This window comes from Paenarthrobacter sp. 2TAF44 (genome assembly GCF_052114885.1).
GTDB lineage: Bacteria > Actinomycetota > Actinomycetes > Actinomycetales > Micrococcaceae > Arthrobacter.
In genome coordinates, this window is record NZ_JBFRFP010000003.1 from 1 (window position 1) to 110958 (window position 110958).

A 110958-nucleotide genomic window follows, 5' to 3' on the forward strand; every position below is an offset into this window, starting at 1 on the left:
CGGTCCCATTCCGAACCCGGAAGCTAAGACCCACAGCGCCGATGGTACTGCACCCGGGAGGGTGTGGGAGAGTAGGACACCGCCGGACAATCATTAACAGGGAAAGCCCCGACCACGACGGTCGGGGCTTCCCCCATTTAACCAACAAACCAGACACGGCAAGGTGGGAAAGCCCACCCCTGAGGCGAACTCCCCTAGCCCGAGAAGAACTCAGACAACTCTGCGATGAGCTTGTCGGGCGCCTTGTTTGGGCCGTCGTGCCCGAACCCGGGGAGGATGGTGTAGCTGGAGCCGGACAGGACGTCGTGGATCTGGCCGCACGCTACACCGAAGTATGCGGGGCTTTTCTCGCCCACCACGATCAGTGTTTCCAAGGGCAGTTCAAGGAACGGCTCGGCGGGCATGTCGGCAGCGATGACTGCCTTGATTTCCCGGACTCCGCACGTCATCAGTTCCCGCATCTGCTTACCCATGGGTGTTCCGGCCGTCAGCTTCGTGGCGAGCGTCAACATGGACAGGGGCATGCGCGCGAAGGCGCCTCCTGTCTCTACTCCCTTGATGAGAACGGCGAGTCCGCGATCGTAGTCTCCTGCCGCCGTCGCGCGTTCATATTCCGGCGTCCAGTCGGCTTTGACGCTGTGGTTGACGGACACGGCGGGATCGTAAACGGCGAGTCGCTCCACGGGTAAGGTTCGCGCCGCATGCAGCGCAACCGCACCGCCGAAGCTGTGCCCGAAAACGTCTGTGCTGGATGTGTGCTTCATGACCGCGTCGAGATCCCGGATGTCGGCTTCGAGGGTGTAGTCCTCGGGCTGGGGGGATGATTCACCACGACCGCGGCGGTTAAACGTATGTACGGGCCGCCCGAGGGACTCGCTCAGCTTCTGCGCGAAACGTGTGTAGTCAGAGGCCGTCACCATTGAGGCGGGCACGACCACAATACCCGAGCCTGCCGCCGCCAGGTCACCGCCTGTGGTGAGTACTTCGAGGTGTCCGCCGTCCGTTGTGGTGATGATCTCGCGCGTCATGTCTTGAGCCTAACCGAGCCACCTGAACGCAGGCAGCATGCAGGACGTTATGTGGATAACAATCAGCTTTTGAAGTAGTCCGAAATGTCCATGACTAGTTCCTTCACGGCGGCTGGAACGGAACCGTGGAAGCCCTTTGGCGATACTTCAAGGGTGCTTCCTGGAACGGCCGCGTGCAAACGCGCGGCCGTCACTTTGTAGTATTGGGGACTCTTCTTGCCCACCATGAAATGGGTGCCGGGAGGTAGGACGGAGAAGTCGCGCGGAGTTTCCGTGGCTTCGAACGCAGCCTTGAGTTCTCCGACGCCGGATGGCATGAGTTCACGGAACATTGTGTTGACCTTGGTTCGCGAGACTACAGCCATGAGACCCACCAGTATGGGTTCAGGGACGCGGGCCAGGGCAGTTCCGGGATGCATTCCACGCTTCATGCGGGCAAGCGCTAGGTTGATGTTGCCCTTGTTCACGGAATCCTCGAAGCCGGCCATCCAGTCGGTGTCCATGCTTCCGTCGATATTAACTGCCGCGTCGTAAACGGCGAGCCTGTCCGGTTGGTGGCGTGTGCCGGCAAAGGCCTGCGCAGCGTTGAGGGCCACCGACCCGCCCAGGCTGTGGCCGAGGATGTTCCTCGCGTCGGTGGCATCCATGATGGTGCGCACATCCCCAATTTCCGTGACCATGGAGTAGTTGTGTGGTTGATCGCTGGAGTTGCCGCGGCCCCTGCGATCGTAGACGTCCACGGCCCACCCATCACCGAGGCCCTTCGCGAGGGCAATGGAAAAGGGCCGATAGATCAGGGCAGTGAGGAATGCGCCACCGATCAGGACCACGCGGCGCTCCCCGGGTGCGTCTTCCGCGCCGTAGCTGTACAAGGCGAGTTTGCCGCCGTCGTGCGTTTTGATGGTGCGTTCCCTCACCGGTTTATCCTAGGGCGCGCCGGCACTGGGGCTGTGCCTCCTGAGAGGAAACGGGCGATTCGGGCTGCAAGCCGCCTGCCTGGCCGCAGGGGACCTTCATGGAACTGCAAGGGCACAATAGCGAAGTCGATGACTGGAACCGCTCCAGCAAGGGTGCGGCCGGTCTCGGCGAAGTAGGACGGACTCCAGCCGCCGCTAAGCATGAGTGTTGGAGTCACGAGCGAGGTGAAATCGTGAAGATGCGCGTCGGCGTCGAGTACGGCCCGCATTTCGGCGACGGCGGTGGGCAACAGGGAGCGCATCTCCGAACCCAGCCGCGTCTGTGCAGAGAGGATGCTCAGCATCCGCAAGGCTCCCATCGGCAGGTAGGAGATGGGACCGGCCGTTCCCAAACCCTGCACCAGATGGGCCCACGCGTGGTCCAGTTGGCCTGCGGTAACTGCGGCTTCCAATTCCGGACGCCACCGGCCATGGAGATTTCCTGATAGCGAGACAGCGGCATCGTAGGTGACCAGGCGGTTGATCTTGGTGCTGCGAGCCGCCTGAAGCGCCACGAAGCCGCCGTAACTGTGCGCCACGACATCCGTTGAGTCTGTCCTCCGCATCACCGCCTGAAGGTCCGCGATCTCGGTGCCGGCGGAGTAGCCGGGCGGTTGTGGCGCCGAACGGCCGCGGCCTCGCCGGTTGTAGCAATGGACCGGTCGCCCCAGCATGAGGCTCAGGGTCCGCGCGAAGGGCCAGTACAGGGAATCGGTCACCAAAGTCCCATGGACCACGACGACGCCGGACGGTTCCGCAGGCGCCTGCGAACCGGGAATCGAGGCTTTCGACGCCGGCCGGAACGTGTGCACCTCAAGCTGCCCGCCGCCGTCGTCCGTTTCAACTGTCCACGTCTCCACAGCCCGAGTCTATGTCCGGACGTAGAGGCCCGTAATCACCGGTAAACTTAAGGACTGTGACTTCCGCAAACACCCCAGCCCTGAACACCTCCGCAGAGCCCATCGACGCCAGCGAGCAGATGCGTATCCGTATGGACAAGCGCGCCAAGCTGATCGAACGTGGCACAGAGGCCTATCCTGTGGGCGTTGAGCGGACACATTCCTTGAGCGAGATCCGCGAAAAGTATGCGCACTTGGAAGCCGATGAAACTACCGGTGACATCGTAGGCGTCACCGGCCGCGTCGTGTTCGTGCGCAACACCGGCAAGCTCTGCTTCGCTACCCTCCAGGAAGGTGGCGTTGACGGCAAGGGCGTTCGTCTACAGGCAATGCTGAGCCTGGCCAATGTGGGCGAGGAAGCGCTGGCCGATTGGAAAGCCCTGGTTGACCTTGGGGACCACGTTTTCATCAAGGGCGAGGTCATTTCCTCCCGCCGCGGTGAGCTGTCCGTCATGGCCGATTCCTGGTCCATGGCCTCCAAGGCCCTGCGCCCGCTACCGGTCCTGCACGCGGAGCTTAACGAAGAAACCCGTGTTCGCCAGCGTTACGTGGATCTGATGGTCCGCGATGAAGCCCGCGAGATGGTCTACAAGCGCGCTGCCATTACGCGCTCTGTCCGCGACACCCTGGACCGCCACGGCTACGTCGAGGTGGAGACCCCCATCCTGCAACTGGTCCACGGTGGCGCAACGGCCCGTCCGTTCGAGACGCACATGAACGCGTTCGATCAGAAGATGACCCTGCGCATCGCCACGGAACTCTTCCTGAAGCGCGCTGTAGTGGGTGGCATCGACCGCGTCTACGACATGGGCCGCGTGTTCCGGAACGAAGGCGTCGACTCCACGCACAGCCCCGAATTCACCACCCTTGAGTGCTACGAAGCCTGGGCCGACCAGTTCGTCATGGCCGAGCGCATGAAGGAAATCATCCTGAACGTGGCGGACGTTGTTGGCACCCGCACCATCCAGACGGATGCAGGCGAGATCAACCTCGACGGCGAATGGGCTTGGGTTGCGGTGTACCCGGGGCTTTCTGAAGCGATTGGCGTTGAAGTCACTCCCGACACCACGGTTGAGGAACTGCTGGCCATTGCTGCCAAGCACGAGGTCAAGGTGGATCCGAAGTGGGACGCCGAGAAGATCGTGGTTGAGCTCTTCGGCGAGATCGTGGAACCCACCCTGCTGAACCCGACGTTCGTTTACAACTATCCGCCGTCCGCTCAACCGCTTGCCCGTCCGCATCGCGAAGATGGCCGGCTCATCGAGGCATGGGACCTGATCATCGGGGGCATGGAGCGCGGGACGGCTTTCTCCGAACTCATTGACCCCGTTATCCAGCGCGAACGGCTTACGGAGCAGTCACGCCGTTCTGCCGCTGGCGACGTAGAGGCCATGCAACTCGACGAAGACTTCCTTCGCGCCCTTGAATACGGCGCCCCGCCCATGGGTGGTATCGGGCTCGGCATCGATCGCCTTGTCATGTTGTTCACCGGTGCAGGTATCCGCGAAACCATTCTGTTCCCCTTGCTGAAGCCCGAAGGTCACTGATCATGGAATACATCGCAGTCCTGGCGCCATCGATCGTTGTTGGTTTGATCTTCTGGTTTGCCATGAAGTCCATCTTCAATGCGGACAAATCCGAGCGGCAGGCTGAAGCCCGCGCCCAAGCAGAGGCCAATTTGCGGAATTCCGGCCCTGAGGGTGAAGGCCCGGCAGCTAAATAGCCTGCAAATTGGGTGTCCTTAGCAGGAAACCCAAATGTGCCTTTGACGTGTGTGCTTGGCGTGAACGATAATCAGTAATAGGAACCCTCAAATTTCTGATTATCCAACCCTCCAAAAGAGAGGCTACTCATGGCACAGAAAGTTAAAATCATCCTCGTCGATGACCTGGATGAAGGGTCAGCGGACGAAACTGTCCGTTTCGGGCTGGACGGCGTTAGCTACGAGATGGACTTGTCCACCGCTAACGCAGAATCTTTGCGCAAAGCATTGGAGCCCTACGTAGCCAAGGCCAGGAAGACCTCTTCGGGTCGTGCAACACGTGGCCGTGCGACTGCCACTCGAAACCAGGATTCGGCACAGATCCGTCAATGGGCTCGTGACAACGGTTACACCGTAAACAGTCGCGGACGTATTCAGGCTGAAATTCAGGAAGCGTACCAGAAGGCCAATTCCTGATTCACCCGCCTTCAATGCCCCGGCAGCATCTGCCGGGGCATTAGCTTTTTAAGCCCATGGTTTGTTGTCAGGCCTTCCAAGGGGGTGCCTGGACCAGGCCTTGGAATATTCCGTGAATCGTTCCGGCACCTACGGTGTGGATTATCCGACCTTTTGGAACTGGACAAAACGCCTGCTCAAAACGCCTGCTCAAAACGCCCGCTCAAAGCGGGCGGGGCGCGTTCCTCGGCCTACCACTGCCCTCGGTGGCTGACCACGTCCTTCAGGAGCCCTGACCACGTCCTTCCGGGGGCCGGCACGGGCGTGGGACAGGCGTTCCGCGGCCGGGCCTCCCTACCGCGAAGGGGGTGCCAGGTTTATTCCGCTGGGCGTCATGTTTCCCCTGTGGCGAACACGCTCCAAAAGTCGGGCTTCGGCACGTAGCATCAAAGTACGTCGTAGCTAGGAGTGTGGCGAAATGTTTGAGAGATTTACGGACCGTGCCCGTCGCGTGGTTGTCCTTGCCCAAGAAGAGGCACGGATGCTCAATCACAATTACATTGGTACCGAGCACATCCTCTTGGGTCTGATCCACGAGGGTGAAGGCGTTGCCGCAAAGGCGCTTGAATCCCTGAGCATTTCGCTCGATGGCGTCCGCGAACAGGTGCAGGAGATCATCGGCCAGGGCCAGCAGGCTCCGTCCGGGCACATCCCCTTTACCCCGCGCGCCAAGAAGGTGCTTGAGCTTTCGCTCCGCGAAGCACTGCAGCTCGGCCACAATTACATCGGAACCGAGCACATCCTGCTCGGTCTCATCCGCGAGGGTGAAGGCGTTGCTGCCCAGGTACTGGTCAAGCTTGGTGCGGACCTTAACAGGGTCCGTCAGCAGGTCATCCAGCTGCTTTCCGGTTACCAGGGCAAGGAAGCCGCCGGTTCGGGTTCCAGCCAAGGCCAGCCGGAGGGAACCCCGGCAGGCTCGGTGGTTCTGGACCAGTTCGGACGCAACCTCACCCAGGCTGCCCGCGAGAACAAGCTCGATCCCGTGATCGGCCGCGAGCAGGAGATGGAACGCGTCATGCAGGTCCTCTCCCGCCGTACCAAGAACAACCCCGTGCTAATCGGTGAGCCCGGCGTCGGTAAGACGGCCGTCGTCGAGGGCCTTGCCCAGGCGATTGTCCGCGGCGACGTCCCGGAGACCATCAAGGACAAGCAGCTGTACACGCTTGACCTTGGTTCGCTGGTTGCCGGCTCGCGCTACCGTGGCGACTTCGAAGAGCGACTGAAGAAGGTCCTCAAGGAGATCCGCACCCGCGGCGACATCATCCTCTTCATTGACGAGATCCACACCCTCGTTGGTGCAGGTGCTGCTGAAGGCGCCATCGATGCTGCATCCATCCTGAAGCCGATGCTTGCCCGCGGTGAACTCCAGACCATTGGTGCCACCACGCTGGATGAGTACCGCAAGCACATCGAGAAGGACGCCGCTCTTGAGCGCCGCTTCCAGCCGATCCAGGTCAAGGAGCCTTCCGTCGCCCACGCGATCGAGATCCTGAAGGGCCTGCGGGACCGCTACGAGGCACACCACCGCGTAACGATTACCGACGGCGCCCTCGCCTCAGCCGCGCAGCTGGCCGAACGCTACATTTCGGACCGCTTCCTGCCGGACAAGGCAATCGACCTCATCGATGAAGCCGGCGCACGCCTGCGTATCCGCCGCATGACCGCTCCGCCGGAGCTCAAGGCCATGGACGAGCGCATTGCCGACGTCAAGATGGAGAAGGAATCCGCCATCGACGCCCAGGACTTTGAGGGTGCCGCTTCGCTGCGCGACAAAGAGCAGAAGCTCATTGCCGAACGCGCTGAGAAGGAACGCAACTGGAAGTCCGGCGGCATGGATGACATCTCCGAGGTTGATGAGGACCTGATCGCCGAGGTTCTCGCGAACTCCACCGGTATCCCCGTCTTCAAGCTCACCGAGGAAGAGTCTTCGAGGCTCCTCAAGATGGAAGACGAACTGCACAAGCGCGTCGTCGGCCAGGACGAGGCCATCAGGGCCCTGTCCCAGGCTATCCGCCGTACACGTGCAGGCCTGAAGGACCCCAAGCGTCCCGGTGGCTCTTTCATCTTCGCCGGGCCTACGGGTGTCGGCAAGACCGAGCTCGCGAAGGCCCTTGCCGAGTTCCTGTTCGGTGAAGAGGATGCCCTCATCACGCTGGACATGTCCGAGTACTCCGAGAAGCACACGGTTTCGCGGCTCTTCGGTGCACCTCCGGGCTATGTTGGCTACGAAGAAGGCGGCCAGCTCACCGAGAAGGTTCGTCGCCGTCCGTTCTCCGTGGTCCTGTTCGACGAAGTTGAGAAGGCCCACGCGGACCTCTTCAACTCGCTCCTGCAGATCCTGGAAGATGGCCGCTTGACCGACTCCCAGGGCCGCGTGGTGGACTTCAAGAACACCGTGATCATCATGACCACCAACCTGGGTACCCGCGACATCTCCAAGAGCGTCGCTACCGGCTTCCAGTCCGGCACGGATACCCAGACTGGTTACAACCGGATGCGTGCCCGGGTCACGGAGGAGCTCAAGCAGCACTTCCGCCCCGAGTTCCTCAACCGTGTTGACGATGTTGTGGTGTTCCCGCAGCTCACCCAGGACGAGATCATCGAGATCGTGGACATGTTCGTTACCCGCCTGGAGCGTCGCCTCAAGGACAAGGACATGGGCATCGAGCTCACCACGGCAGCAAAGGTTCTTCTGGCCACTCGTGGCTACGATCCCGCAATGGGTGCCCGGCCTCTGCGCCGCACCATTCAGCGCGAGATCGAGGACCAGCTCTCCGAGAAGATCCTCTTCGGCGAATTGCACTCCGGTGACATCGTGGTGGTGGATGTGGACGGCGAAGGCGACGACGCCAAGTTCACGTTTGCAGGCAACGCCAAGCCGCGGATCCCGGAGATCGCTCCTACCGCGTAAAGCGCACGACTCAGCTAACGAGGCAACAAGCCCGCCCATTCCCCAAGGAGTGGGCGGGGCTTCGGCGTTAAGAGACCTCCCACTGGCGGTGCCGGAGGCATTTGCGTAGCTTGCGTCAAAGCGACGAAGGAGCAGCAAGCGGTAAATGGCGCCGACACCGCCAGTATCCACACCAACGCCGGAATATCTGAAAGTACTGTTTCACTCTGAGTGAACCACCCTGTGATCGGCGACACAATACGTGTTGAATCGAAGCATGGATTCCACTGACACCCCAACCCCGGGCACGCCACCTGAAACTCCCTTCCACGACATCGACCACTACCTCTCCATTCCTCGAGTCAGTGGTCTCACGCTCAGCCCGGACGGCAAGCGCCTAGTCACTACCGTTTCAACCCTGAATGGCAAGGGCACCGAGTATGTCACCGCACTCTGGGAGATCGACCCCACCGGCCAAAGCCATGCCCGGCGGATCACCCGGAGTTCCAAAGGCGAGGCCGGTGCCGCCTTTGCCGCCAACGGTGATCTCTACTTCACGTCCTCCAGGCCCGACCCCGAGAGCGCAGATCCCGACGCCGATCCGGTGAACGCGCTGTGGCTGCTCCCTGCCGATGGGGGAGAGGCCCGGGTTGTGCACTCGCGCGCCGGCGGGATCAGTTCCGTCCTGGCGGCAAAGAGTGCGGATGCCGTCTTCGTCAACGCCGAGGTTCTGGCAGGTTCCAGCACTGAGGAGAACGACGAAAAACGCCGCAAGACCCGCAAAGATAACAAGGTGTCCGCCATCCTGCACAGTGGCTACCCGATCCGCTATTGGGACGCGGACCTGGGTCCTGCCGAGCCGCGCCTGTTTGCAGTGGAACCGGGCGAGGAGAAGGAAGCCGGCAAACCAACCACCGTTGACACTCCAACGCCGCTTAAGCTGAGGAACCTGACGTCCGGCGTCGGAGGTTCGCTGCGGGAAGCCAAAGCTGTGGTGAGTCCGGACGGCAAGACCATCTACACGAGCCTCACCAAAGCCCTTGCCAAGGCCGACAGCCGTGAGGTGCTTGCCGCCGTCGACGTCGCCACAGGAACCGTCAAGGTGCTTCTGGACCGCGAGGGAATGAGCTACTTCCCTGGGCCCGTCAGCCCGGACAACCGCACGCTGGTGGTGGAGAGCGAAAGTGAGACCACGCCCACCCAGGCTCCGCAGATCAAGCTGCACCTGCTGGACGTGTCCGGCAGCGAAACGACTGACCTGGAGCCGCTCGCACACCAATGGGACCGCTGGCCTACTGCCTTGGAGTGGCTCCCGCAAGGCAATGCCATCCTGGTGAAAGCGGACGACGACGGCGCGTCGCCGCTTTTCCGGATCGACGTCGCCGATGGAGCGGTAACACGGGTGACGAAAGAGGCTGCGGCGTATTCCGACGTCGTGGTTTCGCCGGACGGGACCACAGCGTACGCACTGCGGAGCTCCTACGAGTTCCCCGCTGAAGCTGTGCGGATCGACCTCGCTTCCGGAGATGTGGTGAGGTTGCAGGCACCCGCGGAACGGCCAACGTACAAGGGGCACCTCGAGCGCGTGGAAACGACGGCGGAGGACGGCTCGCGCGTGCCGGCTTACCTGGCGCTCCCGGAAGGTGCATCCGCGGACCGCCCGGCTCCCCTCCTGCTGTGGATCCACGGTGGACCGCTGGGCTCATGGAACGCCTGGACCTGGCGTTGGAACCCCTGGCTGCTGGTCGCAAAGGGCTATGCCGTACTGCTGCCCGACCCTGCGCTCTCCACAGGTTACGGCCAGGAGTTCATCCAGCGCGGCTGGGGTGAATGGGGCAAAGTGCCCTTCTCGGACCTCATGGCTATCACCGACGCCGTAGTCGAGCGGGCGGACATCGACGAGTCACGGACTGCGGCGATGGGCGGGTCCTTCGGCGGTTACATGGCCAACTGGGTGGCAGGCCAGACTGACCGCTTCAAGGCGATCGTGACCCACGCCAGTTTGTGGGCCCTGGACCAGTTCGGCCCCACCACCGACGCAGCGCAGTACTGGCTGAAGGAAATGACGGTCGAGATGGCGATGGAGAACTCGCCCCACCTCAACGTACGCAACATCAAGACGCCCATGCTGGTGATCCACGGGGACAAGGATTATCGCGTACCGATCGGCGAGGGCCTGCGGCTTTGGTACGAACTGTTGTCCTCATCGCAGCTGCCCGCAGACGACAACGGCCAGAGCCCGCACCGCTTCCTCTACTTCCCTGACGAGAATCACTGGATCCTCCAGCCGCAGCACGCGAAGGTTTGGTACGGAGTCGTGGAGCACTTCCTGGCAAAGCAGGTGCTGGGCGAGGACGTGGCGCTGCCGGAGGAGTTGGGGATCTAGTCCGTTGCTGGGTCTGGCGTGAGTCCGGCGCTGGACCTGCGCCATTTGCCGCGTGCTCGCTCGTGCCTCGCTTAGACGCACGCTACGCAAATAGCCCAGGACCAGCGCCTCGCGGCGGCCCTCCGGTACTAAATGGTGACCATGGCGTCCGTCAGCGCCGCCCGGCTCAGCCCCGGCGTAGGTCATGCGCGGTCGGGCTCCTCTTTGTCTCGTTAGGATGGGGGAGTGAATTCGACCTTTAGCCTTCGTCCTGCCCGTACTAGTGATGTGGCGGCGATCAAGAGGCTGGTTGCCCCTCTCGCGGAGCAGCGGATTTTGATGGCCAAGGAAACTGTGGCGTACTACGAGAGCCTCCAGGAATTCCGGATTGCGGAGTCCTATGACGGCGACGTTATTGGCTGCGGGGCCCTGCACGTTATGTGGGAGGACTTGGCCGAGATCCGCACTCTTGCGGCCGCGGACACGTGGCGGGGGCGGGGTGTGGGGCATGTACTGGTGGAGGATCTCCTGGAAAAAGCCAAGGAGCTTGGCGTGAGCCGGGTTTTCTGCCTGACGTTTGAAGTGGAATTTTTCAAGCGTCACGGCTTCGAGGTCATGGAGGACCAGTCGGCCGTGGACCCGCAGGTGTACTCGGAACTGCTGCGCTCGCATGACGAAGGCGTGGCGGAATTCCTGGATTTGGCCCGGGTAAAGCCGAATACCTTGGGCAATACGCGCATGATCAAGCACCTTTAAGAAGACCCGCAACAAGGGCTAACAGAGGCGGACTTCAACCCTGCCCGGATTATGCGTGATTTAAAACCCTTCTCTTATCTAAAGTTGATGGATAAACTGATCGAGGCTTGCTGGGGAGCTTCCGCCATTCGGTCAATCGAGAGAAGATCATGCAGTCCCACGCGTCGTTTTCTGGTAATTCAAGCGTTTCAGAACTCCAACTCAGCGTGCGCGGTCCCGTGTTCACGCCTGCCGACCCCGGTTTCGCAGCCGAGATATCGGCCTTCAACCTCTCTACTCAACACCAGCCGGATCTTGCCTTCGGCGCCCTCGACGCAGAGGACGTTTCGGCGGCTATCAGATGGGCGGCGGAACGGGGAATGCCCGTAGCCGTCCAATCCACGGGACATGGTGCAACAAACGCGATAGAAGGCGGGATGCTTATCAGTACCCGCCGCATGCTGGAACTCAGCATCGACCCCCTTGAGAAGACTGCCAGGGTGGGGGCCGGTGTTCGATGGAAGGCTGTGGTTGAGCTTGCTGCAACCTTCGGTTTGATGGGTCTCTGTGGTTCCACCAGTGACGTCGGCGTGGTGGGTTACACGCTGGGCGGGGGCCTGCCCATCCTGGGACGTAAGTACGGCTTCGCCTCGGATCATGTCATCGCTTTCGAGCTGGTCACAGCGGACGGCACCCAGCAAAGGGTCACCAGGGACGAGAACCCTGAGCTGTTCTTCCTCCTGCGAGGCGGCAAGGGCAATCTGGGCATTGTGACGGCCATGGAATTCCACCTTTTCCCAGCCGCCGATCTCTACGCAGGTGGCGTGTACTTCGACGGCGGGCACGCCCCGGAAGTCCTGGCGGCGTTTAGGGAATGGGTGCCATCGCTACCCGCGGAGGCGTCGGCGTCGTTGGCGTTTTTGCGCCTTCCGGAGATGGAGATGATTCCGGAGCCGTTGCGGGGAAAGTTTGTGATCCACCTCCGCTACGCCTACCAAGGCGACTTGGCTGCAGCATCGGACCTGCTGGAGCCCATGCGCCGAAGCGCCCCGTTCATGATGGACGGCACCGGCCCTTTGGAAGCAAGCCAATTCGACACGATCCACCAGGATCCGGACCAGCCAGTCCCCGTTCGCGAGCGTGGCTTCCTGCTTGACCGTTTGGACGAGGACGCAGCGGAGGCAATCCTCCGGCACTTCGGTCCGGGCGTTGAGAGCCCGGTGTTGCTGGCCGAACTCCGGCTGCTGGGCGGCGCCCTCGCCAAGAGCGCGGAGGGCGAGGACAGTGTGGGCGGCCGTGACGCGGCGTTCAGCTTCTACATGGTTGCCATTGCCGCGCCTCCTGTTGTTGAGATGCTGCCCGCAGTTTTCGATGCCGTCCATACAGACCTTCGTCCCGCTGCCAATCCCGGCACATTTGTGAACCTCCATGGGCACTTTTTGGATGCCGAGGACAGGGAGCGGCCCTGGGGGCCCAGCGCGCGTGAACGTCTTAAGAAGGCCAAGGCGGAGTTGGATCCGAAGAACATGTTCAGCTTCGGGCACGTAGTGGGACTTCCCACCACGGAACCACCGCTTGTCATGGATCGGAGCGTGCTGCTCGAAGACGTGGTCACGGCTGGCGGCGACGCCGTGCTGAACAGTTGAGGAGCGGACCGTGCAAGATCGTGTCACGTTTCCGGACTTTTCAGCTTTCCAGATAGACATCCCCCACGGGTCCTGGCCGAACGAATCCTTCTGGCCGGGGACGCCCCACTCCAACCCGGACCTGTACTCCGCATTTTGGCTCGACTTCCATTCGCGGACTGAAGCGGCCTCCACTCCTCCGCGCACCAGCACGGAGCCTGGGCAACTCCAGGATTAAGCGTCACTGCGGTAGGGACAGCTCTTCGGGGCTGTCCCCACCGGCTTTAACGGGCGCTCGCGGCTTCTGCATGCGCGGAGGCCTACCATGTGCCCGGGGCCCGGTAGTAGGGTCAGAGCACCAGCCACAGCACGCCCAGGAGCATCCAATGAAAAAGCTCATCAATGATCCCCGCGCAGTGGTGGACGAGTCCGTCGAAGGCTTCGGCATGGCCCATGCCGATATTGTGGACGTCCATCCCGACCCCAAATACGTCGTCCGGAAAGGCGCACCTGTTGCGGGCAAGGTTGCCCTGGTATCCGGCGGCGGTAGCGGCCACGAGCCGCTGCATGCTGGTTTCGTCGGACTCGGCATGCTCGACGCCGCTGTGCCCGGCGCCGTGTTCACCTCGCCCACACCCGACCAGATCATACCGGCGACCGTCGCTGTCGACTCAGGTGCCGGCGTCTTGCATATCGTCAAGAACTACACAGGCGACGTCCTGAACTTTGAGACTGGGGCGGAGATGGCACAAGCCGAAGGCGTACACGTACGTTCGGTGTTGGTCAACGACGACGTCGCCGTCGAGGACTCCTTGTACACGGCGGGCCGCCGTGGAGTGGGTGGGACGGTCCTCGTAGAGAAGATAGCGGGTGCTGCCGCTGAGCGTGGAGACGATCTTGAAGCCGTTGCCGCCATCGCGGAGCGGGTCGCCGCCAACGTCCGGACCATGGGAGTCGCCCTCTCCGGCTGCACAGTTCCGCACGCAGGTACGCCGAGCTTCGAGCTGGCGGAGGACGAAATCGAGATCGGCATCGGCATCCATGGTGAACCTGGACGGCACAGGATCGCCATGGAAAGCGCCGACGCGATCACCGACCGTCTATTGGAGCCCGTGCTTGAGGATCTCTCCCTCTCCTCCGGCGACAGGGTGCTGCTGTTCGTGAACGGCATGGGCGGCACGCCGCAGAGTGAGCTCTACATTGTCTATCGCCGGGCCGCCCAGGTACTCGCAGAGCGCGGCGCAACAGTGGAGCGCTCGCTGGTGGGGAACTACGTGACGTCCCTCGAAATGCAAGGTTGCTCGGTGTCCGTGCTACGCCTCGACGACGAATTGACAAGTTTGTGGGATGCCCCGGTTCATACGGCTGCCCTGCGTTGGGGAGCGTGAGCATGGGGCTGGGCGTTGAATGGGCACTGGACTGGCTGAAGCTCTCCGCGAAGGCCATGGCAGAACATCGAAGGGAACTGATCGAGCTGGACCGGCCAATCGGCGATTCGGACCACGGCGAGAACATGGACAGAGGATTCCAGGCGGTTCTGCAGAAGCTGGACGAGACGCCGCCGGAAACTGCGGGAGCTGCCCTTAAGGCGGCTGCGATGGCGCTGATGTCCAAGGTGGGCGGAGCTGCCGGGCCGCTGTATGGAACGGCATATCTGCGGGCGGCCACGTCGCTAGGGGACACCGCCGATATTGATGCAGAGGCGCTTGCTTCCGCGCTCGCGGCTGCTCGCGACGGAGTGGTGGCGCGCGGCAAAGCCGAAACCGGCGACAAGACCATGATTGACGCGTGGTCTCCGGCAGTTGAGGCAGCGCAGAACGCGGCGTCCGACGGCGGCGATGTGCTCGCCGTCCTGCAAGCTGCTGCCGAGGCGGCCGAAGTGGGGGCTGTGGCCACCGATCCGCTGGTGGCTCGGAAGGGCCGCGCGAGTTATCTCGGGGAGCGAAGCGCAGGGCATCGCGATCCAGGAGCGGCCTCCACCGCACTGCTCTTGCGCGCCGCGGCAGCAGCAGCGGCCGGCTCCGCAGGAAACACGGGAACCGACGCCGTATGACAGTTGGGATCGTGGTTGTCTCGCACAGCAGCAAGATCGCTGAAGGTGCAGTGGAACTCGCCGCGCAGATGGCGCCCGACGTCGAACTCGTCGCCGCCGGGGGCACTGACGACGCACGGATTGGCACCAGCCTCGAGAAGGTGCTGGCCGCCGTCGAGCAGTCGTTGATTGATGCGGGAGGCGATGGCGTGGTGGTGCTGACGGATCTGGGCTCTGCAGTCATGACAGCTGAGTCTGCGATCGAATTCGCCAGTGATCCTGACGCCATACTGCTTGCCGATGCGCCTTTGGTTGAAGGGCTCGTGGCCGCGGCCGTTGCCGCCCAGGGCGGGGCTGGTGTCGAGGAGGTGCGTAAGGCTGCAGAAGCGGTTGGATTCGGGGCTTCGGCCGGTACTGACGCGACGGCCGGTACTGGCGCGCCGGGCAGTCCTGATGAATCCCGGGAACCGGATGCTGCCGGCGATTTCGAGCTCATTAATCCCATGGGCATCCACGCGCGGCCAGCAGCCAAGATAGCCGGTGGACTGTCCGGCCTTGACGCTGAGGTGACAATCAACGACGTCGACGGGACGTCCATGATGGCGCTCATGACGCTCGCCGCCGGGCAGGGTGCAACCCTGCACGTGGAGGCCCGTGGCAAGGACGCCGCAAAGGCCGTTCAGTATGTCGCGCGGTTGGTGGGCGAGGGGTTCGGGGAGCTTTAAACAGGCGGCTTCGACAAGCAGCGCCACCCCAAATATTGCTAAGTACACTGATTAGTGATGTTGTAGAGGTACAGGTTCACTACAAGGAAGAGGTGCGACATGGGTGCTGACGACAAGATGGAGAACGCTGGCGAGAAGATCGCAGGCAAGGCTAAGGAAGCTGCCGGAAAGCTTACCGACAACGAGCGCCTTGAAGCCGAAGGCAAAGGCGAGCAGACAAAAGCCGACCTCAAGGGTGCTGGCGAAAAGGTAAAGGACGCTTTCAAGAACGACTAGGAATTCGGGCGGGGCCGTTGCGGTTGCAGCGGCCCCGCCTTCCTTTTGTGTTTGACAGGGCTTACCCCGCACGATCAGATGGAGGATTCTTTCGTGAATTTGCTGGTGAAATTGTTCGGCCTGGCAGTCAGCCTTGGAGCTGGCGTGCTGGCAAACAAGACGCTTGAAGGACTTTGGGAGAAAAAGACAGGAAAACCTGCCCCCAAGGACGGAACTGATCTGAACGATTCCTTGCCGGGAGTGCTCGTGTTCGCTGTGGTTTCTGCGGGTGTTGGCGCAGTGGTCCACGTTCTTACCCAAAGGGGCACCAAGAGTGCCCTGGCCCGAATGAAGAAAACGGCAGACGAGGTTTAGCAAAAATGGCAATAGCCCGATACCCGAGTGTTGTTATTGATTGTCCGGATGCGCCCGCCCTTGCCGCCTTTTATGGCGAACTACTGGGCTGGGACGTGAAGGGCGAAACCGATTGGTTCGAGATCCGCCCCGGCGATGGGAACAACTGCATTGCTTTCCAACAGGTCGAGTCGTATCACGCGCCTGAATGGCCGGGGCAAACAGTTCCTCAGCAAATGCACCTTGACCTGATGGTCGAGGACCTGGACAAGGGCGAGGAAGTGGCCCTTTCGCTGGGGGCACGCAAGGCTGAGCACCAGCCGGGGACCACCTTCAGGGTGTTCCTTGATCCGGCTGGCCACCCGTTCTGCCTGTGCCTTTCCTGATACGGCGCCTTTCTTAACCCTGATCTGCCGCCCACTCCTCAACGCGCCGGTTGCTTTCCTCTTCGGAGAGATCTTCCACGCGCGTCATGATGGACCAGCGGACGCCGAAGGGATCGCGGATGCTGGCGTATCGATCCCCTGAAACGAAAGTGGTGAGTGGTTCACGGATGATGGCGCCCGCTTGTTCCGCTCGTTGGACAAGCGCGTCAGCGTCCGGGCAATAGAAGCCCAGGGAGTAGCAGTCGTCATCGCCGCCGGGCGCCGGGATCAGATGGTATTCCGGGTTGGGCTCGCCGAGCTGCAGGTGGCCGTTCCCGAGGTCGAGTTCCGCATGGACCACAACTCCGCCCATCTCGGTGGTGCCAACAACCCGTGCCCCGAAAACGTCCCGGTAGAACGCGATCGCATTTTTGGCATCGGGTATGGCGAGGAAGGGTGTCAGGCTGGTCAGGCCGATGGGGACGCCGTGGGTGGTGTACTTGCCGTGGGCGGCCGTGGTTGACTCTGTGCTTGTACTATCTGTCATGTCCACGACGCTACGGGCAGGGCTGGCTGCGGCGCTTGGAAATTCGCGACAGACTTTGTGGGAGGGAGGCAAATGGATAGTTCGTTCAAGGGCATTCTGTACCCGGCGCGGCTTCCCACGTTCAACCGTTTAGCGGCACCGGAGTCGGTCGCGCATCTTGTCCAATGGTTCTGGATTCCCGAATGGGACATTGAGCCGGGCCGCACTTCCCGCCAGCATCTGATCGCCTACCCCGCCTCCAACCTCGTTGTGCAGTTGGATGACGTAGTCTTCTCGGGTCCCACAACCCGTGCCGCGTATCGCGACTTGAATGACCATGGCTGGGCAGTGGGAGCGCTGTTGCGCCCGGCTGCAGTTCCGGTGTTCACGGAGAATCCCGGCAGCTTGCGTGATGCCGAGGTGGTCTTGCCGTTGGAGGACCTCCACCGTTCTGTCGCACGGGCCATGAATGCTGCTGCGCAGGCCATGAACGCGCCCGACGGCGGCGCCCGCCGTGAGCGGGCAGTGGACGCCTTTGTGTCGTGGCTGGATTCTTTGGACTACGTACCTTCCGAAGATGCCCTGCTGGCAAACCGGATAATGGACACTATTGCCTCCGATCCGGAGGTGGTCCGGATTGAGGACGTAGCGGCGCGCCTTGCTGTCTCGGGGCGGACGCTCCAGCGAATTGCGACGAAATACATAGGCCTCACCCCGTCAGTGCTGATCCGTCGCCGTCGCCTGCAGGACGCCGCCGAGAGGGCTCGTTTGGATCCCTCCAGTGATCTTGCGGACATCGCTGCCGAGCTAGGCTATGCAGATCACGCACACCTCACGAACGACTTCCAGAAGTACCTGGGGTTCACACCGAGCACATACCGGCGCGCTGTTGGCAGTTAGCTGTCGGCCGATCCCGGCTCGCTTAAGTGCCGGTTGAACTGCGCTCCCGCTGCATCCGGCACGACGTTGCTGCCGAGCCCCATGACGCGTGACTTCAACGAGCCACCCAGCACGTTTCCCCCACCTTTCATCATTGCTTTGAAGCCCTGCTCGGCAACCTGGGCCGGATCGTCCTTCTCCTCGGTCCCTACCTTCGTGTCCATCAGCTCTGCCCGCTCAAAGAACGCCGTCTCCGTGGGACCCGGGAGCAGGGTGGTGACAGTGACCCCTGCGTCCCGCAGTTCATTCCTCAGCGCTTGTCCAAAGGACTGCACGAACGCCTTTGATGCGCCGTAGACGGCCTGGAAGGGCGCTGGCCCCCGGGCAATGACTGAGGAGGTGAACAGTATTCTTCCTTGACCGCGTTCCATCATGTCCACGGCGATCCACTTGGCGAGGGCCACTGTTGAGGTCACATTCAGATCGATGATCCTGGCTTCCTGGTCAAGGTCCGTCTCCACAAAGGGACCTCCTACGCCGATCCCGGCGTTGAGGGCAACGGCGTCAAGTGGTCTCCCCAGCGCCGTCACGGCGGTGCGCAACTGCTCTACACCCTGCCTGCTGGCGAGGTCGATTTGTTCGGCCGTTACGGTACCGCCGAGATTTGCCAGGCGCAGGGCCGCTTCATGGATCCCGTCATTCTCAGCGACGATGATGGTGTCGAAGCCATTGCTGAGGAACTGCCGCGCAAGTTCGTAGCCGATGCCAGTGGATGCACCTGTGACAAGAGCCAGTTGCCTCTCGTTGGCATTCATCGGTCATCCCTTTCCGGAGAAAGTCCCTAACTGACAGATTACTTAGTATTTTCGCATCCGGCACCGAGAGGGACAAAGCTACTGACTAAACAGAAACGGGCACCGGCGGTTCCGTAGCCTCCTTGCTGGGTTCCGGCGTCGTGGTTTCCCCGCGGAAGGCGGCGAGCATCGCCTCGCGATCGAATTGCCCCTCCCACTTGGACACCACGAACGTGGCAACGCAGTTGCCAAGCAGGTTGACCACGACGCGCATGGAATCCATCAACCTGTCGGCTCCGAGGAGTAGTGCCACGCCCGCTACGGGGAAGATTCCCAGGGCCCCGGCCGTGGCGGAGAGGGCCAGGAAGGCCGAGCCGGGAACGCCTGCCATGCCCTTGGAGGTCAGCATGAGGATTCCGAGGGCAGCCAGCTGTTGGCCCAAGTCGAGGTTGTGGCCGAAGGCTTGGGCAAGGAACAGCAACGAGATGGAAAGGTAGAGAGCAGCGCCGTCGAGGTTGAAAGAGTATCCCGTGGGAACCACCAGCCCAGTGGTTGCGCGGGAACAGCCAGCGTTGCTCAGCTTGGTCATGATTCGCGGCAGTACTGATTCCGTGGATGCCGTGCCCAGTGCCAGGAGGAACTCTTCGCGGGAGTACTTGATGAACTGCCACAGCGGGACGCGTGGGTAAACCCAGGCCACAATGAACAGCAAGCCGATAAAGACCAGTGCCGAGCCGTAGCATGCCGCCACCAGCAGGGCGTAGGTGCTCAACGAACTCAGCCCGTACTGGCCGATGATGAATGCCATTGCCCCGAAGGCGCCTACCGGGGCAACCCTCATCACCCAGGACATGATCTTGAAGAAGAGTTCCAGGGTGGTCTCCATGAGGTCGATGACGGGCTTGCACTTCTCCCGTCCCACCACCACGATGGCCGCCCCGAAGAAGACGGCGAAACAGAGGACCTGCAACAGCGTGTTGGATGCGAACGCTCCAACCACGCTGGTCGGAATGATGCCCAGCAGGAACTGCCCTGCGTCCTTGGGCGGGGCCGTGGTGGTCTTGGCGTTGACTGCTTCCGCTGACAGGGAAGCCGGATCAATGTTCAACCCTGCCCCCGGCTGGACGATGTTGGCCACGAGCAGCCCGAACGCCAGCGCGAAAAGTGTGGCGGCGGTGAAGTAGACGAGGGCTTTGACTCCCACGCGGCCAACAGACTTCACGTCGCCTACCGCCGAGATTCCAGTGACGATCACCAGGAATATCAGTGGCGCAATGATCATCTTGATGAGTTGGATAAAGCCGTCGCCAAGAGGGCGAAGCGCAGATCCGATGCCCGGCCAGAAGTAGCCGATGGCGACCCCCAGCACCACGGCCACCAGGATCTGGAAGAACAGGGATTTATAGAGTGGCTTCTTTGCCGCTGGCCTCACAGCAACAGCGAGTGCGGGAGTCTTCAAGGTGGCGCCTATCTGTGCGGGGCCATGAAGGGTCACGGCCGGGGTCACAGATGACGCTATGAGGGGCGTGTTTCGGAATTGCTAATTCCAATGCCCCCTTGTGTTTAATATCGGAAGCAAGATTCCATGATGCGAAAACTCTAAAGAAGTTGAAGTGGTTGGCAGCCTTCGGCGAGCACCTCCGCAGGCTTTGGCGTCGGCTTATGGAATGCATCAAGAAACAACCGGTAGGAGACGATGCCCGCATTTGCGGACCCGGTGGAGCAGCAGCATCGGTAGGCGTGCGTCATCCACGGGCCGGGCAGGAGCGCTCGAAGCCACGAGTCGCATTCGGTCAACGAGAGGGAGGCTTGGACTCCACTATCCCTGCGATGAGCAGCAACGGACACCGTGACGCAGGTCCCAGCCGGGGCTGGGCCGGGGGCGAACCATCCCCACTCCACAGTCTCCACGACGATCGTCACGTTGATGTTCTCGTTCTCGATCGATGGCGTGGGACCCAGTCGGTGATGCCGACGGCCGCTATGGATTGGCTCGCCCTGTGAAGATCGGCTTACTTCCTGGCGTAGTTCGTTCAGTTCGGCGGCATGTTTACTGCGGATCCTCGCACTGAGATCCATGATCAGGGTTTCCTCTGCTGCGGCAGGCGCTTCGGTGTCGACGGAAGGTCGGGGTGGCGCAACAGAAAACGTGTCACGAAGGGGCTGCTCAGACCGGTGCACAACACCTCCAGGACTCGACCATCAGCGCACGGGTGAGACGAGAATACCGGTCTAAAAATCAAATCGCCAGAGGAAGCCGCGTGAGGCATTGGCTACTATTTTGCATGGCTTCGGCCACGGCAGGCGCCTCTACCGCGACCTCAGTACACTCCTCATGGCGCTGGAGCTCATGCAGCAAAGACGCTCCTGCAGCGAAACTGCATCTCAGGTCCGTGCCCGGGGCCCCGGGCCGGAAGCCGCAGCCCGCCGTCGTGCATGTCCGCACGGGCACTGCGCGACTCAATGCGCTACCTTAGGCGACGCCGTTGGACTGCACCTTGTTAGGTTGGGGCCGAATGGCCACCCGGGAGCTTGCGATACGGTCGGTGAGGGCCGCAGCGGAGTCTTTGACGAGGCGCACGAGCTCGGATTCGGTGCCCAAATTGAAGCGACTCTCGGGGATCGTGATGCCGATATCACCGACGACGATGGTGCCCGAGAGCCCGAACACCGGGGCCGCGACGGAGATCGCACCCTCGATCCGCTCTCCGTGCGAGATGGCATAGCCATCCCGGCGGATTTCATCGAGTCGATCGCTGAGCTTGCCTGGGTCGACGCGGGTGCGTGCAGTCAATGCAGGGAGTGGGCCGTGGACGATCTCGTGCCGGGTCTCATCAGGTAGGAAGGCGAGTATCGCGAGCCCACTGGCGCCTGCGTGCAGAGGCAGCCAAGTATGCATCGGCAAAACGTAGCGCAGGGGGTGCGGGGATTCCACTGTGTGGGTGAACATCATCTGCTGGCGCTGTTCGTTGTAGACGCCGAAGAACGAAGACTCGCCTGTGCGCTCGGTGAGCTGACCGAGGATGTCCGTAGCCGCCTCCTCGAGCGGGAGACGGGCAGTCGTGGCCCAGGCAAGCCGCAGGAACTCGAGTCCGAGCCGATATGCGCCGTCGCGGGTGCGGCCAACCATCCCAAGCTTCTCCAGGTCGCCGAGCAGCCGATGGGCCGTACTCGCGCTGACACCCATGAGGGAGGCCAGCTCGCGAACGCCATAGGAGTCCTCGCCGGTGTCGACCATGAGGGTCAGCAGTTCGATCCCTCGCGCCAGCGGATGCCGTTGCCTGTCCGGCGACTGCTCCGAACCAGCAGTCGTTTCGTTTGTACTCATTGACCCTCCCGACTCACCGACGACGAAGTGCGAAGTCGTTCTGGATGAGTCTATTCAACAGGACACGCCTTCGGATGAAGAATTGCAGCATTGGGCGCGTGTGTGTCAGGGATGGGCAGACGCTTCCGCCTCTTGGGCTGGTTGTTCGGTTTCGGCGACCACCTCGATGACTGCGCCGCGCTGGTTCATGGGTATCGATTTCTTGATGGCTATGATGGCAGCCAATGCGGCTGCACCCGTGATGACGATGAAAATGATGCCGGCGTTCCATGAAGAAATAGTCGGTGCCGTGGTGCCGGGTACCGTGCTCGACGCCAACACGACACCGATGATCGCTGTGCCGATCGCACTGAAGAGGGTCCGACCCACAGTAAAGATCAGGCCGACGGCTTCGCTGGTGTCGCGGGCGGAAACGTTCTCCACGATGACGATGGGAATGCTGATCGTGAGGAACACTGTTCCGACCGAGCCAATCACGACTGCGACGATCGCAAGCGGGAGATTATGGGTCGAGAAGAAGAAACCGGAGTAGCCCAGGATTCCCAGGCCCGCACCCGAAGCGAGTATCACCTTTCCCCCGAGCCTTCCGGCGACCCGACCTGCGACGGGTGACAGGATGAATGCGATCGCCCCGGAGATCAGCCCATACAGGCCGGCTTGGGTCGGAGTCAGGCCGAGCCCGACAGGCAAATTCGCCGGGCTTTGCTGCAGGATGGGCGTGAGGAGACCGGGCGCCGTAAGGATGCCGAGCGATACAAAAGCGGTCACGATGAGAACAAGAACCAATGAACGCTCGCGGAACAGCCGCAGGTTGAACATCGGCTTCTTGATTCGCAGTTCCCAGATGATCCAGAACGTGAACAGCAGCGCGCCGACAACAATGAGGCCGACGACCAACGGGGTGGCGCCCTGAGTGCGCGACGTTGTGAATCCGTACAGGATTGCGGCAATTGCCGGGGCCATCAAGACACCGCCCAGCACATCCACTCGGCCGCGTTCGGCCACAGCGCCCACGGACCTGGGAAGTGCAAGTGCGACAAGGATCGCCACGACCGCCAGGATGGCCGAGGCGATGAACATGCTGCGCCAACCGCCCGCGGCGAGAAGGATGCCGGCAGCGACGCCTCCTATTGATCCGCCAATCAGGCCCATGCCCGATGTCAGGCTGATGAGCACCGACACTCGGGAAGGCGGCGCAACCTCGCGGGCGACGCCGATGAGCAGCGGAAAGAGACCCGCGCTGGTTCCCTGCAGCGCACGACCGATCAGCACTCCCTCGAGGTTGCCCATGATCACGCTGATGATGGGACCTGCAGCGGATATGAGCATCAGAATGATGAGGACCTTCTTCCGGCCATAAATATCGCCGAGCCGCCCCGCGATAGCCGCAGTGCCCGCGCCGACGAGCAGGAAAATGGTGACCACCCAGGAGATCGCTGATGCATCGGCATCGAAGGTAGCCATCAGGGTGGGGATGGCCACGTACATCATGGTCACTTCGAATATCGGGGTGAGTTCGATGACCATGAAGATCGCAACGATCAAGGCGAAGGGCCTGACCGCAATTGACCGTGTGGGATCGGTCGACAACATTTCATTCCTAACTACGTTGTTAGAGAGGGTGTTCGTTTTAGCGAAACGACAGTTTCGTTGTGTGGTCTTTCTCATGGTTTCACCGCCAAAGTGCTCTGTCAAGAGCCTGCGATTCGCTCGCCGAGGAGCTGCGGCGCGACTGTCACCGCGCCACTAGGCGAAGAGGCTGGTTGGATACTTCCTTGAGCAGGCGATCCACCGAGGGCCGGATCCGTACTAAAGGTTCGATGGCTGGAACTGCGTATAGAAAGTTGGCCTCCATGGCCGCTAGTGCGGCTTCTGCTACATCCAATGGGTCGATGGCCGTAACGGATGGAATGGAACTTTTTGCTGAGGACCCCCCGGCATTCTTAATTCCAGCGGTTGCAAGTGCCGCGCTCATGGGGGTGCGGACAATACCTGGGCAGAGGACGGTTGCGCTGACACCCGGCGCTGATGCCTCCAATTCCGCACGCAGCGTTTCCGTGAGTGCGACAACCGCATGTTTGGTGACGACGTAATCGGCAATGCCTGGAACGATGGACAGTCCCGACATGGAGGCAGTGTTCAGCACATGGCCATGCTTCTTTTCGACCAAGTGGGGCACGAATGCCCGGATCCCATGGATGACACTCCATAGGTTCAGGGAAAGGAGCCTTTGCCAAGCCTCCGCGCCGATCTCCCATGACGGGCGCTGATCATTGGCTGCCCCGACGTTGTTGCATACGAGGTCAAATGTTCCGAAGTGCTCAAGTGTTGCCCGTGCCAGGCTCTCGACCGATTCGGCATCGGTTACGTCGGTGGGGACGGCGAGGATTTCAGTACCCAGTGCTTTCAGGTCATTGCGGGTTGCCTCCAATCCGTCGGAGTCGATGTCGGCAATCGCGAGCTTGAGCCCGCGTGAAGCCAACGACAGCGCGAGCGATCTCCCAATTCCGCTTCCCGCCGCAGTTACTACGGCCACATCGCCTGGCTTGAAACTGGTCATATCGTCGACCTTTCTGTGCTGTTGTCTGTTCGGGAACGCGAGTTCTGTTACGGCCCGAACTGTTATTTGGGCCAGCGACAGGTGCTGCTCCAACGGCGGGCCGGATGTGGTTCATTACCCGGTGAATGCGCCACCGTTGACACCCATCGTTTGCCCCGTGATGAATGAGGCCTCGTCCGAGCAGAGAAAGGCGCAGGAAGCTGCGATGTCCGTGCCCGTGCCGATGCGCCCGACGGGAAGGCTTTGCCCCAGGACATCGCTGGGGGGAAGTTTCCCTGCCGCCTGCTTCTTGCGAACGCTCGGCGTGTCGATGGCAGAGGGCGCGATGGTGTTGACGGTGAGGCCTGAGGACGCGTATTCGAGAGCCAAGGTCTTCGTCAATGCGATCACGCCGCCCTTCGACGCGGAATAGGACGCCATGGTGGGGGCTCCGACCTGGGCGGCCATGGAAGAGATCAGGACCACCCTGCCCCATTTGGCATCCACCATGTCTTTGATGACGGACTGGATGCAGTTGAACGTTCCGGTCAGGTTTATGGCTAGAATGCGGTTCCAGGATTCTGCGGTGATATCGGCAAAAGGCTCCTGGACGGCGACGGCCGCACTGCAGATCAACACTCCTATGGCGCCGAGTTCATCCCGGATGTTCTCGATGGCATTGTCGACTTGGGCTCGATCGCTAACGTCAACCTGGTAGCCCAGGGCCCGGGCTCCAGCCGCGGATAGCTCCTTGGCCACGAGCTTGGCGCCCTCGCCGTCCACATCCAGGACTGCGACGGCGTAACCCTCATCAGCCAGTCGCGTGGAAACTTCGCGGCCGATGCCGGATGCTCCTCCGCTGACGACCGCGACTCGCCTTACCGCCCCGCCCTGGCCAGCCCGCTCGGCCGGTCGGGCTAACTGCTGCTTTGAAGTAACCATGGTTCTCTCCTGTGATTCAGATCTGTGATGCGGTTCGTCCATGAACGCGAGTGGCTGTCTGCTTTCTCAGTGAAGTCTTCGAGACGCAGACCATGCCGCAGGTCCTAGGGGAGGATGGGGTTTCCTTCAGCTACGAAGGGCACGAAAACCATGCTGCTGAGATCGAGGTCCGGGCTCATGCCGAGACCAGCCCCGAAGAGCAGGTCCCGGGCGGAGGAGGCCGACCCCTCAACTTCGTAGATCGTTGCGTACTGGTGGGAAACCGAAGCGGGCTCTTCGGAGGCTGTGCGGTAGCGCTGTGCGGCGATAAAACCGGGAAGTTCAAGCACCTGAGGTATGTGTGTGTCCCAGTACCATGTGCGGAACACGTCGTCCCGTTCTTCCACGGGATTAACGAGCGCCAGTAACATCTCGCGCGGGGGCAGCAGTTCTTCAGTCATTTCAGTCTCCATTTCGGGCGGAACGGTCGTCAGCTAGCGCTGATGCTTTCGCGTATGGTCGACAGCGCACCGTTGTAGTCCCCGGTTGCGGTCATCTCACCCAGGATTTCGTGCAGCTTGGCGCGACCTCCCGGGTTGAGCAGGAACTTTCGCACTTTGCCCTCGACGTTCGCGCCGTAGTAGTGGCTGTGCTCTGCCGAGAAGATGGATTTGGGCGCCAGTGTCTCGATCATGGTCATCCACGTTTCCTGCTGTTCGGCGGTCGGTTCGAAGCGTTCATAGCCGTGTCCGCGTGCGTGGATAAGCGTGCCGATGATCCAGTCGATCTGATCCTGCGAGTACCGCGGGTAGTTGCCTCCGCCGGCGCCGTGCGGCCCGCCGGGGAAGAAGAAGTTTGGCAGCTGGTGGGCGCTGAACCCGCCGAAGTCCGTGGGCCCCTCTTCCCAGTCCGTGCTGAGGTCCAGGCCGTCGAGGCCCTTGATGCCCATGCGTGTGAGCGCACCGGTGCCGAAGTCGAAGCCTGTTGCGAAGACGATGATGTCATACTCGCGGTGTCCCTCGGTCGTTTCGATACCCGTCGTGTCGATCCGCGCGATCGGCGTCTCCCTGAGCGCGATCAGCGAGGCCGCCGGATTGTTGAATGACTCGTAGTAGTTGGTGACGAACGGAGGGCGCTTCGCGCCAAACAGATGGTCCTTCGGGATCAGCCTTTCGGCCGTAACTGGATCCTTGACGATGCTGCGGACCTTGTTGGCGAGGAAGTCGCAGAATTCGAGGTTGACGTCGCGGTTGGTAGTCATGTCGTAGTAGTTGGAAGTTAGCTTGGCGAAGCCCGGGCTGTTCCAGATCTTCTCGTAGAAGGCCTGCCGTTCTTCGAATGAGTCGGCGGTGGAGAACTTGCCGGCGGGCTCGTGCAGGAAGCCGGTTGGGTTTGCCGCGGACCCGAGTTTCGCGGCGATCCCGTCGAAGTTCTTGCGGAGCCACGTGGTGCGCTCGTCGCTGATGACCCCGTTGTTCAGTGGGGTGGTCCAGGTTGGCGTGCGCTGATAGAGGTCCACGGTCTCAACCAAGTCGACGATCGCGGGAAGAATCTGGGCTCCGCTCGGTCCGTTGCCGATGATGGCGACGCGCTTGCCCGTGAAATCGACCGGCGTATGCGGCCACGCGCCGGTGTGGTAGGCCTGGCCCCTGAAGTCCTCAAGGCCCTTCAAGTCTGGGTAGTTCGGCACGGAGAGGCCGCCGGTCGCCGAGATGACCCAGCGTGCCCGGACAGTTTCGCCCTTCTCAGTGGTCACCGTCCATGTGGTCTCTGCCTCGCTCCACAGTGCCGATACGACCCTCTGGCCGGTCCGGATGTGCCCGCGGAGGTCGAAATGGTCCACCACGAAGTTGAGGTAGCGCTCGATTTCGGGCTGGGTGGCGAACTCTTCCTCCCAGCGCCACTTCTCGAAGAGCTCTTTGGAATGGATGTATCCGTACGTGTAGCTCTCGGAATCGAAGCGCGCGGACGGGTAGCGGTTCCAGTACCAGACGCCGCCGACGCCGTCACCCGCTTCCAGCGTCCGGGCCGAGAACCCGGCCTCAAGCGCACGCTGCAGCGCGTAGATGCCCACGACGCCAGCCCCGATTACAAGTACTTCGACGTCGATGTCGCTGCTGGTCTGTTCTGCCATTGACTTCACTCCTACTCGGGCGGCGCCACCATGGCCTCCGCAGGATGTAATTCAAGCATTGGTGCTCAATTAATGCAATGGAGGCTCTAAATTCGCGTAAGTTTAGACAAAGTTGCCATTGCCATATTTGAGCGGGCGTGATGAAATTTGTTGACTCATACTTCAAAGGAGAACCATGAACGCCACCCCTGACCTACGATTCGACGGACGTGTTGCCATAGTTACAGGAGCTGGCCGCGGCCTTGGCCGCGCCCACGCCCTGCTGCTCGCCGAGCGCGGTGCCAGGGTCGTCGTGAATGACCTCGGAGGGTCGAAGGAGGGCGAAGGCAACGACGCCGGGCCCGCGAACGAGACCGCAGCGGAAATCGTCGCGGCGGGTGGCATCGCCGTAGCCGACACGAACGACGTAGGCAGTGAAGCAGGTTGCCATGCGCTCGTCGAGACCGCGATCCGTGAGTTCGGCCGCATCGACATCGTCGTGAACAACGCGGGTATCTCGCGCTGGGCGACCTTCCCGGAAGCTGACGCCACAAACCTTGAGCTCACGCTCGACGTGCATCTGCGCGGCACCTGGCACACGACCCGGGCAGCCTGGCCCTACATGGAGGAGCAAGGCTATGGGCGGGTCATCACCACAACATCAACCGGAATGCTGGGTCTGCCGGACAACCTTGCCTATGCCACCGCGAAGGGGGCCCTCATAGGTTTCACCCGCAGCCTGGCTTTGGCAGCAGCCCCGAAGGGTATCCTCGTCAACTGCGTCGCACCGAACTCGGTGACCAGACCGAGCCTTTCGGCCGACAAACCGAATATCGTCACCGCCAATGAAGCGGATTCAGCCCGCCTCCAGGCGATGCAGACCGACCTCGTCTCGCCAATGGTGGCCTACCTCGCCCACGAGTCGTGCGAGGTGAACGGCGAGATCCTCGTTGCCGGCGCCAAGCGTTTCGCCCGCTGGTTCATGGGGTTCACGCCGGGCTGGCTCGACGAAAGCGACGGAGTTCCCACCATCGAAGACGTCGTGTCCCACTGGGACGAGATCAACGACCGGGATGGCTACTACATACCTACGGGCACCTACGATTGGGGCTCAAAGTTTATGGCGCACCTGGCCTGAGTTTAAACACCAAAATCGGGGCCGGCATTTCCATGCTGGCCCCGATTTCTATGTATCGGAGTCACGCTCCGCGAGCGGCGCTGAAAGCCCTGCACTCAGGAAGGTAATGAGGTCGGAGATGAGTGCTTCGATCCCTGCCGGAAGGTGTTCCCGTTTGCGCTGGGCGGTATGGTATCGAGCCAGCGCATGTACAGCGCTGGTCAACGTAACCCACCATCGCTCGTCCAGGACCGATTCCGGAATCCCGGGGACGAGCTTGCCGAGCAGAGTGCGCAACGTGACAACCGCGGCGCCGACACGCACCCCAACGAGCCCTTCATAGCCCCCTTCTTCGGTGATGTAGAGGGAGAGGAAGGGGAGGTAGTGGTTGTCCGGCTGGAAGTGAATTGCGAGCGGGCGCACGAAGGCGCTGACCACGTCGGATACGGTGGGAGTTGTTTCGCTCAACATGAGGCCGGCGACCATTTCGGTACGGCTTACTTCACTCTCCCCGCCGCGGTATTCCATAATCGCCTTCACGATTTCGTCGCGCTCGCCGAAGTGGTATTGCACGGCTGCGTGGTTGCGCTGGCCGGCGGCTTTGCCGATGTCACGCAGTGGCACCGCCGAGATGCCGTGTTGTGCGAAAAGCCGCTCTGCCTCTGTGATGATCCGTTGGCGTGTTGCCTGTCCCCGTACATTTTTCCGCTCGCCGGATGACCTGGAGGCAACTGAAGTTTGAGACATGCCTATGAGTCTAGTGAGACGCGAACCTTGAGCGGAGCCATGTCGGTCCCCGCGGGGTAAACGCCGCCGAACAGTTCGACACCGCTTTCCAAGAGATGGACATCGTTCATCGTCCAGGTCAGGTCCACGTCGTTGTGCTCAGGCTCTTCCGTGCCGGTCGCAGCAATGAGGGTGGTGGTGCCGTCAACATCGGTGCGGGCGGACAGAACTCCGCCCTCGGGTCCGGCGACAAGTTCGGGATCGGCGATGAGGACGTCGAGGAAACCGTGATGCGCCTCAAATCGCACGGAACCTGCGAAAGACAGGCGCCATTGCCCTTCCTTTTGCGCCGCGCGGCGCAGCGGGAACGTGATGGCGCCGTCCGTGGTGACGGCGGCGCCACCCTCCACCGTGTACGAGCCGCGGGCAATGACGGTGACATAGCGCAGCAATGAATCGCGGACCGCCCATGTGAGCAATCCGCGATTCACGGCGTCGTGCAATTCCGTCATTTGCCCAGCTCGGGGGAGTGGCTGTCAGGGAAGCCCTCCATGCCGGCCTCGAGTTCGAGGCCCATGGTCCGGAACACCATGCAGTGGAAATCGTAGGTACCCACTGTGAACAACAGATCGATCAGTTGCTGGCGGTTGAACCGCTCTTCGAGCGCCCGCCAGGTCTCGTCGCTCACGTTCTTGTCGCGGCACATCTCGTCGATCGCACGTACGAGCACGGAGTCATCCTCGGACCACAGGGCCGCATCGGGTCCCTCGGCCAACGCGGCGATTTCATCGTCCGTGAGGCAGCCCGCGGCCCTGCTCATGCGCACGTGCTGCGCCCACTCGTACTCGCCGTAGCCAAGCCAAGTAGTGCGAATGATGGTGATCTCTCGAATACGGTCGCCAAGGCTCGAGTTCCGAAGGTGGTTCGAGTACGGCATCCACCCGCGCATCAGCTCAGGATGCCACGCATAGATACCGAGGATGTTCGATTTCGGCCTGGTGTCGGGGGTGAGCTGCGGGGCGGCTTGGCCACCGGCGCCGTGCGTGGCGAGCACGCTCAATGCGTTATCAACCTCGGCATCCCAGTCTTCGGTTGGGCGGGGGGAAATTCGGGGTTGGGTTAGCTGTGTCATCTCTGTCCTCCTGTTTTCATGCGATGAAAGATCCGCCATTGACGCTGATGGTCTGGCCAGTCACGTACGAGGCGTCATCGGAGGCCAAGTAAGAGACAGCGGCGGCGATGTCCGCGCCGGTACCCATGCGGCCCACAGGGATGTATTTCGCCATGTCAGCGACTGATGGCATGGTGCCGGCTGCCCGCTTCCTCTCCACGCTCGGGGTGTCGATCGACGACGGAACCACCGTATTAACCGTCACTCCGGACTTGGCAAATTCCACTGCCAACGCTTTGGTCAACGCCAGCTGACCGCCCTTGGATGCGGCGTAGTGCGCCATTCGCGGTGCACCGCGCTGGGCGCTCGACGACGAAATCAGCACGACACGGCCTTTGCCTGCCTCGAGCAGGTCCGGCATGCCGGATTGCACGAGGTTGAAGGTACCCGTGAGGTTGATATGCAGGGTCTGGTTCCACTGCTCAAGCGTCATGTCAAGGAATGGCTGCTGCGGCGCAACGGCTGCGTTGGCCACGATCACCGACAGTGGGCCGAGATCGGCCCGGATAGCGGCAAGTGCAGCGTCTACTTGTTCACGGTCGCTCACGTCGGCCTGGTATCCGCGGGCGATGCCCCCCGTCTCTTCGATCCCGGCAGCGGCCTTCTCGGCCGCACCCTCGGTGCGCGTGAGGATAGCGACCGCGAAGCCGTCCTTCGCAAGCCTCTCTGCGATCGACAGACCAATGCCTGCCGCTCCTCCTGAGATGACTGCGACGCGCCCTGCCCCGCTCATTGGATCTCCTTGCGGATGAAGCGCGTGCTTTTCTTTGTGGTCATGGTTTGTCCCTATTCCTTGCCTGGCGGACTGCTGAGGCGAGGCGGGCGTGCCGCCACGCCTTCCTGTGATGCTCCGCATGCGCTACTGTTTTCTACAACTGAACAGACGTTCCGTTCTCGGGAGATTTTAGAATCGCATGTCCCGAAGATGGATGTCAAGCCACTGCAAGTGGCCATAAAACGGGATGGTGAGCGATGGGTAGTGCGGCAGGAAACAGCGATCGAGAGGCCGTCGACGGGCTACGCCGCAGGCACCCTTTGGCCCGCGGCATTGAATTGCTCACGCTCATGACTGACAGTGACCACGATGTCCACGGAGTGCGGGAATTGGCGGGCCGTCTTGAGGTAAGTCCAAGCACCGCGCATCGCCTCATCGCAGATCTTGAAAAGCTGGGGCTTGTCAGCCGCACGGCCAATGGTTCGTATCGGCTGGGTCTTGAATACCTGCGTCTTGCGTGGACGACGACGGAACGGTATCCGATCCAGGAGGTGTCGAGGGATACTCTGCAGGAGCTCACGGAGCAGAGTGGCGAGTCATCATTCTTCGCCGTCTTTGGCGAGCAGCGGCTGAAGATGATGTTTGCGCTCGTGGTGGAGTCGTCGCACCCCCTGCGCTACACACTGCCCCTGCGCCAGCAACTCCCGCTCCACGCCGGTGCGAGCGGTTTGGCGATCCTCGCGTTTCTGCCGGCGCAGATCCAAGCCAGCGTTGCGCATGGCAGGCTGCACCCGGCCACCGATCGCACACTGGTTCGGTCGGAGAGCCTCCTCGACAGGCTGGCCATTATCAGGAGTGACGGGTACGCGATTACCCACGGTGAGCGTATTGAGGGGGCCATCGCAATCGCTTCGCCGGTCTTCGGGCCATCGGGCACTGTGGTCGGTTCGGCGGGGATCTCCCTTCCCGAGGCGCGCTTCAACGCCGCGCATACGTCGTCGCTCGCGGGCCTGGTCAAGCAGTCCGCGCGCCAGATCACCGACTACCTCACTGGCGCTCGGGATCCACGCACCGGCATCGCGCGGAAGTAGTCAAGGCGTCCTTGACATGGGTTCGGAGCTAAGCTCATACTGATCCTGTTGCGTTGAAAGAATCAACTGTTCGATTCAACGAAAAGCTAACGTACGAGAAGTATCGCGAGGCCAATCCAAACCCCCTCGCGATCCCTGACTACACCGAGGATCAACGATGACCCAAGCAAGCGCCGACCGCCACGTAGTCATTGTGGGCGCGTCCTTGGCCGGAACACGCGCGGCCGAGGGCCTGCGCAATCTTGGCCACACCGGCCGCATCACGCTGATCGGGGCCGAGTCCGAGTTGCCGTACGACCGCCCGCCCCTGTCGAAAGACCTGCTCACGTCCGATTGGTCCGATGAGTCTGTCGAGTCGTTTCGCCTGGCCACCAAAGCCAGCCTCGAAGGTGCCGGCATCGAGCTCGAGCTGGGTGTCGCCGCAGCCGGGCTGGACGTCGCCAAACGCAGCGTAATTCTGGCCGATGGCACAATCATCAGCTACGACCTCGTTGTCATCGCGACAGGTGCAGCCGCCAGGCCTTCGCCTTGGCGCCCCGGGACCGGTGTTTATCAACTCAGAACGCTTGAAGACTCGCGAGCCATTGCCGCCCGCTTGAAGCTCGGCGAGCCCGTCGTCGTGGTCGGCGGCGGTTTCATCGGCACAGAGATCGCTGCGGCCGCGGTCGGCTTTGGCTGCGACGTCACAGTGGTGGACCCCGTTTCCGAGCCGATGGCGCGTATCGTCGGTCCTGAGATCGCCCGCAGCCTCGTCGAACTGCATCACCGGCACGGGGCCCAAACCCGGTTCGGCGTCGGCGTCGCCGACATCCAGGGCAAGGACGGTGAACTTACAGTCATCCTCGACGACGGCACTCGCCTTGAGACCTCGACGGCGGTAGTAGGCATCGGCTCGATCGCATCGACCGAATGGCTCGCGAGTTCCGGTCTCACGCTCGACAACGGCGTAGTAACGGACGGCTTCCTCCGCGCCGTAGGAGTCGATGACGTCTATGCGATCGGCGACGTGGCGCGCTGGCCCCACCCCGGCCGCGGCGTGCAGGTTCGTGCCGAGCACTGGACCAATGCCAGCGACCAGGCGCGTTATGTTGCCACCGCCATCACCCAAGGGGTCGATGAGCCCTATGACTCCACGGATTACGTGTGGTCGCACCAGTACGACTGGAAGGTCCACACCATCGGCTGGCGTCACCCCGGGGGCAGCTCCACTATCGTCGGCGACCTCGCCAAAGGAGGGAAAACCGCGGTGATTCACAGCGACGCGAATGGAGACGTCTGTGGTGCGGTCACCGTGAACTGGCCACGCGGGCTCAACCTGGCCCGCAGGCTCTTCGCCAGCGGGGAGTCCGCAGAGACAATCGTCGAAAAACTTGGGCAGCTGGCCTGACGGCCGCGCTGTCAGTGTGTAGAGAGGAAACGAACCATGGTCTATGTGATTGCTGACGCCTGCGTCGACATTCAGGACAAGAGCTGCATGCAGGAGTGCCCTGCCGACTGCATCTTCGAGGGGGGACGGATGACCTACATCAACCCCGACCTCTGCATTGACTGCGGGGCCTGCATGACGGCCTGTCCCGTGGATGCCGTGTTCTACGAGGCCGAACTTCCGGCCGACAAGGAGGACTACCTAGGAATCAACGAGCGCTTCTTCGAAGAGGTAGAGACGCCGAAGAGCGGCCGGAAGGCCGGCAAGATCGACTATGACGTCGACGTTATTGCCGCTCTTCCGCCGCGAACAGGAGCCTGAACATGACTGCCCTGCGCGTCGCCGTCGTCGGTTCCGGCCCGTCGGGGGCCTATTGCGCCCAACTGCTGACCGAAGAGTCCGGGTCGCCGGTTGAGGTGGACGTCTTCGAGCGCCTGCCGGCACCGTTCGGCCTGGTTCGCTACGGTGTCGCACCCGACCACCCCCGCGTCAAGTCGATAACCACCTCGTTCGCCGAAGTGTTCGACGAGACCCCGGGTATACGCTTCCTCGGCAACGTGCAGGTGGGCACAGATATTACGCTCGATGAGCTCCGCGCGAATTACGACGCCGTAGTGTTCGCGAGCGGGGCGCAGGTTGACCGGAACCTCGGCATCCAGGGCGAGGACCTGGCTGGTGTGCACGGGGTCCGCGAATTCGTGTCGTGGTACCAAGGCCACCCCGACACCAAGACCGATGCCTTCGCCCTCAACGGAAAGCGTGCGGTCATCATTGGCATGGGCAATGTCGCACTCGACGCAGCACGCATGCTTGCCCACACCCCAGAAGCACTCCGGGCTACAGACGTGCCCGAGCACATCGTTGACGCCTTCGCAGCGAGCACATACCGCGAGATCGTGGTGATCGGCCGCCGTGGCCCCGCGTTCGCGAAGTTCACGAACAAGGAGTTCATCGAGCTGCTGGAGGTCGATAGCTGCGACGTCGTCATCGATCCCGCCGACCTCGAGCTCGACGCCCAGCAACAGGCACACGCCGACGCCGACCCGGCAGCAAGGCGGTTGCTCGCCACGTTCGCGAAGGCAGCCGAACGCGGCGTTCTCGGGCGTAACACAGCCATCCGCTTCCTTTTCGACTGCACACCCGTCGAACTGATCGGCGAGGAATCCGCGTTGGCCATCCGCCTGGCAAAGACCAGCGACCCCAACATCACGGAAATCCTGGAAACCGACCTCGTCCTCCGCTCGGTCGGATATCGGGGCGCAGCGATCGACGGCCTGCCCTTTGACGAGAAGTCCGGCACCATTGCGCACCTCGACTCGCGCGTCGCCGACGGCCGGAATGTATTGCCAGGCGTGTATGTAGCCGGCTGGATCAAGCGAGGCCCCTCGGGTGTCGTTGGCACGAACCGCCGCTGCGCGTCCGAGACTGTGACCTCGATCCTCGCAGACGTCGCCGCACCGGGCTGGACATCCACGGCGACCCCAGCTGCCGTCGTCGACGAGCTGTTGCGCTCGCGCGGCGTGGACGTTGTCGATTGGACCGCATGGCAGTCTCTCGAGCAGGCCGAGTTCGCGGCGGGTGAGGCGGTGGGTCGCGAACGCGTCAAGCTGCACGACCGCGCCGAGATGCTCCGCGCCGCAGGCGTCGGGGTTGGGGTCGACTGAGGGAGCAACGCAAGATATGGATAGCTTCTCTTCAGGCCTCGCCGCTGCGGTGCGCGAGGCCGTGGGGCGGGTGAGCGATCCCGAATTGCGTCGCCCCTTGGCTGAACTCGGCATGATTAAGGGCGTCGAGGTCACGGGCGGTGTCGCCGTCGTCGGCATCGTGCTGACCATCTCGACGTGCCCCGCCGCTGCCCGCATTGAGCGGGACGTGCGGGCGGCGGCCACCGCCGTCGGCGGCGTCAAAGAGGTGGTCATCAACGTCGGTGTCATGACCGCGGAGGAGCGCAATGCTCTCACGGCCAAGCTGCGGGAGGGACGGGGCCAATCAAGTATGCCTTTCACCGCAGAATCGCTCACGCGCGTTATCGCGGTATCCAGCGGCAAGGGCGGCGTGGGTAAGTCCACCGTCACCACGAATCTCGCCGCGGCCATGGCTGCGCGGGGGCTGAGCGTCGGGATCATCGACGCCGACGTACACGGATTCTCAGTCCCGGGACTCCTTGGACTCTTCGACAATCAAGGCAAGATCATCAGGCCCACCCGCATAGACAATCTTGTACTGCCGCCTGTTGCGCACGGTATCAAGGCCGTATCGATCGGCATGTTCCTCCCGGAGGGTGCCGAGGACACTGCTGTGTCATGGCGGGGTCCCATGCTGCACCGCACGCTCGAGCAGTTTCTCACCGATGTCTACTTTGGGGACCTCGACGTGCTCCTGATCGACTTGCCACCCGGAACCGGCGACATCGCAATCTCCCTGGGGCAGATCCTGCCACACGCGGAAGTGCTCGTCGTTACGACGCCGCAGCCAGCGGCCTCTGGTGTTGCGGTCCGGAGCGGCATGCTGGCACGCGAGTTCGACCAGCGCGTCATCGGGGTGGTCGAAACAATGTCGCCCATGCGGTTCGCCGACGGCAGCGCCTTTGAGCCGTTCGGTGTTGGCGGCGGGGCGGCAGTCGCGGCGAGGCTCTCCGCCCTTGGCGGTAACGTGCCTCTGCTCGCCTCAATCCCCTTCAGCAATGGGCTGCGCGCCGGCGGTGATACCGGAGTGCCTGTAGCCGCAGCCGACCCCGAAGATCCCGCGGCCCGGGCGTTCACTGATCTCGCCGAAAGGCTGGTTGTGAGCCCGCGCGGACTGTCCGGACGCAGGCTCCCGCTCTCTCCGGTCACTGCTTAGTTGAGATCGAAAGGGGTTTAACTGTTCCGCAGCCTATTCATGGGACCTCCTGGCTGAAAGGGCTTTATGGCGGGTGGAGAAGACACGGCGTAGTGTCATGTTCAACGACGAACCTTGGGACCGGCACTCATATCCGGCAACCGCTTGTCGGGTTAATTCGCTGCAGGGGCAGGAATGGCTGGATGGAATGCTGATACGGCGGCCGGACCGCTGGGAGCCGGGACTGTCACCTTGGTTGAGGGATCCTCCTTCTGCATCTCCCTGCCAAACGGAAACATGCATCCCGAATTACCCCACGGTGTCTTCTTTCAGGACACGCGCATTCTGTCTGGCTGGAGTCTCACCGTCAACGGCCAGCCGCTTGAGCCGCTGGCGGCGGAGACCAAGGAACCCTACCGTGCGCAATTTGTGAGCCGCGTTCCCCGAACAGATGGATATGCGGACAGCACGCTGATTGTGGAGCGCCTACGCGAAGTGGGTGCCGGCATCCAGGAACAAGTCACTGTTCGGAACTACTCAGCGCAAGCTGCTGAATGCCTTATCTCCGTGAGGACTGAAGCGGATTTCGCCGACCTCTTCGAGGTTAAGGAGGCCCGGATCCAGCGCCGCTGGGACGAAACACGGCAAGCTGACGGTGATTCCTTGATCATCCAGGCTATTTGGCAAGACGTCCGGAAGGCCATTCTTGTCCGGGCCCCGGGGGCCAATGTAGGGCACGACGGCCTTGAGTATCGCATATCCATCGCCCCGCATGGCCTTTGGAGCGCGATCCTGACCGTAGTCCCCGTTATCGAGGGCGCTGGCCCCGCGACGCCATTCGTGCATCATGACGGGAACGGACTGTCCCCGCGGGACCGGCGCCACCAAGAATGGGTGGCCAAAATTCCTGTGGTAAAGATGGGAAACCGATCCATCGAACGGACTTTGCAGCGAAGTTACGACGACTTGGGCGCCCTTCGCATCGAAGACCCGAACTATCCGGAGCGCGTCGTAGTGGCTGCGGGGGCGCCGTGGTTTATGACGCTGTTCGGCCGTGACTCGTTGTGGGCTTCGGAAATGTCGTTGCCCGTGGACCCGTCCTTGGCGCTGGGCACCTTGCAGACACTGGCTGACCGCCAGGGCACCGAAGTGGATCCGATAAGCGAGGAGGAACCGGGCAAGATCCTGCACGAAGTCAGGCTCGATGTCTCCAGCGGGCTATCTTTGGGTGGCAAATCCATCTACTACGGCAGTGTGGACGCCACTCCGCTGTTCGTGATTGTGCTTGCCTCTGTTAGCCGCTGGGGATTCGCAGCGGAAACCATTTCGGCACTGCTGCCCCACGCCGACCGAGCGCTGGAGTGGATCCAGGATTACGGTGACAAGGACGGCGACGGGTTCGTCGAGTATGAACGTCTCAACGATCACGGGCTGATCAATCAGGGCTGGAAAGACTCCTGGGACGGGATCAACTTCGCGGACGGCACGATGGCGGAGGGCCCGATCGCACTGTGCGAGGTCCAGGCTTACGTCTATGCCGCGTATATAGCGCGCGCATGGATGGCGAGTGAAGCAGGCGACGCGACTCTGGCGGCCCGGCTCATTGATCGCGCCGCGCGATTGAAGAAGCAGTTCAACGAGCAGTTCTGGATGCCTGAGCGCGGTTACTACGCCATCGCCCTGGATGGTAAGAAACGCCAAGTGGATGCCTGTGCGTCCAACATGGGCCACTGCCTATGGCCCGGCATAGTCGATGACGACAAGGCACCGCTCGTGGCTGAGCGCCTGATGTCCCCGGAAATGTTCAGCGGCTGGGGGGTGCGAACGCTGGCCACCGATATGGGCGCATACAACCCCGCCAGTTACCACAACGGCTCGGTGTGGCCGCATGATAATGCGATCATCGCGGCTGGCTTGGTGCGTTACGGCTTCGTCGCCGAGGCGCAGCGGATCGCCACGGCACTGCTCGAGGCGGCCGAGTTTTCGGACGGCCGGCTACCGGAGTTGTTCTGCGGCTTTACCCGGGACGAGGTGGTGGCCAAGCCGGTTCCGTACCCCACCGCCTGCTCACCGCAGGCCTGGGCGGCCACCACCCCAATCCGGCTGGTCACGAGTCTGATGCGGTATGACGCCCATGTTTCCCGCGGTAGCTTGTGGATGGATCCCGTATTCCCGGAGTCCTTCGGCGACCTGCACATCACCAATGCCCCCTTGGCTGGGGGCCGGATCACCATCGACGTTGCCGGTTCAACGGCATCTGTCCGTGGTCTGCCCGAAGGGATGACTTTCCATCAAGGGCGCCGTCCGTGGCTGGCCGAACTCATGGAAGAAGCCAAGCCGCCCCTGGACACTTAGCACCGGGACCCTTGGGATTCACGGGTTGTCTCTCTCCGCCGCACGAATCACGCCGTCGGCCAGCAACTCGGCAACTTCTGCACTCGACATCCCAAGCTCACCAGTGAGGATGCCCAGCGTGTCCGCCCCGAGAGCCGGCGGGTAGACCGGTTCGACGTCGACCGTGTCCACAAAGCGGATCGGTGTTGCGACATTCTCGAACGACGTGGCGCCTTTCCTTAGGGTAAGCAGTGAACCATCCTGGGCCTCGCGCGCGTCCTCCAGGGCCTCGAGCACGTTCTTCACCGGCGCGACGGGCACCGATGCGTCTGCCAAAAGCTTCACCCATTCCGCCGCTGGCCTCTCGGCGAAGCGCCCTTCAAGGATCTCCCACAGGGCTTCTTTGTTCTGCAGCCGGCTTGCGGCGTCGATGAAGCGACCATCGCTGACCAGTTCGTTGACCCCGAGCACCTGGCACAGGCCTTCCCACATGCGAGGGGTATTGGCCGTGACCACGAACTCACGGCCATCGCCTCCGCGGAATGAGCGGTACGTGGCGATGGAGTCGTGGCCCGCACCCTGCGGCTGCGGTGCGGTGTTGTTAATGGAGGTATACAGGGCTTGGTAGGACAGCATCGCCAGCTGGCCTCGCAGCATGGAGACATCGATAATGCGACCTCGACCCGTCTCATCCCGCGCTCGAAGGGCAGCCAGGATGCCGATCACGGAGTACAGTCCGGCCACAACGTCACCGGCGGGGATTCCGAGTCGCGCGGCCGGAGCGTTCGCGTGGCCGGTGAGGCTCATAACCCCGCTAAGTGCCTGCACCACCATGTCGTATGCCGGTCGGTCGCGTAGCGGACCCTCTTGGCCGAAGCCGCTGATGGACGCCCAGATGAGCGAGGGCTGGGCTTCGACAATGGCCGAGGGTTCCAAACCCAGCCGGGCGGTCACTCCGGGGCGGAAGTTCTCGATGACCACGTCAGCGCCCGCGATCAGGCGCCTCATGATCTCGATACCTCGAGGAGCCTTAAGATCGATCGCGACGCTGCGCTTGTTGCGGTTGTTCGCCAGGTAGTAGGCGCTCACGTCGTCGATCTCGGGACCCGCGATGGCGCGGCTTGAATCGCCACTGAGCGATTCAACCTTGATGACGTCTGCGCCGAGGTCCCCAAGCAGTTGCGTTGCCGAAGGGCCTGAGAGGAAGGTCGTGAGATCGAGGACACGAATCCCTTCCAATGGTGGGCGCTGGATCCCGGTCATGCCGCCTCGAAGATGTGTATGGTGCAGGCGCCGTGGTCGAGACCGGCGGTGCCGCCACCTGTGACGTGGGTCATCGCCCAGCGGGCGTCATCGATCTGCCGTGCACCCGCCTGATCGGTGAGCTGCCAGAATGCCTCGGCGATTTGCGCTACACCGCTGGCGCCAACGGGATGGCCCTTTGCCAGCAGGCCACCACTGGGGTTCACCACGACGTCGCCGCCGAAGGTGGTCTTGCCATCGCGAAGAAGGTCGACCGCGTGTCCAGGCTCGGCGAGGCCGAGGGCCTCATAGTAGATAAGTTCAGCAATCGAGAAGGCATCGTGCAGTTCGATCATGTCGAGGTCCTTGGGCCCGATGCCGGCCAACGCATACGCATCGCGGGCGGAGTCGTACGTAATTTCGGGCTTGGTCATGTCTCGGAAGCCTTCGGCCACGTGGCCGGAATGCAGCACTGAGGCGGCCACGCGGATGGCGGGTTTGGACTCGAACCGCTTGCGTGCGCGTTCGGAGGCAAGAATGACGACGGCGGCACCGTCACCTGTGGGGCAGCACATGGGCAGTGTTAGCGGGTCCGCAATGGGGCGCGCGTTGAGTACCTCTTCGACCGTGATCTCCTTGCGGAACTGCGCGAAGGGGTTCAGTGCGCCGTGTTTGCGGGCTTTTACGCTCACCAGCGCGAGGTCCTCAGGTGTCGCCTCAGTGTCGTGCAGGTAGCGGGTGGCGCGCATGGCGTAGACCGCAGGCATGATGATGCCCTGTTTAACTTCGCGATCCTCTGGAGAAAGAGGAAGCGTACCGCCGCCGAACTGTGTCAGTTTCTCGACGCCGATGACGACGGCGACATCGATGAGGCCCTGCGAGATGGCTTGCCAGGCTTCATGCACGGCAGTGGCGCCGCTGGAGCAGGCATTGTCGACGTTGACTGTCGGGACAGTGCCGAGCCCGATCTCTTTGCAGATGCGCTGCCCGGTCATCATGCCACCGTAGGAGTGGCCGACATAAACGGCGTCGACGTCCGACTTTTCAATTCCGGCGTTCCGGATCGCATCGATGAGTGGGGAGACCGCGAGGCCGACGTACGACGACGTGCGGTACTTCCCGAACGGGATCATCGCCGCCGAAATCACAAATACGTTGTCACCCATGTTAAACCTCTCGCTTATCGCTGGCCGCAGGCGCGAAGAACCAGTCGTCTTTGACATCAAGCTCAACTCGCATGTCGGGGCGCAGCGGAATGTCGCCCTCATGGATGTCGGCCAGGGTGCGTACGCCATTGTCCAGGTCGACGTAGCCAAGGGGACGAATGCCTTCGGCGCCGACGTGTATGCGGGTGAAGGAATAGAGCACGCCGGTGCTCGGCAGGGCCACGCGGCTAACGTCGCGGCTGATGCAGGAACTGCAGACCACGCGGCTGCCGATCATCGTGCAGCCACATGCGTTGCACTGGCTGCCGACCAGGCGCTGCCCTTCGGGAAAATTACCGATCAGGCTATCGGTCTCCATGTCCGCAATGGGCTGTGAGGCTGGAGCCTCGATAGTCGCTGTCATTGCGCGCCTTCCTTGTTGGCTTCGGCCGCCAAGGCGATGGCCCGCGTGGGGCAAACATTGATGGCCATCTGGATCTTGTCTTCGGGGTCACCGAGTTCATCGGTGACGATTGCGATGCTGAGATCGTCGAGGTCGAAGGTATTCGGGGCGTAGAACGTACACTGCCCCGAACCCATGCAACGGTCGCGGTCCACGGTGAGGTTTTCAGACATCATGCTCCCTTCGACGTGTACTCAAGGTAGAGCTGGTTGTGGCCGCGGAACTTGTAGCTGCGGATCAGATCCCACTCGCGGGCGCTTTTTGAACCGTGGTGCTCCTCGCTGATCCATATGCGCTCGGTGCGTTCGAGGAAGCGCTGGATCGAGAAGACCGCTTCGGCACGTGCCAGCGGGGCGCCCGGGCATGTGTGGATGCCACGACCGAAGGCGAGGTGCTGCCTGGCGTTCGCTCGTTGGATGTCGAACTCGGCCGGATTATCGAAGAGGCGGGGATCGCGGCCCGAAGCGCCGTGCAGCAACATGACGACGGTGCCGGGGGCAAGGTCGAGGCCGCCGATGCTGGTGGCCACTTTGGTGAGCCGGAAAGAGCCCTTGATGGGCGCTTCGATCCGAAGTGTTTCCTCGATGAACTTCGGAATGAGCGAGGGTTCACGGCGCAGCAGGTCCTGCAGGTCCCCGTCTTCGGCAATACGCTGCAGGGCGATGCCCATCAGCTGCACGGTGGTCTCCTGGCCGGCGGCAAACATGTTGGACGCGATCCGGGCGACCTCAAGGGGCTCGGGCAGGGAACCGTCGGGGAAGGTGGCCAGCGCCATGCCGGTGATCACGTCGTCCTTCGGATCATTGCGGCGCTCCTCGATCTTCGCGACGAAGTAGTCGTAGAGCCGCTCAATGCTGCTGTGATGGTTGGCTTGGAGCTCAAGGTTGCCAAGCACGGGACCCGGAGCAGAGGCGAGCAGCTCAAGGAGCATCGGGTGGTCCTCCTCGGGCACACCGAGCAGGTCCGCGACGGCCAGGATGGTGTAGCCCTTGGCGTAGTCCCAGATGAAGTCGCAGTGGCCTCGCTGGATGATCCGGTCCAGGAAGTGGTCTGCGGTGCGCTTGAGGAAGTCCTCGTTTTCCTTGAGTCGCTTCGGCGTTATGAGGCCCATCAGGAGCGTGCGATGGTCTGTGTGAACCGGCGGATCGAAAGTGACGATCTGGTCATTGTTCGGGAAGTACTCCCGGTGCTTCTCCAGAAGATCACTCAGGTCATCACCAACGAGTTCGACGGGGATGTCGAGAACCGGGCCGCCCGTGCGGTTGATCGAAGAGTAAACCTCGGGCTGGTGGTACACCTGCAGTGCTTCTTCATATCCCGTGACGATCACTACGCCGTACTTTGTCTCCCGCCACACCGGATGGTTGGCAAGCATGTGGTCGAAGTACGGCTCTGCCGTCTTCGCTGTTTCCGGATCGGTGAAGAAGTCAATCCTGGTGGGATCGATATCGACGGTGGTCATATGAGTCCCTTTCCCTTTCGGCTCATGCGATTGTTTTATTCAACAGAACAGATGTCCTGTTAGGCGCTTTTCAAAGCATGGATCTCGTGTGGTGCAATGTCAAGCCCACTTCTCGCGGAAGCGGCAAAACCCAAAGGAAGGCGCGGTCCTTGACATCGAATGGTGAGTCATGCCACATTTAGTCGAGATTCGTTGAAAGGTTCATCTGTTCCGTTGAAGGAACAAGACGTTGAAGCCAGTCTTTACGAATAAATCCACGACGAAGGAGTCGGCGAGTGCAGCCAGGTCTCTTGATGCATCATCAATCCACTAATTTGAGGCGGAAGCAGGAGTCATGCCGTTAAATATCTTGCAGCGTTTGGGATACGGCCTCCTTGTGATTGTCCTGGTCACGGTGGGCACCACTCTGCTGCTCAGCTTTGCTCCAGGCTCCGTCGCTGAGGTCATCCTTGGCGAAGGCGCCACCCCGGAGAACATCGTCAGGCTGAAGGCGCAGCTCGGGCTTGACCTGCCGATGTGGCAGCAGTACCTCAATTGGTTGGTGCATGCTTTCCAAGGTGACCTGGGCGCATCCCCCATCACACACGTCCCGGTGATGACGGCAATCGTTCAACGGCTGCCGGTCACCTTGGAAATCGCCTTTCTGGGCCTGGCAATCGCGCTGATCATCGCTATCATTTTGGGCGTTATCTCGGCGGCCATGCCGGGCAGCGCGGTGGACCGGGGCATCAATGTCCTGACGTCGGTGTTTATCTCTGTTCCGCCCTTCGTCTCAGGACCGCTGCTCATCTTCATCTTCGCGGTGGGCATGCATGCCTTCCCATCGGTTGGGTGGTCACCCTTGGAAGCCGGGCTCGGGGCGAACCTTAGAAACGCATTCCTTCCCGCACTCTCGGTGGCTTTCATGGAGATTGCCTCGTTCCAGCGGGTGCTGCGTACTGACCTCGTCAGCACGCTCCGGGAGGACTACGTGGCGGCGGCACGCGCAAAGGGTATGGGCAAGGCCTATGTGATGTTCCGTCACGCGTTTCGCCCGTCCTCGTTCTCGCTGCTGACCGTTGCCGGCATCAATCTCGCCCGGCTCATCGGTGGAACGATCGTTGTCGAGACGCTGTTCGGCCTCCCCGGGCTTGGGCAGCTTGTCTCCAACGCGATCATGCAGCGCGATGTGATCACTGTTCAGGGCGTGGTGACGTTCGTCGCCGTCGTGTTCGTCATCGTGAACATGCTCGTCGACATCAGCTACGGCCTCATCGACCCGCGGGTCCGGAAGGCTGAGCGGGCCACGAAGAAGAAGACCACGGCTGCATCGAGGATCCCAAGGAAGGCCCTGCAGGCATGAGTATTACGACCACGACCAAGTCCACGGTGAAGGCACCAAACACCACACGCCCGAGCTCCGGCGGCAGGGGAGTCCCTTACCTCCCACCGGTAAAGACGCAGAGGTCGGTGACCGTTTGGTTGGCCTACTTCTGGCTCGCGCTCATCATCCTGCTGGCAACCTTCGCCTGGGCCCTCCCTCTCGCGCCCTACGATGCCCCCGTAGGGAGCCCGCGTACGCCGCCGAAGTTAGGCGATCTCAATCTTCTCTTCGGCACGGACAAGGCGGGCCGTTCTATCCTTGCCCGCACCATCTGGGGCGCCCAGATCTCGCTTGTGGTCGGCACCGTCGCAGGTCTTTCGGGGGCATTCCTCGGGACAGTCCTGGGCTTGATCGCCGGATATTACCGCAAGAAGGTGGACTGGGTCATTACCTTGGTCGCCGACGTTCTGCTTGCGTTCCCTGTGCTGATCCTTCTCCTCGCCATCACAGCGATCTTCTCGCCGAGCATCCCGACCCTTGTCATAGGGCTGACAGTGGCAAGCATTCCAACCTTCATGCGCCTCGCCAGGGCGAGCACGATGTCCTGGGCGAGCCGCGAGTTCGTTCGTGCCGCCAAGAACATGGGGGCGGGAGACTTCCGCATCATCATTCGGGAAATTCTTCCAAACCTGTTGCCGACGCTTTCTTCCTTCCTGCCCATCGTGGTCGCCGGACTCATCGTGGCGGAGGGATCACTCAGTTTCCTTGGCCTCGGTGTGCCCCCACCCACGCCCAGCTGGGGAGGAATGATCAACGGAGCCAGCGAAGTGCTGCAACGAGCCCCGCACATTGTCTTCGTCCCCGCGATCGCGCTTTTCCTGACGGTGTTTTCACTGAACCAAGTGGGCGACCACCTGCGGGGCAAGTTCGATCGCAGCATGCAGGGCTAAGCCACCGACCAGACGATCCGCTCCACCCGAATTCCGAATCCCCAGAAAAATCAGAAAGGCCATCGTGATTTCAATGAAGAAGTCCACAACGGCAGCCGCCCTCGTGGTGGCCGCTGCAATTGCCCTCAGCGGCTGCGCAAGCGGAGGGGCGTCGTCAGACCCGGCCCCCGCCGCCAACCCAATTTCGGGCGGCATCGCCCGCGTCGTGGAGGCCGGAACGCCCACTAGCCTCGACCCGGCGTTGCTCCAGAACACCGGCCCCCGCATGCCCGTCACAGGCAATTCCCTCTACGGCCAGCTTGTCACGGACGACCCCGTGACTGGCGAGATCAAGATGGGACTCCTCAAAGAGTTCGCCACCAGCGACGGCGGAAAGACGTTCACGGTTCGTGTTCGCGAAGGCGTCAAGTTCTCCGACGGGACACCATTCACCGCGGAAGCAGTCAAGTTCGGCTGGGACCGCATCAAGGTCCCCACGACCGGCTCTTCGGTCATTGCTACAGGGGCGTTGGTCGACAATATCAAGATAGTGGACGAGCTGACGGCCACGGTCACCATGGCGAAGCCGACGCCCCACTTCCCCAGCGCGGTACTTTTCACCCAGATGAATTGGATCGGCTCACCAACTGCCCTCCAGGCAGGTGCCGAGGCGTTCAACGCGAAGCCTGTTGGCGCCGGGCCCTTCGTGCTCGAAAAGTGGACGCAGGGCGATGTGCTGAAGCTCAAAAAGAACCAAAACTACTACGTTCCTGATCTTCCCCACCTCGACGGCCTTGAAGTTCGCGGCATCGCCGATCCCTCCCTTGCCTACAACGCTCTGGCGAGCGGTCAGGCGGACGTCGTCATGACCATCTCGCAGGAGAAGGCGGCCAATGCGGTCGACGCCGGAAACGTCGCAACTCCTTACGTCCTCGGCGGCGGCAATGCTCTCATCATGAACACTTCGAAGGCACCTTTCGATGACGTTCGTGCTCGCCAGGCGGTCTCATACGCACTGGACCTCGACAAGCTGAGCGAGGCGGTTTACGGCGGATTCGGCGAACTGCCCAAGACACTGTTCAAGGCGGATTCACCCCTCTTTGCCGACGTGCCGGTCCACACATATGACCGCGAGAAGGCCCAGAAGTTGTTCAATGAGCTCGCTGCTGAAGGGAAGCCGCTGACGTTCAGCATGGCATTGTTCCCCGGAGGCTCGGCCATGTTTGAGGCGATTCAATCCCAGCTGAGTCAATACCAGAACGTCAAGGTCACAGCCAACCAGCGCGATCAGTCCGAACAGGGTTCGCTTCCCGTGAAGGGCGACTTCCAGATGCTCTCCTCGGCGATTGTTTTCAATGATCCGGATCCGCGTATCTGGCTCGCCCTGCACGGGGAAGCCGGCAGCTCGAATTACAGCCGGCTCAACGACGCCCAGATGAACACCGCCTTGAACGCCGGGCGGGACGGAAAGACCATCGAGGAGCGCGCGGACGCCTACAAGAAGGTCGCTGAGAGGTTCCAGGAGCTCGTTCCCATGATCCTTACGAATGTCTCGTACTTCGGCTCCATCGAGAGCAGCAAGGTCAACGGAATCACCATGTACGGGATGGGCTCGCTCGCCCCGGACACGCTCTGGCTTCAGCCCTGAGAAAGGTGGTGCTGCGCGAGGAAAWCGCGCAGCACCACGCACTCTCGTTCCAAATCAATGAAGGAAGGCGCAACACATGAGCGGCGAAGAAATGCTGCTGGAGATCCGGGATCTTCATGCATACATCGGCTCTCCCCGGGGCATTGTCAAGGCTGTTGATGGTGTCAGCTTCAACCTGCGGCGTGGTGAGGCCTTGGGCATCGTTGGCGAATCAGGCTCGGGAAAGTCCATCACGGCACGCGCGGTCATGGGCCTGATGCCCGCACGATCTGCCCGCACTGGAGAAGTGTTGTTCGAAGGACGCGACCTGCTTTCACTCGGACGCAAGGAGTTGCAGGAGATCTGGGGCAACAAGATCGCGATGGTTTTCCAAGACCCCGGACGCTCCCTGAATCCGGTGGTACGTATTGAGCGGCAGCTCACCGAGGGCATGCGGAGGCATCTGGGAATCTCGAAGTCCGCGGCACACAGCCGGGCGCTCGACCTCCTCAAGGAAGTCGGCGTGCCCGACCCCGAACGCCGCCTGAGGGCCTACCCCCACGAGCTGTCCGGCGGCATGCGCCAAAGGGTGATGCTCGCCGTCGCCCTTGCCTGTGAACCGGACCTGCTCATCGCCGATGAGCCGACCACCGCGCTCGACGTGACAATCCAGCGCCAGGTGCTCGACCTCCTTCGCCGTATCCAGATTGAACGCAAGATGTCGCTGATGCTGATTTCCCATGACCTGCACGTCGTGGCGGGCAATACCGACCGCGTCGCCGTAATGTACGCCGGACGCCTCGCCGAGGTCGGAGCGAGCCGGGAAGTGTTCGACGACCCCCAGCACCAGTACACGAACGCTCTGCTTGCAGCGACACCCACCATCGATCATGAGCGGCACACTCCACTGAATGTCATTCCCGGTTCGCTTCCGTCCCCGACGGACCCGCCCAGCGGCTGCCGGTTCGCGCCACGTTGCTCCGCAGCCACGGCCGAGTGCGGCGAGGCGCAGCCGCCAATTACGAATATAGGACGGGATCATGCAGTTGCGTGCTTCCACCCTGTGACCACGAATGCAAAGGAAGGTGAGCTCGTTGGCCGGTAGCGGTAGCGCGCATTTACGCGGAGACGAGGCGGTCCTCTCCGTCCAGGATCTCGACGTCGAATACCACACGTCGCGAGGAAGCTTCAAAGCAGTGGCAGGAGTGAGCTTCGACCTGCTGAAGGGCGAGTCCCTCGGCATCGTCGGAGAGTCCGGCTGCGGCAAGTCCACCACTGGGCGCGCCGTGCTGCGGCTCGACCCTATCGCGGGTGGAAACATCCGGTACAGGGAGGAATCGATCGAGTCGGCTTCACCGCAGCGGCTGCGCGAGCTCCGACGGGACATGCAGATGATCTTCCAGGACCCGATCAGTTCCTTGAACCCGAGGCGCCAAGTCAAGGATCTGGTGATGGAGGGGCTTGCGATTCAAGGCGTTCCCCAGAAGGAACGCGACGAGCAAGCCCCCGGAATGCTGGCCCAAGTAGGGCTTCCTAGTGAGCGCTTCGCCGAAATGATGCCGCGGCAGCTGTCGGGGGGACAAGCCCAGCGAGTGGCGATCGGCCGTGCCCTGGCCGTCCGCCCGGGGCTGCTCATCTGCGACGAACCGGTCTCGGCCCTCGATGTATCGGTTCAAGCCCAGATCCTGAACCTGCTCGAAGACCTGAAAACGAAATACGATCTCACGATCGTGTTCATCGCCCACGACCTCGGCGTCGTACGGAGCTTCAGCGACAAAGTGCTGGTGATGTACCTCGGCAAGACCTGCGAGTTCGGAGATTCCGTGGAGGTGTACGACAGGCCGGCACACCCCTACACCCGCGCGCTTCTGGACTCCGTTCCCTCCCCTGATGCAGAGGGTGGCTTCGCCGGTCCCTCCCTGAAGGGCGACATCCCGTCGCCACTCAACCCGCCATCGGGTTGCCGCTTCCGTGCCCGATGCCCGGCTGCCCAGGAACGCTGCGCAGTGGAAGAACCGGAGATGCGCGAAGTGCGGCCGGGCCAGTATGCCGCCTGCCACTTCCCGCTCGATTAGCAGGCGGTGCGAACGCACGAGCAAATCCTATCTAGGTAAACCCGGGCACGTCCCCGGGAGAAATGGAGTCATACATGTCTGAAGAACTTGCACCAGACCCTCTCGCACCGTGGGTTCGGGAAATCGCGGTCAAGCACGACGCAGCCCGCCACTTAGAGGGCGTGCAATGCCGGGGCTCGGTGGCACTCATTGACCAGGCGGCCCGGCTACGCGGCGCTGGAGAGGTGATGCTCGGAAAGGCGATTTCCCTTGAAAAGGAGATCGAGACCCGACCCGAGCGTCTCACGGCCAGTCGGGAAGCGGCAGAAACTGAGAAAGCGCAATGGCAGAAACTGGGCTTGTCCGAAATGCCCCACGGGCATGGCGGCGTCGAACTTGAGGTGCAGATCGGCATCCACGGCCGCTCCGCCCACGGAGGCGACGTCATCAAATACGATGCGCACGGTGTCCACAACACCCACCTCGACGGGCTTGCCCACATCGGCGCCGATGCCACCTGGCATGGCCCGATACCCGCACGGTCCTCTGAGACCGATGAAGACACGATGGTTAACTGGGCACAGCACGGCATTGCCACGCGAGGGGTATTGCTCGACATCCCCACCATACGCGGCGCGGAGTGGGTCACGGCTGAGGAGCCCGTCACTGCGGCCGAGCTCGACGCGGCACTTGAAGCTACCGGGGTCGACTTGGAACCTGGCGACGCGCTGATCATCTATCAGGGCCGGGACAAATACGAGGCCGCCGGCAACGTCTACCCGAGCGGGGCCGCGGCCGTAAAGCGGCCCGGTATTGGTGAGGACGGCGCGAAGTGGATCGCCGCGAAGGACCCGGGCCTCGTCCTGTGGGACTTCCATGACGCCCGGAACACCCCGACGGGAGCGCTGGAAGTACACAGTCTCATCTGGGCCATCGGTCTCTGCCTCGTGGACAACTGCCTGCTTGGCCCCGCCGTGGCCGCGCTCAAGGAAGCAGGCACTTTCACGGGACTGATCGTCGCCGCACCGCCCGCTATCCACCGGTCTACAGGTGTTCTCATCAACCCGCTTCTCCTGTACTAGGAGCCCAAGCCAGACAGAATTTTGCCGACACCAGTGATGAAAGCGGCTTCCGGTTGCTCCATGCGCGGAGCGACCGGAAGCCGCGGATCACGTATTCAGCGGGCTTTCGGAACGGAGAGCGCCATGCTCAAAAACCTGATGTGCAAACTGAACCTGGGCCACGCGTGGCACGTTGAACACAACGAGGACGGCAGCCGCTACAGGCCCTGCACCCGCTGCGGAAAATACGACGACGGCGGCGATCCAGGTGGCGGTCGATGGGCCGTTCCTGACATCGGCTGTGGGGCCCGCTTACCCCTGCCTCAGCCCAGTCGCATTGAGCACCAGATTGGCGGTGATGAAACGGCCGCACTGCTCACCAAACGGGTAGTCTGCCTTGGGCGTGAACGTCAGCGTCCGCACAGGCAATGCGGTTCCGGATGGAGAGGTGCCGGATACGGTCGCTTCAAGCGGACTTTCTGAGAGGGTGGGCAGTCCCAGGAAGCCGGTCATGGTGCCATCGGGCGAGGACGTTGCGGAGCACACGCCTTCAGGGGAGCACCCCTGGTCCACGGCGATGGAGCCTGGGTTCAAAACCACATTCGCTTCGGTGCAGGTCCCGTCCTGGCACGCCTTCATCCGCAATGAAGCAACTGTGTCCACGTAGTCGGCAGCGACCGTGATCGAGACGCCAGACGCCTGCGCGATCGCCGGGCAAGGTACCGGCTCAGCGAAGCAGCTGGGAAGAAGTGCAGAGGTACCCATTAGCGTAAATGCCAAACCAATCTTGCCCATGCTTCAGGGTAGGACTGGACCCAGCAGGAGGCGCCGCAACAAAGGGAATCGGCACCCCATCGTTACGGCTCACCCTGACCTGTTGCCGAACCGACACCGCGCGTCATCGCGGCTTAGGCCGGAAGCCGCAAACCGCCGTCGTGGATTTCCGCCAACCCATCACTGACCAGGCCGTCGAGGGCCCGTTCCAGTTGCTCGGGCGCTGAGTTGAGCCTGTGAAGTGCTGCCAGCGGAATCCCAACGCCCGACGGCGCGAACCCGAGGTCCGCCGGCGCCTGTTCGAACATCTCGCGCGGAATCGGGATTGCAGCTTCGCGGAGGACGGCCATCACCGCTCCCCGGACTTGCCGGTCCGTGCCATGCCAGGATTGGCCCTTTGGCGTGTACGACGGCGGTGGCTCACCTGCCGCGAGCCAGGCGCAGCTTGAGCGCACGGGACACTCGGTGCACTTGGGACTCCGGGCCGTGCACACCACGGCACCCAGTTCCATGACGGAGGCGTTCCAGCGCACGGACAGCGGCCGTTCTTCGGGCAGCAGAGTGTCGGCCAAGCGCATCTCGGCCGCGGTGAGCGCCGGAGCGGGCAGGGCGTGCCCGGAGATGAGGCGCGCATGGACGCGACGGATGTTGGTGTCCACCACTGTTTCCCGGCGGCCAAAGGCAAAGGCGGCGACGGCGGCGGCCGTGTAATTGCCGACGCCCGGCAGGGTCAGGAGCCCGGGATAGGTATCCGGAACGTCTCCATTGTGCTCGTCGCGGATGGCGACGGCGGCTGCGTGTAGTCGCAGGGCCCTGCGGGGATAGCCGAGCCGGCCCCAGTGACGAACAGCCTCACCGCAGGGCTCATCGGCAAGGTGTCCGGGGGTTGGCCAGCGTTCCATCCAGTCCCGCCAAACGGGGAGAACGCGGACCACAGGGGTTTGTTGGAGCATGACTTCGCTGACCAGAATGCCCCAAGGGCTGCAATCAGGCTCGCGCCACGGAAGGTCCCTGGCGGTCTCGGCGAACCACTGGTCCAAGGACTGATGGAGTCCGGCGAGTTGGTCGGAACCGGGAAGTGCCATGCGTCAGATCTCCCGGACTGTTGAAGTTTAGGCTGGCGTCGGAGCGCCGGAATTCTGCCCTCTACTGTAGTGGAAACCAGGACGGCGACGCTTCTGCGGTGCACGTCACACTGAGCGGGTTTGCCGTCCGGCGGCGTGGTGGTGGCCTGCTGCGGAGTGGGCCCGCCTAGCCTAGAAACATGGCCAATCAGGGTAGGAACCAGTCTTCCGCGCGCAGATCAGCGCCGGCGAAGGGTTCTGCCCGTAATTCAGGCGGTCCCGGCCGCCCTGGCTCCCCAGCGCAGAAGCGGCGTCCGAGCGCCGCCGTTTACCGCCGTCGTCGGCAGTTTGTCTTCGGTGCGCTACTGGTTGTGATCGCCCTCCTGGTTGCTGGCGTCGTGGCAATCAGCGGTGCGCTTGCAAGTAAGTCCGGGCCGCAGGCGGTCAACACGGCGGAGCCCTCCCAGATGCCTACTCAAGGGAATGCGCCCACAGCAGGCACTGCCTCCCCGTCCGCCACGCCCACACCTGTATGCGACCTGAGCTTGGTAACAGTGGCTGCTGCTACGGACAAGCCAGCCTACGGGACTGAGGAAATGCCACTGCTCACCATGACCATTACCAACGGCGGGACGACGCCGTGTGACGTCAACGTGGGCACATCGCAAATGGAGTACGTGGTGATGAGCGGCTCGGACCGGATCTTTTCCTCCAAGGATTGTCAGGCCGGAAGTGAAGACCTGGTCAAGACCATCCAGCCGGGCAAGAGCGAGACCGCCAATTTCCCCTGGCAACGCAACCGGACTCTTGAAGGCTGCGCCGCGATCAACGCAAAACCCGGCGCTGGGGGCGCCTACTACACGTTCGAGGCCCGCTTGGGGAACAAGTCCAGCACCAAGGCCGTCTTCCAGCTGAACTAACCTTCGGCGGACGGTGATTTGATAAATGTCCGACGGCGGCACACGGCTTTAGAGGAACCTGTCCAGCAAGCTTGCTTCGGCCATGCGGCTCAAACCTTCACGGACGGTGCGTGCGCGCTGGTCGCCGATGCCATCCACAGTCATGAGGTCATCGATAGTGGCTGCCATGAGGTTCTGCAAACCGCCGAAGTAGTCCACCAGGCGATCGGCGACGGCCTTCGGAACGGACTTGAGACCGGACAGGAGGCGGTAGCCGCGCGGCTGGACCACGGCGTCCAACTGTTCCACGCCTCCGGCGAAGCCGATGATGTGCGCGATGCGGCTGAGGTCGATCAGTTCCGTGGGGCCGAGGTTGAGGAGCGCCTGGACGGCTTCATCGATGTCCTCCGGGGTGGCGTCCGGGTCCGAGTAGTCGCGGATGATGACGTCGCTGCCGGGGCCGCGGCCCATGGTCAGTTCCTCCACCTGCAGTGATAGCAATCGGCCATCCTCGCCGAGCTCCAGGACGTATTGTGCGATCTCCTCGGAAATCCGCCTGACCATCTCCTGGCGCTGCAAGGTGACGGCCACATCCCTAACGGTGACCAACGCTTCGATCTCAAGGGCTGAAAGCGAGCTGGTGACCTGATCCAACCTGGCGCTGTAACGCTCCAGCGTTGCGAGGGCCTGGTTGGCGCGGGCCAAGACTTTCTCCGAGCCCTCCAGGACGTGACGCAGGCCGTTCACGTACAGCGCGATGATCTGCATCGACTGGCTGACAGAGATGACGGGAACGCCTGTCTGGATGGCGACCCGCTCTGCGGTGCGGTGCCGGGTTCCCGATTCCTGCGTTTCAATGCTGGAATCCGGAACGAGCTGCACTGCGGCACGGACGATGTTGCTGGCGTCCTTGTCGCAGATGATGGCGCCGTCCATCTTGGCCAGTTCACGCAGACGTGTGGGCGAGAAGTCGATTCCGATATCAAATCCGCCGGAACAGATGGAGTCGATGGTGCGGTCATAGCCCAGCACAATCAAGGCGCCGGTGCGTCCACGGAGGATGCGCTCCAAGCCGTCCCGCAAGGGAGTTCCGGGTGCGACTCTGGCCAGAGTCGCCTTGAGCGACTCTTCCGGGCTCCGGGCCATAGGGTTTCCCTTCGAAGGTGCAAGCCATGGCTCACAGACAAGCTGAATCCGGCATCCGCGGGCGCTTCGAAAAATGCCCTGATGACGACTAGCACCATGATATGGCTTCCGGACACCGTTAACCGCACCAGCAAGCCCCAAAGTGGGTCATTTCGTTATGTACGGAGACGGCCGGAAGGTGCCTTTTCGGGCGTTCTTGGCAACGCCTGTTTGGGGCTTTTGCGTGGTTGACGTGGGCCGATATAACAAATTGGTGTAGATATTCTAGGAATCCACCTGCCGCTTCAACTTATTACCCAGCCACAGCATCGCCAGGCTCACCAAAAGGAAGCCAACGGAAATCGCAAGGGCAAAGACAACAACGCCACCCCAGCCGCCTGCCCGGGTGGGGTCGATGAACCAGTAGGGGTACCAGTTCACCAAGGCACCCCGGATCAGGCTGTAGACGAGGTAACCGATGGGATAAAGCAGCCAGTACCAAATGTGGCGGGTCGTCAGCGTTGCCCGTGTCGGTTGGAAGAGCCAATCCACCACCATGACCACAGGGATCAGGTAGTGGACCACAAAGTTGACCCACGGAAGAAGTGAGCCCAGGTCCTCGCCGGCAAGCAAAGCTCCGAATACCAGTCCAACCACGGCCATGGCGATGGTCGCCGTGCCGCGGGTGGCGTCGTCGATCTCGCTGGGTTGTTTGCGGATGAGTACCCTGTAGCCGCTGATGAGCAGCACCAGTGCCGCGAAGATGTTGGAGAGGTTGGTGAAGTAGCTGAAGAAGTTCCAGACGTCATAGCCCATGCCCAAATGAACCGTCAGCTGCGTTCCCACCGCCACCAAGGTCAAAAGGCCAAAGAAAAAGCGTCCCCCAATAAGCACAGTTCTTTTGGTCATGGCCCAATCCTCGCCGAAACGCAGCCCGGCGATGCCCCGACACCCCGCGAGGACGGCCTTTGTGCGCTACGTGATCAGCAGCTCCAACGCCTCGGCCAGATGCCCCACTTCCCGCACAGAGAAACCCTCCGGGATAACGCCGGCACCCGCCGGGCTGGCAGGAACAATGGCGTGCGTGAAACCGAGGCGGTGGGCTTCCTGGATGCGCTGGTTGATTCCGGGCACAGGCCGGACCTCGCCTGCCAGCCCAACTTCACCGAAGGCAATGAGCCGTTGGGGGAGTGCCTTGCGGGATTTGGCTGACGCGACGGCCAACGCCACGGCGAGGTCGGTGGCCGGTTCCGTCAGCTTTACACCGCCAACAGTGGCCACGTAGGAGTCGTCCTTGTGCAGCATGCATCCGGCGCGCTGCTGAAGCACAGCGAGCAACATGGCAACTCTGGAGCTCTCCAGCCCGCTGGTAGCCCGCCGGGGTTGGGCATTGGCACTCTCGGCGAGCAGCGACTGGACCTCCGCGAGCAACGGGCGGCGGCCCTCCATGGTCACCGTGATGCAGGTGCCTGAGACAGGTTCACGGGTCCGCGAAACGAACAGCCCGCTGGGATCGGCCAACCCTTCGATGCCGGCCTCATTGAGATCAAAGCATCCGACGTCGTCGGTAGCCCCGTAGCGGTTTTTCACAGCCCGGAGCAGCCTTAGCCGAGAATGGCGCTCGCCTTCGAACTGGCACACGACGTCCACCAGGTGTTCCAGCAAGCGCGGTCCTGCAATCGTTCCTTCTTTGGTTACGTGGCCCACCAGCAACGTGGTCATGTTCCGCCGTTTGGCCGCGGAGATGATTGATGCAGCTACTTCCCGCACCTGGGAGACGCCACCGGCGCTGCCCTCGACGTCGGCACTGCTGAGCGTCTGCACAGAGTCCACGATCAGCAGCTTCGGCTCAAGCTTCTCCACCTGGCCCAGCGCTTGCCCAAGATCGGTCTCGGCGGACAGGTACAACGTATGCGCAACAGCATCGATCCGCTCCGCGCGCAGCTTCACCTGGGCTGCGGATTCCTCGCCCGTGATGTACAGAACGTCCTGTCCGGTGCGGGCAAACTTCGCAGCGACGTCCAGCAGCAGCGTGGACTTCCCGACGCCGGGTTCCCCAGCCAGCAGGATGACGGCACCGGGGACGAGCCCTCCTCCAAGGACGCGGTCCAGCTCGTCCACACCCGTGGGCAAGAACGCCGCCGTTGTCCCATCCACCTCAGCGATACGGCGGGCGGGCTCCAAAACGGTAGCGGCCGGCGTCGTACGCGCAACCGTGGCGCCGTACTCTTCAACGGTTCCCCACGCCTGGCACTCACCGCAGCGGCCCACCCACTTGATGGCCGTCCACCCGCATTCGGCGCATTTGTAAGCGGGTGTCTTGGATGCGCGGGAGGTCTTGGAAGCCATGGGTTCAAGGGTAGCCGTGGCGGCTGACAGTATTAGCCGCCACAGCGAATCGCGGATCCTACAGAGCCGGCAGCACGTCCCGGGCCTCATCAGATTCCAGTCCGCTCGCCTCCAAAAGGTCCACCATGAGCGGCCGAAACAGCATCACCACGGTTTCGCCCTCAAGCTTCTGAACGTCCAGCATCTTGGGGTGCAGGCGCGAGGCGATGTCGGTCAGCTCATTGCGGGCGTGACGCATATGGACGCGGCGGGTTCCCTCGCTCTGCTCCGCCAAGCCAATGGTCAGTTCATCGATCGCTGCGGCAGTTTCCTGCAGGACCTCGGAGATGCTTTCAATGGCTTCATCAGACAACGCAGCATGGTTGATGGCGCTTGTGAGCCTGCGGGCAAAAACGCGGCTGTTACGGAGTGCAAGGTCGATGTACTCCAGCGAATGCTCCAAACTGGCAAGCTCGTCGCGGTGCCTGCGATGGGCCGGAGCCAGAGTCGCGACCTCGCCCGAGGCCCGCAGCGTCTGCCGCATCCGATCCACCAATGGCTGGCAGTTACGGCCGCGAATAAGTGCGTGCCAGGCGATGGTGGAGTCGCTTTCGACCATGGCCTTGGCACACTCCCGCAGCACTTCGGCAAGTTCGTGCAGGATCTTCTGGACATCCTTCCGCGGCTCCCGGCGCGGATCCTTCGGCACCAAAATAGTCACCAGCAGGGCGAACACGCCGCCCACCACTGCATCCAGGCTCCGCGTGAACGGCCCGCCGGCAGGCGCCGGCAGCAGCACGACCAGCAGCGACTGGAGCCCCAGCTGGGTGGTGAAAATGGTCCCGCTGTCCAGGAACCTTGCCAGCAGGATAGAGAAAAGAAGCACGACGGCGGCCTGCAGGATCCCAGCACCCAGCCAGTGGAGCAGGAGGTCACCGACGACGATGCCGAGGGTGCAGCCCAGACCAACCTCAATAACACGACGCAACCGCGGATCACGGGAGAAGCCCAACGCAATCAACGAAGAAGTGGCCGCAAACAATGGCCCTTGGTGGCCCAGGACGTATTCCGCGAAAGCGTAGGCACCCACGGCACACACGGTCATTTGAACGGCCGGAGTCAGGGAGTTCCGGCTACGGACCAAGCCCGTCCGGACTCTGGCACGCAGGAACCTCTTGCTTGCAGAAAATCCCTTCGCGGCAGCCATGTCCTCCAGTCTATTTGCCGAACCCCGGCATCCATGACGAGTAGGACGCCGGGCAGGGTCCCACTCAAGGTGGCGCGCGCCACATAACCCAATGGTCCGCCGTCGTTCACTTTGCGTTCACCTTCCACGTCAGATCCCGTTACCTGCGCTCCATACCTTCAGTAAAGGAACAAAAGGTCCTCAGCTCGCGCACGCCGAAATCTCCGTCGGCCCGCATCGAAGAATCCCTGGAAGGGGCACATCCAAGTGAAGGCAACTCACTTCGGCCGCAACGCGGCAATCGCGGTCATCGCAGCCGGCGCACTCGCGCTCACTGCTTGCGGTTCAGACAACGCAACGAACACCCCGGCCAGCACTCAGTCGGCAGCCGGCATGAAGGTGACCGGCACCCTCACCGGCGTTGGCTCATCTGCGCAGGGCGCAGCAATGGACGCCTGGAAGTCTGGCTTCGCCGCCGCAAACCAGGGCGCAACCGTGCAGTACTCCCCGGACGGTTCCGGAGCAGGCCGCAAGGCCATCATCGACGGCTCGGCACAGTTCGCCGGCTCGGACGCCTACCTGAAGGACGAGGAGCTCGCGAGCTCCAAGGCCAAGTGCGGCCCCGAAGGCGCCATCAACATCCCGGTGTACACCTCCCCGATCGCCGTCGCCTTCAACGTCCCCGGCGTCATGGACCTGAAGCTCGACGCCGCTACGGTCGCCAAAATCTTCCGCGGCGAAATCGCCAACTGGAATGACCCCGCAATCGCGGCCCTGAACGCTGGCGATACCCTGCCGGACCTCAAGGTCACCCCCGTGAACCGCTCTGACGATTCCGGAACCACCACCAACTTCACCGACTACCTCGCAGCTGCTGCTCCCGAGGTCTGGACGGACAAGGCTGCAGGCATCTGGCCGGCAACCCTGAAGGGCGAGAACGCCAAGGGCACCTCCGGCGTCGTCAAGACCGTTACGGACACCCCGGGCGCCGTGACCTATGCCGATGACTCCGCTGTTTCCGGCAAGCTGGGCACCGCCTCCATCAAGGTCGGCGAGGAATTCGTCAAGATCTCCGCTGACGCCGCTTCCAAGGCTGTCGAAGCAGGCAAGCCCGTTGAAGGCCGCGCCACCAATGACGTCGCCATCAAGCTGGACCGCAAGACCACTGTCTCCGGCGCCTACCCTGTGGTGCTCGTTTCTTACCACGTCGTTTGCACCACCTACGAGACCAAGGCAGTCGCTGACCTGGTCAAGGCCTTCGAAAGCTACGTAGTTTCCGACGAAGGTCAGAAGACCGCCGCTGACGCTGCCAAGTCCGCACCGCTTTCCAAGTCGCTGCAGGACAAGGCCAAGGCCGCCATCGAAACCATCAAGGCCAAGGCCTAAGGTTTCCGACGGGTTTGACTGAACCCGGCTAAACACTGAAGTTCCCTGTCCCGCGCGGAGTGGCTGAAGCCGTTCGCGCGGGATTGGGAACTTAGCCATGTAAGACCAGTTCACTCCAGACTGAAGGATCGTGAAGTGACCACCAACTCCCTGACAACCTCCCAAGGCGCAGGACGCGCCGGGGACAAGGTTTTCTCCGGGGCCGCCATGGCCGCAGGGTGCCTGATTCTCGCGGTTCTCTTCGGAGTCGCCCTGTTCCTTGTGGTGCAGGCAATTCCTGCGCTCGTCGCGCCGCCTGCTGACATCCAGGGCGGCAACGGCTTCTTCGCCTACATCGGCCCGATCGTGGTGGGTACGCTCATCGCCGCCGTGATCGCGCTCGTCATCGCAACCCCCGTGGCAATCGGGGTAGCCCTGTTCATCTCGCACTACGCCCCGCGCCGGTTGGCTTCGGGGCTTGGCTACGTTGTGGACCTGCTGGCCGCCATCCCCTCCGTTGTCTACGGTGCCTGGGGCGCGGCATTCCTGGCCAAGGAAATCTCCCCCGCCTACGACTGGCTCGCCAACAACCTGGGCTGGATCCCGCTCTTCCAGGGACCGGCATCCGCCACAGGCAAGACCATTCTGACCGCGGGCATCGTCCTGTCCGTCATGGTCCTGCCCATCATCACCTCCCTGTCCCGCGAAATCTTCCTGCAGACCCCCAAGCTGCACGAGGAAGCAGCGCTCGCATTGGGAGCTACCCGCTGGGAAATGATCCGTATGGCCGTACTTCCCTTTGGTCGTCCGGGCATCGTGAGCGCCATCATGCTTGGCCTGGGCCGTGCCCTCGGCGAGACCATGGCGGTTGCACTGGTGCTGTCCTCTGGAGTCTTGACCGCGAGCCTTATCCAGTCCGGCAACCAGACCATCGCGGCCGAAATCGCGCTGAACTTCCCCGAAGCCAGCGGGCTCAAGGTCAATACGTTGATCGCCGCAGGCCTGGTGCTGTTCGTCATCACCCTTGGCGTGAACATGATTGCCCGCTGGATCATCACCAAGCACAAAGAATTCTCCGGAGCCAACTAAATGACCGCCACCGTAGTCCGCAAGCGCTCGGCGCTCACCAAGGGCCAACTGCCCAAGTTCGCTCCTTACATCGTCCTGGCCGTCGCCCTGATCGTGGGCGCAGCCATTCTGGCCCTTATCGGTTTCAATGCTTTCGGTTGGGGCCTGGTCTCCGCGATCCTGTTCACCATCGGCTTGGTCACCTGGAGCGGCGCCGTTGAAGGTGCCCGAAAGGCCAAGGACAAGCTGGCCACGTGCTTGATCGTCGGGGCCTTCCTGATTGCCCTCCTGCCGCTGATCTCCGTCATCTGGACCGTGCTGATCAACGGCATTCCCGGCCTGGTAACCCCCGGATTCCTTGGTACGTCCATGAACGGCGTCACCGGTGCCTTCGACAACAAGGCAGCGGAGGAAGGCGGCAAGGTTCTCGGCGGCATTTACCACGCGCTGTTGGGCACTCTCCAGATCACGCTCCTGGCCACAGTCATCTCTGTGCCAGTGGGTCTGCTCACCGCAATCTACTTGGTGGAATACGGCAACGACCGTCCCTTGGCCCGTGCCATCACGTTCTTCGTGGATGTCATGACCGGCATCCCCTCCATCGTGGCCGGCCTCTTCGCGGCAGCGTTCTTCTTCGCGGTTGTTGGCCCGGGCACCAAGACTGGTGCGGTAGCCGCCGTCGCGCTTTCCGTCCTGATGATTCCCGTAGTGGTCCGCTCCAGCGAGGAAATGCTCAAGATCGTCCCGAGCGAGCTCCGCGAAGCCTCCTACGCGCTCGGAGTGCGTAAATGGCGCACCATCACCAAAGTGGTCATCCCGACGGCGATCTCCGGCATCGCGTCCGGCGTCACCTTGGCGATCGCCCGGGTTATTGGCGAGACGGCTCCCATTCTGGTCACCGCAGGCTTCGCCACCACCATCAACAACAATGTGTTTGGCGGTTGGATGGCCTCGCTGCCCACGTTCATCTACACCCAGATCCTGAACCCGACGTCGCCGTCCAACCCCGGTCCCTCAGACCAGCGGGCATGGGGCGCCGCGTTGGTGCTGATCATCCTGGTGATGCTCCTGAACCTCGGAGCCCGCCTCATTGCCCGCCTGTTCGCTCCAAAAACAGGCCGGTAGGCTGCCGTAAAGGCGGCCCATCCAAAAACTTCCAGAAACCCCCAAGGAATAAGGAACCCCATGTCCAAGCGCATCGACGTCAAAGACTTGAATGTCTACTACGGCAGCTTCCTGGCTGTCGAGGACGTCAACATCAACATTGAAGCCAAGTCCGTCACGGCCTTCATTGGCCCGTCCGGCTGTGGCAAGTCCACCTTCCTCCGCACGCTGAACCGCATGCACGAGGTCCTTCCCGGCGCACGCGTTGAGGGCGAGGTCCTGCTGGATGGAGACAACCTGTACGACCCCGGCGTTGACCCCGTTACCGTTCGAACGCAGGTTGGCATGGTCTTCCAGCGCCCCAACCCGTTCCCCACGATGTCAATCCGGGACAACGTACTGGCTGGCGTGAAGCTGAACAACAAGAAGATCTCCAAGGGTGAAGCCGATGCCCTCGTGGAAAAGTCCTTGGTTGGTGCCAACCTCTGGAACGAGGTCAAGGACCGCCTGGACAAGCCCGGTTCCGGCCTTTCCGGCGGCCAGCAGCAGCGCCTCTGCATCGCACGCGCAATTGCGGTTGAACCCCAGGTGATCCTCATGGACGAGCCCTGCTCGGCCTTGGACCCCATCTCCACGCTGGCCGTCGAGGACCTCATCAATGAGCTCAAGGACCAGTACACCGTGGTGATCGTGACCCACAACATGCAGCAGGCCGCCCGTGTGTCGGACAAGACCGCGTTCTTCAACATCGCCGGCACCGGCAAGCCGGGCAAGCTCATCGAGTTCGCCGATACCACCAGCATCTTCAATAACCCGTCCCAGAAGGCCACGGAAGACTACGTCTCCGGCCGCTTCGGATAAGGGGTCTTGGAGGCTCCGGCTTTCTTGGGGGAGCCGGTCATGAACGACGGCGGCCGTCGCCTTGGGGGTACGGCCGCCGTCGCTTTTTTGTACCCAAGTAGGTCGCTGGGATTGAGCCCGCCCCGGGAAGGTGAGCCCCGGCGTCGGGCGTTAAGTTTTGGCCAGGGGCGAGAACGCCAACTCAAGGACGAAAGCCATGGCGGCCGTGACGAGCGGCGTGGCAACCCAGAACAGGAGAATCCTGCGCACAAGACGCCTGTTCGTGGTGGCGAAGCGTTGGTGGGTGCCCGCACCCAGCACGGACGCGGTCAGCGTGTGCGTTGTGGACAGCGGCAGCTGCAGGCCGATGGCGCCAATGAAGAGCATCACGGACGTCACCGTTTGCGCCACGAACCCTCGAAGAGGGTCCACGCGGATCAACTTGTGGCCCAAAGTGTGTGAGATCCTCCAGCCACCAAACATGGTGCCCGCTGTCAGCATGATCGCCGTCAGAAGGAGGATCCAGAGCGGCAACTCGCCCCCACTGGACAATCCCGCCGCCACCAGCGCCAGCAGGAGAACGGCCGCGGTGCGCTGCCCATCCTGGAGTCCATGGCCAAACGCCACAGCAGCAGCAGAGACAGCTTGCGCCCGGCGGAAACGCCTGTTGATGACATTCGGCTGGGTATAGCGTGCCGCCCATGTCACCGGCCATACGAGGAGATACGCCGCCACGAAAGCGATCAAAGGGGACAGAACCAAAGGCAAAGCGACTTGGGTCAGAAGGACGTTGTCCACGCCGTTGATGGAGTTCCCGCCCACCAGCCCGCTCGCAGCCCCCGCGCCTATCAGCCCGCCCACAAGTGAGTGGGTGGAAGACAAAGGGATGCCCCGCCACCACGCGTACACGCCCCAGATGATGGAGGCGGCGAGGGCAGACGTCAGCATCGAGAGCCCGCCAATGCCGTTGGGCAGGGAGATCCAGGACTGGGTAAATGCGAGCACGAAGCTGCCACTGAGCATAGCGCCGATGAAGTTGAAAACAGCTGCCAGAATTACTGCCACGGATGGCGTGAGGGCTCGTGTCCTCGTGGATAGCGCTACGGCATTCGAGACGTCACGGAAGCCGTTGAGGAACGCGAACCCTGAAGCCAAACCCACCACGAGGATCAGGAATGCAACGATCACGTCATGATTCCTTGACGATGATGCTGCCTACCTGCGTGGCGATCTTCCGCATATCCTTGGTGACTTCCACCAATTGGTTGGCGATGTCCCTGTGCCGCGCATACTGCGTGGATTTCATGTCTTTCAGCATCTCGGCCACCCATGTGCGGTGGGTTCGCTCGGCACGTTTCGCCAGCCTGAGGATTTCAATCCAGTAGTCCTCAAGTTCGTCAAGGTCCTCGAGTTTCCGCATGGCGTCAACTGTCAGCTCGGCTTGGCGGCTGATGATCTCCAGTTGGTCGGCCGCGCGCTTGGGCAGCCGCTCCAGTTTGTAGAGGGCAACCAACTCGCCTGCGGCGTCGAGCTTCTCCATGGCCTCGTTGAGGTGGCGGGACAGGGCGTACATGTCCTCGCGGGGGAGCGGGTTCACGAAGCTGGTGCGCATGTGCGTCAGGAGCGCAAAGTGCAGGTCCAGGGATTTCGACTCGTGTTCGTGAAGTTCCTCAGTCAGGCGTTCGTGCTGACTGGCCTGCGCACCAAGGATCTCGGACAGCGTTCCGGTGGCGGCCACAATGACGCCGGCCATCTGCGCGAGCAGTACGAGCCCGGCAGGTTCCTGGGGGAAAAGGCGCAGCTTCATTTCGCTTCCGGGCTGGGGACGGATGGGCTGCGGGTAGCTTGACTTGACGCTTCCCGCTTCGGCCCCAACTTTACCGGTACGACGACGGCCACCGCTAAGTCTGAGGGGTGTGGTCGCGGCTACATTCAGGGGTGGCTAGTCCGGATCTCGGTCCGGGCATAAAAATGGTGCCGAACCGGATACGCCTCTCGGCGGTAGGCCGCTCGAAGCGGCTATAAGTTGAAGCCCGGGGGTTTCGCGGTTCGGCACCAGTTTTAGTGTTCTACGTCGGTGGGGCTAAGTCAACATTGACAGGCCGGACAGGACGTGGGTAGATTCCGGGCTTTTGGGAGCTAATCCAGCTCTCCCAGGCGCCATGCGTTGGCAGCGTGTTCGAGGTCCTCGGCCGTCTTTACCAGCTGGTGTGAATTGCGTGTGAGCTTGCTGGCATGGCTTTCATTGCTGTGCTCCGCCCCGTCTGCCAGGGTCGCCTGGCCCAGCGCCACAACCCGGCAGAATGCAGCAGAACGTTCCAGCGCGACGTCGAAATCGCCATCGAACGCGCCGGACAAAATGGCGTCCGCCATGGTCTTCATTTCATCTGCTCCGGGAGGCTCTGCAGCCCCAGCAACCACGTTCGATACCTGGGCGGTGTCGCGGCCTGCCCTGAAGTACACGGAGATGCGCTCGGGATTCTGGATCGTGGCGGCGCGGAGGGCGTAGAGCCTCCACAGTGCGCCAGGAAGGGATCGGGCGGGGCTCTCGGCCCACATCTCGGCGATGGCTTCGAGGCCCTGCTCGTCGGCCAGCTTTACCAGGCGACGCGTGACCTTGGGGTCGTCGCTGTCGCGGCCACGTTTTACGAGCGCCTGCGCCGCCAGATGGGCAGCCTCGGAGACGCGGGCGGGATCGGCCCCACCGGCGAACGGTTCGAAATCGATGGGCGCGAAGGGCTTGGGCTTGTGGTGCCTGTTCGCTCCGCCGTACGCACGTGGTCCTGGCTGTTCGCTCATGAGTTCACCGTACTCCTGTGCCCTGATGGGGTCGAGTAACGGTTTCTTGGGGTGTTCGCGTGCTGGGCGCGTGCCTTCCCCACCTACTTTGCCGCCGCGAGTGGGCCGACACGCCGCTGCCGCCGCGCGCCGTCGTCGGCTGTTCGGCCAAAAGAGGTGACGACGCCGCGTGGCCGGGCGGGTTCCTCGACAGCCTTGACGTTGAGGTACAGTATTCATGGCTGTTTGAACAGCTGGAGGGGCCTTTAGCTCAGTTGGTAGAGCATCGGACTTTTAATCCGTGGGTCGTGGGTTCGATCCCCACAGGGCCCACCCTTTCTGCAGGCCGGAGACGTTGAGTCTCCGGCCTGTTTTTGTTTCCCGTGGTGGCTCGCGCTGCCCGGACCCCTGCCAACGGACAAATCACCGCCGCGCGCAGGGGTGAATTGTCCTTTGAGCGGTGTTCCCCGGAAAAACTTCTTGACTCGCACACCCCGCTCCCACCAACATAGTTTCTATAACGTTGTAAATTGACGCATCCACAAAGCAAACAGACAAGGACGCCCCTTGGGAACTCAAGAGACCCCCACCGCCAAAATCACCATCGATCCCGCATTTGTCGTCGGTCCAGTCAGGCGGAAGACGTTCGGCGCCTTCGTCGAGCACCTGGGCCGATGCGTCTACACGGGCATCTTCGAACCCGAACACCCCAACGCCGACGAGGACGGGTTCCGCACCGACGTCCTGGAACTCACCAAGGAGTTGGGCGTCTCCACGGTCCGCTATCCCGGCGGTAACTTCGTCTCCGGCTACCGCTGGGAGGACGGAGTTGGCCCACTGGATCAGCGTCCAACGAGGCTTGACCTTGCCTGGCACTCGAGCGACCCAAACCTGGTGGGCGTGGACGAGTTTGCGAAGTGGTCCGAGAAGGCAGGCGTTGAGCCCATGATGGCGGTCAACCTGGGCACCCGTGGGACGCAGGAAGCACTGGACATCCTGGAATACTGCAACATCAAAGGCGGCACCGCGCTATCCGAACAGCGCAAGGCGAATGGTGCCGTCGAGCCCCACAACATCACTATGTGGTGCCTGGGGAATGAGATGGACGGCCCCTGGCAGATCGGCCACAAGACGGCTGGCGAGTATGCGCGCCTCGCGGCCGAAACTGCCAGGGCAATGCGCATGGTCAACCCGGACCTGGAGTTGGTGGCCTGCGGAAGCTCGAGCCCCAATATGTCCACATTCGGGGAGTGGGAGCGCGTTGTCCTCAACGAGACCTACGAGCTGGTGGACCTGATCTCCGCGCACCAGTACTTCGAGGACTTCGGGGACCTTCAGCAGCACCTGTCTGCCGGGCACCGGATGGAGGCCTTCATACGGGACCTCGTTTCACACATCGATCATGTGAAGTCTGCGACCAAATCGGAAAAGCAGATCAACATTTCCTTCGATGAATGGAATGTGTGGCACGGTTCCCGCGTCGAGTCCAAGGCTCCCACGGGCGACGACTGGCCTGTTGCGCCGGTTCTGCTCGAGGATCGCTACACGGTGGCGGACGCCGTGGTGGTGGGTGACCTGCTCATCACGCTGCTTCGCAACACGGACCGTGTCCACTCGGCCAGCCTCGCGCAGCTGGTCAACGTCATTGCACCGATCATGACGGAGCCGGGTGGCCGCTCCTGGAAGCAGACCACGTTCCACCCGTTCGCGCTCACGTCCCAGCATGCCTCGGGTACTGTGCTGAACCTTGCCGTCGAGTCGCCGAAGCTGGACAGCGAAAAGACGGCCGGCTTCAGCTCGCTGTCAGCCGTGGCTACCTACGACGCCGAAGCCAAGGAGGTTGTGGTTTTCGCCGTGAACCGTTCGGCGACGGACGCACTCACGCTCGACGCCGCCGTCGGGGGTTTGGGGGCCGCCAGCGTCATCGAGGCCGTCACTTACACGAACAAGGATCCGTACTGGAAGGCGACAGCGGATGATTCGACGTCCGTCCTGCCTTCAGAGAACGTCAGTGTAACGCTCGACGGCGGCCGGCTCACCGCCGCGCTTCCGGCCGTGAGCTGGAGCATGATCCGGTTGTCGCTGGAATCCTAGGCGATTGCCTGCGAGCCGTCCTGGAAGATCGGATACAACGAAATCGGTGTGACCGTCGCTTCTGACGGAGCGCCCTGGGCCGGCTCCGGCGCCTGCGTTACGGGCGTCGGAGCCGGTTGCTCGGCAGCGACGATTTCCATGGATTCCATGTCCAGAAGTCGTCGGCTCCCGGTTTCTGCATCCTGGAGCCAGAACAGATCGGTACCTGCGACTGTCTTGAGCACCGTGCCCCGGTGGTAAAGGCGGCCGTTGTGCCACGCCTCTATGTATTCGCCCGGGCTGAGAGCGTGTGGCTCCTCCTTACTGCTCGGCAAGGTGCCAAAGGCCTGAGCCAAGCTTGCCTGCGTCTTCAACGCCTGGAAAAGATCCCTGTTTGCAGTGCTCATGTTTGCTCCCCCTCAGCCAGTTTGCTGTCGTTTTGGGCCGATCGGCCTCGTAACTACAGCCTTCCGCATTCATGTTGCCGGGGCGTTGCAGATGGATGAGCGCTGTGTGACGGCTAGGAGGGGTCCGCTTCGTCGCCTGGGATATCGGGTCCTGAACCAAGCCCAGAACCAGGCTCGGCGTCGGCGGAACCCCGCTCGGCGTCACCAGAACCAGGTTCGGAACCGTTCGAATCCGAGGAGGGAAGCTCGTCAGCATATGGTGCGTGGGGACCGGCTTGGCTGTTCAGGAGCTCGTTCGCTGCCATGGCAAGGAGATCCCTTTCCAGTTCCGGAACGGACAGCATTCCCTGCAAGTACGCTTCCACTTCATACTCACCCACGGACCCGCCGATGCTGAAGTACTGCAGCCACAGAGTGCCCGTGTTGATCCGCGCCGCGGAGAGGGCTTCCAGGAGCCTTCGGCGTTGCTCGGGTTCTTTACGTTCGAAGCCCATATCCCGCGGCCTTAGTTGTGGTCTGCCGGGATCCCGGCTACAAGCTCGGCGCTGACTTCCTGCAAGGTCCTGCTCTTGTCGCGGGCGTCCCCTATCAATTGCTGCAGGGCCCGTGCGTGAGTGATCTTGTGGCGTTCCATCAATATCCCGCAAGCCCGGTTGACCAGATCGCGGCTGTGCAGCGCGGCTTGCAGGCCCTCACTGATGCGTTTGGGTGTCTCGGTGCTCTGAATGTGGGAAAGAAGAGTGGCAGCCGGGGAAGCGAAGAGTTCCATCAGCGTGGTTGTGCCTCCGTCATAGACAAAGGGCTGGGAAGCATAGACCTTCATTGCGCCAATGCTGTGCCCATTCGCGATCAAGGGTGCGCTGACCACCGATTTGATGGGCAGGGAGTCGACGGCTGTCCGCCATTCCGGCCACCTCGGGTCTGTGCTCAGGTCTTCGATCAGCACAAGTTCTTCCGAAGCCCACGCCGTCAGGCAGGGCCCTTGGCCCAGCTCATATTGCAGGAAGTCTGCCTGCTCCACGATGCTGTCCGTGAAACCGGTGCTGGTCCTCCGTGCCTGCGAATCGAGGATGGAGACCCCTGCACCAAGGGTGCCGGGTACGGATTCCTTGATGGCCTGGGAGAGGCTTTGAACGGCTTGGTCAACCTTTTCTTCGGTCAAAAGGAGGCCCAAAATCCGGCCGATGGCGCCCGAGAGTTCGTCCAGAGGAAGCTGCTTCTTGGTCATGATCTTCTTCCCGGCCGTTCAGGTCGGCTGGCCGACTGAAACAATCTTTGAAATCGCTGGACTCCCGTGTTCTCAATCCAGCCTAATGGGTTTTGGACGAGAAAAACCGCATCTAGACAGGTTGCTTGCTATTCCTCAAAAGCTGCGGAGATCTTTCGGTCGCCAGCAACGTGGGCGATGATCCCCTGCGCCACTACGCGGAGCTTGATGTTGCGGTGGCTGGACGCGCTGACGAGGATTTGGAAGGCCGCGTCCCTGCTGCAGCGGTTCTGCGCCATGATGATTCCGACGGTGGTGTCGATCGTCGTGCGGGATTCCAGAGCCGCGGTGAGGTTCTCGCGGGCGTCCCGCAGCTGGGCTATCTTCAACGCCAGATGGAGGGCTTTGGCGCCAGTGGCCGTCACTCGCTCGGCCGACAAAATGTCCTCGTGGGAAAAACCGTGAGTGCGCGTGGAGTAGAGATTCACTACAGCCTCCGCGGTGCTGTTCAATTCCATGGGAAAGGCCAGGATGGAACCCACATTGGTGGCCGCAGCAGCCTGCATGTACTCGGGCCAGCGATCTTCGTCGTGGACGTCCGGGACATGGGTGATGGTGCGTGTGCGAAGGGCCGAAAGGCAAGGGCCATCGCCGAAGCTGTTCTGGATGTCGTCCAGCTTCCGGGCAAGGGTATCGCTATCGGCCACGGCCACCGGCTTCTTCTGCCGGATGACGGTGACTCCGCAGGCAATCGTGTTTCCATTCCTCGTCAGCTTCTTCGCGATCAGTGAGGCGAGGTCCTGAAGGAATTCACGGATATCGGCATTCTCCACCAAGAGGTCCTGCAGATGTTCAACGAAGTCCGTCAGGTCCACGTGATCTTCAACGGGGCCGGCGAAAGGAAGAGGGCTGTTGATGTACCGTGATGGCTGGGTTTCAGTCATTGTCTTTCCTTACTATTCCTCGGCCTTGCTGCCCTCCCGGTTCCGTCCAACCGTCTGAGGTGAGTTCCCTGAATGCAGTATCCACGAGTTCCATCTGCCTGGGGCAAGAACCAGAAGCCCATTCAGGTAGGCGTCCAGCACCAACTCATCGGCGTCCCCTCCAATCCCGAAATAGTAGGTCCAAAGACTGTTCAGGCTTACGTTTCCGGTTCGGAATCTGTCGGTGGCTTGCTTGCGCTGGTCAAGTTTTCCATGGCGTTCCGGTGTCCCCCAAGGTTCGGCATTCATAGAGCCTACCTACCCTCCTTATCTTCGTGGACTGCCCGCTTCAGAATGTCTTCTGCAATTTCATGGAGCCGCTTATCACTGTTGCGGGACGCCAATTGTATGAGCCTGATGGCGGAATCCCGGCTGCAACGGTTCTGCACCATGATCAGGGAAATAGCCGCATCAACTATCGCCCGCGACTCCAAGGCGGAACGCAAGTGCACAGGGTATGGATCCGGGGTGTGCAGGCGCAGTGCCAGCCGCAGAATCCTCGATAAGGATTCTGCGTGCTTCTCTATGGATGCCACGGTCTCTGGATCGAAGGTACCTGCTTGGGTGGAATAGCAGTTCAGCGCTGCCCGGGAGTCGTCGTCTGTTGTGATCGGTACCGCCAGCATGGTGGTGATACCTTCCTGCGAAACAGCGTCAGCGTAATGGTGCCAGCGGACGTCGGCCTGAAGGTCCTGAACCAAAACGGTATGCTGCTGGCGCAGTGCGGTAAGGCATGGACCGTCGTCGAACTCGTACTGCTTTTCATCCAGGCGTTTGGCTGCCTCCGTGCTGCTCGCCACCGTGGACGGGCCTCCGTCCCGCTCGACGGTAATGGCACAGAGCATGGGGACATCCCCGCCTAACAAGGAAGCCGAGATGGTGGTCAAACCCAGAAGGAATTCCGTAAAGCCGGGACTCTCCAATAGCAGGTCCTGCAACTGTTCCGCTGAGGGTACTGCATCGTTCTGGGCCATTCGGCCTCATTCCAGGCAATGCCAGAGCGATTGACTCCGGCTGGCGGCAGTGCGCTCGAGTTCGCGCACAGCCCGGATAGTTAACTCCGGACCTTTTTGCCACACCCGAAATCTTCTACTACCGACACTACGCCTGCGCCATGCCGCGCAACAGTGGCAGTGCCTTTACGTGGTGGAATGGGCTCAGAACCTACATCAGATGAAGGACTCCCATGCCTAGCGCAGTTACCCTCATTCGCTCGCACCAGCTCAGTTCTGCCGCCCAGTATGCATATGCGGCATCTGTACCAGCCAATACGCGATTGATCTTCCTGGCGGGATCCTGTCCCCTCAACGAGGACGGTTCCACGGCCGGAATTGGTGATTACAGGGTTCAAGCCGAAAAGGCGATCGAGAATATGCGCTTGGCGTTGGAAGCTGCTGGTGCAGAGATAGAGGACGTGGTCTCCACCCGCGTCCTTGTTGCTTCGTCACAGCAAGCGGACCTTGTCACCGCCTGGGAAGTGGTTCGCGAAGCATTCGGGAACCACGATGTGCCCAGCACCCTGATGGGTGTCACCGTGCTCGGTTATGACAATCAACTAGTGGAGGTCGAGGCGATCGCGGCCGTCCCAGAATGACACCTGCTGGCAGCTGATCTGCAACGATGTACCCAGCAATCCCGGCGAACGGATCCGGGGCAGAGGGATTGAAGGAGCACATTGATGGCCGTCACCATGAACGACGTCGCGCGGGCCGCCGGGGTCTCCTTGAAGACGGTTTCCAACGTCATCAACAACTACGAGTTCATCCGGCCCGCAACCAAGCAGCGCGTCCTGGATGCGATCGAAGAACTCGGATACGAAACCAACCTGACCGCGCGCAGCCTCCGTTCCGGCAAGACCAGCATGCTTGGACTGGTGCTGAGCGACCTCTCCGTTCCGTACTATGCCGAGCTCGCCTCGGACATCATGAAGGCGGCGTGGGCCCGCGGCTACCGGGTCCTTGTTGAGCAGTCCGGCAACGAAGCCGACCACGAAAAATCTGCGCTTCAAGGCCAGTTCCGCAGCCTCACGGACGGACTCCTCTTCATCCCGCTGGCAATGGATGCCGAGCAAATCATCCAGGCCGCCGGCAAGAAACCGCTGGTCCTCCTGGGCGAATTCGTGCAGGACCCGCGACTGGACATGGTCCTCATCCAAAACCACGAAGCAGCGGCAGCCGTCACGGCGCACCTGCTGGCGGGAGGCCGCCGTCGTATAGCCGTTTTGGGCGCGCACGACGGCGACACAACCGGCAGTAACGGCCTGCGCCTTAACGGCTACAAAGCTGCGCTCGCTGCCGCCGGTGTGGAGTATGACCCGGCGCTCGTGATCGAATGTGAGTGGCGGCGGGACGCCGGTGCCGACACGATCGCCCGGCTGCTGGACAGCGGGGTTGGGTTCGACGCCGTGTTCGGTTTGAATGACGCCGTTGCCTTGGGGGCGCTGCACGAACTTCTGGTCCGAGGCAAACGGGTCCCGGATGAAATAGCGGTAGCCGGCTTCGATGACATTGACGAAGCCAGGTTCGCGTCGCCGTCGTTGACCACGGTGGAGCCTGGCCGTACGGAAATTGCGGAGCGCGCCGTCGAACTCCTCATCAACAGGATCGAAGGCAAGGGTTCCGCGGACAAGGTGGAGCAGCCGGAAGCGGCGTTCTCGCTGCGCGTCAGGCAGTCCGCGCCGTAGGACGTTACTGTTCTAAGAATGAACCACGCAGTCCCGGACGGAATTCTCACGCCAGCCATCATGATCGACGTCGATGTCCTCGACCGAAATATCCAACGCATGGCTTCAAGCATGCTCAGCCGGGGACTGAGGCTCCGCCCGCACGTGAAGACACACAAGACCCTGGAGATCGCCGCCAAGCAGCTCGCCGCCGGAGCAGTTGGGCTCACGGTGGCGACGATCGGGGAAGCCGAGGTCTTCGCGGCCGGGGGCGCCACGGATATTTTCATCGCCTACCCGCTGTGGGTAGAGGCGCATCATGCGGAGCGGCTGCGGAAGCTTGCCAGGACGTGCAGCATCGCCGTGGGCACTGATTCAGCCGAAAGCGCGACGGCGATGGGCCGCCAGTTGGGCGCCGACGCCAGAAGTATTGATGTCCTGATCGAAGTGGACAGCGGGCATCATCGCAGCGGAGTCCTGCCGGGAGAAGTGGTGGATGTTGCGCGCGCGGCCGCAGCAAGCGGCCTGAACATTGCGGGCGTCTTCACATTCCCCGGACACAGTTACAAGCCCGGAATGCCAAGGGACGCAGCGGGTAACGAGAACGAGGCCCTTGGCCGTGCTTCCGCCGCACTGGAGCACGCGGGCTTTGAGGTCCGCACCATCAGCGGCGGCTCCACTCCGACCGCACTGCTCGACGCCGAAACGCTGGCCACCGAGCTGCGCCCCGGCGTCTATGTTTTCGGTGATGCCCAACAGCTTGAACTCGAACGGTGCACGTGGAACGACATTGCCCTGACGGTTGCTGCCACGGTGGTCAGCCGGCACGAGTCCGACCGCGGGAATGTCCGGCGGGTGGTGGTGGACGCGGGCAGCAAGATTCTGGGCAGTGACCGCCCCGACTGGGCCACCGGATATGGGCGCCTGCCCGAATACCGGGAGGCCCGGATCACGGCGCTCTCCGAACACCACGCCACCGTCGTTTGGCCGGACTCTGAGGAACTGCCGGCCCTGGGGACGCGGCTCAGGTTGATCCCGAACCACGTTTGCCTGGCCATGAACCTCGTGGACGAGGTCACTGTGGTTCGTGAGGGGGCAGTGGTGGACACGTGGAAGGTTGCCGCCCGCGGCCGGAACAACTAGTGCTTCATCGGGCTTAAGTACTGTGACGGCGGGTAGAAACTCACCCGCCGCCACAGCAACTGCCGTTCCCTTAGCTGATGGGAGTAGGCGGTTGTTCGCCCTTGAGCACGGCGAGCGTGTTGTCCGCTGCGAGTACTGCCATGGCCGTGCGTGTTTCCACCGTGGCGGAGCCGAGGTGCGGCACGAGCGTCACGTTTTCCAGGTCCAGCAACCACGGATGCACCTTGGGCTCCTGTTCGAAGACATCCAGGCCTGCGCCCGCAATCTGTCCTTCGCGAAGGGCCAAGGCGAGTGCGGCTTCGTCGATGATGGGTCCGCGTGCGGTGTTGACGAGGTAGGCGGACTTCTTCATCGTTGCGAGTTGCTCAGCGCCGATCAGGTGATGCGTTGCCGGCCCGTACGGGCAGTGCAGCGAGACGACGTCGGAAGTGGTCAGCAGTTCATCAAGTTCCACCCGCCGTGCACCGAGTTCCGCAGCGATCACCGGGTCGATTTCGCTCCGGGACTGGTAGACGATTTCCATTCCGAAGGCCTTGGCCCGGCGTGCTGTGGCTTGGCCGATGCCGCCCATTCCGACGACACCCAGGGTCTTGCCCTGCAGGCTGCTGCCGAGCAGGAAGAACATTCCCCACTTCCAAGCCTGGCCGGACCGGATGAGCCGTTCGCCTTCGCCGAGCCGGCGCGTGGCCATAAGGATCAGGCCGAACGCGATGTCGGCTGTGGCCTCAGTGAGCACCCCCGGGGTGTTGGTGGCGATGATCCCGCGTTCGGTGCAGGCGGGGACGTCGATGTTGTCATAGCCAACGGCGACGTTCGCGACCACTTTGAGCTGCGGGCCCGCGGCGTCGAGCAGTTCGGCGTCAATGCGTTCGGTCAGCAGGCTCACTATGGCATCGGCTCCTGCAACCCGCCGCAGGAGTTCCTGGCGGCTGATGGAGTCCGATCCCTCCCAAGCATCAACCTCGTGTTCGGCGCGGAGTTTCTGGAGTGCGGGTTCCGGCACGCGTCCGGTGACGACTACGCGGCTCATGCCGTCTCGATCCATTCACGCAGGCGGCCCAGGCCATCGCGGATGTCCGGCACTTCGATGCCCGAGTACGCGAGCCGGATGTACTGCCGCTCCTCGCCGGGCAGACGCCGGCCGAAGTGCTCACGCGTGCAGAACGAGACGCCAGTCTTATAGAGGGCGTCGGAAGCGAAGTCACCCACTGCTGTGTAACCCAGCCTCTGCATGGCTTCGGTGACGTCGGGAAACAGGTAGAACGTGGACTGCGGAACTGCCACGCTCATTCCCGGGATGGCATTGACGATCCCGCAGGCGGTATCCCGGCGTTCCTTCAGGATGTCCAGCATCTGCTGTACCGGTTCCTGGGGGCCGCGGAGGGCTTCGATGCCGGCCCACTGCACGTAGTGAGTGGTGCACGATTCATCGTTGGTGTTCAGGGTGCTGAGCACTTTTGCGATTTCGAGCGGGGCGACGGCACACCCGAGCCGCGATCCGGTCATAGCGAACTTCTTGCTGAACGTGTACAGGATGACGGTGCGCTCTGCCATGCCGGGAAGTGACGCGATCGAGCTCGAGACCCCTTCGTAGCGCGTCTCGAAATAGGCCTCATCGGAAAGCACCCAGAGGTCGTGCTCCTGCGCGATCTGTGCGATGGCCTCGCGTTCGGACGCCGTCGATTCGGCAGAGATGGGGTTCTGCAGATCGTTGTAGATGATCGCGGCCGTGTTCGGGGTGATGGATGCCCGGACCTGGTCGAGGTCGATCGCGAATCCGTCACGTGTAGGCACATAGCGGTAGGGCACAGCGGTGCCGCCCAGATATTCGATCTGGGATTCGTAAATCGGGAACCCGGGGTTGGGGTAGAGCACCTCCTGGCCGGGGTTCATCACCGCTTGCAGGAACTTGGTGATGACGGGCTTGCCGCCGGTCATCACCACCACGTTGTCGGGGGAGAATTCCATCCCGCGCCGTGCGCCGAGGTCTTCGGCGAGGGCTTCCCGGAGCTGGGGGATGCCGGGGCCGGGGCAGTAGCCCGTGTATCCATCGGTGATTGCCTTGTTCATCGCTTCAACGATGTGAGGGGCCGTTGGGATATTGATGTCGCCAAGGTGGAAGGGATACACCAGGTTCCCTTTGGCCTTCCAAGCGGCAGCGGCCTGCGCCACGCTGAACGCAGTTTCGGTGCCCAGGCGTTCAAGCCGGTGTGCGAGTTTCTGCATGTGCTGTTTAACTCCTCATCGAGCTGATCACGGGTTTTCACGTGAAGTACTCAACTAGTATATTAGTGATGTATTAGACTGTCTATGGATAGGCGGTCATTAAAACAGCGCCCGCAGCGTCTCCCCACAGACCCGTTGATCTGCCACACTCAACCCCATGCAGTCGTTGTTCGACGGACTCCTTAACGCCAGTCCACTGGTGGTGATGTGCATCGTGTTCGCGTTGGTCTTCGCCGAGGATGCCTTGTTTATCGGCTTCGTAATCCCCGGCGAAACAGCTGCCGTGGTAGGGGGAGTCTTCGCCAGCCGTGGTGATCTTCCCTTGTGGGGCATGATCCTGGTTGTCATCTCCGCAGCCATCCTCGGTGACACAGTCGGCTACGAGATCGGCAAGCACTTGGGTCCACGGGTCATGGCCCTGAAAATCCTGGACAAGAGAAGGGCTCAGTTGCAGAAAGCCGAAGATTTCCTTGCCCGCCGTGGCGGCCTCGCCGTGTTCCTCGGCCGCTTCACAGCCTTTTTCCGCGCAGTCATGCCCGCGCTCGCAGGGCTCAGCCGAATGCCATACCGCCGCTTCGCCATCTGGAACTTCACAGGCGGCATCTTTTGGGGCGGCCTGTTCGTGACCTTGGGATTCATCGCCGGGAACTCGTACGAAGAACTGGCCCGCACAGTGGGGCGCGGTGCCGCTTTGGTGGTGGCCGCCGTCGTGGTTGTCATCCTGGTCGTATGGCAGATCCGAAAGCATCGAGCGGCGGCCAAACCCACAGCCGACTGAGACCCTCTGGAAACGTGGCTGAAACTTCCAGTCCTTACGCTGATCACAAACTGTCCGTACGTGTGCACCCAAGTAGCTGCTTTGAGGAGAATCGATGCATCTTTTGCCCCGTGAGCAGGAAAAACTCATGATCGTGGTGGCTGCCGATCTAGCCAGGCGAAGGCAGGCGCGCGGATTAAAGCTGAACTATCCGGAAGCCATCGCAATCATCAGCTACGAGCTCATCGAGGGCGCCCGGGACGGCAAATCCGTTGCGGAGCTCATGAGCTACGGAACCACATTGCTGCGCCGCGAAGACGTGATGGAAGGCGTGCCGGAGATGATCCACGACGTCCAAATTGAGGCCACGTTCCCCGATGGCACCAAGCTCGTCACTGTCCACGACCCCATTCGATAGGAGCCCCCATGATCCCCGGTGAATACAGGCTCCGCCCCGAGCCCATCGCCTGCAACAGCGGCCGTGAGGCGATCGCCGTCGAGGTTGTCAATCGAGGTGACCGGCCAGTCCAGATTGGCTCGCACTACCACTTTGCGGAAGCCAACCGTGCCCTGGAGTTTGACCGTGAAGCGGCTTATGGCCGGCGTCTGGACATCCCCGCCGGTACCGCAGCCCGCTTTGAACCCGGGGACAAGAAGACCGTCCACCTGGTGGAGTTGGCAGGTTCCCGCGAGGTATTCGGCTTGAGTAACGCTGTCAATGGAAAGCTCGACGGCGGTGCGCGCCTTGGCGGGACCGCTCGCGCAGCGGTGGCTATGACAGGCGTGGCTCTGGAAGGAGATGCCAAATGAGCTTCGAGCTTCCCCGCCGGCAATACGCCGAGCTGTACGGCCCGACGACAGGTGACGCCATCCGCTTGGCAGACACCGAGCTCTTCCTCGAAATTGAAAACGACTACACCGTCTACGGCGAAGAAGTGGTGTTCGGGGGCGGCAAGGTCATCCGCGATGGGATGGGCCAAAACGGCCAGGCGACGCGCTCGGAGGATATCCCTGACACGGTCATCACCAACGTCATCGTCTTGGACTACTCGGGAATCTACAAGGCCGATGTGGCCCTCAAGGACGGCCACATTTTCAAGATCGGCAAAGCCGGCAACCCGCAGATCATGGACGGGGTGGACATCGTGATCGGTGCCAGCACGGAGATCATCGCCGGCGAACGGAAGATCCTCACAGCCGGTGGCATCGACACCCATATCCACTTCATTTCCCCCGAACAAGTTCCCACTGCACTCTGCAGCGGCGTCACCACGATGGTGGGCGGCGGCACAGGACCGGCGGAAGGAACCAAAGCCACCACCATCACGCCCGGGTCCTGGCATATCTCGCGGATGCTCCAGGCCGCGGAAGGCCTCCCCATCAATATCGGCCTGTTCGGCAAGGGCCACGCGTCGGCCGTCGAGCCCCTCGCAGAGCAGATCCGCGCGGGTGCCGTCGGGCTCAAAGTCCATGAGGACTGGGGCTCCACCACGTCCTCCATCGACATGTCCCTGCGCGTGGCCGACGAATACGACGTCCAAGTGGCGATTCACACGGACACCCTCAACGAGTGCGGTTTCGTGGAAGACACCATCAACGCGATCGACGGCCGGGTGATTCACACCTTCCACACGGAAGGCGCAGGTGGCGGTCACGCCCCGGACATCATCAAGATTGCCGGGCTGCCCAATGTACTGCCCGCGTCCACCAACCCCACATTGCCGTACACCAAGAACACCATTGAAGAGCACCTGGACATGCTCATGGTCTGCCACCACCTCAACCCGGACATCCCCGAAGACGTGGCTTTCGCAGACTCCCGCATCCGTGCCGAAACCATCGCAGCCGAGGATGTCCTGCACGATCTGGGCGTCTTCGCCATCACGTCCTCGGACTCGCAGGCAATGGGCCGCGTAGGCGAGGTCATCATCCGGACCTGGCAGGTGGCGGATGCCATGAAACGGCAACGCGGGGTTCTACAGGATCCTTCCGGTGCTGTGCACGGTTCTGCCGGATCGGACAACTTCCGGCTCAAACGCTACATAGCCAAATACACGATCAATCCCGCCATTGCACAGGGCATGGCCGACGTCATCGGCTCCGTGGAAGAAGGGAAATTCGCGGACCTGGTGCTGTGGGACCCCGCGTTCTTCGGAGTTAAGCCCGAGCTCGTCATCAAAGGCGGACAAATCGCCTACGCACTCATGGGCGACTCCAACGCCTCCATTCCCACACCGCAGCCTCGCACCATGCGGCCCATGTTCGCCACCTATGGGCGAGCACTCCAACAGACGTCCATCACGTTCCTCTCCAAAGCAGCGATCGACGCCGGAGTGCCGGCCGAACTGGGACTCGAACGCATCATCCGGCCCGTCACCGGCATCAGGAACCTGCGCAAAGCCGACCTGAAATTCAACGGCGAAACCCCGGACATCGTCGTCGACCCCGAAACCTACAAGGTGACAGTGGACGGCGTCGAAGCCACCTGCGAACCCTCCGACGTGCTGCCCATGGCGCAGCGCTACCACCTCTTCTAAACACCATCCCGGAGACCAAATGATTATCGAAAAAATCCTCGGCAACCTCCACGAACAGCCCGCCGCCTACACTGACCACCACAAAGAAAAAGTCGTCCTCCCCAGCGCCCTGCTCGTCAAACGCATCCAACGCGTCACCACAGACCACGGCAAAGAACTCGGCATCCGACTCCCCACCGGATCCGGCGACCTACGCGACGGCGACATCCTCGCCGCCGACGACACCAACCTCATCGTCATCTCCGTGCTGCCCACCGACGTCCTCGTGATTGCTGCGCGCAGCATCCACGAAATGGGTGTCGTGGCACACTCGCTCGGCAACCGGCATCTGCAGGCGCAATTCTTCGACTCGGTGTCTGAGTACGGCGGCGAGGTCATGGTTTGTCAGTATGACCACACTGTCGAGGATTATCTGAAGCATGTGGGTGTGCCTTATGTGCGGCAGGAGCGGGTCATGCCGGTGCCTTTTCGCCATGCTGAGCATTCGCACTAAAACTGTGCTTCGCGTCGGGGTGGGTGCGCGCGCTTGCGCTCCGCTGGGAAGGGGGCCGTGCCCGCTTCGCGATGCCCGCCACGCCGCGGCCCCCTTCCCAGCTCCGCTCAAGCGCGCAGTCCGCGCCCCTGGCGGTGCGCTTTGAGTGCGGGATATCAGCTGGCTCTTCAGCAATTGACCGACTCTGCGTTGCCTACGGGGGCGTTTGCTCATTCTTTGGGGTTTGAGAGCTACATACATCGTGAGCTGGTTTGTGATGAGGTCACTTTCGGCAATTGGCTGCGTGTGTTTGTGGGGCAGCAGTTGACTTATTCGGATGGGTTGGCTTTGCGGTTTTTGTATGAGGGGGTGGATGTTGGTTTGTTGGATGGCGTGTTGTCTGGGCAGTTGTTGGCTCGGGAGGTTCGGGAGGCTTCCTTGAAGATGGGTGGGCGGCTTTTGGAGATTGGTGGTGAGGTGTTTCCTTCGGCGGAGTTGGAGGCGTATCGGGCGTTGGTTCGGCGGGGGGAGTGTGGGGGGCATCAACCGTTGGCTTTTGGGGTGATTGCGCAGTCTTTGGGGGTTCCTTTTAAGGAGGCGCTTGCAGCGTATTTGTTTGCCACCGTTACTTCCCTGACGCAGAACGCGGTGCGCGCCATACCGCTCGGGCAGAACGCCGGGCAGCGGATACTCCGGCACGCGCACGACGCCGTTGCTACCGCCGTCAAGGTTGTAGCACAACTGTGCTGGGACGACTTTGGGGCCGTGAGCCCCGGACTTGAAATTTCACAAATGCGGCACGAGCGGCAACGCGCCCGCATGTTCATGAGCTAACCCAGGAGGACACATGTCTGAACCCATCAAAATCGGTGTCGGTGGACCAGTCGGGGCCGGCAAGACACAACTCGTCGAGCGCATCACCCGACACATGAGCGGCGACATCTCCATGGCCGCCATCACCAACGACATCTACACCATCGAAGACGCCAAAATCCTTGCGGCCAACGGCATCCTCCCCGAAGACCGCATCATCGGCGTCGAAACCGGAGGCTGCCCCCACACCGCAATCCGGGAAGACACTTCCATGAACACGGCAGCCATCGAAGAACTCAAAGCCCGGCACCCCGACCTTCAAGTCATCTTCGTCGAATCCGGCGGCGACAACCTCTCAGCCACCTTCAGCCCCGAACTCGTCGACTTCTCCATCTACATCATCGACGTAGCCCAAGGCGAAAAAATCCCCAGAAAAGCCGGCCAAGGCATGATCAAATCCGACCTCTTCATCATCAACAAAACGGACCTCGCGCCGCACGTCGGAGCAGACCTCTCGGTCATGGAGCGAGACTCCAAGGAATTCCGCGGCAACAAGCCGTTCTGCTTCACGAATCTCAAAACCGACGAAGGGTTGGACGCCGTTCTGGCGTGGATTCGCCGCGACGTCCTGATGCTCGACTTGGCACAATGACGCCGCTGACGGTGCCCGTGCTGGATCCGGCGGCTACGCCGGGGATAAGGGGCCGTGCCCGCTTCGCGGTGCCCACCACGCCGCGGCCCCTTATCCCCGGCTTCGCAGCCTCGACTGTCGAGTCACCGCTCATTCGGCGAACCGTCATGTCCAGCTCCAGCGCCTCGGCGGCCCAGTCCCCTGGCGTGGGTGGCTTATGAGCACGCACATTGTGGTCCCGACCGTTGATGTCGGTCCTTGGGGGAACTTGGTGCCCGACGCCGGGTTGGCTTCAGCGGTTGGGGAGCGGGTGCGGGGGCGGTTGGAGCTTTTTGTTAGTGTGCGCGGAGCGAGGTCTGTTGCTTCTCGGCAATTTCATGAGGGCGCTTTGAGAGTGTTGCGGCCGCATTATTTGGATCAGTCCGGGCAGGTTTGCTTTGTCATGGTTAATCCGGGCGGGGCCTATTTGGGGGCGGACTTGTTCCTTATTGATGTTGAGGTCCAGGCGGGGGCGGAGCTGCTGTTGACGACTCAGTCGGCCACGAAGGTGTATCGGACTCCGGGGTCGTTTGCTGAGCAGCGGATGCGTGTGCGGCTGGGGGAGGGGGCGCGGTTGGAGTTACTGCCTGACCAATTGATCGCCTATCGCGAGGCGAGTTATCGGCAGAATTCGAGCATCAGTCTCCACCCGACGTCGAGCCTTGTCATGGCTGAGGTCATTACGCCGGGGTGGTCGCCCGATGGCGGGGTGTTCCGGTATGAGGAGTTGCGGCTGCGCAATGAGATCCAGGTCGAGACTGGTGGGGGATCCCGGCTATTGGTCCTCGATAACCTCCTGATAAGGCCGCCGCTGGGTGATGTGACTGGGATGGGGTTCATGGAGGGCTTTAGTCATGTGGGGTCGTTGGTGGTTGTGGATCCGCGGGTGAATCAGGAGCTTGCCGACGAGCTGCACCACTTGACGCGGGACCATGATGCTTACACGGGCGTTTCGTTGACCAACAGTGTTGGCGGTACTACTGGACTTGTGCTGAGATCGTTGTCCAACAGCACCGACGAACTCAATAATCTGCTGGGCGCCTGTACCTCAGTTCTCCGTGAACGTTGGTATGGTCAGGGACCCGTGAATCTGAGGAAGTATTGATGACTGCGTTGACTGGGTTCGCCGCCATATACCGGGACCGGGAGAAGTTGCCACTGCGGACGCGGCTACTTTTCACGTTCGGTGCGGTGGCCGCGTTGCACGTTGCCGCCGTCGTGCTTTTGCTGCTGGGTTCGGCAGGGGCGGCGCAGCCGCTTGCGCTGGGCTTGGTGGTCACCGCGTATGTGGCTGGAGTCAAGCACAGCTACGACTGGGACCACATCGCTGCGATCGACAACTCCACGCGAAAGTTAGTGGCCCAGCACAAGGACCCAGTGAGTGTCGGGTTCGCCTTCAGCCTTGGCCATAGTTCCGTCGTGATCCTGGCAGGGCTCCTGGTGACAGCGGGCGCAACGCTGATAGGTCAATTCATGGAGGACCGCACGGCGGGCAACAAGATGCTGGGCTTGATCGGTAGTGGAGTGTCGGGGTTGTTCCTGCTGGGGATGGGGCTCTTCAACGGCTCGGCATTCCTGCGCGCCACGCAGGTGTACCGGAGCATCCAGGCCGGCGGAACGATCCGAGAAGAAGACCTCGAGGCGAAGGGATTTGTTGCCCGGTTGCTGGCCAAGCCCCTGTCAAAGGTGGAGCGGCCACGGAATATCTACGTGATCGGGTTCCTCTTCGGCCTCGGCTTCGATACGGCCACCACCATCGGACTGCTGGTTGTCACCACGACGGCGTCTATCGCCGGAGTCTCGCCGCTCGCCTTGATGGCGCTCCCCTTCGCGTTCACCGCTGCCATGACACTGTGCGATTCCATCAACGGCGTGGCCATGATGAAGATGTACAGGTCGGCCATCAATGACCCTCAGCGGAAGCTCGGCTTCAATGTGGTGATCACGGGTCTCTCGGCTGTGTCGGCGCTGTTCATCTCCGTGATCACGCTCGGGGGATTCGTCAACGCGGCGTTTGAACTCCAGGACCCGCTGTCTACGTGGTTGGGGCAGATCGACCTTGGCGATGCAGGCCAGCTCCTGGTGGCCCTGTTCGTGATCGCGTGGGCTGTTTCCGCATGGCGTGGCCGGGTGATGCGCTCGCCCCAGCCCAAGTAAGTCGCAGCTGAGCGCGTTTTGAGGGCTCAAAACGCGCTGTGCTGCTACATAGTTGGGCTCAGGAGGCCGCCACCGCGTTGAAGAGCTCATTCGTATCCACGCCAAGGTCCGGGGTGTCCAGCACGTTGGTCAGGAACACGACGCACCGGTCCTGCTCCGGGAACATCCACCATTCCGTGCCCGCCCACCCGGGGTGACCGTAGATCCCTTGGGCAATCAGCTCGGATTCGTTGGCTGGCATCTGGAAACCGAGGCCCGTGTGCCGCAAGGGCTTGGGCCGGACACTGATGTGCGAAACCCCGGTGGTCCTTGGCCGGCGCATGGCCGCAAGCGTGGCGGGCCGCACTGCCTTGCCGGAATCGCGCAGCAACTCGGTGCCGAGATTGAGCAGATCCGTGGCGGTGCCGAACAACCCGGCGCCAGGATGCTTCTTTTTGTACATCCCTTCAACGTCCAGGCTTTGCTCTTCTGCGCCACGGACTGTGTGCGGGTTGCAGTCCGTGTGGAACGTGAGGCCTTTCGCGCCGGTGTCCTCAGCCAGCGAACGAACCTGCTCTTCGAACGGGCGGCCGTCGGCCCATTCGGCCATGGCCGCAGCGCCCTCGAAAGCCACATTGCAGTACTGGACCAACGATCCCGCATAGAAGGCTTGCTCCGCCGTGGTGAGGTCCCCGCGGAGGGGAGTGCCGCCGTCGAGCTGTGTATCCATGATTCCCGACCGGTGACTCAACAAGTGTTCGAGTGTAACCGTGTCCGTTCGGCCGGCGCCGAAGCCGGGGAGTGCGTCCGTCAATGCATTGCCGAGCGACAATTTCCCCAGCTCAACCTGGCGCATCACCGTCATCGCGCTGATGGGTTTGGTGACTGAGAACAGAGCAAAGTGGTCATCGGTGGCTGCCTTCCGGCCGCCGTCGTGCCCAAAGGCAACAATGTCGGCAATGCCGTGGCTGGATGCAATTCCCAGCACGGCCACCGGCACGCGGCCTTGGTCCACCTGTTTGCGGGCCCAGTCTGCCGCGGGACCTGATTCCACCATGTGACTTCCACGCTTTCGCTCGGGTTCGGTGAGACGAATCTATCGAAAATTCTCCGGGCCGCGTGTAACCCCGGGACGTGGGCCGGAAACTATAGAAGTATCCTGCAGTTCAGGACACTACTTTCAGGGGGAAAATCGTGCTTTCCGAGCGCGAACTGGCGTTTATCGCCATTCACAAAAACAGCTATCCGTCCGTTTTCAGATTTGTCCGCCGCAGGGTGGAATCGGCGGAAATTGCCGAAGAAATCGCGGCGGACGTTTTCCGGGTCCTTTGGCAGAAATGGGACGACGACTCCCAACCCGATATTCCATACCTGCTCGCTGTTGCGCGCAATCTCGTCGGGAATGCTTATCGGAGCCGTGACCGGCAGGAGGCACTGCAGGAAAAACTACGCACGACGGCGGTGGAGCGTTTCGGGGGCGACTCCGAGAACGTCGTTGTACAGGATGCCATGGCCCGCCTCCGCGACCAGGACCGGGACATCCTCCAGTTGGCCTATTGGGATGGTTTGGGCTGTGCCGAAATCGCGCGGGTACTCAACTGCAGTGAATCAGCAGCCAAGGTCCGCTTGCACCGCGCACGTGGTGCTTTCCGGAAACAGATGCCTGCAGGTGTCGAAACGACTACACACAAGATGGGAGTCTGAGATGGACCAGATCAAGAGCCAGATTTCCGCGATCGACCCTCTTGCCCAGGAACCAGAGGCCGAAATCAACGGCGAAGAAGCTTTGGCTCGTATGCTGACCGGGCCCAGGGTCTTCAGCGACACTGTGCCGGCTGGCGTGATCTCCCTCCAAGATCGCAGGAAACGAAAGGTCCGGATTACCGGAGCGTTGTTGCTGGGAGCGGCAGCTGTCACGGCTGGCGTCCTCGTGGCGGCCAACTTTGGGCCAGTGAGCTCGACGCCGGCGCCGGCAGTCACCGTCACAACCCCTGAACCAACGCCAACGCCGAGCATGTCCGCCACACCTTCGGCCAGCGCATCAGTGACGCCCTCCGGCGCTGCCACGTCGGTCACGCCCACTCAGCCGGCTCCTGCGATCGTTCCGACGGTGGCACCAACGCCGACACCTACAGCACCACCAGTTGCAGCCTTGCAAAAGTTCACGTTCCCGGATGGACACATCTCCTTCAACTATCCGAGCGGCTGGACTGTCCGGACGGAGCAGGGTCCATATCTTTCGGAGGAAACGAAGGCCGCATCCCAAGCGGCCACCATCCTGGACAGCGCCGGGGACAAGGTCGCCTTTGTGTCCAGCGGGTTCTACGGAGACGGCACGGCGGGGCGGGTGGATCGGACAGTCCTGGACCGGGCAGTGGTTCCTGGTGTCAGGGACATGTCAGACCAGCAAGTGGAGTTTGGCTTCTTTTCAAACAAAATCCAATTCATCCCCTACGACGGACCGGCCTACGAGGGCATGCCTTCAGCTCGTTCCGGCCCCAGCGATGATCCTCCCATTTACGCCATGGATATTCGCTTGTCGTCCGAGCTGGAGCCAGGAATTACCAGCTCTGGCACCAACCTGATTCGGATGCCCAACGGATTCATGAACGCATACGTTGTGTTCGATCCTGACAAGCAACCCACCTTCGCCACCCCCGAGGCAGCGAAGGCCTGGATGGGCAGTACGCAGTACTCGCAGCTGAAAGCCCTGCTGCTGAGCGTCAGCTACAAATAGCCCCATCTGAGTAGCAGTAGAGCGCGTTCTGAGCCCTCAAAACGCGCTCTACTGCGACCTAGTTTGGCGGGTGGGGCGCTTTCTTACTGGGGAAAGAGCCAGAATCCTACTGTTCGTGTGCATGACACCATGCGGAAATGCTATGCAATTGCCTATAACGAACCGTCCATGACTTGCATAGGGTTGAGGAGATCTGCTTCACACCAGGCCCTGCTTCACAGCATGCAGCGCCCTGAACTACCCAAGGATGAGTTTCAACGATGAAGAGCATCGCCCTCCTGCGCGAACGAGCCACCCGTGTCATGCCCACCGGTTCCCACTGCCCGGCCTCGGGTTTGTGGAGCCCGGACTCGGACCCTGATGCCGTCCAGGTGTTCGCCGAAGGCCACGTCCTCCCGGCGCACAACGGAGTGCCCACTGTCTGGCGGCGCCGGACCGCTGGCGAAGTCTCAGCATGACCAGCTCCATTCTGAACAGGCCCGCCGACTACCGGCACGTGCCGGCAACCCAGTGGACTGAACTGGGCGCCGGGGATCGCGTCTGGATCTACGATGTTGCCTGGGGTGCAGGTACCGGCCGTGTTGACGACGTTTCGCAGCACCAGGAATTGCTGTGGGTGGTCCTTGAACCCACTGGACGCAAGCTGTTCTGCGGAACCGACGACGTCCAGGTCTGGGCGGCCTAACCCGCCGGAACCAGCACGCTGGGGGACCCCGTCTCCACCCTGCCTAGGGGTCCGTCGGGCAGGCCGGTTTCGGGGTCGAGCCTGTAACTCAGGATGTCGTTGGAACCTTCATGTGCCACCAGGAGCCAACTGTCGTAGACCAGGTGGTGCCGTGGCCAATCGCCCCCGCTTGGCACATCGGCCAGGGGTGTCACGTCCGTGCCCTGGCCGCCCACCTTCAGGACGCAGATCCGGTTGGAGCCACGGACTCCCACGTAGACGAACCGGCCATCAGTGGACATTGCAATCTCGGCGGCGGAGTCGCCGTCGAACGCTTTGTTGACACTGGCGGGAACCACGGCGGTGAGTTCGTAGACTCCTTGGGGTTCGGCCCTGACAGCTGCAACCTCAATCGAGTATTCCGTGTCGATGAATACCGTTCCGCTGGGATGCCGCACCATGTGACGCGGGCCGGAACCCTTGGGCAGGATCACGTGGTGGTCCGGCAGCAGCCCCTTGCTTGGCTCATACCGCCAAACCCTCACAAGATCGTGCCCGAGGTCCGTGGTCATCACGCGACCATCGGGCAGCATGAGGCTTGAGTGTGCGCGGCTGGACCGCGGCTCATCGGTGGGTCCAGTCTGATGGGGGTCGACGGCGGCTTCCGCCCTGGTTCGCGAGGTGATAGCGCCGTCGTCGTCCAGTTCGTAGAGAATCACTTGGCCATCACCCCAGCAGGTGACCACAATGAACCGGCCCTGTGGATCTGTCGCGACGTGGCAAGCGGCCTCGCCCGCAGACCACGGCTCGCCCATTTGCTCCAGTTCAGCGGTGCCGGTACGGCGGAAGGCCCGCACCATCTTGCCTTCCTCGGCCACGGCATAGAGTACTGGGAGCGTTGGGTGGACGGCGAGGAAGGACGGCGAGTTCGCTGCGGCAGCCAAGCCAAGCGAAGTGAGTTTCCCGTCTGTATCCAGGGTGATGGCGCCGATTCCTTCGCCATTTCCATTCCGGTCCGCGGTGTAGGACCCGGTCCAGATGAGTGTTTCTGTGCCTGCTGCTTCCATGCTGTGGTCCCCCATGCTTAGTGTCCCCAATCCATCAATGTCCCTGTACGTCCGAGTCGACGCCGGCATCAGGACCGGCGTCGAGGGTTTGCAGCCTTCTTAGGTCGTCCTGGTCCAGCTCGAAGTCGAACACCTCAAGGTTTTCCCGCATCCGTTGCGGATTGGCGGTCTTGGGGATGGCAACCAGGCCTTGCTGGACGTGCCAACGGAGAACAACCTGGCCGGGCGTCTTGCCATGCTTGCTGCCGATGCCCGCCAGAACCGGGGCATTCAGGAGGTCGCTGCTGGCGCCCAATGGACTGTACGATTCCGTGACAATCCCGTGTTGCTCGTTGAAGGCGATGGCAACGGGACGCGGGATGGCCGGATTGACCTGGATCTGGTTGACCGCTGGAACAATATCCGTTTCCCTGAAGAGCCGGTCAAGGTGCGAAGGCTTGAAATTGGAAACCCCGATGGAGCGGACCTTGCCTGAGGCCTGCAGTTCCTCGAAGGTCTTCCAGGTGGAGACGAACTCGTCGCGGCGGGGGAGCGGCCAGTGGATCAGCAGCAGGTCAACGTACTCCAGCCCCAGACGTTCCAGCGAACCATCGAGCCCTGCCACTGCCTTGCCCGAGCCCTGGAATCCGCCGTCCAGCTTGGTGGTAATAAAGAGTTCACCCCGGTCCACTCCGCAGGCGCGGATTCCGTTGCCCACACCCTTCTCATTGCCGTACTTGACTGCCGTATCAATGTGCCGATAACCGTGTGAAACAGCTTCGACGACGGCGTCAGCAACCTGGGCATCATCCAGGGGCCACGTACCCAACCCCAGTTGCGGAATCTTGTAGCCGTCGTTGAGTTCAATGAGCGGGGCAAGTGTCATGTGCATGATCTCCTCTAATGCTTCAATCTCGACGGGCGGGTGTCTTTGCTGTTCTACGCTGGCCACGGACTGCTTGGCAACAGCTACCGCCCCGCCACTCTTCGAGCAGACCACTCATAGAGCCGATCGCTCAGCTCCATGAAGTCTTCCGCCACCACCTGCAGCTCCGGATGCTGATCGTGCCACTGAATGATCTCCCTCGCGCCGTCTGCGAAAGGGATGGTTGCCTGGTAATCGGGCACGAGTGCCTTGATCTTGGAGTTATCGAACACGACCGAGTGCGAGCGGTCCCCCAAGAGGTTGGGGCCGAGCTCTTTGCTATGGGCGGCGATGGTCTCGGAGGAAACATGAAACAGCTCGGGTTCAGGAACGCCGGCTGCCCGGGCGAAGAGACGATAGATCTGGTTCCACGGCAAGAACTCGTCGGAAGTAATGGTGTAGCTCTCACCGACAGCCTGCGGCCTTCCCAAGAGGCCGACGAAGGCCTTGGCGAAATCACGGCTGTGGGTCAGCGTCCACAGCGAGGTCCCGTCCCCATGAACCAGCACGGGCATTCCCGCGCGCATCCGGTGAATGTCAGTCCAACCACCCACCAGCGCGATCTTGGTCCGGTCATAGGTGTGCGATGGCCGGACCACGGTCACAGGGAAGTCCTGCTCGCGGTAGGCCTCAAACAACAACTCCTCACAGGCAATCTTGTCCTGCGAGTACTTCCAAAACGGGTTCTTCAGAGGAGTTGATTCCCGGATGGGCAAGGTGGTGGGCGGCTTTTGGTAGGCCGAGGCGGAACTGATGAAAACGTACTGACCAGTCCTCCCCCGGAAGAGCTCCAAGCCAGCCCGCGCATGAGCCGGAGTGAAGGAGATGAAGTCCGCAACGGCGTCGTACTCCCTTCCGCGAAGTACCTCCCGCACAGCCCCGGTGTCCCGGATGTCAGCATGGAGCACCTCGGCGCCCTCGGGAACCGGCCGCCCGGCTGACCGTCCCCTGTTGAGGATGGTCAGCCGGTGGCCCAGCGCGACGGCGCGTTCAGCCGCCGCCGCACTGATGACCCCGGTCCCGCCGATGAACAGGATGTTCCGCGGCGAGACGGTGTCCGCTTGTGGGAGGAGGCTGCTCACCAGGCGTAGTCCTCCGGGGCAGTGCGGTGGCCCGGGAAGATGTCATCGAGGCGCTTGAGCGCATCCTCGTTGAGGGTCACGTCCAGGGCGCGGATTGCGGCATCCAGTTGCTCCTGCGTGCGCGGTCCAACGATCGGCGCTGTCACGGCAGGCTGATGAAGCAACCAAGCCAGGGCAACGTCGCCGGGCTTCTGCCCGAGTTCGTCAGCGAAATCCTCGTACTGACGGATCTGATCCTCGTGCTTGCGCAGCGTCTCCAGCGCACGGCCTTCGGTGCGGCGAACGCCCTGCTCCTCTTTCTTCAGTACGCCACCCAGCAGACCGCCCTGCAGCGGAGACCACGGGATCAAGCCGAGTCCGTACTGTTGCGCGGCGGGGATGACCTCAAGTTCCAGTTCGCGCCGGAAGAGGTTGTAGATGGACTGCTCGCTGACCAGGCCCGTGTAATTCCGCCTGCGCGCGGCTTCCTGAGCCTGGGCAATGTGCCAGCCGGCAAAGTTGCTGCTGCCCGAGTACAGGATCTTGCCCTGCTGGACAGCCACCTCAATCGCCTGCCAGATCTCGTCCCACGGCGTCTGACGGTCGATGTGGTGGAACTGGTAGATGTCGATGTAATCCGTCTGCAACCGCTTCAGGCTCGCGTCCAGTGCGCGGCGGATATTCAGGGCGGAGAGCTTGGATTCGTTGGGCCGGTCCGTCATGGTGCCATACAGCTTGGTGGCCAGCACAGTCCGTTCCCGGCGCTCGCCGCCCTTCGCGAACCAGCGCCCGATGATTTCCTCCGTCCATCCCCGGTGGCCCGAGCCGCCGTAGACGTTAGCGGTATCGAAGAAGTTGATGCCGGAATCCAGCGCGGAATCCATGATGGAATGCGCCGGTGCTTCGTCCGTCTGGGGGCCGAAGTTCATGGTGCCCAGGCAGAGACGCGAAACTTTCAGGCCGGAGCGGCCCAAATGGGTGTACTGCATGTTTTTTGTCCTTTGTTTGGAGCTATCCAGAGCTGTTTAGAACTGTGTGAAAGCCGCGACGGCGGGATCGGAACCTATGCGGGCGCCGGCCTCCAGGGCGGTGATCGCGGCCAGTTCGGATTGGGTAAGGGTGAGGTCGGCAGCGCCGAGGTTCTCGCGCATCCTGGCTGAGTCCGCGGACTTGGGGATCACGATGGTTCCCTGCGCGAGGTGCCAGGCCAGAATTACCTGTGCCGGGGTGGTTTCATGTGCGGCAGCCACCAATGCCACTACCTCGGCGTTCAGGTCCTTGCCCTGTCCCAACGGGCTATACGCCTCCACGGCGATGCTGAGATCGCGGCACTTGTTTGCAAGATCGGCCTGCTGGTACGTGGGGTGCAGCTCGATCTGGTTCACGGCCGGCACCACGTCCGCTTCCCTCAACAGGGTGTCGACGTGGTCTGTGAGGAAGTTGGAGACACCGATGGACCGAATCTGCTTGTCCTGGTAGAGCTTCTCCATCTCCTTCCAAGCCTGCGTGTACAGCCCCTGTGAAGGGACGGGCCAGTGGATCAGGTAGAGGTCAACTACCTCCAAGCCGAGGGCGTCGCGGCTTCGTTGGAAGGCGTCGTACGCCTCGCCCTGCTCTCCGTTGCGGAGCTTGGTGGTGATGAATAGGTCTTCCCGGGGAAGGCCTGATGCGGCGATGGCGGCGCCCACGCCGGCCTCATTCCGATAGGCGGCGGCAGTATCGATGTGCCGGTATCCCGCCTCCAATGCGTCTTCCACAACCTTCTGTGTTTCTTCCGGAGGCACCTGGAAAACACCGAATCCGAGCTGGGGAATGATGACGCCGTTGTTTAGGGTCAGCTCTGGCATGAGGTCTCCTTCTACGTAGAAATTTCAGGCCTGCGCCGTTGGTTCCTGTTGGTTCGACTGGGTTGGCCGGACCTTCCAGAAAGCGTTTTCGGGAGGCTCTGTACTGAGCCTATTCAGTTTTCGCCGGAGAGTCAGCAATCCAGCCTGATCCTGTTTTTCCTAGGTCTGGCAGTCCTACCCAAATTGGTGGTCCTGCTCTGGCCTTGCCGGCGACGATGACGGCAGAATGGACGGATGGGTCAAAGCGCCGAGTTCGGAAAATTCCTCAAAGTCATGCGTGCCCGCCTTTCGCCGGAGGACGCCGGAGCCCAGGAGTCCACCGGGTCACGAAGGGTGCCCGGTCTCCGCCGCGAAGAGGTGGCGAGGCTCTCCGGGGTGAGCACCGACTACTACACACGCCTGGAGCAAGGCCGGAACATCCACCCCTCCAAGGCTGTCCTCGACTCTGTAGCGAGGGCACTGCGCCTGGACGCGGGGGAGCACGCGCACATGCTGGACCTGCTGGAGCACTGCGCGAGTTCGGCCGGCAATCCCGGCCCCGCCCAAAAGGTGCGCCCTGCGTTGCGGCAACTACTGGATGCCGTCGGCGATGTTCCCGCCATGGTCCTGGGGCGACGCGCGGATGTATTGGCCGGAAACCGGATGGCTCATCTGCTTTTCACGGATTTCACGGGGCTGCCCGCCACTGAGCGGAACCTGACCCGCTGGATCATTCTGGATCCTGCGGCGAAGGAGCTGTTCAGGGACTGGAAAACCGTGGCCGCCGAGGCAGTGGGTGCCTTGCGGATGGATGTCGGCAGACACCCCAACGATCCGCAAACCAACCAGCTCGTGGGCGAACTCGCGGTCCATAGTGAGCATTTCCGTCAATGGTGGGCTGGGCACAGGGTGGCCTCACGCTCTGCCGGCACGGTGAGATTGCACCACACGCTGGTTGGCGATCTTGAACTGAACTTTGAAACGCTAAGCCTCCCGGACGATCCCGACCAGCTGCTGAGGGTCCATTCCGCGAAGGCGGGCTCGCCGTCGTCGGACGCTTTGACGCTGCTCAGCAGCTTTGGTGAGGTACCCGAAGCGATCCAGCCGGCCCCCGAACCCGCCCGCCGAGATGACAGTTGACGCCCATCTTTTTGCTGAACATGGGCGTCAACTGTCATCTCGCGGGAGAGGGGATCAGCGCTCTAAGCGGAAACCAAGCTTGATGGTCACCTGCCAGTCGGCAATTGCGCCGTCCTGCAGATGACCGCGGATCTCTTTCACCTCGAACCAGTCCAGGTTACGCAGCGTCTGGGAGGCGGCGGCAATGCCATTCCTGACGGCGGCATCGACGCCCTCGGAAGAAGTGCCAACAATTTCGGAAACGCTATACGTGTGGTCAGCCATGGTGCTCCTCATCATCGTCCCTGAATCTTTGAAAATGCTGGCCCGCTCGGCAGGCCGTTCCTGCAGACTAGCCCACGGACGTCCGTGCGGGCCAGAGGTCTGACGGGCTCAGCTTTCGCGCCAGTCATTGCCCGTGATGTGTGATCCTGCATGGGGTCCCATTTGGAGCATTCCGCCGTCCACGGGCCACGAGGCGCCAGTGACGTAGCTGGAATCCGGGGAGGCCAGGAAAGCGATGACGGCGGCAATTTCCCGTGCGTCACCTGGACGGCCAAGGGGCACGCCCGGCCGTTCCTTCTGCCTGGGGTCCTCGTCCGTTTGGCCTGTCATGGGTGTTGCGATCTCACCGGGAGCAACATTGTTGGCGGTGATGCCAAACTCTGCAAGTTCCAAAGCCATGGTCTTGATGAGCCCGCCAAGGCCATGCTTGGAGGCGTCGTAGGCAGAAGCTCCAACGCGCGGCTGGAACTCGTGCACGCTGGTGACAGCGATGATGCGCCCGCCGCGGCCGGCCTTGACCATCCGTTTGGCGGCTGCCTGCATGGCCACGAAAGCACCGTTGAGGTTGGTGTCCAAGGTGGACATCCAGGTGTCGTAGTCCAGTTCGAGGAACTTGGTGCCATCGCCCGTTCCGGAGTTGTTGACGAACACGTCCACGCCGCCGAGTTCCTCGGCCAGCTTGTCAATGCTTGCAGCGGTTTCGGAGACTTTGGTGGTGTCAAGGTGGTTCACTACGGCCTTGCGGCCCAGGCCGCGGACCTCTTCTGCAGTGTCCTCGGCACCCTGCTGGTCCGTGTGCCAGGTGATGCCGACATCCATGCCTGCCTTGGCCAGAGCAACCGCCGTGGCGCGTCCTATCCCAGAATCAGATCCTGTGACGATGGCGGTTTGCGGGGAAAATGATGCCTCGCTCATGTCCTTGCCTTTCGGTCGCGTGATGGTTCCGATGACTTATCCCTACCCGGACAGGCCGGACCGTAAACACTCGGTTGGAAGATGCCGGATCCCGGCGGGGGATCACGATGGAGTGTAGATTTTTAGCAGCACCACCAGTGAATTCCCACAACCAGGAGTACTCATGTCTGAAGTTATTGTCGTCGGCGTTGACAGCAGCGAAACGGCCAAACGCGCAGCAGTGGCAGCAGCGAAGCTTGCCACAGCCCTTGGCGCCGAGTTGCATGTCATCAGCGGGTTCTCCGATGACCGCATTGAAGAATTTGGCAGCGGCAGCGACAGGATCACGGTGTCTTCGGCCGACTCCGCAGAATACGTAGCCCGGAAGGTCTCTGAGGAACTTGACGTCCCCAGCGGCAACATCAAGTACTTCGCAGCCCGCGGTACACCGGCCAACGCGCTCATCAACTACGCAGAGACCAACAACGCCTCGCTGATCGTGGTGGGAAACAAGCGGATGAAGGGCCTTGGCCGTGTCTTGGGGAGCATCGCGAACAGCGTGGCACACGGTGCTCCGTGCGACGTCTACATCGTGAACACGGACGTGGACGCGTAGCCCTTTCTTATTAGGTAGCAGCAGAGGCCGTTTTGGAAGCTCAAAACGGCCTCTGATGCTGTTCAGTTGGGGAGAATTCATGGCCGTGGAAAGGCCTCGGCAAGCCGCTGAGTGCTATCTTCGGGCGAATTCCAACAGGGCGCTCATGGCCCTTGTGGCCTTCTTGAGCTGCTCCGTGGTGACAGGGTTGTGCCCGTACCCTGCACGAGTTTTCATGCCAAGCAGAGTGGTTAGGTGCTTGGCTGCAGCTTCATCTACCGTCCTCAGGAGGCCCGCAGCCTCACTGTGGTCTTGACTCTGTGCGAATCGTCCGAGTCGGGCAATGCAGATGGCGTCAGAGGCGGCAATGCCGGCGTGGACGCAGAGTGTTGCCACGGCATCAGCCACCTCATGGTGTTCCTCAGCCAGTTCGAGTGCGTCCAAGGCAACTTTTTGGAATTGCACAGCCTTATTCAAACGACCCAAGCGGATAGCTTCGCTTCCATGGGCGGTCCTCATTTTACGCGACGCTGTCGGCGCGTAGTACGCGCCTCAGCCAGGTAGCGTCGCCGAAAAGTGTGTACCCGTCGGTGATGATCGAATCGAAGATCGGGGAGGGTGCAACTTCGGACTCCAGATAGACCAGGGGCCGCGTGTCGTTGCCTGTCCACGCACTGACATCGGCGGCCAGCTGCGCAATCCTGGTGTCAGCCTGCGACTCGTCACTGGGGTCATTGAGGGCTATGAAAAGGTCTATATCGCTATCGTTGCGCATGTCATTACGTGCAGCTGAGCCAAAGATCGTGACGACAATGGGCGAGAATTCCCACATCTCGATTTCGCTCCGGATGCGGGCGAAGAGGCGATCTTTTGATAAGGCCATCGCGATCACTGCCTCGGCCAAAAGGTGATCACGGTTGAGCCGGAAAACGTGCGTTCTTCCGGCCACCTTGTCCAAGACGATGCCCTGAGCGACGAGGCGAATCAGGGCCTTGCGGACGCCGGCAAGGGAACTGCGCTCGGGAAGAAGGTTGGAGAGGTTGGGGGCTGTGAACTCGGCATCAGCGCGCGCCAGGACGTACAGGACACCCATGTCAAGCGTGGGGCTGATGGTCGTCAGCGGGTTCTGCAGCCGCATGGCGTCTCCCGGATCTACTATTGTGCACTTATAAGTACAATAGTAGACATCCGTCGAGCCAGTTGGGCTACGCCTCCAGGACGTACGTCTTCAGGTCGTCCAAGGTCTGCTGCATATGGGCGTCCATGGCCAGCCGTGCCTCGTGCGGATTCCGTGATTCCAAGGCCGCCGCGATTTTCCTGTGATGGCCGATCGCGTGCTCCTGAATGTCAGCGAAAGCTGAGGTCTCAGTGCGCCGCGCTTCGAGTACACGATGCAGTGGCTCGAACAGTACTGCCACGAACACGTTGCCCGAGGCATGGAGGATGACATCGTGGAAGGCGAGGTCGGCTTCCACAAAGGCGGCCACGTCATTAACCTCGTGCGCGGCTTGCATCTTTTCAACATGCTCTTTGAGGCTGATCAGCTCGTCGTCGGAGATACGTTCCGCAGCGAGTTCGCAGGCGCCGGTCTCCAGCATCCGGCGTAGCTCGATGAGCTGGACGGCAGCTGCCGCGTCTTTGGTTCCTTCGGATGCCGCACGCAGGACGGCCTCCAGGGATGCCCACTGGTTCAGCGGATTAACGAACGTACCGCGGCCACGTTCCACGCTGAGGATCCGCTGCGCCTCAAGGGTCTTCATGGCTTCGCGCACGGTCATGCGGCTCACCTCGTGCCGGGCGCTGAGCTCCAGTTCGCCAGGGACAATCGTCCCCGGCGGGAACTCGCCCGCGATGATCCGGTCCAGCAGCTCATCAGCAACGACGCCCACCAGCGACTTGCGTGCCATGTATCCCCATTTCCTGTAATTCAGACCGTCCGGCACCTCATGGATGTTTTCCTCCAGGCGCGGATGGTTGTCAGACATCTTACGCTGGCCGTGGCCAGGTCGTTTTCCAAAATTCACACAAAGTCTTGGCACATTCTTCCGGCTGCTCCCAGTGGACGTTGTGGCCCGCCTCGGGAATTGCCTTCAAGGTGCGTGTTGGGCTTGCCGCGACGAACGCAATCATCTGGTCGATTGACCGCACGCGGTCGCCCGTTCCAGCAATCACCAGCAGCGGCGCCTGAACGCGGCTGGGCACTGAAGGTTCGACGCCGGTCATGGCCGCCCGGGCGCTGGCGGACAGAACTTCGAACGGCGTATCGAATCCTTTGCCGAGCAACTCCATGTCGTCCGCGGAGAGGTCCCCGTACCAAGCATTCATGAGCTTCAGCTTGGTATCGGCGTCGAAAAATCCCTGCCGGAGCTGCGACACCAAGAGGTTCTTGAACGCCTCGTTTTGAGGTGCCGGAACCATTCCTACCAGCGTCACTGTTGCCACTAGATCTGGATGCTCCGCTGCCAGGGTCAGCGAGACGCTGCCGCCCATTGAATGCCCCACAAGATGCACTGGCCCTTCTGTGCGGGTGCGGATCGCGGCTGCAACCGAAGCGGCGGCGGTGTCCAGCGTCCATGAGAAGTCGGACGGCAGGTCCTGACCCGGGTGATAGCCCGGGAGGTCGAGAATCCAAACTTCGCGTCCGGCGTCGAGCAGTATTTTCGCGAGCGGCTCCCAGTACACGGAGCCCGAGGCCCAGCCGTGAATCAGCACAACGGGAACTTGCTCGCCCGAGGAAGACGCGGGGGTGCGGACCTCTACGAACGGGAGTGGAACTGCGGTGCCGGCCATGTCTCCAGACTAGTGACGCAGGGCATCTTGCGCCGGGAAGAGCGCTGTGTCACACTGGCTATGAAATGTTAGATGTCTGACATCTTACATTCACGAAACCGCTGCAAAGATTTCCCACGATGGAGTGCACAGTGACCCTTGAAGCCGACGTTCTGGCCGCTTTCCCGGCGGAAGTCCACATTCCTGCCCAGCTGGTTGCTGACGCTGTTGCTGCGTCGTCAGCTGAGGCCCCACGCGTCCTGGTCGTTCTTGATGACGACCCCACCGGAACACAGTCTGTTTCGGACCTCGCCGTCCTCACCCGTTGGGACGTCGCTGATTTTGCCTGGGCCTTTGCCTACATACGGGAGAGCCAAACCAAGCCCGCCGTGTACGTCCTGACCAACACCCGCAGCCTGGACCCGGCCGAGGCGGCAGTGCGGAATGAGGAAATCGTTCGCAACGCACTCGCGGCGGCAGCCGGCAACTTGAGGCTGGGCTTCGTCAGCCGCAGCGACTCCACCCTGCGTGGCCACTACCCGCTGGAACCGGATGTCATTGCCGCCACGGTTGCGGCCGAGACCGGTGAAACCACTCACGGCGTAGTAATTGTCCCAGCATTCCCCGACGCCGGAAGGGTCACCATCGGCGGCGTGCACTACATGCGCGGCACCGGAGAAGATGCCGGCAAGCTCACCCCCGTGGCAGAGACGGAATTCGCCAAGGACGCCAGCTTTGGGTTCGCCAACTCCGAGATGGCCAAGTATGTGCAGGAGAAGTCGCAGGGCAGGTTCCAGGACAGCGACGTGATCGTCCTGGACCTGAACATTATCCGCGCCGGGGCCTCCGCCCAGGATCCCGCCATTTCGGCCAAAGCGATCGCCGACGCCCTCGAGTCCGCCACCAACTCGACTCCGATCGTGGCGGACATCGTCACAGAGAACGACCTCCGTGCCCTCGCGCTTGGCCTGGAAGAAGCCGAACGCCGCGGCAAGAAGCTCCTCTACCGCGTAGGCCCCCCGTTCGTCCGAGGCCGGATCGGCCAGGAAATCCGCACCGCCTTGACCTCCGAAGAAGCGTACGCAGGCAATACTCCCTCCGCAGCCGGCGGCCTGATCGTGGTCGGCTCCCACGTCGGTGTGACAACCCGCCAGCTCAGCGCCTTGACGGCCGCGCACAGTTCTGCGCGCATTATCGAGATCGACGTTGAGCAGCTGCTGGCTCCTCAAGCTGACGGTTACATCGCCACGGTGGTGTCCGACGTCGTCGACGCCCTCCACCAAGGCGACGTCATCGTCCACACCAGCCGCCTGCTCATCAAGACCGACGACGCCGCAGCGAGCCTGAAGATCGCCCGCACCGTCTCCGCCGCCGTCGTGAATGTAGTGAACCGGACGTTGAAAACCTTCGCGCCGCGGTTCGTCATCGCCAAGGGCGGCATCACGTCCTCGGATGTGGCAGCGCACGGACTGGAGATCCGCCACGCGATCGTCCGCGGGCCCATGCTGCCGGGCATCGTCTCGCTCTGGGAACCGGTGGATGGCCCCGCGAAAGGCATCCCGTACATCGTGTTCGCCGGCAACGTGGGCGATGACCAATCGCTCGCCCAGGTCACCCGCAAACTCAGCGCCACTTTCTAAACTCCCGGAAGCCCACAAAATTCAATGGAGAACACCATGACCAGCAGCAACTACACCATCACAGTTCTGGGCCTCGGCGCCATGGGCCTGCCCATGGCTACCCGCTTGGCCTCTGAGTTGACCGTCCACGGTTTCGACATCGCCGAACCCCGCCTGGAGCTCGCTGCAGCAGCCGGTATCAAGACTTTCGCTTCTGCCCGCGAAGCGTCGCAGGATGCCGACGCGCTGCTCCTGGCCGTTCGCAACGGGGAGCAGCTCAACGATGTCCTGTTCGGCGAAAACGGCGTTGCCACGGTTCTGAAGCCGGGCGCCGTCGTGATCCTCGGCAGCACTGTTGGGACCGAGGCCATCCCGGCGACAGTCGAAAAGCTAGCCGGGTACGGCGTCGCGCTGGTGGATGCTCCGTTGTCCGGCGGCCCGAAGCGCGCGGGTGAAGGTGACCTGCTGATTGTTGTTGGAGCCCAACCAGAGGCCCTTGAAAAGGCGCGGCCAGCACTGGAGCTGCTGGCGTCCACCCTGAGCATTGTTGGCGACAAGCCCGGCGATGGCCAGGCCCTCAAGACCGTCAACCAGCTTTTGTGCGGTGTACATATCGCCGCTGCTGCCGAGGCCATGGCCCTGGCGGATGCACTGGGTCTGGATCAGGCGAAGACCCTCGCCGCCCTCGAAGCCGGCGCTGCGGGCTCCTTCATGCTCTCCAACCGCGGCCCCCGCATCCTGGAGGCCTATACCGAAGATGGAGCCGAGGTCCTCAGCCGGCTGGATATCTTCGTCAAGGACATGGGCATCGTCGGCAAGGCCACCCGCGCTGCCGGCCTTGCCGCGCCCGTTGCTGCCGCCGCAGAACAGCTTTACCTTCTCGGCCAGGCCCAGGGCCTCGCCGCCGCCGACGACTCCGCCGTCATCAAGGTTGTCGCGCCCACAAAGCGCACCAACTAACCCACCAAAAACCCGCGACGACGGCGGTCCCCCCTTCGCCGTCGTCGCCACCTCCCGCCGGTCTTTTAGACTGGTTTGTCAAAGGAGACACCCCCAATGAATCCCCTCATCAACTCGTTGATGGTCCGGGCTGCTGACGCCCCCGCTATCAAACCGGCAGTGGAACTGGGAACACCCCTGTTGCTGACTATCGCCGCCGCGGGCATTGCCCTGCTGCTGGTGTTGATCATCCGCTTCAAGATCCAGGCCTTTGTTGCCCTGTTGGCTGTCAGCATCCTGGTAGGTGTAGCGGCCCAGATTCCGCTCAAGGACATCTTCACGGTGGTGGCCAACGGCGTTGGCAGCACTATGGGCAAGGTTGCTTTGTTGATTGCGCTCGGCGCCATTCTTGGCCGCATGATCGAGGTGTCCGGCGGCGTGCAGTCGTTGGCAACACACTTCACGGAGAAGCTCGGAGCCAAGCGCGTCGCCATCGCATTGACGGCCGTGGGCTTCCTCGTGGCGATTCCGGTGTTCTTCGAGGTGGGCGTCATCGTCCTCGTCCCGATTGTCTACGCGTTCGCCAAGATCGCAAACGTTCACCCGATCAAGTTCGGCCTGCCCATGGCCGGCATCATGCTGTCCATTCACGTGGCTGTGCCGCCCCACCCGGGAATCGTTGCCGGCGCCGGTGTCTTTGGTGCCGACATTGGGCTCATCACTCTTATCTCCCTGATCATCTGCGTGCCGCTCGGCTTCCTGTCCTACTGGGTAGCCAGCATCATGAACCGCAAAGATTACGAACTGCTCCCGGGTGTCAAGGCGCAGGTGGACGAGTTCGGTTCTGCTGACGCCCTCGTGCATGTCGGCCATGACGGCCCCGGCGCCCGCGCCATCGCTCCTCCCCGTCCGGGCCTGATCATGTTCCTGATCGCCGCTCCGATCGTCCAGATCCTCGTGGGCACCTTGGGAACGCTGACCATTGCCAAGGACAACTACTGGTACGGCGTGGCCGCGTTCATCGGCAACCCGTTCTTCGCGCTCCTCGTGGCGGTAGCCCTCTCCTTCTTCCTGCTGGCCGTTCGCCGCAACTGGTCGCTCAAGGAAACCGGCGAGATCTTCGAAGGCGCACTTCCTCCCATTGCCTCCATCCTCATGGTTGTCGCGGCGGGGGGCGTGTTCGGTGAAGTCCTCCGCACCTCCGGCATCGGCGCAGCCCTGTCCCACACCCTGGACAGCTTGGGCTTGCCGGTGATCGTGCTCGGCTTCGTCATCTCCCTGGCACTCCGGGCTGCCCAGGGTTCGGCAACGGTCGCCATTGTCACGACGACGGGCCTGCTTACCTCCGCTGTGATGGAAGGCGGCTACACGCCCGCCCAGATCGCTGTGATCGTGATCGCCATCGGATTCGGCGCCTTGGGGCTGTCCCACGTGACGGATGCTGGTTTCTGGACCGTGATCAGGTACTACGGGCTTACCGTGACCGACGGTCTCAAGACCTGGACAGTCCTCACCACGATCCTCGGCCTGGCCGGCTTCGTACTGACGTACGTCGCATGGATCCTGGTGGGAGGTTTGGCACACTAATGCGCGCCAAACTCGATCAGCTGGTCATCTCCGCCCTGGCTGATGGCTCTGCTGTTCCGGCTTTCACCTGCTACGACTTCACCACTGCGTTGGCCGTTGTGTCGGCGGCGGAGGAAGCCAGGCTCGGTGTGATCCTGCTGGTAGCACCCAAGACGGCATCCACGCCGAACGGGCTCAGGCTCATCGCAGCACTTCGCGGCCTTGCCGACGACGCCAGCGTTCCGGTGTCCGTCCAGCTGGACCACGCCTCGAACCTGCAGGTAATCAAGGATTCCGTTGCGGCCGGAGCGGATGCAGTCCTGGCCGACGGTTCGTCCATGGCCTACGAGGACAACATCGCCTTGGTCCGCGAAGTCCGTGCCGCCTTGGATGCCCAGGGCGCGTTCGACGTCGTGATCGAAGCAGAACTTGGCGGCCTCGCCGGTGACGAAGACAAGGCTTTCGGTACTGAAGATCCAGCGCCCGACGCCGGCCCGTCCGACGCCGGTACTTCAGTCGCCGGGCTGACTGACCCTCCGCAGGTGGCGGACTTCGTTGCACGCACTGGTGCCCAACTCCTGGCGGTAGCCGTGGGTAACGTCCACGGAAAGTACAAGGGTGAGCCCAACATCCGCTGGGACGTACTCCAGGAAGTTGCTGCGCGGACGGACGTGCCTTTGGTGCTGCATGGCGCCTCAGGCATCCCGGCTGAGCAGCTCGCAAAAGCTCCTTCCATGCAGGTCGGCAAGGTGAACTTCAACACCGAGCTGCGCACCGGAATCCTGGCCACCCTTGAAGCCGAAACCCCCGCGCACCGGGCAGACGGTGAGAACCTCCAAGGCCTGCTGGCTCGATGGAATGGTTCCGCGTGGTCCTTCGCCGGAGCAACGCTGGCGATGCTGAGTGACTGACACAACCCCGCCCTCACAGGCTCTGTAACGCAGGGAGGCTAGGATCAGACCATGATCCTGGCCTCCCTGATTTTTGCCCTGCTTGCGGCGTTGCTCCACGTGTACATCTTCACGATGGAGTCCATCACCTGGACCAAGCCAGCCACATGGAAGCGGTTCAGCGTCACGTCGCAGGCTGATGCCGAAACCACCAAGCCGCTCGCCTACAACCAGGGCTTCTACAATCTGTTCCTGGCCATTGGCGCACTGATAGGCATCATCGCAGTGGCCATGGGTGCGCCCCAAGTTGGCTGGACCCTCGTATTCAGCTGCTGCGGTTCCATGCTCCTTGCGGCGCTGGTGCTCGCAGCGAGCGGCAAAAAGTACCTCCGCCCTGCGGTTCTCCAGGGGACAACGCCGCTGCTCGCCGTCGTGCTTGGCGTGCTGGCTTTGGCGCTGGGCTAGAGCCAGCGGGGCCGATGCCGCCTTAGTGCTCCGGCGGGCCACTCTGCGCTGCGGCCTGGTCCATATAGACAACCTCCCAGTGGTGGCCGTCGAGGTCGCGGAACGCCCTGCTGTACATGAATCCGAGGTCCTTGGGATCGTACGTCTCGGAACCTCCGGCTTCGAGCGCCTTAGTGGCCAGGGCATCAACACCTTCACGGCTGTCGGCGGAGATGGCAACAACGGCCGCAGCCGAGTTCCGGGTGTCCGCGATGGGCTGATCGGTGAACTGGCTGAACTTGTCGTGCGTCAGGAGCATTGTGTAGATGGTGTCGCTGAAGACGACGCAAGCGGCTGTCTCATCGGTGAAGTTTGGATTGATGGAGTAGCCAAGGGCCGTGTAGAAGGCCGTGGAGGCCTCGAGGTCGCTGACGGGCAGGTTCACGAAAATGGACGTAGTCATGGGTTCGATCCTGCCGGTGTTTCGTCATCCCGTCCAGAGCACGACAGGCAGTTGTGGATAACGCTTAGTAAGGTTCCCTCCAGAGAGGCAGGGGGACCACGGTGCGGCTGCAACCTGCTGCATCAAGGACATGGCCGAGCCGCTTGTAAGTCCGGACTACCGCCTGCCTGGACATGACTGCAGTTCCCGGAGCCCGCTGGGCCAGTTCGCGTTCGTAGGCTTGGACTTCCAGATAGTCACGGACCCACAGGGTGACCAGCAGGTTCTGTGCGCCAAGGACTTGGGCACTAAGCCGGCAATTGGGCAAGGCAGCGAAGAAGCGTCCGACGCCGTCAACGTACTCGGCCGGAACGTTCAGGACAAGCGTCACTTCCCGGAGCCCCTGCTGGGCGGACGTGGACGAATCGCATCTCAGCGTCATGTAGCCGGTCGCAAGGAACCGTTCAACCCGCCGTCGGGCTGTTTGAGGCGAAACGCGGCAGGCGGCACCCAACTCGGCCCAACTTGCCCTGCCATCCTTGGCCAACTCTTCCAATAACGCTGCATCGAGCCTGTCCGGGGCGTAGGCGGGGTGCTCGGGCAGGGGCTCCGCTGACATGAGCCGGGCGCGCGCCGGTTCCAGGGTTCCGCTGCGCCATTCCGAGGCCTGCCGGTACAGCTTGGTGACGAAAACGACCTCGCGACGTGTGACGCCGGGCAGTTTTGGAAAGGCGCCGGTGACGATATCCATCAGCTCCTCGTGGCTGGACGCAAAGCAGTCCATGAAGAGGTCGTGCGAGCCCGTCACCAAAGAAACAGTGCCGAACGCAGGCTCAGCGCACAGCCGTTCGATCAGGGCCTCGCTCTCGCTGGGCAAGGACGACAAATGAATGAACGCAGACCACCCGGCGCTGAGATAACGCTGGCCAGGTGCAGGGGTGATCCACGCCTGGCCCTGGCTGGCGAGGGCGTTCCATCTCCTCGCCACAGTGGGCGCGGACAGGCCAAGGGCGTCGGCAATCCGGCTCCATTCGGCGCGTGGATTGATCTGGAGTGCATTCACAATTTCGAGGTCCAGTTCGGAAATTATGGCTGATTCGTTCACTTTCGCCCATCTGATGTGTATTTCAAACGATTTCGAGATCAGTCTAGGCGACGGCCATATCGTCGTGACTCGCATCACTAATCGGCGGGCTAGCCTCAACAGGCCCAAGACCACAAGGAAGCACATGGCAAGCAAGACAGCACCAGCGGCGACGTCAGGAACGACGCGCCGGTCCATTGCGGGAATGATCTTCGCAATGGCATTGATTGAATCATTGAGCGGAGTCACCCAGGGGTACCTGAACCCCATCCTTCCCGCGCTCGGACCCGTCTTCGACATTGACGATCCAACCATCAACGGCATCTTCCTGATCTCCAACGTGAGCTTTGCGGTCCTCACCCCGATCATTTCAAGGCTGGGCGACAGCTATGGATACAGGCTGGTGCTGCGCTGGTCCACAGGTGTGGTGACGCTCGGAGTGCTTCAGATGGCGTTGTGGCCCACGCTGTGGACGGTGACGATTGGCGTGGTCATGCTTACCTGTGTGGTGGGCTTCATCCCCCTCATGATGGGCATCCTGCGCGTTAGCAGCCCTGGACACACGCGCACTGGCGTGAGCGTCATGATCGGGATGCTCATGATCATGGTGGGAGCAGGCGGGCTCCTCGCCGGAATCGTTGGGGTCACCAATCCGACGCTCGGCTTCTGGGTGGCTGTTCCCTTCGCAGTGGTCGCCTTCATCTCTTCCTTCTTACTGCCCGACGCCGGAGTGTCGACTCGTGAGGGCATCGCACTGGCGCCGTTGCTGGCTTGCTCGCTCGGGCTGATTGGTTTTGTTGTGGCGCTCTCGATGGCACCTGAATGGGGTTGGCTGGATGCCCGGACTTTGATTGCTGGCCTGTTGGGGCTCGCCTTGCTGGCCTACTGGGTAAAGCGCGACTACAGCGGCGCCCACGGCAGCCGGTTCGTTGACCTGCGGATGCTGGCAATTCCCCGGATCCGCGCCATTTCCATGGCCACGTTCTTCTTCGGCTTCGCTTCCATCAGCTACTTCGGCACCAACGGCATCTTCCTGCATTCCAACCCGGACAAGACCGGATATGGGTTCGCGCTCAGCCCACTGATGATCGCGGTTGTGTTGGCCTTGGCTTCGGTTCTCTCACTGGTTTCCTCGCTGTTGACGGCACGGGCCCTGCGCCGATTCGGCGAACGTGCCACCTTGGTATTCGCCGGACTGCTGCTCGTAAGCGGATTCCTGGTGATGATCGTGGCCCACGGGACTTTGCCCGGTTACTGCACCGGTTTTGCAATGTTCAACCTGAGCCTGGGAATGTACCAGGCAGGCACCCGCTCGCTGTCCGTGGAAGGTGTTCCCTTGGAAGAAACGTCGACGGCGGCCGGGCTCAACGAGTTGGCCCTTTCCGTTGGAATCGCGGTGGGTGCCGCGGTCGTGAAGCTGCTGTCCTCAGTCTCCGTCGAATCCGGCCGCATCACTGAGGCCGGGCTTCTGTCCATCTGGGGAGCCCTGGCTATGGCCGCACTGGTCGCGGCCGCGGCAAGCGCCCGCTACCCGAAGCGCGAGAACGCAGGGGTGTCCGCATGATCGCCACTGGTCTTAACAGCACGAGCCGCGGCGCCGCCGTCGTACGCGTATCCCAACGCGAGATCGAGGTCCCACTGAAGGCCGCCATCGAGCGGTGGAAGCCGGACCTGCTGAACCTCAGCCACGCCATCCACGCCGATCCGGAGCTCGGCGGCCAGGAGTTCCGTGCCATCAAGCGCGTCAGGCGGCTGCTCCATACGGCTGGCTTCCGCTTCGATGATCGCCAGCCACTCCACGCCACCGCCTTCAGTGCGAGCTACGGAAGCGGTGAACTCGTGGTGGCCCTCTGCGTTGAGTATGACGCCCTGCCGGACATCGGCCACGCCTGCGGGCACAACGTCAATGCTGCCAGTGCTGTCGGAGCAGCGCTGGCCCTGGCGGCGGTGGCCGACGAGCTCGGCATCACTGTCAAGGTGTTCGGAACGCCGGCGGAGGAGACTACAGGCGGCAAAGTGGACCTGATCGCGGAAGGCTTCTTCGAGGACGTCTCGCTGGCGATGATGGTTCACGCAGGTGCGGCCGACGTAGTGGGAGGTTCGTCGTTGGCGATGTCCATGTGGGACGTCCTGTTCGAAGGCCGGTCGGCCCACGCCGCTGCTGCCCCGATGGAAGGAGTCAACGCCCTGGACGCACTTGTCGTCGCGCAGACGGCCATTGCGCTGGCGAGGCAACAACTCCCGATCGCGTCGATCATTTCGCTGATCGTCACCGAGGGCGGAAGCGCCGTCAACGTCATCCCCGAGCGTGCACGGGCGAGCGTTGAGATGCGGGCTCCGAGCATCCAGAAGCTGCGAATCATCCAGGACAAGGTCCGGCGCTGCCTCGAAGCAGGCGCCCACGCCAGCGGTTGCACGCTGGAAGTCACACCAACCGGCAATGACTACGCCGAACTCCGACAAGACCCGTTCCTGTCGGATGCCTACCGGGCAGCCATGACGGCCATCGGACGGGACGTTGTCTTCAATGCCGAGCCAGTGGCCTCAACGGATATGGGGAACGTCTCTCAACTGGTGCCAACCATCCACCCCATGGTTGGCTACGACGTTCGTGGCGCCGCCCATCACACAGCCGAGTTCGCGGCCTTTGGCGCTTCAGCCGGCGCCGACCAGGCCGTACTTGACGGATCGTTTGGCCTTGCCGCGGCCGCGTCTGCTGCCGCCTTGGAGCCGGAGGAACGGAGGCGGTTACTGGGCAGAACGCGCCAGTAGCACCCGGCCGCGGGAGCACCGCTGGTCCCCGCGGCACCCGGGGCGGACAATGGAGTCAACACGCAGGGGCGTGTATTTGTAGGGAGGGCCATGCAGCGGGCAAAGCCGGTTCCGCCTCCCGCCAGCCGGAGCGCGGCTGTGCCGGGAGCCTCAGCTGTGCAGCTGGAACCGTCTGTGCAGCGTGATCCAGCAATCGACCTGGTCCGCTTCATCTGCCTCCTTCTGGTGGTCGCAGCCCACTGCATGATGGTGAGCCCCGTTCTGCACAGGGACGGGAAAGTCACCACGGGAAACACACTCATGGAGCAAAGCTGGTTCACGCCGGTGGTTTGGGTGCTCATGATCGTCCCGTTGTTCTTCGTCCTGGGCGGCGTCACTGGGTTGCAGTCGTGGCGGCGCTTGAAAGCACGCGGCGGCACAGGCTTCGACTTCGCCCAGCTGCGACTGCTTCGCCTGGTCCGCCCCGCCATGGCCCTGCTCGCCGCGATGTGGGCGGGGCTGTGGGCGGCCCTGCTCCTCGGCGTTGATCCACAGGTGATCCAGTTGATGACCACCGGGGCCGCGATGCCCCTCTGGTTCCTGGCCGCGTACCTCACAGCACAAGTCAGCATCCCGCTTATGGCCCGGCTCCATCAGCGTGCCCCACTGTCAACTTTGGGCATTCTCGTAGCGCTGATCATTACCGTCGACTCCCTCCGCGGCGCCGTCCCGGTTCTTGCCTTCGTCAACATGGTGTTTGTCTGGTGCGCAGTCCAGCAGCTCGGATTCCTCATGGCCGACGGCTTTTTTGAGCGTCGCAGCAGAACCTGGCTGGTAGGGGCGATCCTGGTCAGTAATGTGTTGCTCGGGCTGGTGACCGGTGTCGGCGTATATCCGGGCAACATGGTGGTGAACATCAACCCACCCAATCTTTGCCTGCTTCTGCTGGCCATTTCACAGACTGCCACGCTCCAACTTCTGGGCAAAGGCATACGCTGGATCGCCTCTGTGCGTTGGGTCCAGACGATCATCGCGGTGGCGGGCCGCCGGTCCATGACCGTTTACCTCTGGCATCTTCCTCTCCTGGTGGGCATGTCCGGACTCCTCTTGCTCGCCGACTTCCCCAAACCGGCCGCGGGCACAGCGGAATGGTGGTGGGCACGCATCCCCGTCTTCTTCGCCGTCATAGCCCTGCTGCTGCCGGTGGTGCTGCTCCTTGGCCGCCTCGAGAACCGTCCGACGGCGGCCAGCCACGCCCGGGGTCCCTCACGCACCGCTGTGGTGACCGCCGCCGTCGTGGTCCTTATCCCCGTTGCCGATGCCGCCTTCAACGGTCTGACGCTGGCGCTCCTGGGCGGGGGAGCTGCCTGCTTCGCGCTCGCAGTCCTGCTGCTTGGCAGGGTCCCGACGCCGGTGCTGCCGCTGTCCGGGCCGGACGGGACGCCAACGCCCGGGGTAAAGCGGTCCACATTGCCAGCGCAGGGTTTACGTGCCAATCTCGAATCATGACCGAGCACACTGAATCATTGGCAGACTCGTTCCGCGCTGGCGTCACCACAGTTCGAAACGACAAATTCCATCGCTATGAACTCCGTGTAGACGGGGAGTTGGCGGTGATTTCCCAATTCATCGATAGGCCCGGTCACATCGATTTCACCCATACCGAGACAAAGTCGCAGTTCAAAGGCCAGGGGCTGGCCAAGGTGCTGGCACATTTTGCCTTGGACGATGTGGTGGCATCCGGTAAGCGCATCATTCCGCATTGCCCGTACATCGCCGCATACCTGCAGAAGCATGAGGGCTACGAGCAGGACGTCGATTGGCCTGCCGAGAAACCCGTGGGCGAGCCGGAGAACGAGTAGGGTTTTCGGGTCTCGTTTGACGCCTGCAGGGGCGCTGATAATGGACGCCTCCCAACTGAATAGTGCACCTTCCTGCCGGATCGTGTCGCTGAAATTGCGAGTAATTTAACCCCCTAGTCGTAAGTACCCTGCGATTCAAGTCATCCCGGAATTTGCTGTCACACTGGGCTTATGGGGAGCGATTTTGATACTGGTTCCAGCGGCGGAACCATCACCGCTGGACCAGTCACTGATCAGGTAATAATTGCGATGGTCCGCGGAGGCGACACCGATGCCTTCGACTCGTTGTACCGGCGGCATTTGGCTGCTGCGCAATACGTTGCGCGGGCGAATACTGATAACCCGAGTGACGCCGACGACATCGTTGCCGAGGCATTCGCATCAGTGTTCCAAGCCCTTAGCAGCGGCAAAGGACCGCGGGAGTTCTTTCGCGCCTACCTGCTGACAGTCGTGCAGCGGACGGCGCATGCACGGAACCGGAAAGCAAGGCTCACCCAGTCCGCCCCTGACGACGCCATGCTGGATACCGCCGTCGTCGATGCTGATCCCATCCTGAAGGAATTCGAATCCTCGGCCGTGGCGGCGGCGTTCAAGTCGCTGCCAGAACGTTGGCAAGCGGTGCTCTGGCATGTGGACATTGAGGGCATGAAGCCCGCCGCTGCTGCGCCGTTCATAGGTATCAGCCCCAATGGAGTGTCGTCTCTGCTCATACGGGCAAGGGAGGGACTGCGTCAGGCTTATTTGCAAAACCACGTGGTGGTGGCTCCGGACGATGAGTGTTCGGAGTATTCCGGCCAGTTGGGCAAATATGCACGGAACGCCCTGAAACGGACCTCACACGAAAAGGTCACTGCGCATCTGGAGACGTGCTCAAAGTGCACTGCACTGCTGTTTGAACTCAATCACATCCAAGGTGCCATGCGGGCGGCTCTCTTCCCCCTGGTGACCGGCATCGTGTTGACGCCTGGCGCGGTTGCGGGATTGCTCTCAGCATCGAACTCTTCCACCCTCACAGGGGAAGGCCCGGCAACCGTTCGATCCCTCGGCCACGTGGGGAAGGTTGCTGCTGCTGCGGCCGTTGCTGCAGGGGTGGCGATTTTTGGTCTGGTCGCGTGGTTCGGGCAGTCCGGTGCCCAGGTCAATAACGCCGGCGATGCTCCAAGCACCTCCGCCGCGTCACCCTCGGCATCCAGCCCCACGGCGTCCAGCCCCTCGGCGTCCAGCCCCACAACGAACGCACCCATCGTGCCGTCCCCAGCTCAGTCAGCGATGCAGTTGCCGCAACCTTTTGTACCCGTAGAGGTTCGGCCGCATCCTGTGTTCGAGGAAATTGCCAAGCAGCGGGCAGCAGTCGTCACGAACTCCGGAACAGTGTCCTCGACCACCGAGGCCACGCCTTCAACGGCTGCCCCGTCACAGACGGTCGACGCTGTTTTTGGCATGGAAGCTGGGGGCGGAGTACTCGAGCGCGATATCAGTGTGGGCTTTTCACTTCTGGGAGGCCCGGCATCAGGTTCCGGTGAAACAACCTTCAGCTTGCCGGAGAATGCCACCTTCATCCCGGGGAAATTCTCGGCACCGACCGGATGGGCCTGCTCAGATCCTGCTGCGGACAATCGGTTGATCCGCTGCACCACGGCGTCCATCGAATCGGCCAGCCTGGCATTCAAGATGGGCGTTTCCCTTGGGAATCCGGAAGTTGGCAGCACGTTGAACTATCAATTCGGCGGTCAACACGTCCTTACCAAGTCCTTCGCCAACGGTTTTCACTAGGCGCTGGCGGCTTCCAAAACTTTTTCTATTTTCTCCGTCACGATTCGGCCGTGGCCAACACTAAGAGGCTGACAATATCTGTGCGCATCGGCTTCCTTGGAAGCGGAAGCACCAAGCGCAGCTGCCTGGGACTTGAGCCTGGGGCGCTTGGGGACGATGGAAAGATAAGCAACAGCCGTGAAGAATTCTCTCCTGGCCAGAACCTTGGTGATACTTCTCTCCACCCTTACCGCTGCTTCAGCGCTGGGCGGCCTTCAACTTTCTCCTGCGCAGGCGGTAACGCCATCAAAGCCACCTACCCCGTCAACATCCTCGACGCCCGATGCTACGCAGCCTGGCACTGTGGTGTTTTCGGAGAATTTCGAGCACGGCAGCCCCAACTCCGCCCTGGGTGCGCAGTCCTACTCCGCTTCCGGGTCAAAGCATTATGTTGGCAAGGGCGGCCAGTCGTACACAGGTTCTCCAGCTTGGATCGACGCCTCCAGGTGCAATGGCGTTATCCTGAGCTACCGGAATTCGACCACGCCCAGATGGGCGCAGTCCGGAACGGCGGCCGAAGGCAAGGACAACAGGTGTGCCGAGCTCGCGGATATCCGCAGCTATCAGTACATGCGCATGTTGGCCTTGGCCATGGGTCAACAGTTCACCCCAGCTTCTCCCAGTACCAATCACGTCAACAGCTCATACACTGAATGCCCGTCCAGCAGTTCCAGCGGATCGGCGTGCGATGCCATCCCGTCCGGTCCCACGGATGGAGTGATGTTCAGGACGGCGAGCCCCATCCCGGTGACCGCGGGCCACTATTACACTTTTGGCC

The 110958-nt window shown here is 62.1% G+C and carries 116 protein-coding genes, 1 tRNA gene and 1 rRNA gene (1 of these 118 only partly in view); 65 read left to right on the forward strand and 53 right to left on the reverse strand.

Annotated features, from left to right (window positions below; translation table 11 throughout):
- Positions 1 to 88, forward strand: a 5S ribosomal RNA gene (gene rrf / locus AB4Z15_RS04115); the annotation flags it as partial.
- A gap of 106 nt (positions 89 to 194) precedes the next feature.
- Here rrf and AB4Z15_RS04120 read toward each other — a convergent pair.
- The 3 genes from AB4Z15_RS04120 to AB4Z15_RS04130 all read right to left on the reverse strand — a co-directional run bounded on the left by AB4Z15_RS04120 (position 195) and on the right by AB4Z15_RS04130 (position 2844).
- Positions 195 to 1028, reverse strand: coding sequence for an alpha/beta fold hydrolase (locus tag AB4Z15_RS04120; protein WP_431117459.1), 834 nt, complete (start codon positions 1026 to 1028; stop codon positions 195 to 197).
- 62 nt (positions 1029 to 1090) lie between these two features.
- Complete coding sequence (locus AB4Z15_RS04125) at positions 1091 to 1945, reverse strand: alpha/beta fold hydrolase (RefSeq protein ID WP_442016197.1); 855 nt, start codon at positions 1943 to 1945, stop codon at positions 1091 to 1093.
- Positions 1942 to 2844 carry an alpha/beta fold hydrolase gene (locus AB4Z15_RS04130; RefSeq protein WP_431117461.1) on the reverse strand — a complete coding sequence of 301 codons (903 nt, stop codon included), beginning with the start codon at positions 2842 to 2844 and terminating at the stop codon, positions 1942 to 1944. The genes AB4Z15_RS04125 and AB4Z15_RS04130 overlap by 4 nt, the downstream gene beginning before the upstream one ends.
- Before the next feature lie 56 nt (positions 2845 to 2900).
- On the opposite strand from AB4Z15_RS04130, the gene lysS reads away from it, so the two are divergent.
- The 13 genes from lysS (at position 2901) to AB4Z15_RS04195 (ending at position 16468) form a co-directional block, all read left to right on the forward strand.
- Positions 2901 to 4430 (forward strand): lysine--tRNA ligase, encoded by a 1530-nt coding sequence (gene lysS / locus AB4Z15_RS04135; protein WP_431117462.1) that lies wholly within the window; start codon positions 2901 to 2903, stop codon positions 4428 to 4430.
- Between the two features lie 2 nt (positions 4431 to 4432).
- Positions 4433 to 4606, forward strand: a complete 174-nt coding sequence (locus AB4Z15_RS04140; protein WP_216922753.1) for a hypothetical protein — start codon at positions 4433 to 4435, stop codon at positions 4604 to 4606.
- Between the two features lie 129 nt (positions 4607 to 4735).
- Complete coding sequence (locus AB4Z15_RS04145; RefSeq protein WP_223947524.1) at positions 4736 to 5062, forward strand: histone-like nucleoid-structuring protein Lsr2; 327 nt, start codon at positions 4736 to 4738, stop codon at positions 5060 to 5062.
- Positions 5063 to 5519: 457 nt separating this feature from the next.
- Complete coding sequence (locus tag AB4Z15_RS04150; RefSeq protein WP_442016198.1) at positions 5520 to 8012, forward strand: ATP-dependent Clp protease ATP-binding subunit; 2493 nt, start codon at positions 5520 to 5522, stop codon at positions 8010 to 8012.
- Between the two features lie 256 nt (positions 8013 to 8268).
- Positions 8269 to 10377, forward strand: a complete 2109-nt coding sequence (locus tag AB4Z15_RS04155; RefSeq protein WP_442016199.1) for an alpha/beta fold hydrolase — start codon at positions 8269 to 8271, stop codon at positions 10375 to 10377.
- Positions 10378 to 10602: 225 nt separating this feature from the next.
- A complete protein-coding gene (locus AB4Z15_RS04160) occupies positions 10603 to 11112 on the forward strand; it encodes an amino-acid N-acetyltransferase (protein WP_442016200.1) in 510 nt (169 codons plus the stop codon).
- A gap of 149 nt (positions 11113 to 11261) precedes the next feature.
- Complete coding sequence (locus AB4Z15_RS04165; protein WP_442016201.1) at positions 11262 to 12737, forward strand: FAD-binding oxidoreductase; 1476 nt, start codon at positions 11262 to 11264, stop codon at positions 12735 to 12737.
- Positions 12738 to 13102: 365 nt separating this feature from the next.
- A complete protein-coding gene (dhaK, locus tag AB4Z15_RS04170) occupies positions 13103 to 14104 on the forward strand; it encodes a dihydroxyacetone kinase subunit DhaK (RefSeq protein WP_442016202.1) in 1002 nt (333 codons plus the stop codon).
- 2 nt (positions 14105 to 14106) lie between these two features.
- The gene (gene dhaL / locus AB4Z15_RS04175; protein WP_442016203.1) at positions 14107 to 14769 is read left to right on the forward strand and encodes a dihydroxyacetone kinase subunit DhaL; all 663 of its coding nucleotides are present in this window, start codon (positions 14107 to 14109) and stop codon (positions 14767 to 14769) included.
- A complete protein-coding gene (dhaM, locus tag AB4Z15_RS04180) occupies positions 14766 to 15473 on the forward strand; it encodes a dihydroxyacetone kinase phosphoryl donor subunit DhaM (protein WP_442016204.1) in 708 nt (235 codons plus the stop codon). The genes dhaL and dhaM overlap by 4 nt, the downstream gene beginning before the upstream one ends.
- A 99-nt stretch (positions 15474 to 15572) precedes the next feature.
- Positions 15573 to 15749 carry a CsbD family protein gene (locus AB4Z15_RS04185; protein ID WP_442006618.1) on the forward strand — a complete coding sequence of 59 codons (177 nt, stop codon included), beginning with the start codon at positions 15573 to 15575 and terminating at the stop codon, positions 15747 to 15749.
- A 93-nt stretch (positions 15750 to 15842) separates the two neighbouring features.
- The gene (locus AB4Z15_RS04190) at positions 15843 to 16103 is read left to right on the forward strand and encodes a DUF4235 domain-containing protein (protein ID WP_223947533.1); all 261 of its coding nucleotides are present in this window, start codon (positions 15843 to 15845) and stop codon (positions 16101 to 16103) included.
- A gap of 5 nt (positions 16104 to 16108) precedes the next feature.
- Entirely contained in the window at positions 16109 to 16468 is a 360-nt protein-coding gene (locus AB4Z15_RS04195; RefSeq protein WP_442016205.1) for a VOC family protein, read from the forward strand.
- A 13-nt stretch (positions 16469 to 16481) separates the two neighbouring features.
- On the opposite strand, the gene AB4Z15_RS04200 is transcribed toward AB4Z15_RS04195, so the two are convergent.
- Complete coding sequence (locus tag AB4Z15_RS04200; RefSeq protein ID WP_442016206.1) at positions 16482 to 16994, reverse strand: VOC family protein; 513 nt, start codon at positions 16992 to 16994, stop codon at positions 16482 to 16484.
- Between the two features lie 72 nt (positions 16995 to 17066).
- On the opposite strand from AB4Z15_RS04200, the gene AB4Z15_RS04205 reads away from it, so the two are divergent.
- The gene (locus tag AB4Z15_RS04205) at positions 17067 to 17873 is read left to right on the forward strand and encodes a helix-turn-helix domain-containing protein (RefSeq protein ID WP_442016207.1); all 807 of its coding nucleotides are present in this window, start codon (positions 17067 to 17069) and stop codon (positions 17871 to 17873) included.
- Here AB4Z15_RS04205 and AB4Z15_RS04210 read toward each other — a convergent pair.
- The 9 genes from AB4Z15_RS04210 to AB4Z15_RS04250 form a co-directional block, all read right to left on the reverse strand.
- The gene (locus AB4Z15_RS04210; protein ID WP_442016208.1) at positions 17870 to 18667 is read right to left on the reverse strand and encodes an SDR family NAD(P)-dependent oxidoreductase; all 798 of its coding nucleotides are present in this window, start codon (positions 18665 to 18667) and stop codon (positions 17870 to 17872) included. The genes AB4Z15_RS04205 and AB4Z15_RS04210 overlap by 4 nt on opposite strands.
- 85 nt (positions 18668 to 18752) lie before the next feature.
- Entirely contained in the window at positions 18753 to 20105 is a 1353-nt protein-coding gene (locus AB4Z15_RS04215; RefSeq protein WP_442016209.1) for a cation:dicarboxylate symporter family transporter, read from the reverse strand.
- A gap of 140 nt (positions 20106 to 20245) precedes the next feature.
- Positions 20246 to 20725 (reverse strand): hypothetical protein, encoded by a 480-nt coding sequence (locus tag AB4Z15_RS04220; RefSeq protein WP_442016210.1) that lies wholly within the window; start codon positions 20723 to 20725, stop codon positions 20246 to 20248.
- 394 nt (positions 20726 to 21119) lie between these two features.
- Positions 21120 to 21974 (reverse strand): IclR family transcriptional regulator, encoded by an 855-nt coding sequence (locus AB4Z15_RS04225; protein WP_442016211.1) that lies wholly within the window; start codon positions 21972 to 21974, stop codon positions 21120 to 21122.
- Positions 21975 to 22079: 105 nt separating this feature from the next.
- The gene (locus AB4Z15_RS04230; protein WP_442016212.1) at positions 22080 to 23567 is read right to left on the reverse strand and encodes an MFS transporter; all 1488 of its coding nucleotides are present in this window, start codon (positions 23565 to 23567) and stop codon (positions 22080 to 22082) included.
- Between the two features lie 142 nt (positions 23568 to 23709).
- On the reverse strand, positions 23710 to 24534 hold the full coding sequence (locus AB4Z15_RS04235; protein ID WP_442016213.1) for an SDR family NAD(P)-dependent oxidoreductase: 825 nt from the start codon (positions 24532 to 24534) through the stop codon (positions 23710 to 23712).
- 114 nt (positions 24535 to 24648) lie between these two features.
- A complete protein-coding gene (locus AB4Z15_RS04240) occupies positions 24649 to 25455 on the reverse strand; it encodes an SDR family NAD(P)-dependent oxidoreductase (RefSeq protein WP_442016214.1) in 807 nt (268 codons plus the stop codon).
- A 104-nt stretch (positions 25456 to 25559) separates the two neighbouring features.
- On the reverse strand, positions 25560 to 25895 hold the full coding sequence (locus AB4Z15_RS04245; RefSeq protein WP_442016215.1) for a hypothetical protein: 336 nt from the start codon (positions 25893 to 25895) through the stop codon (positions 25560 to 25562).
- Positions 25896 to 25924: 29 nt separating this feature from the next.
- The gene (locus tag AB4Z15_RS04250) at positions 25925 to 27568 is read right to left on the reverse strand and encodes a flavin-containing monooxygenase (protein WP_442016216.1); all 1644 of its coding nucleotides are present in this window, start codon (positions 27566 to 27568) and stop codon (positions 25925 to 25927) included.
- Between the two features lie 175 nt (positions 27569 to 27743).
- Between AB4Z15_RS04250 and AB4Z15_RS04255 the strand changes: the two genes are divergently transcribed.
- A complete protein-coding gene (locus tag AB4Z15_RS04255; protein WP_442016217.1) occupies positions 27744 to 28685 on the forward strand; it encodes an SDR family NAD(P)-dependent oxidoreductase in 942 nt (313 codons plus the stop codon).
- 48 nt (positions 28686 to 28733) lie between these two features.
- Here AB4Z15_RS04255 and AB4Z15_RS04260 read toward each other — a convergent pair whose 3' ends face one another.
- From AB4Z15_RS04260 to AB4Z15_RS04275, 4 genes are read right to left on the reverse strand one after another with little or no spacing between them, the layout of a single operon-like run.
- Positions 28734 to 29411: a TetR family transcriptional regulator gene (locus tag AB4Z15_RS04260; protein ID WP_442016218.1), complete on the reverse strand. Its 678-nt coding sequence runs from the start codon at positions 29409 to 29411 to the stop codon at positions 28734 to 28736.
- 2 nt (positions 29412 to 29413) lie between these two features.
- The gene (locus tag AB4Z15_RS04265) at positions 29414 to 29902 is read right to left on the reverse strand and encodes an HtaA domain-containing protein (RefSeq protein WP_442016219.1); all 489 of its coding nucleotides are present in this window, start codon (positions 29900 to 29902) and stop codon (positions 29414 to 29416) included.
- Complete coding sequence (locus AB4Z15_RS04270) at positions 29899 to 30522, reverse strand: carboxymuconolactone decarboxylase family protein (protein WP_442016220.1); 624 nt, start codon at positions 30520 to 30522, stop codon at positions 29899 to 29901. Before AB4Z15_RS04270 ends, AB4Z15_RS04265 begins: the two co-directional genes overlap by 4 nt.
- Before the next feature lie 16 nt (positions 30523 to 30538).
- On the reverse strand, positions 30539 to 31294 hold the full coding sequence (locus AB4Z15_RS04275; RefSeq protein WP_442016221.1) for an SDR family oxidoreductase: 756 nt from the start codon (positions 31292 to 31294) through the stop codon (positions 30539 to 30541).
- 239 nt (positions 31295 to 31533) lie between these two features.
- Here AB4Z15_RS04275 and AB4Z15_RS04280 point away from each other — a divergent pair, with 239 nt between their 5' ends.
- The 6 genes from AB4Z15_RS04280 to AB4Z15_RS04305 all read left to right on the forward strand — a co-directional run bounded on the left by AB4Z15_RS04280 (position 31534) and on the right by AB4Z15_RS04305 (position 38968).
- Positions 31534 to 32367, forward strand: coding sequence for an IclR family transcriptional regulator (locus AB4Z15_RS04280; RefSeq protein ID WP_442016222.1), 834 nt, complete (start codon positions 31534 to 31536; stop codon positions 32365 to 32367).
- Between the two features lie 157 nt (positions 32368 to 32524).
- Positions 32525 to 33754, forward strand: coding sequence for an NAD(P)/FAD-dependent oxidoreductase (locus AB4Z15_RS04285; RefSeq protein WP_442016223.1), 1230 nt, complete (start codon positions 32525 to 32527; stop codon positions 33752 to 33754).
- A 36-nt stretch (positions 33755 to 33790) separates the two neighbouring features.
- The gene (gene fdxA, locus AB4Z15_RS04290; protein ID WP_442016224.1) at positions 33791 to 34114 is read left to right on the forward strand and encodes a ferredoxin; all 324 of its coding nucleotides are present in this window, start codon (positions 33791 to 33793) and stop codon (positions 34112 to 34114) included.
- Positions 34115 to 34116: 2 nt separating this feature from the next.
- Positions 34117 to 35457 carry an FAD-dependent oxidoreductase gene (locus AB4Z15_RS04295; RefSeq protein WP_442016225.1) on the forward strand — a complete coding sequence of 447 codons (1341 nt, stop codon included), beginning with the start codon at positions 34117 to 34119 and terminating at the stop codon, positions 35455 to 35457.
- Between the two features lie 16 nt (positions 35458 to 35473).
- Positions 35474 to 36634 (forward strand): P-loop NTPase, encoded by a 1161-nt coding sequence (locus AB4Z15_RS04300; protein WP_442016226.1) that lies wholly within the window; start codon positions 35474 to 35476, stop codon positions 36632 to 36634.
- Between the two features lie 174 nt (positions 36635 to 36808).
- Positions 36809 to 38968: an amylo-alpha-1,6-glucosidase gene (locus tag AB4Z15_RS04305; RefSeq protein ID WP_442016227.1), complete on the forward strand. Its 2160-nt coding sequence runs from the start codon at positions 36809 to 36811 to the stop codon at positions 38966 to 38968.
- Positions 38969 to 38986: 18 nt separating this feature from the next.
- Here AB4Z15_RS04305 and AB4Z15_RS04310 read toward each other — a convergent pair whose 3' ends face one another.
- The 5 genes from AB4Z15_RS04310 to AB4Z15_RS04330 are packed head-to-tail and all read right to left on the reverse strand — an operon-like array spanning position 38987 to position 43259.
- A complete protein-coding gene (locus tag AB4Z15_RS04310; protein WP_442016228.1) occupies positions 38987 to 40210 on the reverse strand; it encodes a CaiB/BaiF CoA transferase family protein in 1224 nt (407 codons plus the stop codon).
- Positions 40207 to 41355 carry a thiolase family protein gene (locus tag AB4Z15_RS04315; RefSeq protein ID WP_442016229.1) on the reverse strand — a complete coding sequence of 383 codons (1149 nt, stop codon included), beginning with the start codon at positions 41353 to 41355 and terminating at the stop codon, positions 40207 to 40209. Before AB4Z15_RS04315 ends, AB4Z15_RS04310 begins: the two co-directional genes overlap by 4 nt.
- 1 nt (position 41356) lies before the next feature.
- Positions 41357 to 41758, reverse strand: coding sequence for a Zn-ribbon domain-containing OB-fold protein (locus AB4Z15_RS04320; RefSeq protein ID WP_442016230.1), 402 nt, complete (start codon positions 41756 to 41758; stop codon positions 41357 to 41359).
- The gene (locus tag AB4Z15_RS04325) at positions 41755 to 41973 is read right to left on the reverse strand and encodes a ferredoxin (protein ID WP_442016231.1); all 219 of its coding nucleotides are present in this window, start codon (positions 41971 to 41973) and stop codon (positions 41755 to 41757) included. Before AB4Z15_RS04325 ends, AB4Z15_RS04320 begins: the two co-directional genes overlap by 4 nt.
- A complete protein-coding gene (locus tag AB4Z15_RS04330; RefSeq protein ID WP_442016232.1) occupies positions 41970 to 43259 on the reverse strand; it encodes a cytochrome P450 in 1290 nt (429 codons plus the stop codon). The genes AB4Z15_RS04325 and AB4Z15_RS04330 overlap by 4 nt, the downstream gene beginning before the upstream one ends.
- A 334-nt stretch (positions 43260 to 43593) precedes the next feature.
- Here AB4Z15_RS04330 and AB4Z15_RS04335 point away from each other — a divergent pair, with 334 nt between their 5' ends.
- The 6 genes from AB4Z15_RS04335 (at position 43594) to AB4Z15_RS04360 (ending at position 50254) form a co-directional block, all read left to right on the forward strand.
- Complete coding sequence (locus tag AB4Z15_RS04335) at positions 43594 to 44601, forward strand: ABC transporter permease (RefSeq protein WP_442016233.1); 1008 nt, start codon at positions 43594 to 43596, stop codon at positions 44599 to 44601.
- Entirely contained in the window at positions 44598 to 45512 is a 915-nt protein-coding gene (locus tag AB4Z15_RS04340) for an ABC transporter permease (protein ID WP_442016234.1), read from the forward strand. The genes AB4Z15_RS04335 and AB4Z15_RS04340 overlap by 4 nt, the downstream gene beginning before the upstream one ends.
- Positions 45513 to 45585: 73 nt before the next feature.
- Entirely contained in the window at positions 45586 to 47139 is a 1554-nt protein-coding gene (locus AB4Z15_RS04345; protein WP_442016235.1) for an ABC transporter substrate-binding protein, read from the forward strand.
- Positions 47140 to 47215: 76 nt separating this feature from the next.
- Complete coding sequence (locus AB4Z15_RS04350; RefSeq protein ID WP_442016236.1) at positions 47216 to 48223, forward strand: ABC transporter ATP-binding protein; 1008 nt, start codon at positions 47216 to 47218, stop codon at positions 48221 to 48223.
- Complete coding sequence (locus tag AB4Z15_RS04355) at positions 48204 to 49193, forward strand: ABC transporter ATP-binding protein (protein ID WP_442016237.1); 990 nt, start codon at positions 48204 to 48206, stop codon at positions 49191 to 49193. The genes AB4Z15_RS04350 and AB4Z15_RS04355 overlap by 20 nt, the downstream gene beginning before the upstream one ends.
- A gap of 74 nt (positions 49194 to 49267) precedes the next feature.
- A complete protein-coding gene (locus tag AB4Z15_RS04360) occupies positions 49268 to 50254 on the forward strand; it encodes a cyclase family protein (RefSeq protein WP_442016238.1) in 987 nt (328 codons plus the stop codon).
- 291 nt (positions 50255 to 50545) lie between these two features.
- Here AB4Z15_RS04360 and AB4Z15_RS04365 read toward each other — a convergent pair whose 3' ends face one another.
- Together AB4Z15_RS04365 and AB4Z15_RS04370 are read right to left on the reverse strand one after the other, a co-directional pair.
- A complete protein-coding gene (locus AB4Z15_RS04365; RefSeq protein ID WP_442016239.1) occupies positions 50546 to 51028 on the reverse strand; it encodes a hypothetical protein in 483 nt (160 codons plus the stop codon).
- A gap of 113 nt (positions 51029 to 51141) precedes the next feature.
- The gene (locus tag AB4Z15_RS04370) at positions 51142 to 52092 is read right to left on the reverse strand and encodes an A/G-specific adenine glycosylase (protein WP_442016240.1); all 951 of its coding nucleotides are present in this window, start codon (positions 52090 to 52092) and stop codon (positions 51142 to 51144) included.
- Positions 52093 to 52271: 179 nt separating this feature from the next.
- Here AB4Z15_RS04370 and AB4Z15_RS04375 point away from each other — a divergent pair, with 179 nt between their 5' ends.
- A complete protein-coding gene (locus tag AB4Z15_RS04375) occupies positions 52272 to 52991 on the forward strand; it encodes a hypothetical protein (protein ID WP_442016241.1) in 720 nt (239 codons plus the stop codon).
- A gap of 48 nt (positions 52992 to 53039) precedes the next feature.
- On the opposite strand, the gene disA is transcribed toward AB4Z15_RS04375, so the two are convergent.
- The 4 genes from disA to AB4Z15_RS04395 all read right to left on the reverse strand — a co-directional run bounded on the left by disA (position 53040) and on the right by AB4Z15_RS04395 (position 57630).
- Positions 53040 to 54116, reverse strand: a complete 1077-nt coding sequence (gene disA / locus AB4Z15_RS04380) for a DNA integrity scanning diadenylate cyclase DisA (protein ID WP_442006609.1) — start codon at positions 54114 to 54116, stop codon at positions 53040 to 53042.
- A 264-nt stretch (positions 54117 to 54380) separates the two neighbouring features.
- The gene (locus tag AB4Z15_RS04385) at positions 54381 to 55004 is read right to left on the reverse strand and encodes a Pr6Pr family membrane protein (protein ID WP_442016242.1); all 624 of its coding nucleotides are present in this window, start codon (positions 55002 to 55004) and stop codon (positions 54381 to 54383) included.
- 66 nt (positions 55005 to 55070) lie between these two features.
- Entirely contained in the window at positions 55071 to 56444 is a 1374-nt protein-coding gene (gene radA / locus AB4Z15_RS04390; protein ID WP_442016243.1) for a DNA repair protein RadA, read from the reverse strand.
- A 58-nt stretch (positions 56445 to 56502) separates the two neighbouring features.
- Positions 56503 to 57630, reverse strand: a complete 1128-nt coding sequence (locus AB4Z15_RS04395; RefSeq protein WP_442016244.1) for an FUSC family protein — start codon at positions 57628 to 57630, stop codon at positions 56503 to 56505.
- 246 nt (positions 57631 to 57876) lie between these two features.
- Between AB4Z15_RS04395 and pstS the strand changes: the two genes are divergently transcribed.
- The 4 genes from pstS to pstB all read left to right on the forward strand — a co-directional run bounded on the left by pstS (position 57877) and on the right by pstB (position 62007).
- Entirely contained in the window at positions 57877 to 58995 is a 1119-nt protein-coding gene (pstS, locus tag AB4Z15_RS04400) for a phosphate ABC transporter substrate-binding protein PstS (RefSeq protein WP_442016245.1), read from the forward strand.
- 135 nt (positions 58996 to 59130) lie between these two features.
- Positions 59131 to 60063 carry a phosphate ABC transporter permease subunit PstC gene (gene pstC / locus AB4Z15_RS04405; RefSeq protein ID WP_442016246.1) on the forward strand — a complete coding sequence of 311 codons (933 nt, stop codon included), beginning with the start codon at positions 59131 to 59133 and terminating at the stop codon, positions 60061 to 60063.
- Positions 60064 to 61167, forward strand: coding sequence for a phosphate ABC transporter permease PstA (gene pstA, locus AB4Z15_RS04410; protein WP_442016247.1), 1104 nt, complete (start codon positions 60064 to 60066; stop codon positions 61165 to 61167).
- Between the two features lie 60 nt (positions 61168 to 61227).
- A complete protein-coding gene (gene pstB, locus AB4Z15_RS04415; protein ID WP_442016248.1) occupies positions 61228 to 62007 on the forward strand; it encodes a phosphate ABC transporter ATP-binding protein PstB in 780 nt (259 codons plus the stop codon).
- Positions 62008 to 62157: 150 nt separating this feature from the next.
- Here pstB and AB4Z15_RS04420 read toward each other — a convergent pair whose 3' ends face one another.
- The 3 genes from AB4Z15_RS04420 to AB4Z15_RS04430 all read right to left on the reverse strand — a co-directional run bounded on the left by AB4Z15_RS04420 (position 62158) and on the right by AB4Z15_RS04430 (position 64785).
- Positions 62158 to 63174: an anion permease gene (locus AB4Z15_RS04420; protein ID WP_442016249.1), complete on the reverse strand. Its 1017-nt coding sequence runs from the start codon at positions 63172 to 63174 to the stop codon at positions 62158 to 62160.
- A 1-nt stretch (position 63175) separates the two neighbouring features.
- Complete coding sequence (locus tag AB4Z15_RS04425) at positions 63176 to 63793, reverse strand: DUF47 domain-containing protein (protein ID WP_442006601.1); 618 nt, start codon at positions 63791 to 63793, stop codon at positions 63176 to 63178.
- Positions 63794 to 64125: 332 nt separating this feature from the next.
- Positions 64126 to 64785 carry a hypothetical protein gene (locus tag AB4Z15_RS04430; protein ID WP_431117486.1) on the reverse strand — a complete coding sequence of 220 codons (660 nt, stop codon included), beginning with the start codon at positions 64783 to 64785 and terminating at the stop codon, positions 64126 to 64128.
- A gap of 239 nt (positions 64786 to 65024) precedes the next feature.
- Between AB4Z15_RS04430 and AB4Z15_RS04435 the strand changes: the two genes are divergently transcribed.
- Both AB4Z15_RS04435 and arfA read left to right on the forward strand, forming a co-directional pair.
- Positions 65025 to 65097 (forward strand) — tRNA-Lys (locus tag AB4Z15_RS04435).
- A gap of 234 nt (positions 65098 to 65331) precedes the next feature.
- Entirely contained in the window at positions 65332 to 66858 is a 1527-nt protein-coding gene (arfA, locus tag AB4Z15_RS04440; protein WP_442016250.1) for an arabinosylfuranosidase ArfA, read from the forward strand.
- Here arfA and AB4Z15_RS04445 read toward each other — a convergent pair.
- The 6 genes from AB4Z15_RS04445 to AB4Z15_RS04470 form a co-directional block, all read right to left on the reverse strand.
- Positions 66855 to 67244 carry a hypothetical protein gene (locus tag AB4Z15_RS04445; protein ID WP_442016251.1) on the reverse strand — a complete coding sequence of 130 codons (390 nt, stop codon included), beginning with the start codon at positions 67242 to 67244 and terminating at the stop codon, positions 66855 to 66857. The genes arfA and AB4Z15_RS04445 overlap by 4 nt on opposite strands.
- Before the next feature lie 113 nt (positions 67245 to 67357).
- Positions 67358 to 67738, reverse strand: a complete 381-nt coding sequence (locus AB4Z15_RS04450) for a hypothetical protein (RefSeq protein WP_442016252.1) — start codon at positions 67736 to 67738, stop codon at positions 67358 to 67360.
- 11 nt (positions 67739 to 67749) lie between these two features.
- On the reverse strand, positions 67750 to 68472 hold the full coding sequence (locus AB4Z15_RS04455) for a GAF domain-containing protein (protein WP_442016253.1): 723 nt from the start codon (positions 68470 to 68472) through the stop codon (positions 67750 to 67752).
- A gap of 128 nt (positions 68473 to 68600) precedes the next feature.
- A complete protein-coding gene (locus tag AB4Z15_RS04460) occupies positions 68601 to 69395 on the reverse strand; it encodes an ANTAR domain-containing protein (RefSeq protein ID WP_442016254.1) in 795 nt (264 codons plus the stop codon).
- 12 nt (positions 69396 to 69407) lie between these two features.
- Entirely contained in the window at positions 69408 to 69683 is a 276-nt protein-coding gene (locus AB4Z15_RS04465; RefSeq protein ID WP_442016255.1) for a hypothetical protein, read from the reverse strand.
- Positions 69684 to 69688: 5 nt separating this feature from the next.
- Entirely contained in the window at positions 69689 to 70408 is a 720-nt protein-coding gene (locus AB4Z15_RS04470; protein WP_442016256.1) for a GAF and ANTAR domain-containing protein, read from the reverse strand.
- A gap of 212 nt (positions 70409 to 70620) precedes the next feature.
- On the opposite strand from AB4Z15_RS04470, the gene AB4Z15_RS04475 reads away from it, so the two are divergent.
- The 3 genes from AB4Z15_RS04475 to AB4Z15_RS04485 all read left to right on the forward strand — a co-directional run bounded on the left by AB4Z15_RS04475 (position 70621) and on the right by AB4Z15_RS04485 (position 73239).
- A complete protein-coding gene (locus AB4Z15_RS04475) occupies positions 70621 to 71028 on the forward strand; it encodes a RidA family protein (RefSeq protein WP_442016257.1) in 408 nt (135 codons plus the stop codon).
- 84 nt (positions 71029 to 71112) lie between these two features.
- Positions 71113 to 72117: a LacI family DNA-binding transcriptional regulator gene (locus tag AB4Z15_RS04480; protein WP_442016258.1), complete on the forward strand. Its 1005-nt coding sequence runs from the start codon at positions 71113 to 71115 to the stop codon at positions 72115 to 72117.
- Between the two features lie 18 nt (positions 72118 to 72135).
- The gene (locus AB4Z15_RS04485) at positions 72136 to 73239 is read left to right on the forward strand and encodes a D-TA family PLP-dependent enzyme (protein ID WP_442016259.1); all 1104 of its coding nucleotides are present in this window, start codon (positions 72136 to 72138) and stop codon (positions 73237 to 73239) included.
- A 70-nt stretch (positions 73240 to 73309) separates the two neighbouring features.
- On the opposite strand, the gene AB4Z15_RS04490 is transcribed toward AB4Z15_RS04485, so the two are convergent.
- Both AB4Z15_RS04490 and AB4Z15_RS04495 read right to left on the reverse strand, forming a co-directional pair.
- Complete coding sequence (locus AB4Z15_RS04490; RefSeq protein ID WP_442016260.1) at positions 73310 to 74269, reverse strand: 2-hydroxyacid dehydrogenase; 960 nt, start codon at positions 74267 to 74269, stop codon at positions 73310 to 73312.
- Positions 74266 to 75465 (reverse strand): pyridoxal phosphate-dependent aminotransferase, encoded by a 1200-nt coding sequence (locus AB4Z15_RS04495; RefSeq protein WP_442016261.1) that lies wholly within the window; start codon positions 75463 to 75465, stop codon positions 74266 to 74268. The genes AB4Z15_RS04490 and AB4Z15_RS04495 overlap by 4 nt, the downstream gene beginning before the upstream one ends.
- A gap of 157 nt (positions 75466 to 75622) precedes the next feature.
- Here AB4Z15_RS04495 and AB4Z15_RS04500 point away from each other — a divergent pair, with 157 nt between their 5' ends.
- From AB4Z15_RS04500 to AB4Z15_RS04545, 10 genes are all read left to right on the forward strand, one after another.
- Positions 75623 to 76243: a DedA family protein gene (locus AB4Z15_RS04500; RefSeq protein WP_442016262.1), complete on the forward strand. Its 621-nt coding sequence runs from the start codon at positions 75623 to 75625 to the stop codon at positions 76241 to 76243.
- Between the two features lie 94 nt (positions 76244 to 76337).
- On the forward strand, positions 76338 to 76640 hold the full coding sequence (locus tag AB4Z15_RS04505) for an urease subunit gamma (RefSeq protein WP_431117499.1): 303 nt from the start codon (positions 76338 to 76340) through the stop codon (positions 76638 to 76640).
- A gap of 8 nt (positions 76641 to 76648) precedes the next feature.
- A complete protein-coding gene (locus AB4Z15_RS04510; RefSeq protein ID WP_442016263.1) occupies positions 76649 to 77032 on the forward strand; it encodes an urease subunit beta in 384 nt (127 codons plus the stop codon).
- Entirely contained in the window at positions 77029 to 78759 is a 1731-nt protein-coding gene (ureC, locus tag AB4Z15_RS04515; protein WP_442016264.1) for an urease subunit alpha, read from the forward strand. Before AB4Z15_RS04510 ends, ureC begins: the two co-directional genes overlap by 4 nt.
- Positions 78760 to 78778: 19 nt before the next feature.
- The gene (gene ureE, locus AB4Z15_RS04520; protein WP_442016265.1) at positions 78779 to 79252 is read left to right on the forward strand and encodes an urease accessory protein UreE; all 474 of its coding nucleotides are present in this window, start codon (positions 78779 to 78781) and stop codon (positions 79250 to 79252) included.
- Between the two features lie 141 nt (positions 79253 to 79393).
- Entirely contained in the window at positions 79394 to 80065 is a 672-nt protein-coding gene (locus AB4Z15_RS04525) for an urease accessory protein UreF (protein WP_442016266.1), read from the forward strand.
- 13 nt (positions 80066 to 80078) lie between these two features.
- Positions 80079 to 80696 carry an urease accessory protein UreG gene (ureG, locus tag AB4Z15_RS04530; RefSeq protein ID WP_442016267.1) on the forward strand — a complete coding sequence of 206 codons (618 nt, stop codon included), beginning with the start codon at positions 80079 to 80081 and terminating at the stop codon, positions 80694 to 80696.
- Positions 80693 to 80896, forward strand: coding sequence for a hypothetical protein (locus tag AB4Z15_RS04535; RefSeq protein ID WP_442016268.1), 204 nt, complete (start codon positions 80693 to 80695; stop codon positions 80894 to 80896). The genes ureG and AB4Z15_RS04535 overlap by 4 nt, the downstream gene beginning before the upstream one ends.
- Positions 80893 to 81819 carry an urease accessory protein UreD gene (locus AB4Z15_RS04540; RefSeq protein WP_442016269.1) on the forward strand — a complete coding sequence of 309 codons (927 nt, stop codon included), beginning with the start codon at positions 80893 to 80895 and terminating at the stop codon, positions 81817 to 81819. Before AB4Z15_RS04535 ends, AB4Z15_RS04540 begins: the two co-directional genes overlap by 4 nt.
- The gene (locus AB4Z15_RS04545; RefSeq protein WP_442016270.1) at positions 81819 to 82871 is read left to right on the forward strand and encodes a HoxN/HupN/NixA family nickel/cobalt transporter; all 1053 of its coding nucleotides are present in this window, start codon (positions 81819 to 81821) and stop codon (positions 82869 to 82871) included. Before AB4Z15_RS04540 ends, AB4Z15_RS04545 begins: the two co-directional genes overlap by 1 nt.
- Positions 82872 to 82929: 58 nt before the next feature.
- Here AB4Z15_RS04545 and AB4Z15_RS04550 read toward each other — a convergent pair whose 3' ends face one another.
- Positions 82930 to 83907 carry a serine hydrolase domain-containing protein gene (locus AB4Z15_RS04550; protein ID WP_442016271.1) on the reverse strand — a complete coding sequence of 326 codons (978 nt, stop codon included), beginning with the start codon at positions 83905 to 83907 and terminating at the stop codon, positions 82930 to 82932.
- 137 nt (positions 83908 to 84044) lie between these two features.
- Between AB4Z15_RS04550 and AB4Z15_RS04555 the strand changes: the two genes are divergently transcribed.
- The 4 genes from AB4Z15_RS04555 to AB4Z15_RS04570 all read left to right on the forward strand — a co-directional run bounded on the left by AB4Z15_RS04555 (position 84045) and on the right by AB4Z15_RS04570 (position 86272).
- On the forward strand, positions 84045 to 84554 hold the full coding sequence (locus tag AB4Z15_RS04555; RefSeq protein ID WP_442016272.1) for an RNA polymerase sigma factor: 510 nt from the start codon (positions 84045 to 84047) through the stop codon (positions 84552 to 84554).
- A gap of 1 nt (position 84555) precedes the next feature.
- Complete coding sequence (locus AB4Z15_RS04560; protein ID WP_442016273.1) at positions 84556 to 85587, forward strand: hypothetical protein; 1032 nt, start codon at positions 84556 to 84558, stop codon at positions 85585 to 85587.
- Between the two features lie 260 nt (positions 85588 to 85847).
- Positions 85848 to 86045: a hypothetical protein gene (locus AB4Z15_RS04565; RefSeq protein WP_442016274.1), complete on the forward strand. Its 198-nt coding sequence runs from the start codon at positions 85848 to 85850 to the stop codon at positions 86043 to 86045.
- Complete coding sequence (locus tag AB4Z15_RS04570) at positions 86042 to 86272, forward strand: hypothetical protein (protein ID WP_442016275.1); 231 nt, start codon at positions 86042 to 86044, stop codon at positions 86270 to 86272. The genes AB4Z15_RS04565 and AB4Z15_RS04570 overlap by 4 nt, the downstream gene beginning before the upstream one ends.
- Here AB4Z15_RS04570 and AB4Z15_RS04575 read toward each other — a convergent pair.
- From AB4Z15_RS04575 to AB4Z15_RS04595, 5 genes are all read right to left on the reverse strand, one after another.
- Complete coding sequence (locus tag AB4Z15_RS04575; RefSeq protein ID WP_442016276.1) at positions 86269 to 87333, reverse strand: lactonase family protein; 1065 nt, start codon at positions 87331 to 87333, stop codon at positions 86269 to 86271. The genes AB4Z15_RS04570 and AB4Z15_RS04575 overlap by 4 nt on opposite strands.
- Positions 87334 to 87352: 19 nt before the next feature.
- Positions 87353 to 88183 (reverse strand): aldo/keto reductase, encoded by an 831-nt coding sequence (locus tag AB4Z15_RS04580; protein WP_442016277.1) that lies wholly within the window; start codon positions 88181 to 88183, stop codon positions 87353 to 87355.
- A gap of 83 nt (positions 88184 to 88266) precedes the next feature.
- A complete protein-coding gene (locus AB4Z15_RS04585; RefSeq protein WP_442016278.1) occupies positions 88267 to 89304 on the reverse strand; it encodes an NAD-dependent epimerase/dehydratase family protein in 1038 nt (345 codons plus the stop codon).
- The gene (locus AB4Z15_RS04590) at positions 89301 to 90272 is read right to left on the reverse strand and encodes an aldo/keto reductase (RefSeq protein ID WP_442016279.1); all 972 of its coding nucleotides are present in this window, start codon (positions 90270 to 90272) and stop codon (positions 89301 to 89303) included. The genes AB4Z15_RS04585 and AB4Z15_RS04590 overlap by 4 nt, the downstream gene beginning before the upstream one ends.
- Before the next feature lie 36 nt (positions 90273 to 90308).
- Positions 90309 to 91130, reverse strand: coding sequence for an aldo/keto reductase (locus AB4Z15_RS04595; protein WP_442016280.1), 822 nt, complete (start codon positions 91128 to 91130; stop codon positions 90309 to 90311).
- A 234-nt stretch (positions 91131 to 91364) separates the two neighbouring features.
- On the opposite strand from AB4Z15_RS04595, the gene AB4Z15_RS04600 reads away from it, so the two are divergent.
- Complete coding sequence (locus tag AB4Z15_RS04600; RefSeq protein WP_442016281.1) at positions 91365 to 92249, forward strand: helix-turn-helix transcriptional regulator; 885 nt, start codon at positions 91365 to 91367, stop codon at positions 92247 to 92249.
- 54 nt (positions 92250 to 92303) lie between these two features.
- Here the strand turns inward: AB4Z15_RS04600 and AB4Z15_RS04605 are convergent, their stop codons facing one another.
- Together AB4Z15_RS04605 and AB4Z15_RS04610 are read right to left on the reverse strand one after the other, a co-directional pair.
- Complete coding sequence (locus tag AB4Z15_RS04605) at positions 92304 to 92513, reverse strand: dodecin (protein WP_442002951.1); 210 nt, start codon at positions 92511 to 92513, stop codon at positions 92304 to 92306.
- Positions 92514 to 92621: 108 nt separating this feature from the next.
- Complete coding sequence (locus AB4Z15_RS04610) at positions 92622 to 93428, reverse strand: SDR family oxidoreductase (protein WP_442016282.1); 807 nt, start codon at positions 93426 to 93428, stop codon at positions 92622 to 92624.
- Between the two features lie 163 nt (positions 93429 to 93591).
- On the opposite strand from AB4Z15_RS04610, the gene AB4Z15_RS04615 reads away from it, so the two are divergent.
- A complete protein-coding gene (locus AB4Z15_RS04615; RefSeq protein WP_431117519.1) occupies positions 93592 to 94023 on the forward strand; it encodes a universal stress protein in 432 nt (143 codons plus the stop codon).
- 114 nt (positions 94024 to 94137) lie between these two features.
- On the opposite strand, the gene AB4Z15_RS04620 is transcribed toward AB4Z15_RS04615, so the two are convergent.
- The 4 genes from AB4Z15_RS04620 to AB4Z15_RS04635 form a co-directional block, all read right to left on the reverse strand.
- Positions 94138 to 94467 (reverse strand): hypothetical protein, encoded by a 330-nt coding sequence (locus tag AB4Z15_RS04620; RefSeq protein ID WP_442016283.1) that lies wholly within the window; start codon positions 94465 to 94467, stop codon positions 94138 to 94140.
- 55 nt (positions 94468 to 94522) lie between these two features.
- Positions 94523 to 95140: a nucleotidyltransferase domain-containing protein gene (locus AB4Z15_RS04625; RefSeq protein ID WP_442002948.1), complete on the reverse strand. Its 618-nt coding sequence runs from the start codon at positions 95138 to 95140 to the stop codon at positions 94523 to 94525.
- A 67-nt stretch (positions 95141 to 95207) separates the two neighbouring features.
- Entirely contained in the window at positions 95208 to 95909 is a 702-nt protein-coding gene (locus AB4Z15_RS04630) for a FadR/GntR family transcriptional regulator (protein WP_442016442.1), read from the reverse strand.
- 79 nt (positions 95910 to 95988) lie between these two features.
- Complete coding sequence (locus AB4Z15_RS04635; RefSeq protein ID WP_442016284.1) at positions 95989 to 96792, reverse strand: alpha/beta fold hydrolase; 804 nt, start codon at positions 96790 to 96792, stop codon at positions 95989 to 95991.
- Positions 96793 to 96923: 131 nt separating this feature from the next.
- On the opposite strand from AB4Z15_RS04635, the gene AB4Z15_RS04640 reads away from it, so the two are divergent.
- From AB4Z15_RS04640 to AB4Z15_RS04660, 5 genes are all read left to right on the forward strand, one after another.
- Positions 96924 to 98411, forward strand: coding sequence for a four-carbon acid sugar kinase family protein (locus AB4Z15_RS04640; RefSeq protein ID WP_442016285.1), 1488 nt, complete (start codon positions 96924 to 96926; stop codon positions 98409 to 98411).
- A gap of 36 nt (positions 98412 to 98447) precedes the next feature.
- Positions 98448 to 99350: an NAD(P)-dependent oxidoreductase gene (locus AB4Z15_RS04645; protein ID WP_442016286.1), complete on the forward strand. Its 903-nt coding sequence runs from the start codon at positions 98448 to 98450 to the stop codon at positions 99348 to 99350.
- 96 nt (positions 99351 to 99446) lie between these two features.
- Positions 99447 to 100916 (forward strand): GntP family transporter, encoded by a 1470-nt coding sequence (locus AB4Z15_RS04650; protein ID WP_442016287.1) that lies wholly within the window; start codon positions 99447 to 99449, stop codon positions 100914 to 100916.
- A complete protein-coding gene (locus AB4Z15_RS04655) occupies positions 100916 to 101806 on the forward strand; it encodes a class II fructose-bisphosphate aldolase (protein ID WP_442016288.1) in 891 nt (296 codons plus the stop codon). Before AB4Z15_RS04650 ends, AB4Z15_RS04655 begins: the two co-directional genes overlap by 1 nt.
- 51 nt (positions 101807 to 101857) lie before the next feature.
- Positions 101858 to 102250, forward strand: a complete 393-nt coding sequence (locus AB4Z15_RS04660; protein ID WP_216922597.1) for a DUF1304 domain-containing protein — start codon at positions 101858 to 101860, stop codon at positions 102248 to 102250.
- A gap of 22 nt (positions 102251 to 102272) precedes the next feature.
- Here AB4Z15_RS04660 and AB4Z15_RS04665 read toward each other — a convergent pair whose 3' ends face one another.
- Together AB4Z15_RS04665 and AB4Z15_RS04670 are read right to left on the reverse strand one after the other, a co-directional pair.
- Positions 102273 to 102692, reverse strand: coding sequence for a VOC family protein (locus AB4Z15_RS04665; RefSeq protein WP_442016289.1), 420 nt, complete (start codon positions 102690 to 102692; stop codon positions 102273 to 102275).
- Positions 102693 to 102756: 64 nt separating this feature from the next.
- A complete protein-coding gene (locus tag AB4Z15_RS04670; RefSeq protein WP_442016290.1) occupies positions 102757 to 103776 on the reverse strand; it encodes an Lrp/AsnC family transcriptional regulator in 1020 nt (339 codons plus the stop codon).
- Positions 103777 to 103900: 124 nt separating this feature from the next.
- Between AB4Z15_RS04670 and AB4Z15_RS04675 the strand changes: the two genes are divergently transcribed.
- The 6 genes from AB4Z15_RS04675 to AB4Z15_RS04700 all read left to right on the forward strand — a co-directional run.
- Complete coding sequence (locus AB4Z15_RS04675) at positions 103901 to 105319, forward strand: MFS transporter (protein ID WP_442016291.1); 1419 nt, start codon at positions 103901 to 103903, stop codon at positions 105317 to 105319.
- Positions 105316 to 106527, forward strand: a complete 1212-nt coding sequence (locus AB4Z15_RS04680) for an amidohydrolase (protein ID WP_442016292.1) — start codon at positions 105316 to 105318, stop codon at positions 106525 to 106527. The genes AB4Z15_RS04675 and AB4Z15_RS04680 overlap by 4 nt, the downstream gene beginning before the upstream one ends.
- 90 nt (positions 106528 to 106617) lie before the next feature.
- Complete coding sequence (locus AB4Z15_RS04685) at positions 106618 to 108015, forward strand: acyltransferase family protein (RefSeq protein WP_442016293.1); 1398 nt, start codon at positions 106618 to 106620, stop codon at positions 108013 to 108015.
- Positions 108012 to 108368 carry a GNAT family N-acetyltransferase gene (locus AB4Z15_RS04690; RefSeq protein ID WP_442016294.1) on the forward strand — a complete coding sequence of 119 codons (357 nt, stop codon included), beginning with the start codon at positions 108012 to 108014 and terminating at the stop codon, positions 108366 to 108368. The genes AB4Z15_RS04685 and AB4Z15_RS04690 overlap by 4 nt, the downstream gene beginning before the upstream one ends.
- A gap of 171 nt (positions 108369 to 108539) precedes the next feature.
- Positions 108540 to 110141 carry a sigma-70 family RNA polymerase sigma factor gene (locus AB4Z15_RS04695; protein WP_442016295.1) on the forward strand — a complete coding sequence of 534 codons (1602 nt, stop codon included), beginning with the start codon at positions 108540 to 108542 and terminating at the stop codon, positions 110139 to 110141.
- Positions 110142 to 110318: 177 nt separating this feature from the next.
- Positions 110319 to 110958, forward strand: the beginning of a protein-coding gene (locus AB4Z15_RS04700; RefSeq protein WP_442016296.1) for a DUF7507 domain-containing protein. 2087 nt of this gene lie beyond the right edge of the window; only the first 640 of its 2727 coding nucleotides appear in the window; its start codon is at positions 110319 to 110321; its stop codon lies beyond the right edge, outside the window.

Bases quoted from the DNA above. Each gene is read 5' to 3' on its own strand.
- AB4Z15_RS04120 (WP_431117459.1), bottom strand. From the start codon at position 1,028: ATGACGCGCGAGATCATCACCACAACGGACGGCGGACACCTCGAAGTA.
- AB4Z15_RS04140 (WP_216922753.1), top strand. From the start codon at position 4,433: ATGGAATACATCGCAGTCCTGGCGCCATCGATCGTTGTTGGTTTGATC.
- AB4Z15_RS04145 (WP_223947524.1), top strand. From the start codon at position 4,736: ATGGCACAGAAAGTTAAAATCATCCTCGTCGATGACCTGGATGAAGGG.
- AB4Z15_RS04150 (WP_442016198.1), top strand. From the start codon at position 5,520: ATGTTTGAGAGATTTACGGACCGTGCCCGTCGCGTGGTTGTCCTTGCC.
- AB4Z15_RS04155 (WP_442016199.1), top strand. From the start codon at position 8,269: ATGGATTCCACTGACACCCCAACCCCGGGCACGCCACCTGAAACTCCC.
- AB4Z15_RS04165 (WP_442016201.1), top strand. From the start codon at position 11,262: ATGCAGTCCCACGCGTCGTTTTCTGGTAATTCAAGCGTTTCAGAACTC.
- dhaK (WP_442016202.1), top strand. From the start codon at position 13,103: ATGAAAAAGCTCATCAATGATCCCCGCGCAGTGGTGGACGAGTCCGTC.
- dhaL (WP_442016203.1), top strand. From the start codon at position 14,107: ATGGGGCTGGGCGTTGAATGGGCACTGGACTGGCTGAAGCTCTCCGCG.
- dhaM (WP_442016204.1), top strand. From the start codon at position 14,766: ATGACAGTTGGGATCGTGGTTGTCTCGCACAGCAGCAAGATCGCTGAA.
- AB4Z15_RS04185 (WP_442006618.1), top strand. From the start codon at position 15,573: ATGGGTGCTGACGACAAGATGGAGAACGCTGGCGAGAAGATCGCAGGC.
- AB4Z15_RS04195 (WP_442016205.1), top strand. From the start codon at position 16,109: ATGGCAATAGCCCGATACCCGAGTGTTGTTATTGATTGTCCGGATGCG.
- AB4Z15_RS04200 (WP_442016206.1), bottom strand. From the start codon at position 16,994: ATGACAGATAGTACAAGCACAGAGTCAACCACGGCCGCCCACGGCAAG.
- AB4Z15_RS04205 (WP_442016207.1), top strand. From the start codon at position 17,067: ATGGATAGTTCGTTCAAGGGCATTCTGTACCCGGCGCGGCTTCCCACG.
- AB4Z15_RS04210 (WP_442016208.1), bottom strand. From the start codon at position 18,667: ATGAATGCCAACGAGAGGCAACTGGCTCTTGTCACAGGTGCATCCACT.
- AB4Z15_RS04220 (WP_442016210.1), bottom strand. From the start codon at position 20,725: ATGGATCTCAGTGCGAGGATCCGCAGTAAACATGCCGCCGAACTGAAC.
- AB4Z15_RS04225 (WP_442016211.1), bottom strand. From the start codon at position 21,974: ATGAGTACAAACGAAACGACTGCTGGTTCGGAGCAGTCGCCGGACAGG.
- AB4Z15_RS04230 (WP_442016212.1), bottom strand. From the start codon at position 23,567: ATGTTGTCGACCGATCCCACACGGTCAATTGCGGTCAGGCCCTTCGCC.
- AB4Z15_RS04235 (WP_442016213.1), bottom strand. From the start codon at position 24,534: ATGACCAGTTTCAAGCCAGGCGATGTGGCCGTAGTAACTGCGGCGGGA.
- AB4Z15_RS04240 (WP_442016214.1), bottom strand. From the start codon at position 25,455: ATGGTTACTTCAAAGCAGCAGTTAGCCCGACCGGCCGAGCGGGCTGGC.
- AB4Z15_RS04245 (WP_442016215.1), bottom strand. From the start codon at position 25,895: ATGACTGAAGAACTGCTGCCCCCGCGCGAGATGTTACTGGCGCTCGTT.
- AB4Z15_RS04250 (WP_442016216.1), bottom strand. From the start codon at position 27,568: ATGGCAGAACAGACCAGCAGCGACATCGACGTCGAAGTACTTGTAATC.
- AB4Z15_RS04255 (WP_442016217.1), top strand. From the start codon at position 27,744: ATGAACGCCACCCCTGACCTACGATTCGACGGACGTGTTGCCATAGTT.
- AB4Z15_RS04260 (WP_442016218.1), bottom strand. From the start codon at position 29,411: ATGTCTCAAACTTCAGTTGCCTCCAGGTCATCCGGCGAGCGGAAAAAT.
- AB4Z15_RS04265 (WP_442016219.1), bottom strand. From the start codon at position 29,902: ATGACGGAATTGCACGACGCCGTGAATCGCGGATTGCTCACATGGGCG.
- AB4Z15_RS04270 (WP_442016220.1), bottom strand. From the start codon at position 30,522: ATGACACAGCTAACCCAACCCCGAATTTCCCCCCGCCCAACCGAAGAC.
- AB4Z15_RS04275 (WP_442016221.1), bottom strand. From the start codon at position 31,294: ATGAGCGGGGCAGGGCGCGTCGCAGTCATCTCAGGAGGAGCGGCAGGC.
- AB4Z15_RS04280 (WP_442016222.1), top strand. From the start codon at position 31,534: ATGGGTAGTGCGGCAGGAAACAGCGATCGAGAGGCCGTCGACGGGCTA.
- AB4Z15_RS04285 (WP_442016223.1), top strand. From the start codon at position 32,525: ATGACCCAAGCAAGCGCCGACCGCCACGTAGTCATTGTGGGCGCGTCC.
- fdxA (WP_442016224.1), top strand. From the start codon at position 33,791: ATGGTCTATGTGATTGCTGACGCCTGCGTCGACATTCAGGACAAGAGC.
- AB4Z15_RS04295 (WP_442016225.1), top strand. From the start codon at position 34,117: ATGACTGCCCTGCGCGTCGCCGTCGTCGGTTCCGGCCCGTCGGGGGCC.
- AB4Z15_RS04300 (WP_442016226.1), top strand. From the start codon at position 35,474: ATGGATAGCTTCTCTTCAGGCCTCGCCGCTGCGGTGCGCGAGGCCGTG.
- AB4Z15_RS04305 (WP_442016227.1), top strand. From the start codon at position 36,809: ATGGCTGGATGGAATGCTGATACGGCGGCCGGACCGCTGGGAGCCGGG.
- AB4Z15_RS04310 (WP_442016228.1), bottom strand. From the start codon at position 40,210: ATGACCGGGATCCAGCGCCCACCATTGGAAGGGATTCGTGTCCTCGAT.
- AB4Z15_RS04315 (WP_442016229.1), bottom strand. From the start codon at position 41,355: ATGGGTGACAACGTATTTGTGATTTCGGCGGCGATGATCCCGTTCGGG.
- AB4Z15_RS04320 (WP_442016230.1), bottom strand. From the start codon at position 41,758: ATGACAGCGACTATCGAGGCTCCAGCCTCACAGCCCATTGCGGACATG.
- AB4Z15_RS04325 (WP_442016231.1), bottom strand. From the start codon at position 41,973: ATGATGTCTGAAAACCTCACCGTGGACCGCGACCGTTGCATGGGTTCG.
- AB4Z15_RS04330 (WP_442016232.1), bottom strand. From the start codon at position 43,259: ATGACCACCGTCGATATCGATCCCACCAGGATTGACTTCTTCACCGAT.
- AB4Z15_RS04335 (WP_442016233.1), top strand. From the start codon at position 43,594: ATGCCGTTAAATATCTTGCAGCGTTTGGGATACGGCCTCCTTGTGATT.
- AB4Z15_RS04340 (WP_442016234.1), top strand. From the start codon at position 44,598: ATGAGTATTACGACCACGACCAAGTCCACGGTGAAGGCACCAAACACC.
- AB4Z15_RS04345 (WP_442016235.1), top strand. From the start codon at position 45,586: ATGAAGAAGTCCACAACGGCAGCCGCCCTCGTGGTGGCCGCTGCAATT.
- AB4Z15_RS04350 (WP_442016236.1), top strand. From the start codon at position 47,216: ATGAGCGGCGAAGAAATGCTGCTGGAGATCCGGGATCTTCATGCATAC.
- AB4Z15_RS04360 (WP_442016238.1), top strand. From the start codon at position 49,268: ATGTCTGAAGAACTTGCACCAGACCCTCTCGCACCGTGGGTTCGGGAA.
- AB4Z15_RS04365 (WP_442016239.1), bottom strand. From the start codon at position 51,028: ATGGGCAAGATTGGTTTGGCATTTACGCTAATGGGTACCTCTGCACTT.
- AB4Z15_RS04370 (WP_442016240.1), bottom strand. From the start codon at position 52,092: ATGGCACTTCCCGGTTCCGACCAACTCGCCGGACTCCATCAGTCCTTG.
- AB4Z15_RS04375 (WP_442016241.1), top strand. From the start codon at position 52,272: ATGGCCAATCAGGGTAGGAACCAGTCTTCCGCGCGCAGATCAGCGCCG.
- disA (WP_442006609.1), bottom strand. From the start codon at position 54,116: ATGGCCCGGAGCCCGGAAGAGTCGCTCAAGGCGACTCTGGCCAGAGTC.
- AB4Z15_RS04385 (WP_442016242.1), bottom strand. From the start codon at position 55,004: ATGACCAAAAGAACTGTGCTTATTGGGGGACGCTTTTTCTTTGGCCTT.
- radA (WP_442016243.1), bottom strand. From the start codon at position 56,444: ATGGCTTCCAAGACCTCCCGCGCATCCAAGACACCCGCTTACAAATGC.
- AB4Z15_RS04395 (WP_442016244.1), bottom strand. From the start codon at position 57,630: ATGGCTGCCGCGAAGGGATTTTCTGCAAGCAAGAGGTTCCTGCGTGCC.
- pstA (WP_442016247.1), top strand. From the start codon at position 60,064: ATGACCGCCACCGTAGTCCGCAAGCGCTCGGCGCTCACCAAGGGCCAA.
- pstB (WP_442016248.1), top strand. From the start codon at position 61,228: ATGTCCAAGCGCATCGACGTCAAAGACTTGAATGTCTACTACGGCAGC.
- AB4Z15_RS04425 (WP_442006601.1), bottom strand. From the start codon at position 63,793: ATGAAGCTGCGCCTTTTCCCCCAGGAACCTGCCGGGCTCGTACTGCTC.
- AB4Z15_RS04430 (WP_431117486.1), bottom strand. From the start codon at position 64,785: ATGAGCGAACAGCCAGGACCACGTGCGTACGGCGGAGCGAACAGGCAC.
- AB4Z15_RS04445 (WP_442016251.1), bottom strand. From the start codon at position 67,244: ATGAGCACTGCAAACAGGGATCTTTTCCAGGCGTTGAAGACGCAGGCA.
- AB4Z15_RS04450 (WP_442016252.1), bottom strand. From the start codon at position 67,738: ATGGGCTTCGAACGTAAAGAACCCGAGCAACGCCGAAGGCTCCTGGAA.
- AB4Z15_RS04455 (WP_442016253.1), bottom strand. From the start codon at position 68,472: ATGACCAAGAAGCAGCTTCCTCTGGACGAACTCTCGGGCGCCATCGGC.
- AB4Z15_RS04460 (WP_442016254.1), bottom strand. From the start codon at position 69,395: ATGACTGAAACCCAGCCATCACGGTACATCAACAGCCCTCTTCCTTTC.
- AB4Z15_RS04465 (WP_442016255.1), bottom strand. From the start codon at position 69,683: ATGAATGCCGAACCTTGGGGGACACCGGAACGCCATGGAAAACTTGAC.
- AB4Z15_RS04470 (WP_442016256.1), bottom strand. From the start codon at position 70,408: ATGGCCCAGAACGATGCAGTACCCTCAGCGGAACAGTTGCAGGACCTG.
- AB4Z15_RS04475 (WP_442016257.1), top strand. From the start codon at position 70,621: ATGCCTAGCGCAGTTACCCTCATTCGCTCGCACCAGCTCAGTTCTGCC.
- AB4Z15_RS04480 (WP_442016258.1), top strand. From the start codon at position 71,113: ATGGCCGTCACCATGAACGACGTCGCGCGGGCCGCCGGGGTCTCCTTG.
- AB4Z15_RS04485 (WP_442016259.1), top strand. From the start codon at position 72,136: ATGAACCACGCAGTCCCGGACGGAATTCTCACGCCAGCCATCATGATC.
- AB4Z15_RS04490 (WP_442016260.1), bottom strand. From the start codon at position 74,269: ATGAGCCGCGTAGTCGTCACCGGACGCGTGCCGGAACCCGCACTCCAG.
- AB4Z15_RS04495 (WP_442016261.1), bottom strand. From the start codon at position 75,465: ATGCAGAAACTCGCACACCGGCTTGAACGCCTGGGCACCGAAACTGCG.
- AB4Z15_RS04500 (WP_442016262.1), top strand. From the start codon at position 75,623: ATGCAGTCGTTGTTCGACGGACTCCTTAACGCCAGTCCACTGGTGGTG.
- AB4Z15_RS04505 (WP_431117499.1), top strand. From the start codon at position 76,338: ATGCATCTTTTGCCCCGTGAGCAGGAAAAACTCATGATCGTGGTGGCT.
- AB4Z15_RS04510 (WP_442016263.1), top strand. From the start codon at position 76,649: ATGATCCCCGGTGAATACAGGCTCCGCCCCGAGCCCATCGCCTGCAAC.
- ureC (WP_442016264.1), top strand. From the start codon at position 77,029: ATGAGCTTCGAGCTTCCCCGCCGGCAATACGCCGAGCTGTACGGCCCG.
- ureE (WP_442016265.1), top strand. From the start codon at position 78,779: ATGATTATCGAAAAAATCCTCGGCAACCTCCACGAACAGCCCGCCGCC.
- ureG (WP_442016267.1), top strand. From the start codon at position 80,079: ATGTCTGAACCCATCAAAATCGGTGTCGGTGGACCAGTCGGGGCCGGC.
- AB4Z15_RS04535 (WP_442016268.1), top strand. From the start codon at position 80,693: ATGACGCCGCTGACGGTGCCCGTGCTGGATCCGGCGGCTACGCCGGGG.
- AB4Z15_RS04540 (WP_442016269.1), top strand. From the start codon at position 80,893: ATGAGCACGCACATTGTGGTCCCGACCGTTGATGTCGGTCCTTGGGGG.
- AB4Z15_RS04545 (WP_442016270.1), top strand. From the start codon at position 81,819: ATGACTGCGTTGACTGGGTTCGCCGCCATATACCGGGACCGGGAGAAG.
- AB4Z15_RS04550 (WP_442016271.1), bottom strand. From the start codon at position 83,907: ATGGTGGAATCAGGTCCCGCGGCAGACTGGGCCCGCAAACAGGTGGAC.
- AB4Z15_RS04560 (WP_442016273.1), top strand. From the start codon at position 84,556: ATGGACCAGATCAAGAGCCAGATTTCCGCGATCGACCCTCTTGCCCAG.
- AB4Z15_RS04565 (WP_442016274.1), top strand. From the start codon at position 85,848: ATGAAGAGCATCGCCCTCCTGCGCGAACGAGCCACCCGTGTCATGCCC.
- AB4Z15_RS04570 (WP_442016275.1), top strand. From the start codon at position 86,042: ATGACCAGCTCCATTCTGAACAGGCCCGCCGACTACCGGCACGTGCCG.
- AB4Z15_RS04575 (WP_442016276.1), bottom strand. From the start codon at position 87,333: ATGGGGGACCACAGCATGGAAGCAGCAGGCACAGAAACACTCATCTGG.
- AB4Z15_RS04580 (WP_442016277.1), bottom strand. From the start codon at position 88,183: ATGACACTTGCCCCGCTCATTGAACTCAACGACGGCTACAAGATTCCG.
- AB4Z15_RS04590 (WP_442016279.1), bottom strand. From the start codon at position 90,272: ATGCAGTACACCCATTTGGGCCGCTCCGGCCTGAAAGTTTCGCGTCTC.
- AB4Z15_RS04595 (WP_442016280.1), bottom strand. From the start codon at position 91,130: ATGCCAGAGCTGACCCTAAACAACGGCGTCATCATTCCCCAGCTCGGA.
- AB4Z15_RS04600 (WP_442016281.1), top strand. From the start codon at position 91,365: ATGGGTCAAAGCGCCGAGTTCGGAAAATTCCTCAAAGTCATGCGTGCC.
- AB4Z15_RS04605 (WP_442002951.1), bottom strand. From the start codon at position 92,513: ATGGCTGACCACACGTATAGCGTTTCCGAAATTGTTGGCACTTCTTCC.
- AB4Z15_RS04610 (WP_442016282.1), bottom strand. From the start codon at position 93,428: ATGAGCGAGGCATCATTTTCCCCGCAAACCGCCATCGTCACAGGATCT.
- AB4Z15_RS04615 (WP_431117519.1), top strand. From the start codon at position 93,592: ATGTCTGAAGTTATTGTCGTCGGCGTTGACAGCAGCGAAACGGCCAAA.
- AB4Z15_RS04625 (WP_442002948.1), bottom strand. From the start codon at position 95,140: ATGCGGCTGCAGAACCCGCTGACGACCATCAGCCCCACGCTTGACATG.
- AB4Z15_RS04630 (WP_442016442.1), bottom strand. From the start codon at position 95,909: ATGGCACGCAAGTCGCTGGTGGGCGTCGTTGCTGATGAGCTGCTGGAC.
- AB4Z15_RS04635 (WP_442016284.1), bottom strand. From the start codon at position 96,792: ATGGCCGGCACCGCAGTTCCACTCCCGTTCGTAGAGGTCCGCACCCCC.
- AB4Z15_RS04645 (WP_442016286.1), top strand. From the start codon at position 98,448: ATGACCAGCAGCAACTACACCATCACAGTTCTGGGCCTCGGCGCCATG.
- AB4Z15_RS04650 (WP_442016287.1), top strand. From the start codon at position 99,447: ATGAATCCCCTCATCAACTCGTTGATGGTCCGGGCTGCTGACGCCCCC.
- AB4Z15_RS04655 (WP_442016288.1), top strand. From the start codon at position 100,916: ATGCGCGCCAAACTCGATCAGCTGGTCATCTCCGCCCTGGCTGATGGC.
- AB4Z15_RS04660 (WP_216922597.1), top strand. From the start codon at position 101,858: ATGATCCTGGCCTCCCTGATTTTTGCCCTGCTTGCGGCGTTGCTCCAC.
- AB4Z15_RS04665 (WP_442016289.1), bottom strand. From the start codon at position 102,692: ATGACTACGTCCATTTTCGTGAACCTGCCCGTCAGCGACCTCGAGGCC.
- AB4Z15_RS04675 (WP_442016291.1), top strand. From the start codon at position 103,901: ATGGCAAGCAAGACAGCACCAGCGGCGACGTCAGGAACGACGCGCCGG.
- AB4Z15_RS04680 (WP_442016292.1), top strand. From the start codon at position 105,316: ATGATCGCCACTGGTCTTAACAGCACGAGCCGCGGCGCCGCCGTCGTA.
- AB4Z15_RS04685 (WP_442016293.1), top strand. From the start codon at position 106,618: ATGCAGCGGGCAAAGCCGGTTCCGCCTCCCGCCAGCCGGAGCGCGGCT.
- AB4Z15_RS04690 (WP_442016294.1), top strand. From the start codon at position 108,012: ATGACCGAGCACACTGAATCATTGGCAGACTCGTTCCGCGCTGGCGTC.
- AB4Z15_RS04695 (WP_442016295.1), top strand. From the start codon at position 108,540: ATGGGGAGCGATTTTGATACTGGTTCCAGCGGCGGAACCATCACCGCT.